This window comes from Streptomyces sp. 1-11 (genome assembly GCF_007176755.1).
Taxonomy (GTDB): domain Bacteria; phylum Actinomycetota; class Actinomycetes; order Streptomycetales; family Streptomycetaceae; genus Streptomyces.
The window spans coordinates 56,146-169,822 of sequence record NZ_BJTV01000009.1; the positions used below are offsets into that span (position 1 = coordinate 56,146).

Here is a 113,677-nt window from a genome sequence, read left to right on the forward strand (position 1 = left end):
CCGCGCGCGGGAGGGCCGCATCGCCCCGGAGCGGGTCCTGGACACCGCCGTCGCCCTGCTCCCCGGCACGGCCGGCGGGCTCCGCCCGGTGATCAACGCGACCGGTGTCCTGCTGCACACCAACCTCGGCCGGGCGCCGCTGTCGCAGGCGGCCCGGCAGGCCGTGGCGGCGGCCGCCGGACCCACGGACGTCGAACTCGACCTGGCGACCGGCGTGCGGGCCCGGCGCGGCCGCTCCGCCCTGGCCGCCCTGGCCGCCCGCGTCCCCGACGCCGGCGGCGTGCACGTCGTCAACAACGGCGCCGCCGCGCTCGCGCTGGCCGCCACCGCCCTCGCGGCCGGCCGGGAGATCGTCGTCAGCCGGGGCGAGATGGTGGAGATCGGCGACGGCTTCCGCCTGCCCGACCTGCTCGTCTCCACCGGCGCCCGGCTCCGCGAGGTCGGCACCACCAACCGCACCACCGCCGCCGACTACGCCGCCGCGACGGGACCGGAGACCGGCTTCATCCTGAAGGTGCACCCCTCCAACTTCCGCGTCACCGGGTTCACCCGCGCCGCGGAGGTAGGCGAACTCGCCGGGCTCGGCGTGCCCGTGGTCGTCGACATCGGCTCCGGACTGCTCGCCCCGCACCCCGCCCTGCCCGAGGAACCGGACGCCGCGACGGCCCTGCGCGCCGGGGCCGCCCTGGTCACCGCGAGCGGCGACAAACTGCTCGGCGGCCCCCAGTGCGGCCTGCTGCTGGGCCGCACGGACCTGGTGGGCGCCCTGGCCCGGCACCCGCTGGCCCGCGCCCTGCGCGTCGACAAACTCACCCTGGCCGCCCTGGAGGCCACGCTCACCGGCCCGCCCACCCCCACCGCCGCCGCCCTCACCGCCGACCCGGACCGGCTCGGGGACCGCGCCGCCCGGCTGGCCGCCGCCCTGGCCGCCGACGGGATCGACGCGCGGGCCGTCGCCGGCACCGCCACGGTCGGCGGGGGAGGGGCGCCCGGAGTCACCCTGCCCAGCGCCGCGCTGTCGCTGCCCGAGCCGTACGCCGTGGCGCTGCGCACCGGCCGGGTGCCGGTGGTCGGCCGGCTGGAGGGCGGCCGCTGCCTGCTCGACCTGCGGGCCGTGCCACCGGAGGACGACGAACCGCTGGCCGGGGCCGTACGGGCGGCCCGCCCGGCCGCCGAGAGGTAGACGGCATGCACGTCCTCGCCACCGCCGGCCACGTCGACCACGGCAAGTCCACCCTGGTGCGGGCGCTCACCGGCATGGAACCCGACCGCTACGCGGAGGAGCGCCGCCGGGGCCTGACCCTCGACCTCGGCTTCGTGTGGACGCGGCTGGAGCCGGCCGGGGAGCACCTCGCCTTCGTCGACGTGCCCGGGCACGAGCGCTTCGTCGCGACCATGCTCGCCGGCGCCGGCCCGGTGCCCGCCGTGCTGTTCGTCGTCGCCGCCGACCAGGGCTGGCAGCCCCAGTCGCAGGAGCACCTGGCGATCCTCGACGCGCTCGGCGTCCGGCACGCCGTCCTCGCGGTGACCCGCGCCGACCTCGCCGACCCCGGACCGGTCCGCGCGGACGCCGTCGAACGGCTCGCCGCCACCTCTCTCGGCAAGGTGCCGTCCGTGGCGGTCAGCGCCGTCACCGGCGCCGGGCTGGACGACCTGCGCGCCGAACTGGCCCGGCTGGCCGCCGCGCTGCCCGTCCCCGACGCCGAGGCCGACGTACGCCTGTGGCTGGACCGGGCGTTCACCGTGCGCGGCCACGGCACCGTGGTCACCGGCACGCTCGGCGCGGGCACCCTGCGCGTCGGCGACCGGCTGGTCACCGGGGACGGGGACGTACTGCGGGTGCGCGGCCTGCAGACCCTGCACGAGGAGCGGACGGAGGCCGGCGCGGTGGCCCGGGTGGCCGTCAACGTGCACGGCCCGGCGGCCGGCCGGCTCGGGCGCGGGCAGGCGCTGCTGACCCCGGACCGCTGGCTCACGACCGGCACGGCGGACGTCCGGGTCGCGGGCGAGCCCGTCGGCGACCTGCCCCGTTCGGTCACCCTGCACATCGGCACGGCCGCCGTCCCGGTGACGGTCCGTCCGCTGGGCGAGGACACCGCCCGGCTCACCCTGCACCGTGAACTGCCCCTGCGCATCGGCGACCGCGCCGTGCTGCGCGAACCCGGCGGCAGCCGCATCCCCTGCGGCGTCACCGTCCTCGACGTGCGCCCGCCCCGGCTGGACCGGCGAGGCGCCGGCCGGGCCCGCGCGGCCGAGCTGGCCGGGATGACCGGACGCCCCGACGGCGCCGCCGAACTGCGCCGCCGGGGGCTCGTCCGGGCCCGCGACCTGCTCGCCATGGGCGCCCCGCTCCCGGCCGGCCCCGTCGCCGGTGACTGGCTCGCCGACGACACGCGCTGGAAGGACCTCGGGGACCGGCTGGCCGCCGAGGTCGCCCGGCACGCCCGCGCGCACCCGCTGGAACCCGGCCTCCCCGCCGAGGCGGCCCGCCGGCTGCTGGGCCTGCCCGACCGCGCCCTGGTGGACGCCCTCGTACGGGCCGCGCCCCGGCTCCGCGACCGCCAGGGGCGGCTGTACGACACCGGGGCCACCGGGCCCGCCCTGCCCCCGGCCGTGCGCGCCGCCGTCGACGCCGTGCGCGGGGACCTGGAGCGAACGCCCTTCCGCGCACCCGAGGCCGACCGGCTGACCCGGCTGGGCCTGACCCGTAAGCCGCTGGCCGCCGCCGTGGCCGCGGGCGCGCTGCTGCGGATCGCGGACGGGATCGTGCTGCTGCCCGGGGCGGACACCGAGGCCGCGGCCGTACTGCGCCGGCTGCCGCAGCCGTTCACGCTGAGCGAGGCCCGGCAGGCCCTGGACACCACACGCAGGGTCGCCGTGCCGCTGCTGGAGTACCTGGACGCCCAGGGGCACACGGAACGCGTCGACGACCAGCGACGCCGCTGCCGGCCCGGGCGGGGGAGCGGAGGCGGACGGGAATCGAACCCGCCTGCCCGAGATCCTCGGACACCTCGGTTTTGAAGACCGGGAGGGCCACCAGGCACCCACACGCCTCCACCGCTCGACCAGGCTAGTGCCCCAGGAGACACGTATGACACCGACCCGCCAAGCCGCCGTACGCCTCACGCAGTTCGCCCACGGCGGCGGTTGCGCCTGCAAGATCCCGCCGGGCGAGCTGGAGGAGGTCGTCAGCGGCCTCGGCGCGCCGCTGTCCGGCGGCGAAAGCCCGCTGCTGGTGGGCCTCGCCACCGGGGACGACGCGGCCGTCGTCACGCTCCCCGGGCAGGACACGGCCATGGTGTGCACCGCCGACTTCTTCACCCCGGTCGTCGACGACCCCTACGACTGGGGGCGCATCGCCGCAGCCAACGCGCTGTCCGACGTCTACGCCATGGGCGGCCGGCCGGTCCTCGCCGTCAACCTGCTGGCCTGGCCCCGCGACCGGCTTCCCTTCGAGCTGGCCCGCGAGGTGCTGCGCGGCGGTCTGGACATCGCCACCGAGGCCGGCTGCCACGTCGGCGGCGGGCACAGCGTGGACGACCCGGAACCCAAGTACGGCATGGCCGTCACCGGGCTCGCCGACCCCGCCCGGCTGCTGCGCAACGACGCCGGCCGCCCCGGCCTGCCGCTGTCGCTGACCAAACCGCTCGGCCTCGGGGTGCTGAACAACCGGCACAAGGCGACCGGGGAGCGGTTCGAGCAGGCGATCGCCACCATGACGGCGCTGAACCGGGACGCCTCCGCCGCCGCCCAGGCCGCCGGGGCCACGTGCGCCACCGACGTCACCGGCTTCGGGCTCCTCGGCCATCTGCACAAGCTCGCCCGGGCCTCCGACGTGACCGCGGTGCTGGACACGGCCGCGGTGCCCTACCTGGACGGCGCCCGGGAGGCCGTGCGGGACGGCTACGTCAGCGGCGGGACCCGGCGCAACCTGGAGTGGGTCGCGCCGCACACCGACTTCGGGGCCACGGACGCGGACACCCGGCTGCTGCTGGCGGACGCCCAGACCTCGGGCGGACTGCTCGTCGCCGGCGAGGTGCCCGGAGCACCGGTGGTGGGAGAGCTGGTGCCCCGCGGCGAGCACTCGATCGTGCTCCGCTGAGCCGCCCGCCGGGGCCCGTGGCGACCCACCCGCCGCGGGCCCCGGGCGGGCCGTCCTACGGCTCGGTGCCGGTGTGCTCGTCGATGCCCGCCCGGGCCCGGTAGGACCGCACCAGCTCCAGCGACGCCGGACCCCGCGGACGGCGCCCCGGCCGGATGTCCACGGCGAACGCCTTCGCCTCCTGGATGTGCGTGTTCGGGTCCAGGGACAGGTGCAGCAGCTCGTTCGCCGCGTCCCCGGTGGTGTAGCCGTTCGGACCCCAGTGGTAGGGCAGGCCCACCTGGTTCAGGGTCCGGCCCTGCACCCGCAGCGGCGCCATCCGGTCGGTCACCAGCACCCGGGCCTCGATCACCCCGCGCGCGCTGACGATCGTCGCCCAGCCGGTGTGCTCCAGGCCCCGCTCGGCGGCCAGCTCCGGCGACACCTCGCAGAAGAACTCCGGCTGCAGCTCGGCGAGATACGGCTGCCAGCGGGACATGCCGCCCGCCGTGTGGTGCTCGGTGAGCCGGTAGGTGGTGGCCACGTAGGGGAACACCTCCGAGCCGGGCTCGGTGCCGCTCGGCTGGTAGCGGTTGTCCGGCAGGGACGGCAGCAACTGCCGCACCGGATTGCGCTGCTGGCCGTAGAGCAGGTTCGGGAACGGGGAGTCCTGGGGCTCGTAGTGCGTGGGCAGCGGGCCGTCGGTGAGCCCGGACGGCACGTACAGCCACGCCTTGCCGTCGGCCTGCATGATGAACGGGTCCCGGCCGGACAGCGCCTCGGGGCCGGTCGCCCCCTCGGGCGGCTCGTGATCGGGCGCCATGTCCTTCTTGAAGTCGGGCACGTCGTGCCCGGCCCACTCGCCCCGCTCACCCTGGTCCGGGTCCCACCACACCAGCGCCTTGCGCTCGCTCCACGGCCTGCCCTCCGGGTCCGCCGAGGCGCGGTTGTACAGGATGCGCCGGTTGGCCGGCCAGGCCCACGCCCACTCGGCCGCCACCCAGTCCTGCTCCTGGCCCGGCTTGCGGCGAGCGGCCTGGTTGACGCCGTCCGCGTACACCCCGCAGTAGATCCAACAGCCGCACGCGGTGGAGCCGTCGTCCTTCAGCTGCTCGTACGAGGAGAGCGGATCGCCCTCGGCGTCGTGGCCGTTGATCTCGGCCAGCACGGCCTCGGCGTCCGGCTCGGCGATCGGGCCCTTCGTCGGGTAGTCCCAGGCCAGGTCGAGCACGGGCCGGTCCATCTCGTCGGTGGAGCCGGCGAGCTTCCGCCGGACGAGCCGCCCCAGGTGGTACGTGAACCACAGGTCGCTGCGCGCCTCGCCGGGCGGCTCCACGGCCAGGTGGTGCCACTGCAGCAGCCGCTGGGTGTTGGTGAAACTGCCGTCCTTCTCGGTGTGCGCGGCGGCCGGCAGGAAGAACACCTCGGTGCCGATGTCCTCGGTGCGCATCTCCCCGGTCTCGATCTCCGGGCCGTCCTTCCACCAGGTCGCCGACTCGATGAGGGAGAAGTCCCGCACCACCAGCCAGTCCAGGTTGGCCATGCCCCTGCGCATCAGCTTGGCGTTGGCGTTGCCGACCGCCGGGTTCTCGCCGACCAGGAAGTAGCCCTTGCACACACCGTCGAGCTGGGCCAGGGCCGTCTCGTAGGCCGAGTGCGAGCCGGTCAGCCGCGGCAGGTAGTCGAAGCAGAAGTCGTTCTCCCGCGTCGCCGCGTCGCCCCAGTAAGCCTTGAGCAGGCTCACCAGGTAGGCCCGCATGTTGCCCCAGTAGCCCTTGTGCGTCGCCTCCGCCTCCGCGAACGCGTCCAGGTCCTGGTTCTGGTGCGCGTGCGGCATCGGGATGTAGCCGGGCAGCAGGTTGAACAGCGTCGGGATGTCCGTGGAGCCCTGGATGGAGGCGTGGCCGCGCAGCGCGAGGATGCCGCCGCCCGGCCGGCCGATGTTGCCGAGCAGCGTCTGCAGCACCGAGGCCGCCCGGATGTACTGCACGCCGACCGTGTGCTGCGTCCAGCCCACCGCGTACGCGAACGCCGTGGTCCGGTCCCGTCCGGAGTTCTCCGCGACCAGCTCGCACACCTGCCGGAACAGCTCCCGCGGCACCCCGCAGACCTCCTCGACCAGCTCGGGCGTGTAGCGGGCGTAGTGCCGCCTGAGCACCTGCAGGACACAGCGCGGGTGGGTGAGCGTCTCGTCCCGCTCGGGCTCGCCCTCGCCGATCACCGCCCCGCCGGAGCCGTGGGCCTCGCCGCGCGCCGCCTCGGTGACCGAGCTGTCGTCGGAGCCCCCACCGCTGGTGCGCTTGTCGTACTCAAGATCGCGTTCGCCGGAGGCCGCCTGCACCTCGACGCCCTCGTACTGCCAGCTCGTGTTGTCGTAGGAGCGGCTGTCGGTGTCCAGGCCGGAGAAGACGCCGTCCAGGTCCTCGGTGTCCCGGAAGTCCTCCCGGAGGATCACCGAGGCGTTGGTGTACGCCAGCACGTAGTCCCGGAAGTACTTCTCCTCCCGCAGGACGTGGTTGACGATCCCGCCGAGGAAGGCGATGTCCGAGCCCGCGCGAAGCGGCACGTGCAGGTCGGCCAGCGCGCTGGTCCGGGTGAACCGCGGGTCCACGTGGACCACCTTCGCGCCGCGCGCCTTCGCCTCCATCACCCACTGGAACCCGACCGGATGGCACTCGGCCATGTTCGAGCCCTGGATGACGATGCAGTCGGAGTTCTGCAGGTCCTGCTGGAAGGTGGTCGCGCCGCCGCGGCCGAACGAGGTTCCCAGACTGGGAACGGTGGAGGAGTGTCAAACACGCGCCTGGTTCTCGATCTGGATCGCTCCCAGCGCGGTGAACAGCTTCTTGATCAGGTAGTTCTCTTCGTTGTCGAGCGTCGCCCCGCCGAGGCTCGCGAAGCCCAGGGTGCGCCGGGTGCGCTTGCCGTCGACCTCCCACTGCCAGCCGGACCGCCGCGCCTCGACGACCCGGTCGGCGATCATGTCCATCGCCGTGTCCAGGTCCAGCCGCTCCCACTCGGTGCCGTGCGGCCGCCGGTACAGCACCTGGTGCTCCCGCGCGCTCCCGGTGGTGAGCTGCAGGCTGGCGGAGCCCTTGGGGCACAGCCGGCCGCGCGAGACGGGGGAGTCCGGGTCGCCCTCGATCTGGGTGACCTTCCCGTCCTGGACGTACACGTTCTGGCCGCAGCCCACCGCGCAGTACGGGCAGACGGACTTCACCACGCGGTCCGCGGAGGCCACCCGGGGCTCCAGCCGTGCGCTGCGCCCGCTCTTGGCGGCGGCCCCCCGGCCCAGCGGGTCCGTACCCGTGAGCTGGCGGTAGACCGGCCAGGAGCCGATCCATGTGCGTACGCCCACGACTCGCCCCTTCCGTCCGCGTTCCTGCATTCTCACGCAACCGCGCGAGCGGGGCATCCCGGCCCCGGAGTGCGACCGGAGTACCCCCGCCCGGTCCGGCCAAACCGCCGTCGCCGCCCCCGGCCGCGTGCGCCCCGGGGCCCCGTTCACCGCCCTTGCGCGGCGAGCCGCTCGCGCTGCGGCACCACCGTGTACTTCGGGTCCTCGGCGGAGGCCACCCCGGCCTGGAACACGCCGAAGCGCAGCGCCGCGGAGCCGGTCAGCAGCGCGGCGCCGGCCACCAGGCCGAGACGCCGGTCGCGCACCCGCCCGGACAGCAGCGCCAGGGCGGCGCCGCCCGCCGTCAGCGCCTCGGCGGCCCGCAGCAGCCGCTGCGGCCGGCCCTGCTCGTAGGGCTCGGCGGCCAGGCCCATCCGCTGCTTCATCAGCCGGAAGGCGCCCAGCTCCAGCGCCGCGCCGAGGGCCGCCATCCGGCGCGCGGGCCCCGCCTGGCCGGCCGGGGCCGCGGCCAGCGCCAGACCGGACGCCGCGGTCGCCGCCGACCCGGCGAAGACGTACGGGAGCTGCCGGTAGCCCTCGTGCCAGGACGGCACCGCCGTGTCCGAGAGCAGCACCGCGGTGTACGTGGCCACCGCCGGGCCGAGGACGGCGGCGCCCGCCGTGGCGGCCGAACCGGCCAGGCGGTAGCGGCCCGCGACGTCGGCCGCCGCCGCGGCCAGCGTCAGCGGCGCGTAGGCCGACAGCACCCAGGAGCCCACACTCATCGGCGAGGTGGGCTTGAACACCCGCAGCATGTTGAGGAAGCGGGCCGGGCGGCCCAGGTCGTGCACCAGCGCGGCCAGCGACAGCGAGATCGCCCCGGCCGCGCCCAGCTTCGCCGGGCGGGCCAGCGCCGGCCGCCCGCCGAGCTGGGCACCGGCGGCCAGCAGCGACGAGGCGCCGGCCAGGCCGCCGAGGTACAGGTACCCGGCGATGTCGAGCGCCTTCCACGTCGGCTTGTTCAGCACCGGTTTGCCGTAGTACGAGGAGAACTCCGCCTCCGGGACCATCGGCTGTTCGCCGCGGCCGCGCCGGCGCCGGCGGCGTCCGGCCCGCGCGCCCGTAAGGGCCTCGCGGCCGGGCCACGCCCTCCGCACGCCGTGCCTGGTGACGTCCGAACCGCTCATCGCGGCCTCCTCGCGAAGCTGGTGACGGCGAGCGCGGCGAGCGAGACGGCGGCCAGCGCGGCGTGCCGCCACATGTCGGGCAGATCCCGGGTGGTGACCACCGGGTCCGGGGGCAGGCCGTACACCTCCGGCTCGTCCAGCAGCAGGAAGAACGCGCCGTCCCCGCCGACCCCGTCGTCCGGGCTCTCGCCGTACAGCCGGGCGTCGGCCACCCCGGCCGCCCGGAGCCGGGCCACCCGGGACGCGGCCCGCTCGCGCAGCTCCTCCAGCGGGCCGAACTGGATGGAGTCGGTCGGGCAGGCCTTGGCGCAGGCCGGCTCCATGCCGACGCCGAGACGGTCGTAGCACAGGGTGCACTTCCACACCCGGCCGTCGTCCTTGCGCTGGTCGATGACGCCGTACGGGCAGGCGGGCACGCAGTAGCCGCAGCCGTTGCAGACGTCCTCCTGGACGACCACCGTGCCGAACTCGGTGCGGAACAGTGCCCCCGTCGGACACACGTCCAGGCAGGCCGCGTGGGTGCAGTGCTTGCACACGTCGGAGGACATAAGCCAGCGCAGCTCGGTGCGGCCGTCGGGGGACACCGGGGAGATCTCACCGGCCGGTGCGCCCGCGGGCGCGGCGCCGGGCGGGGGAGCGGTGGCGCCGGGGCCGGGCGAGTCCGCGCGGGTGCCGAGGCCCGCCGCCGCGGCGAAGACGTCGACGTCGTCGTGGGAGACCCCGGGCTCCTGCCCGCCGAACGGCTTGCGCTGCTCGATGAAGGCGACGTGCCGCCAGGTGTCGGCGCCGAGCCCCTGCGTGTTGTCGTAGGACATGCCGGTCAGTTCGAGCCCGTCCTCGGGGACGGCGTTCCACTCCTTGCAGGCCACCTCGCAGGCCTTGCAGCCGATGCACACCGACGTGTCGGTGAAGAAGCCCATCCGGGGCGGCGCGTCCGGGTAGCCGGCCGCGCCCGCCACGTCCGGCTGGGGGCCGGACAGCAGATGCCCGTGCGACGCTCCGGCGCCCGTGGTGCCGTCGTGGTCCGGGGTCATGGCGCACCCTCCTCGCTCAGCCCTCGCCCCGCCGGCGGCGCAGGCGCGGGAGCCGTCCGGGGGCCGGGTTCCGGTGCCCTGTCTCGAGCGTGGCACGGGTGCCCTCCTTCGGCGCGCCCGAAACGGCCCCGCAGGCGGCCGTGCCGCCTCGCGCGAGCGCCGCCGGCGCGCGCCGGGAAGGGGGGTGCCGAACACGATTGGGTACCCCGGTTCTCCGGCCCTACACCCGGGCGGACGCATCCGTCGGCGAAGTCACGGCGGCCGGCCGCCTGCTTTGTCGGGGGTCGCCGAAGTGGGTTAGCCTTCGGCGTATTTTTCTCATCAGGCAAATCCGTGAACTGCGGAAATGCACACACCAAGGGCCGGGTCAGGCCGCGTGCCCGGCGGTGGTTCCGAGCCCTCTGCCCGAGGGCTCCTGGGGAGCGGAACGAGGGTGAACATGGCCGGCAAGGCGACTGGGGCGATTGACGCGGTCCCGGGCGAACAGGAACTGAGACGTCTCCTGGCGGGACTGACCGCCGTTCGCGACGGCGACTTCGGTACGCGTCTGCCGGACGACTCCAGTGGACTGATGGGCGACATCGCCACCGTCTTCAACGGCATGGTCGACCAGTTGTCCGTGTTCACGTCGGAGGTGACCCGGGTGGCCCGCGAGGTGGGCACCGAGGGCACCCTCGGGGGGCAGGCCGAGGTGCCGGGGGTCTCGGGCACCTGGGCCGACCTCACCGACTCCGTCAACGCGATGGCGGGCAACCTCACCACCCAGGTGCGCGACATCGCCCAGGTCGCCACCGCCGTGGCCAAGGGAGACCTCTCCCAGAAGATCGACGTGCCCGCGCGCGGCGAGATCCTCCAGCTGAAGGAGACCGTCAACACGATGGTCGACCAGCTGTCGGCCTTCGCGGACGAGGTGACCCGGGTGGCCCGCGAGGTGGGCACCGAGGGCCGGCTCGGCGGCCAGGCGCAGGTGCCCGGGGTGGCCGGTGTCTGGCGGGACCTCACGGATTCGGTCAATTTCATGGCCGGGAATCTCACCGCCCAGGTGCGCAACGTCGCCCAGGTGACGACGGCGGTCGCGCAGGGCGACCTGTCGCAGAAGATCACCGTGGACGCCCGGGGCGAGATCCTGGAGCTGAAGAGCACCATCAACACGATGGTCGACCAGCTCTCGGCGTTCGCCGACGAGGTCACGCGGGTGGCCCGCGAGGTCGGCACCGAGGGCCGGCTCGGCGGCCAGGCGGACGTCAAGGGCGTCAAGGGCACCTGGCGCGACCTCACGGACTCGGTCAACTTCATGGCCGGGAACCTCACCGCCCAGGTGCGCAACGTCGCCCAGGTGGCCACCGCGGTCGCGCAGGGCGACCTGTCGCAGAAGATCACCGTGGACGCCCGGGGCGAGATCCTGGAGCTGAAGAACACCATCAACACGATGGTCGACCAGCTCTCCGCGTTCGCCGACGAGGTCACGCGGGTGGCCCGCGAGGTCGGCACCGCCGGCAACCTCGGCGGCCAGGCCACCGTCCGCGGTGTCTCGGGCACCTGGAAGGACCTCACCGACAACGTCAACGTGATGGCGTCCAACCTGACCGGGCAGGTCCGCTCCATCGCCCAGGTCGCCACGGCGGTCGCCAAGGGCGACCTGTCGCAGAAGATCACCGTCGAGGCCAAGGGCGAGGTCGCCGCGCTCGCCGACGTCATCAACACCATGGTCGACACGCTCTCCGCGTTCGCCGACGAGGTCACGCGTGTGGCCCGCGAGGTGGGCACCGAGGGCCGGCTCGGCGGCCAGGCGCACGTGCCCAACGTGGCCGGCACCTGGAAGGACCTCACCGACAACGTCAACTCCATGGCCAACAACCTCACCGGCCAGGTGCGCAACATCGCGCTGGTGACCACCGCCGTGGCCAAGGGCGACCTGTCCAAGAAGATCGACGTCGACGCGCGCGGCGAGATCCTCGAACTGAAGACGACCATCAACACGATGGTCGACCAGCTCTCGGCGTTCGCCGACGAGGTCACGCGGGTGGCCCGCGAGGTGGGCACCGAGGGCCGGCTCGGCGGCCAGGCCGAGGTCGAGGGCGTCTCCGGCACCTGGAAGCGCCTCACCGAGAACGTCAACGAACTCGCCGGCAACCTCACCCGGCAGGTCCGCGCCATCGCCGACGTGGCCAGCGCCGTCGCCGAGGGCGACCTGACCCGGTCGATCACCGTCGACGCCTCCGGCGAGGTCGCCGACCTCAAGGACAACATCAACTCCATGGTGGAGTCGCTGCGCGAGACGACCCTGGCCAACCAGGAACAGGACTGGCTCAAGACCAACCTCGCCCGTATCTCCGCCCTGATGCAGGGCCACCGCGACCTGCCCGTCGTGGCGGAGCTGATCATGGACGAGCTGGTGCCCCAGGTCTCCGCCCAGTACGGCGCCTTCTACCTCGCCGAGGACGGCGAGAGCGGTCCCGAGCTGCGGCTCGTCGGCGCCTACGGCAGGCCCGAGGAGGACGACCGGCCCGCCCGCATCCCGTTCGGCCGGTCCCTGGTCGGCCAGGCCGCGCGCAGCCGCCGCACCATCGCCGTGGACGAGCTGCCGCCCGGCTACGTCACCATCTCCTCCGGACTCGGACAGGTCGAGCCCACCGCGCTGCTGCTGCTGCCCATCGTCTTCGAGGAGCAGGTCCTCGGCGTCATCGAGCTGGCCTCGGTCACCCGGTTCACCCCCGTCCAGCGGGACTTCCTGCAGCAGCTCGTGGACACCATCGGCGTCAACGTGAACACGATCGTCGCCAACGCCCGCACCGACGAGCTGCTGGAGGAGTCCCAGCGCCTCACCAGCGAACTGCGCTCGCGCTCCGCCGAGTTGCAGGCCCGCCAGGAGGAACTGCAGCAGTCCAACGCGGAACTGGAGGACAAGGCCTCCCTGCTGGCCGACCAGAATCGGGACATCGAGGCGAAGAACCTGCAGATCGAGCAGGCGCGGCAGGAACTCGAGGCCCGCGCCCAGCAGTTGTCGCTGGCCTCGCGGTACAAGTCCGAGTTCCTCGCCAACATGAGCCACGAGCTGCGCACCCCGCTCAACAGCCTGCTCATCCTGGCCCAGCTGCTGGCCCAGAACCCCTCCCGCAACCTCACCCCGAAGCAGGTCGAGTACGCGGGCATCATCCACTCCGCGGGTTCCGACCTGCTGCAGCTCATCAACGACATCCTCGACCTGTCCAAGGTCGAGGCCGGGAAGATGGACGTCACCCCGGAGCGGGTCCCGCTGCGGCAGCTCATCGAGTACGTCGAGGCCACCTTCCGCCCGATGACCTCGCAGAAGAGCCTGGACTTCACCGTCACCACCGCGCCGGGCGCCCCCGCCGACCTGATCACCGACGACTCCCGGCTGCGGCAGATCCTGCGCAACCTGCTCTCCAACGCGGTGAAGTTCACCGAGCAGGGCAGCGTGGAGCTGAGCATCGAACCCGCCGCCGACGACGAGGTGCCCGACGGCGTGGTGCGGGGCGGGGCCGTCGTGGCCTTCCGGGTGAAGGACACCGGCATCGGCATCCCCGAGCAGCAGCGGGAGACCATCTTCGGCGCCTTCCAGCAGGCGGACGGCACCACCAGCCGCAAGTACGGCGGCACCGGCCTCGGCCTGTCCATCACCCGGGAGATCGCCCACCTCCTCGGCGGCGCCGTCACCGTGACCAGCACGCCGGGCAAGGGCAGCACCTTCTCCCTCTTCCTGCCCGTCGCCCGGGTCGATTTCGAAACGCTGCTGCGCAGCGCGCCGAAGCCGCCCGAGCTGTCGCCGGCCGGCACGGCGCCCGCGGCCGGGGCCCTGGAGAGCGCCCCCCAGGCCGTCGCCAGGCGGGAGCGCCCGCGCCGGCTGCTGGTGGTGGAGGAGCGGCCGCGCGGCCTGCTCACGCTCGTCGCCGAAAGCGTCGTCGGCGACCTGGCGCACACCCACGCCGAGGGCGCCACCGTCGACATCATCGCCGCGGTCGGCGCGCACGAGGCGGCCGGCGCCCTCGCCGCCGAACCCTGCCACTGCGTCGTCGTCGAACTCGGCGCTCCGGACGGGGAGTCGGCCCGCTTCCTGCGGGCCCTGCGCGGCGACTCCGCCCTGGCGAGCGTCCCGGTCCTGGTGCACAGCTCGCACCGCACCGAGCACCTCGCCGAGGACACCACGGGCGGCTCGCTGGAGTACCTGTACAGCCTGGACGAGCTGCGCGAGCGGATCGCCCTGCACCTGTCGGCCGAGGAGCCCGGCGAGGTGCTCACCCTGGTCCGCGGCGAGGAGCCGCAGGTCGCGGCGGTCCAGCCGGTGGACGAGCGGACCCGCGGCCGCACAGTCCTCGTCGTCGACGACGACGCCCGGAACCTGTTCGCGCTCAGCGGCATCCTCGAACTGCACGGTTTCCGGGTGCTGCACGCGGAGAACGGCCGCAAGGGCATCGACACGCTGGTGAACAACCCGGACGTCGAACTCGTCCTGATGGACGTGATGATGCCCGAGATGGACGGCTACACCGCCACGGCCGAGATCCGCCGGATGCCCCGGTACGCCGACCTGCCGGTCATCGCCGTGACCGCCAAGGCCATGCAGGGCGACCGGGAGAAGAGCCTCGCGTCCGGAGCCAGTGACTACGTCACCAAGCCGGTGGACACCCAGGACCTCATCGCCTGCGTCCGGCGCTGGCTGCCCGCATGAGGAGGCGACGCGTGACCGCGGCCGAGGAGTGTGACCGGTGAACGACTACGAACCGCTGTCCGAGGCGGCCGGCCTGAGCCCGGGCGCCCCCGGCGCCGGCCCGCCCGCCGGTCCCGGCCCGTCCGCGGGCGTGGAACCGGCGGACCCGCCGGGGGCCGTGGAACCGGCGGACCCGTCCGGGGTCGTGGAGCCCTCCGGCCCGGCCTGGGCCGTGGAGCCGTCCGGCCTGACGGGCGTCGCGGAGCCGTCCGCACTGACGGGCGTCGTGGAGCCGTCCGGCCCGACGGGGGCCGGTGAGTTCCCCGGCCCGGCGCAGGAGACGGGGCCCGGCGCGCCGGTCACCACGCCCGTCGGCAGGCTCGCCGCCACCGTCGAGCGGCTGCGCGGGGAGGTACGGGCGGCCCAGGCCGAGGCCGAGGGCCGGGCGCTGCTGGAACTGGCCAAGGGCATCCTGGTCGAGCGCCTGGGCTGCGGCCCGGCGCAGGCCGCCCGCCAGCTCGCCGAGCTGACCGAGCAGGCCCGGATGACCCCGCTGGAGTTCGCGGTCGAGGTCATCAACCAGGCCGCCCGCGACCGGGTCTCGGAGGTCGCCAAGGCCTTCCTGGCCGCCACCGCCGACCCGGTCGCGCCGGAGGAGGACTCCGCCGCCGTACGGCTGCGCGCCGCCGAGAGCGGCGCCCTGGCCGCGGACGACACCCAGGCGGTGGCCGACTCGCTCCTCCAGCACGCCCTGCGGCCGCTCGGCGCGGTCGCCGTCGCCGTCTGGGCCGCCGGCTCCGACGGCTCGCTCACCCTGGCCGGCAGCGCCGGGTTCCCGCAGGCCGAGGCGGACCGCTGGCGCTACGTCCCGCCGGACGTGGCCACCGTGGCCCGGCGCGGCCTGACCGAACCGGGCGGCCAGTGGCTCACCTCGCTCGCCGAGTCCGGGCTGCCCACCATCGGCCGCCGGGACTTCGCGGAGGGCGCCCGGGTCGCCGTGCCGGCGGGCGCGGGCGGCCGTATCCACGGCGTCCTGGAGATCGCCTGGCCCGGCCCCGAGGGTCCGCGGCCGCCTCAGGTGGTCCGCCAGCTCGAGGCACTCGCCGAGCTGTGCGCGCACACCCTGGAGTCCCACCCGCTGCTGCCCGGCCCGCAGGACACCCGGGTGCTGCCGGACGTGGTGGAACTGATGGACCTGGCGGACGGGCTGCACGACCCGGCGCTGGTCCTGGTGCCGCACCTGGACGAGACCGGCCGGCTCGTCGACTTCCGCATCCAGCACGTCAACAGCCGCTTCATGGACCCGGCGGGCCGGCCGCGGGCCGTGGTCGGCGGCGCCCTGCTGCTGGAGGCCTACCCGATGGCCGCCGGGTCCAACGAGCTGTTCCAGCGGGTGGAGCGGGTGTACGCCACCGGAGAGCCCTTCCGGGCCCACCGCATGCGGCTCACCGCCCTGGTCGACCAGGTGCCGCTGTCGGCCTTCGCGGACATCAGTATCAGCCGGCACGGCACCACCGTGCTGCTGATCTGGCGGATCGAGGACGAGACGGCGCGCCTGGCCAGCCTGCTCCAGCACGCCCAGCGGCTCGGCCGCATCGGCGGCTTCGAGGAGAACCTGCTGACCGCCGAGATCACCTGGAACGGTCAGCTGTTCGACCTGTACGGCCGCCCGCCCACCAGCCCTCCGGTCCCGCTGGAGGACCTGGCCGCGCACGCGCACCCCGACGACGCCGTAGGCATCGGCCGGTTCCTGCGCACCCTCGTGCACCACCGGCGCCCGGCCTCCGTCGCCTTCCGGCTGCAGCGGCCGGAGGGGGTCACCCGGCACGTGCGGGTGGTGGCCGAACCGGTCCTGGACACCGACGGCCAGCTGCTCGTGGTGCGCGGCGCCTACCAGGACATCTCGGCCCAGCACTGGACCGAGGTCGCCCTGGCCGCCACCCGCGACCAGCTCGCCCACACCGAGCAGCAGGCCGACGAGCGCAACCGGCTGGCCCTGCAGCTCCAGCACGCCATCATGCCCCCGGCGCACGCCCCCCTGGAGGTGCCGGACCTGCAGGTGGCCGTGCGGTACCGGCCCGCGGAGACGGAGCACCTGGTCGGCGGCGACTGGTACGACGCGGTGGTGCTGCCCTCGGGCCTCGTGCTGCTGTGCGTGGGGGACGTGGCCGGGCACGGCATAGAGGCGGCGACCAGCATGGTGGTGCTCCGCAACGCCCTGCGCGGCCTGGCCGTGACCGGCGCCGGACCGGCGCAGCTGCTGTCCTGGCTGAACATCGTCGCCCACCATCTGACCGGCGCCGTCACCGCCACCGCGGTGTGCGGTCTGTACGACGGTGAGCGGCGGACCCTGCGCTGGGCCCGGGCGGGACATCTGCCGCCGGTTCTGGTGCGGGACGGGGAGGCCAGCGCCATGCCCACGCTGAAGGGGCTGCTGCTGGGCGCCGTGCCGGACGCGGTGTACGAGGAGACGGAGATGCAACTGGCGGCCGGCGACACCCTGCTGATGTACACCGACGGGCTGATCGAGCGACGGGACCGCTCCGTCCAGGAGTCCCTGTCGCATCTGCTGTCCATGGCCCGCTCCGCACCCGGCGGCCTGGACCAGCACCTGGACCGGCTGCTCACGCACAGTAGGTCGGACACGGACGACGACACCTGCATCGTGGGGCTGAGGCTCGCCTGAGCCGGACGCCCGGGCCGGGCCGGAGCCGTGCGGCGTCGTCGCCCCGCGTCACCCGCCCGGTCGGGGGTGCAGGGCGACGGTGGCGGTGACGCGCTTGCCGCGCGGCAGCGGGGCGACCTCCAGGCCGCCGCTGAGCAGGTTCACCAGGAGCAGCCCGTGGCCGCCCACCCGGCCCGGGTCGGGCGGGGGCTGCCGGGGGAGCTCCGGGGACGTGTCGACGACCGTGATGCTCAGCGCGGTGGCGTCGGGCGTCAGCTCCAGCCGGAGCGCGCACGGGCCCGGTGCGTGTTTGACGGCGTTGGTGACGAGCTCGCTGGCGACCAGCTGGGCGTCCTGGAGAGCGCGCCGTCCCGGTGCGGGCCGGGTCCGTTCCAGGAGGGCGCCCACCGCGTCCCTCGCCTCGGCGATGCAGGGCGCGCCGCAGTCCCAGGTGCGGCTGTACCGCAAGGTGGGAGGACGGTCCTGCGTGACCGTGTGAGTCGACAGTTGGATGTCCATACCTCGTTGCCCTCTTCCTCCGGGGGTCGGGGTCCCTTCCTGATCGAGGAGGCGCGTGCCGTCCCTGTGGCGGTTACCCACTGGAGGGTCGGTCAAGTACACGCGAACCGGGGCAGGCCGCGGAGATCCGGTCGAGCGATCCCCGCGGCCTGCCCCGGCGTGCTGCTCCGGTGCAGCGCTCGTCAGTGCTTGAAGGCGTCCTTGCCCTTCTCCTTGGCCTCCCGGGCGTCGCCCCGCGCGCCCTCCATGCGGCCCTCGGCCTCCATGCGCTCGTTGCCGACGGCGCGGCCGACGGTCTCCTTGGCCTTGCCCTTGGCCTGCTCCGCCTTGGCCTTCGCCTTCTGGTTGCCTGCCATGGGGTAGTCACATCCCAACGTCGTTCGGTGTGCGGTCGACATCCGGATTGCCGTTCTGTCCCGGTCCAAACCCCCGGCTCCCGCGGCGTGCCCCTCGGCGGGCCGTGCCCCGCACGGCTCCCACCGGGCACGCGGCCCGTGCCCGGTGGGCCGGCCGGGGAGCGCCGCCCGTGTCGTCACGCCCCGTCCGGCCCGCGTCTGCTTGCCTTTTCCCGGTGACCGGGAACAGGGTGGTGGAAGGAGCCCGCCGGGCGGCGGACGGCGGTCCGCGCGCGGCGGGGAAGGACATGCGCGTGCACACGAACCCACTGGACGGCGCACCGTGACCACGGGCGCCTCGCTGACCGTGCTGCCGGTGGCCGACCGGGCGGTGGTACTGCGGCTGTCCGGCGCCTGGGACCGTCACGGCGCCGGGCCGGCCCTGAGCCGCGAACTGGAACCGAGGCTGGCGAGCGCCGGCCGGCGCGGACTCTGCCTCGTCCTGGACGTCTCCGGGGTCAGCGGAACGAGCACGGAGTTCCGGGACGCCCTGGACGCCCCCACCCGTGATCTCGGGGCCGAGTCGGTCCTGGTCAGCGGCGCTTGCCCCGCGGTGCGCGCGGTCCTCACGGCCGTCGAGCTGCCCGGTGTGCGGCTGTGTCCCACCCTGGAGGAGGCGCTGGCCCTCGTGTGCCGGGCGGCCGCCGCCGGGCCACGGCCCGAAGCGGCGCGGGCGGTGCCGGAGGACGTGCGCAGCGAGGTGTTCGGGCTGCGGGCGAAGGCGCGCACCAGCGGGCTCATCGGGATCGCCCAGGGCATCCTGCTCGCCCGCTACGGCCTGCCGGACCCCGGCGAGGCGTTCGCCCTGCTGCGGGCCGGCTCCCAGCACCACAACGTGCCGCTGCGCGTGTTGGCCGCGGCGGTGGTGAGCGCGCCGGCGCCGCGGGCGCCGCACGAGTGGTTCCCCGGACGCCGTCATGTTCCGCCGCCCGTCCTCGACCTCGCGCCGCCCGGTCCGGTGGACGTGCGCGACCGCCGGCAGGTCCTCAGGGCCGCCGTGTACACGGCTGTGACCGTGACCGACGCGGACGCCGCGGAGATCCACCTGACCGACCACACCCGCGAGGCCCTGGTCCTGGAGGCCCACCACGCGCTGGACGCCGCCTACCGCGACTGCCTGGCCCTGGTCTGCGGTCCGCCCGCGGTGTGCGCCCGGGCCCAGGCGGCCGGCAAGCCGGTGACCGTCGCCGATGTGGCCGCCGATCCCGCCCTGGCCGGGCACCCCGTCGGCCGGGCCACGCTCGCCGCGGGCAGCCGCGCCGTGCACAGCACCCCCATGATGACCACCGAGGGCGAGTGCAAGGGCGTGGTCTCCGTGCACCGGGCGGGCCCGGACGTCTGGCTGGCGCCGGCGCAGGAGACGGCCCTCGGCGAACTGGCCGGCGACCTCGCCGCCTGGCGCTCGTGGTACCGCCGCACCGTCGTGCTCGACGCCCTGGAGTACCTGCACGCCCGCGGCACGGGGTGGGCGGACTGAAGGTACCCGGCCTGGCGGCAGGCCCCGCCCGTACCGGCCGGACGGCGGGGGGCGGGCCCTCGGCCGCCCGGCGCGGGCTCAGGAGCGGCCGACGGGGTCCTGGTCCAGCAGCGCGGCCTCGCCGTCCTCGGCCGGTGACGGGCCGCCGGCGGCCGGTGCCGTGCGGCGGCCGGCGAGGCCGGCCAGCCGGCGGGCGACCGGTTCGGTGTAGCGGGCGGTGAGGGGGCCGAGGACCACCAGGATGAGGACGTACGCCGTGGCCAGCGGGCCGAGGTCGGAGTCGATGCCGGCGGTCACCGCCAGACCGGCGATGACGATGGAGAACTCGCCGCGGGCCACCAGCGTGCCGCCGGCCCGCCACCTGCCCTTCGCCGATATGCCCGCCCGGCGCGCCGCCCAGTAGCCGGTCGCGATCTTGGTGAGCGTGGTGACGACCGCCAGGGCGAGGGCGGGCAGCAGCACCGGCGGGATGCTGGCCGGGTCGGTGTGCAGGCCGAAGAAGACGAAGAACACCGCGGCGAAGAGGTCCCGCAGCGGGGCGAGCAGGTTGTGCGCGCCCTCGGCGACCTCACCGGAGAGCGCGATGCCGACCAGGAACGCGCCCACCGCCGCCGACACCTGCAGCTGCTGGGCCACGCCGGCCACCAGCAGGGTCAGTCCCAGCACGACGAGCAGCAGCTTCTCGGGGTCGTCGCTGGAGACGAAGCGGGAGATGTGCCGCCCGAACCGCACCGCCAGCAGCAGGACGAGACCGGCGACGCCGAGGGCCACGGCCAGCGTCACGCTGCCCGCGGCGAGCCCGGTCCCGGCCAGCAGGGCGGTGACGACGGGCAGGTAGACCGCCATCGACAGGTCCTCCAGCACCAGGATGCTGAGGATCACCGGGGTCTCCCGGTTGCCTATCCGGCCCAGGTCGCCCAGTACCTTGGCGATGACGCCCGAGGAGGAGATCCAGGTGATGCCGGCGAGGACGACGGCGGCGATGGGACCCCAGCCGAGCAGCAGCGCCATCACGGCGCCCGGCAGGGCGTTGAGGGTGGCGTCGACGATTCCGGCCGGGTACTGGGTCCGGAGGTTGGAGACCAGGTCGCTGGCCGTGTACTCCAGGCCCAGCATGAGCAGCAGCAGGACCACGCCGATCTCGGCGCCGATCGCCACGAACTCCTCGCTGGCGCCGAGCGGCAGCAGCCCGCCTTCGCCGAAGGCCAGTCCGGCCAGCAGGTACAGCGGGATGGGGGAGAAGCTCAGGCGCGCGGCGAGCCGGCCGAGCAGCCCGAGGCCGAGGATGATCGCACCGAACTCGATCAGGAAGACCGCGGAGGAGTGCATCCGCATCACTCCCGGCCGAGGATCGCGGCGGCCGCGTCGACGCCCTCGCGGGTGCCGATCACGATGAGCGTGTCCCCGCCGGCCAGCCGGAAGCCGGGCCCGGGGGAGGGGATCGCCTCGGCGCGCCGCAGCACGGCCACGATGGAGACCCCGGTCTCCGTGCGCATCCGGGTGTCGCCGAGCAGCCGGCCGTTCCAGTGCGAGACCCCGGACAGCTCGATCCGTTCGGCCACCAGGCCCAGCTCCGTGGTGGAGAGCAGGGTCGGGCTGTGGTGCGTCGGCTGGAGGGCCTCGGCCAGCGCCTGCGCCTCGCCGCCGGTGAGCCGCGCGGACAGGGCGCAGGCGTCGGGATCGTCACCCTGGTACGCGCTGAGCGTTCTCGCGCCGTCTCGGTGGGCCACCACCGAGAGTCGCTGCCGCTCCCGTGTCGTCAGGTCGTACCGCACACCGATTCCCGGCAACGGCGTGCTGCTGGTGCGCGCTGCGCCCATGACCGCCCCCCTGCTCGATTTGAAGGTTTTTTGGGGAAACCATTACCGAGATCTTAACCCCTTGCATGGCAAGGCCATGCAGTGGTTCCGGTCCGGGCAGGGCGGGGCGGTGCTCAGGGGGCGGAGCCGGGACCGCTCTCGCCGTCGAGCGGGTCGGGCTGGCAGGTCCGGCAGAGCTCGTGCTCGCCGTCGCGGGTGACGACGGTTCCCCAGCCGAGGCAGTGCTCGCAGTCACGGGCCAGGCCGAGGTCGGGGTGGGGCGGCGGGAAGGGGCTGCGGTGTGCTCCGTAGGCCATACGGGGAGCGGCTCCTCGAGTCGCGGTCACGGTCCGGATGGCTTCCATTATGTCTGATTTTTTACTTATGTCCACGCCTGATGTCACTCGGTGCCAGACATCAGCCGAGGGTTCCCTGGCGCGCCTCCCGCCACAGGTCCACGCCGCCGTCGGTGGCGTACTTGTCGATCTCGGCCAGTTCCTCGGCGCTGAACTCGAGGTTCTCCAGCGCGGCGACGTTCTGTTCGAGCTGCTCGGTGCGGGAGGCGCCGATGACCAGCGAGGTGACCCGCTCGTCACGCAGTGCCCAGGCGAGCGCGAGCTGCGCGAGGCTCTGCCCGCGCCGCGCGGCGATGTCGTTCAGGGCGCGCAGCCGGCCGCGCATGTCCTCGGTCAGCCAGGCCGGGTCGAACGACTTGCCCGCCGCGGCCCGCGAGTCCTCCGGTACGCCCTCCAGGTAGCGGCCGGTCAGCAGCCCCTGGGCGAGGGCGGTGAAGCCGATGACCCCGAAGCCCTCCTCCTCGGCCGCGTCCAGCAGGCCGTCGGTCTCGATCCAGCGGTTGAGCATGCTGTACGACGGCTGGTGGATCAGCAGTGGCGTGCCCAGCTCGCGCAGGATCGCGGCGGCCTGCCGGCTGCGCTCGGTGTCGTAGGAGGAGATGCCGACGTACAGGGCCTTGCCCTGGCGGACGGCGGTGTCCAGCGCGCCCATCGTCTCCTCCAGCGGCGTGGTCGCGTCCAGCCGGTGGGAGTAGAAGATGTCCACGTAGTCCACGCCCATGCGCCTGAGCGACTGGTCCAGCGAGGCCAGCACGTACTTGCGGGAGCCGCCGCCCTGCCCGTAGGGGCCCGGCCACATGTCCCAGCCCGCCTTGGTGGAGATCACCAGCTCGTCCCGGTACGGTGCGAGGTCCCGCCGCAGCAGCCGGCCGAAGTTGATCTCCGCGGAGCCGTACGGCGGGCCGTAGTTGTTCGCCAGGTCGTGGTGGGTGATACCGAGGTCGAAGGCGCGCAGCGCGATCTCGCGCTGGGTCTCGAAGGGGCGGTCGTCGCCGAAGTTGTGCCAGTAGCCCAGGGACAGGAGCGGGAGGTCAAGTCCCGAGCGGCCGGTACGCCGGTAGCGCATGGTGCCGTCGTAGCGAGCGGGGTCCGCGACGTGGTTCATCGGGTCGTCTCCGGGTGGTGCCGTAGGGGGTGCCCGTCGTGTGCGAGAGGGCACGTCCACCCTGCGCCTCCATGATTCGTAAGTCCAACCGCCGCCCGTCATGGCATTGAGCGGTCCTGTTTCTGAATCGGCCGCCGCGCGGCGCCCCGGCGCCCGGCGGGACGCGCGGCCGCCTTGCAGTGTGGCGGGTGCGAAGCGGGGCAGACGGATGGGGCACGTGGTGACAAGGGCCCGGGCGCCCGGGGACGGGCCGGCGGGCAGTGGAAGGGAGGCGCCCATGAGCGGGGTCACGCCTGAAGGCGGACACCGGGCCGGCGCAGAGCCGAGGACTCCGCGGGCCGTCGCGGAACTGCCGCGCCAGGTCCGCGAGGAACTCGCCCGCAGGCTCCGCCGCAACCGGCGCGCCTTCCGCAAGGACGACGTCCAGATCGTCGAACCGCCGCTGCTCAGGCGGGCCGTGGGCGCCTCCGCACTGGGCAACTGCATGGAATGGTTCGACTTCGGCGTCTACAGCTACCTCGCGGCCACCATAGGCAAGGTCTTCTTCCCCGGCGCCTCCCCGGCGGCCCAGGTGATCTCGTCCTTCGCGACCTTCGCCGCCGCCTTCGTCGTGCGGCCCCTCGGCGGCCTGGTCTTCGGGCCGCTCGGTGACCGGATCGGCCGCCAGAAGGTGCTCGCCACCACCATGATCATGATGGCGGTGGGAACCTTCGCCATCGGAATCATCCCCGGTTACGCCACCATCGGCATCGCCGCTCCGGTGCTGCTCCTGCTGGCCCGTATGGTGCAGGGCTTCTCCACCGGCGGCGAGTACGGCGGCGCCACCACGTTCGTCGCCGAGTACTCACCGGACCGCAGGCGCGGATTTCTCTCGAGCTGGCTCGACTTCGGCACCTTCGTCGGTTACGCCCTCGGCTCGGCCCTGGTGACCGCGCTGAACCTGATGCTGACCGACGCCCAGATGCTCTCCTGGGGCTGGCGGGTCCCCTTCCTGATCGCCGGGCCGCTGGGCGTGATCGGCCTCTACATGCGGCTCAAGCTGGAGGAGTCCCCGGCCTTCCAGCAGCAACTGGACGAGCACGAGAAGAGCCTGGCGCAGGAGTCTGCGGGCGGCGAGTTCAAGGAGATCGTGAGGAAGCACTGGCCCGCCCTGCTCATCTGCATGGGCCTGGTGCTGCTCTACAACGTCACCAACTACATGGTCACCGGCTACCTGCCGACCTACCAGACCGAGACGCTCCACCGCTCCAGCGGCTCCGCCGACGTCCTGGTGCTCATCGGCATGGTGTGGATCGTCCTGCTGATCACCTTCCTCGGCCGGCTCAGCGACCGCGTCGGACGCCGCCCCCTCTACGGAGTCGCCGCGGCCGCGATGATCGTGCTGGCCGTTCCCGCGTTCCTGCTGATCAAGGCCGCGGGGACCTGGCAGCCGATCCTCGGCGTACTGCTGCTGTCCACCCTGCTGGCCTGCTTCGCCGCCCCCAGCGCGGCCACGCTGCCCGCGCTGTTCCCGACCGCCGTCCGGTACGCGGCCATGGGCATCGGCTTCAACTTCGCCGTCGCGGCGTTCGGCGGCACCACCCCGCTGGTCACCGCCGCGCTGGTCGGCGCCACCGGCGACGACCTGATGCCGGCGTACTACCTGATGCTGGCCGGCGCCATCGGCCTGCTCACGGTGAAGTTCCTGCCGGAGAGCGCCCAGGTGCCGCTCAACGGCTCGCAGCCGATGGTCGGTTCGCAGGAGGAGCAGCGGGAGCTGATCACCACCTCGAAGGAACTCTACGACTTCGCGCGGGAGCGGGCCGGCACGCCGCACGCGTGATCCCCGCGGCGGGCGGGGGCCCGGCGCAGCGCGGCCGCACCCAGGGGTGACGAGAGCCCGGCGCGACAGGCCGGGGGAACGCACTGTTCGATCCTACGAACTTCGCGCGGGACGGGTTACGGGCTGTCGCCGGAAGCGATAGGAAACTTTCCTATCAGTTCGGCACGGAACCAACTCCCAGCCCCCCCACCTCCCCTTGGAGTCCCTGTGGCGTACACAGACCGCCGGCCGGCCGCCCACACCGCCCTCTCCCGCCGTACCGCCGTCGCCCTGCTGGGCGCCGCCGCCACCGGCACCCTGCTCGCCGGGCTCCCGCGCACCGCGCGGGCCGCGGCCGCCGCCCCCGGCCTCGACGACCCGGCGAAGAAGGAGATCGCCATGCGGCTGGTCTCCAGCGCGGAGAACTCCTCGCTCGACTGGAAGGCCCAGTACAAGTACATCGAGGACATCGGCGACGGGCGCGGCTACACCGCCGGCATCATCGGCTTCTGCTCCGGCACCGGCGACATGCTCGACCTCGTCCAGCTCTACACCGACCGCACCCCCGGCAACGTCCTGGCCCGGTACCTGCCCGCCCTGCGCCGGGTCGACGGCACCGACTCGCACGACGGCCTGGACCCCGACTATCCCCGGGACTGGCGCCGGGCCGCCCAGGACCCGGCCTTCCAGCAGGCGCAGAACGACGAACGCGACCGGGTCTACTTCAACCCCGCCGTCGCCCAGGGCAAGGCGGACGGGCTGCGCGCGCTCGGCCAGTTCGCCTACTACGACGCCATCGTCATGCACGGCGACGGCGACGACCCCACCAGCTTCCGCAACATCCGGCGCCGTGCCCTGCGCAGTGCCAAGCCGCCGGCGCAGGGCGGCGGCGAGACGGCGTACCTGAACGCCTTCCTGGACGCGCGGGTGTGGGCCATGAAGCAGGAGGAGGCCCACAGCGACACCAGCAGGGTCGACACCGCGCAGCGGGTCTTCCTGCGCAAGGGCAACCTCGACCTGAACACGCCGCTGGACTGGAAGGTGTACGGCGACAGTTACCACATCGGCTGACGCCCGGGCCCGGGACGCCGGCGCGGACGCGGCGGGCTCGCGGCGCCCGGGACCGGGAGCACCGGACCCGGCGCGCGGCCTGCCGCGCCGTGACCCGTGACCCGCCGGCCCCCGGCGACCCCTGGGGGCCCTGGGGGTGCACCGGCCCACGGCCCCCCCCGGCCCGTCCGGCGCGCCGCTGGCCCCCGGCCGGCACCGGCAGGACGAGGCGTCCGGCCGGGGCCCGCGAGGGCGGGTCCGGAAGCGGACGGTTACCGGCCTGCCGCGGGGGCACACGGGAGCCGGCGACAAGTGATCGCCGGGGAAGCGGATCACCGGGGAGCCCGCGGCCCGCGCGCCCCGACCGGTGCGGGCGCACTCGCACGCCGGGGCCCCGACGGGGAAGGATGACCCCGAGCGATCGATCACACCGATGCGGAGGAGCGGACTCATGCCGCACGAGCGAGCGGGACGGCCGGCCGGTCCCGAGGACCTCATCGACGTGGCCCGGCTGGTCACGGCGTACTACGCGCTGCGCCCCGACCCGGCCGACCCCGGCCAGCGGGTGGCGTTCGGCACGTCGGGGCACCGCGGTTCGTCCCTGGCGGCCGCCTTCAACGACGACCACATCGCGGCCACCAGCCAGGCCATATGCGAGTACCGCGCCGCCCAGGGCACCGACGGGCCGCTGTTCCTCGGCGCCGACACGCACGCCCTGTCCGAGCCCGCCCGGGTCACCGCGCTGGAGGTGTTCGCGGCCAACGACGTGACCGTGCTCATCGACAGCGCCGACGGCTACACCCCGACCCCGGCCGTCTCGCACGCCATCCTCACCCACAACCGGGGCCGCGACACCAAACTCGCCGACGGCGTCGTCGTCACCCCTTCGCACAACCCGCCCGCCGACGGCGGCTTCAAGTACAACCCGCCCAGCGGCGGCCCCGCGGCCTCCGACGCGACGTCCTGGATCCAGGACCGCGCCAACCAGATCATCACGGGCGGCATGAAGGAGGTACGGCGGCTGCCGTACGCCCGCGCGCTCGCCGCCGGGACCACCCAGCGGTACGACTTCCTCGGCGCCTACGTCGGCGACCTGCCGAGCGTCCTCGACCTCGACGCGATCCGCGCGGCCGGGGTGCGCATCGGCGCCGACCCGCTCGGCGGGGCGTCCGTCGCCTACTGGGGCCGGATCGCGGAGCAGCACCGCCTCGACCTCACCGTGGTCAACCCGCACACCGACCCCACCTGGCGGTTCATGACGCTGGACTGGGACGGCAAGATCCGCATGGACTGCTCGTCGCCCTACGCGATGGCCTCGCTGATCGAGCAGAGCGACCGGTTCCGCATCGCCACCGGCAACGACGCCGACGCCGACCGGCACGGGATCGTCACCCCGGACGGGGGCCTGATGAACCCCAACCACTACCTCGCCGTCGCCATCTCCTACCTGTTCCGGCACCGCGAGCGGTGGCCCGCCGGCACCGGCATCGGCAAGACCCTGGTCTCCTCGACGATGATCGACCGCGTCGCCGCCGACCTGGACCGGCGGCTGGTCGAAGTACCGGTCGGCTTCAAGTGGTTCGTGGACGGGCTGGCCGGCGGCACCATCGGCTTCGGCGGCGAGGAGTCGGCCGGGGCGTCGTTCCTGCGCCGGGACGGCTCGGTGTGGACCACCGACAAGGACGGCATCCTGCTGGCGCTCCTCGCCTCCGAGATCACGGCGGTCACCGACCGGACGCCGTCGGAGCACTACGCCGGCCTGACCGCCCGCTTCGGCGCGCCCGCCTACGCCCGCATCGACGCCGCGGCGACCCGCGAGGAGAAGGCCCTGCTCGCCAAGCTGTCCCCGGCCCAGGTCACCGCGGACACCCTGGCGGGCGAGGCGGTCACCGGCGTCCTCACCGAGGCGCCCGGCAACGGCGCCGCCATCGGCGGGATCAAGGTCACCACCGACAACGCCTGGTTCGCGGCCCGCCCTTCGGGCACCGAGGACGTCTACAAGGTCTACGCCGAGTCGTTCCTCGGCCACGAGCACCTCGCGCGGGTGCAGGAGGAGGCCAAGGGCGTGGTCCGGGCCGCGCTCGGCGGCTGACCGGACCGGCCGCACGACGGCTCCGGCGCGCCCGCGCCGGAGCCGCGTTGCGCGCGGTGCTCAGCCGCGCCCGCGCCCGTGCTCCAGCCGGCCGAGCACGGCCCGCGCCATGGCGTCCTCGCCGCGCGCGTTGGGATGCGCGGGGGCCGCGGGCGAGGCCGGCTGCAGCGGCTCGATCCAGCGGTCGGCGGGCGCCCGGCACATGTCGTGGCCCACCGTGGGCCCGTAGGTGTCGACGTACTCGACCCGGTTCCACGCGGCGACCGTGCGCAGCATCAGGTTCAGCCGCTTCTGCGTGTCCCGCAGGTAGGGGAAGTCCTTCGCCGCGAACGGCACCGAGGGGAAGCAGCCCACGCCGTCGTCGGGGAGCAGGTCCGGGTAGCCGACGAGGAGGACCCGCGCGTGCGGTGCGCGCCGGTGCACGGCCCGCAGGACATGGTCGACCTTCGGCGCGGTGCGCAGGACGTTCAGCGCGAGCTGGTCGAACCCGGCGGCCTTGTAGAAGCGTTCGCAGGGGTTGCCGGCCGGCTCCTGGGCGCCCAGGCGGGCGCAGGTGCCGATGATCGAGCCGAAACCGACGTCGTTGCCGCCGATCTGGACCGTCACCAGGTCGGTGTTCCGGTCCAGCGCGTCGAGCTGGGCCGCGTTGCTCCCCTGCGGCTGCCACATCTCGTTCGTCGTCGCACCGGCGCAGCTCACGTCCTTGAACGTGCTCACCCCACGCCACGAGGCCAGCAGCGAGGGGTAGTTCCGGTCGGAACGGGCGCAGGCGGCGTCCACCTGCCGCGGGATGAGCGGACCCGAGGTGTAGGAGTCCCCGAGGGAGACGTAGGTGACGTCGTGGCCGGGACCGGAGGGGTGGGCGGCGGCGGGCACCGTGGCGGCGGCGACGAGGGCACAGCCCCCGAGCGCCGTCCCCAGTACGGCGGTCCGCCGCCGGCCTCTCGCTCCGTCGGCCGCGCGGGTGTCGTTCGCCATGGTTCCTCCCCCAGAGGCAGGGCGCACGGCCCGCCCCGAGCGGCGGTCCGCGTTTCAACTGGCTCTGTATACCGCCCAGTAGGCAGCCCGGGCCAGAAGCGGGGAAGAACATTCGCGGCCGCCGGGGCGGAGGCGGTCACGAACGAGCGCGCCGCCCCCGGAGACGTACCGTCAGACCCCGGACGCCGGCTCCGCGAGGGCGGCGCCGGCGGGCCTGGCGGCCGGGTCGGCGAGGGCGGCCCCTTCCGTCACGGCGGCTGGGGCCGGCAGCGATGCGGGAGCCGACCACCCCGCCCGGGTCCGGCACGCTCCCGCCGGTCCGCGAAGCGCATGGCGCAGAGCGTCACCGACACACCCGACCGGGTGGTGACCCGCGCCTACACCGGCGAGCCGTTCCCGCGCGGTGAACTCACCCCGCGCCCCGCCGACGACGCACACGGCACCCGCCTTCCCGCACCGCACGGGACCACCCTCCACGTCCACCGCGTCCTCGCCCCCGTGCCCGGGAACCCGCCGCTGCCCCGCGCCGGCGCGGCCGGCCACGTCGCCGGCGGCTGGCCGGGACCGGACGGCGTCCGCCTCCACGCCGTCCTCATGACCCTGGACGCCGGCTGAGCACCGCACCCGCTCGGCCCAACGTCCGGCCGGAGTGACGCCGCACGGCGGTATCCGGCGTGCGGCGCGGTCCGACACCGGGTCAGATGGATCACGTGCGAAGCCTCATAACCCTTGACCGACGCCGCTCACGCTGGTCCGTCACCGGCGCTCTGACCGGCCTCCTGCTGTCCCTGACGACACCCGCGGCCGTGCCCTCGCCGGCCGGCGGGTCCACGCCCGAGCGCGGCAGCGCTTACATGGGCATCGGAGTACTCACCCACGACGGCACCGGACCCATGGACGAGTCCACGCCCACGGTGCCCCGGGCGACCCAGACCGAGGGCGTCGACGTCGCCAGCTACCAGGGCAACGTCGCCTGGCCGACTCTGTGGAACAGCGGGGTCCGCTGGGCCTACACGAAGGCCTCGGAGGGCACGTACTACACCAACCCCTACTTCAGCCAGCAGTACACCGGGTCCCGTGACGCCGGCATGATCCGCGGCGCCTACCACTTCGCGACCCCCGACACCACCAACGGCGCCACCCAGGCCGACTACTTCGTCGACCACGGCGGCGGCTGGTCCAAGGACGGCAAGACCCTGCCCGGCGTGCTCGACATCGAGTGGAACCCGTACGGCGACGACTGCTACGGGAAGTCGAAGAGCGGGATGGTCACCTGGATCCGCGACTTCCTCGACCGCTACAAGACCCGCACCGGCCGCCACGCCGTCATCTACACGGCGACGAGCTGGTGGACCCAGTGCACCGGCAACCACGCCGGCTTCGGCGCGACCAACCCGCTCTGGATCGCCCGCTACGCCTCGTCGGCGGGGACGCTGCCCGCGGGCTGGTCGGCGTACAAGATGTGGCAGTACACCTCGACCGGACCGACCGTCGGCGACCACGACCGGTTCGACGGGGCGGTGGACAAGGTCGTCGCGTTCGCGAAAGGCTGACGCGCCGTCGGCGGCGGGCGGCACCCCGTCCGCCGCCGAGGCCGCGTCAGGACGGGACGGCCAGCCGGTCGGCCAGCCGGTGGGCCTGGGTGAGCAGCGCCCCGTAGGTGGCGATGTCGTCGGGATCGTCCGTCGTCGAACGGGCCAGGTCCCGGCGCAGTTCCTCGAGCGTGGCGCGCAGTTCCACCACGGCCTCCCGCAGTCCGTCCTCGCTCGACTGGCCGAACCGGCTGCGGCTGTAGAGCCGCAGGGCATGGGCGGTCTGGTACAGGAACGTCGCGTAGCGGCGGGCGAGTTCCGGATGCGGCCGGGGCGCGGGACGCTCCTGCGCCGCGGCCTCCAGCACCGTGCGGGTCACGCCCGCGGTGTGCACGGCCGCGTAGTCCAGCACCAGCACGGCGTCGTCGTACCCCTTGCCGGGCAGCGCCCCGGCCCCGTTCCGGCGGCGCGGGTTGGCCCGCAGGCTCTCCCGGCCGAGGTCCACCGCGGCATGGGCCTGCTGCACCCGGGAGTGCAGGCGCAGCGCCCGCTCGTGCCGGTCGCCGGCCTCCTCGGCGTCCCAGCGGCCCTCGGCCAGCCCGTCGGCCACGTCGCGCAGGATGTCGTGGGCCTCGTCGGTCGCCTCCCGCAGCACCGTACGGGTGTCGCGCAGGTACAGCGGCGGCCGGATCAGCGCGTTGACGGCGATGCCGACCAGCGCGCCGAAGAGGGCCTCGCCGAGCCGGGCCGCCGAGGTGGCGACCGACACGGATCCGCCGGTCAGGACGAACAGGGCGCCGGTGGCGGCGTAGATGCCCTGGCTGCCCAGGCGCCGCCAGTACCCCAGCAGCATCGCGGCGGGCAGCACGAGCGCCATGGCGGCCATCGTGTCGTCCAGCAGCAGCCCGACCGCGGTGGCGACGACCGTGCCCGCCGCGATCGCCCCGAGCTGCTGCAGCCCGCGCGCGATGGACCGGTACACGGTCGACTCCACCAGGACCACCGCCACCCAGGGCGCGACGAACGCCACCGGAGCCTTCAGCCACCAGCCCGCCACCGCCCAGGCCACCCAGGCGGCCAGGGCGGCCTTCAGCGCCTGCACGACCAGATCCCGCTCCCGGCCGGGGGCCGCGGCGGCCCGGCGCACCGCCGCCACCGCCTCCGACACGTCCCGCCTCACCGCTTGCCACATCACTCGCATTCCACGCACGACGCGTCGAGTGCCACCCGTCGCGGGTGGTCATGCCACGCAGTGCCGGCCCGGTGGTCAGGGCGGATCCGTGCGCAGCGCCCGCAGCACCGCCCAGATCACCGAGACGAACGGGACGGCCACGACCGCTCCGATCACCCCGCCCACGATGCTGCCCGCGATGACGGACACGGCGACGGCCAGCGGATGCAGCTGGACCGCCCAGCTCAACACCAGCGGGTGCAGCACATGCCCCTCGAACTGGCCGATGACGACGATGAGCGCCAGCACGGCCAGGGCGGTCAGCGGCCCCCGCCCGGCCAGGGCCACCACGGTGGCCACCGCGAGCGCCACCGGCGAGCCGACCAGGGGCACGAACGCGGCGAAGAACTCCAGCAGCGCCAGGGGCAGCGCCAGCGGCACCCGCAGCACGAGCAGGGCGATGCCGACGAGCACCGCGTTGGTGGCCGCGACGATGATGATCCCCCGGGTGTACCCGGCGAACGTCCGCCAGGCCGTGCTCCCGGCCTTGTCCCAGGCCCGCCGGGCTCCGCTCGGCACCAGCTGGTCGCGCGCCCAGGCCCACAGGCGCTCCCCGGAGTGGATGAAGAACACCGAGGCGAAGAGCGCGAGCGCGCCGCCCGTGACCAGTTCCACCACCTTGCCGAGCTGCGTCACCGCGCTGCTGAGCAGCCTGGAACGGTGTGAGTCGAGGTAGTTCGTCACCTGGTTCTCCAGCGCGGAGAGCCGCCCCGGGCTGAGGCGGAGCGGCGGGCGCCGCAGCCACAGCTCGATACGGTGCACCCCGCCGCGGAACTCGCCCGCCAGCGTGGCCGACTCGCTGGCCACCGCGTTGCCCACCAGCGCGAACAGCGTCAGCAGCGCCAGCAGGCTGCCGACCAGCGCGGCGGCGACACTCAGCGGCCTGGGCAGGACGCGGCCGAGCAGATCGGCGAGCGGGCGCAGCACGGAGGTGACGACGAGGGCGAGGAACAGGGCCACCGCGATGAGCTGGAACAGGCCGAGCACGGTGAAGACGCCGTACACCACGGCGCCGACCAGGATGAGCCGCCAGGCGTAGGCCGCCGTGATCCGCAGCCACGGCACGATCCGCACGGCCACCGCGGCGTCGGGCCCGGGCCGGGCGCCCGCCGGGAGCCGCCCGGTGTGCGGCGGACGGCTGCCCAGCGCCGTCCGGCGCCGCCGGCCCGCTCGTCGTCCCGGCCCGCCCACCCGGCCTCCCGTGCGCTCTCCGTCTCCATTGTGTGACTTTCGGTCACCGTCGAGAACGTTACGGGCAGGCGGGCGCCGGTGCGGCACAACGCGCCCGTGCCCGGCCGGCGCCGTCCGTGCCACCGGCGCGCCGGGGCGTCACAGGACCTTCACGCTTCTGGGGCGTTGGGGCGGCGAGTACGGGGGGACTCGCCTCCCGTACTCGCAGGGAGGAGCCCCTCCGGTGATCACCGTCGCACTTCTGCTGCTGCCCGCGCTCGGCGTGCTGCTCTTCGGCCTCGACCAGGTCGAGGACCGCTGGGTGACCCGGCCGACCGGCGCGCGGCACGCCCGGCGGCGGCCCTTCTTCCGGCGTCCCCGCCTCCGGGTGTCACACCGGCGGTGACGGACGGCCGGGGCCCGTCACGGTGACGGACGGCCGGGGCTCGTCGTGGAAACGGCCGCCCTTGGTGTGACGAGGCCGCGTGCGCGACGGGTCCTGACCGTCCGCCCGCCTCGCTTTTTTGCCCGCTTCGCCTGCCTCGTTCCTTCACCCGCCTCATTCCTCGTGGTCTCCCGTGGCACGTTCCACGGGCAGCAGTTCCCGGATGTCCGAGGGGAGCACCCCCGCCATCCGCTCGGTGAGCTCCGGGGCGAGCGCCGCGTCGAGCACCTCCAGGACGGCGGCGGCCTCCCTCAGGGCCGTGTCCTCGTCCGTGCCGGCGCGGTCGGCGATCCGTCCGGCGAACACCGCGAGACCGAACCGCTCACCCGCGTGGCCCGAGCCGGCGCCGGCCGCGTCGGCCGCCCGGCGCATGGCGGCCGCCAGGTCCGGCGGGAGCTGGGCGGCCACATGGCGGGCCAGTCCGGACGGCAGCCGCTCCGACAGGGTGCTCACCACCGCCCGCGTCGCCCGCTCCGCCGTGCCGCTGTCCGGCAGCCGGGCCAGCGTCCGCACCTTCCCGATCATCTCGTCGTGACGCATGAGGCCGCTCCCTTCCTCGCGGGCGACGGCGCGGCCGCCCGGCCCGGCGGCCGGCTTCAGCCCTCGGCCGTCCGCTGGGTCCACGTCCACGCGTACTGCAGTCCGTCCGCCACCGTCAGCGCGCCGAAACCCCCGCCGATCAGCCGGGTCAGCCGGGGCGAGGCGGTGTAGGAACACATCAGCGCCGTCGCCACCCAGGCCGAGGTGCAGAACGGGCACGCCAGCAGATCGCCCACCGCCCTGCGCATGCCGGTGCCCCGCGGTTCGTCCATGACCTCGCCGGCCTCGCCCTCGTCGGCGCGGCGGGTGAACGGGGCGCGCAGGAAACTGGTGATCTTGTCCTTGGTCAGCAGCCGGGACACCTTGTAGGTCGCCGTGCCCAGCAGGGCGACGTCCCACGGCGGCAGCTCCGGCGGCAGCGTCACGCCCCGGCGCCGGGCCACCGCCGCGTAGACGCCCAGTCCCACGGCGAACGTGCCGGCGAGAGCGGCGTAACCCGCGAGGGGCACTTCGCCCTGGTCGTCGTACCGTGCGTCGTCCGTCGTCATGCGGGCCTCCCGGTGTGCGCGCCGCCCGGCGGCGGGCCCGCCCCGAGTTCCCTGGGCGTCCGGGGCCACACGCCCGCCATCGCGCCACGACGTGGCCGGAGCCACATATGACGAAGGTCCCAGCCGCCCCACCGGCGCCGGGCCCGCGGCTACCGTGGCGTGGAGCCCCTGTTCCCATACGCATCTCGGACGGCCCGGCAGTGCCCACAGACCTCTCCCACCTCATCGCCGCGACGGCCCGCTGGCTGACCGGCGCCTACCCGGCGTCCGGCGGCGCGCTGGCCACCGCCCGCTGTGAGGCGCAGGCCCGGCAGGCTGTGACCGTCGCCGCGTGGCTGCGGTATCCGACCGAGATCGACGCGGCCCTGGTCACCATGGCCGGGCCCGGCGGCGCGGTGCGCCTGGACTGGGCCACCGGCGCGGACGGGGCCGGGGACCCGGCGGCCGCGGAATGGGCCTGGCGCACCTGGGTCGACGAGGTCGTGGCGAGCTGGGCCGCGGGCCTGCTCGCCGATCCCGCGCTGGCCGGCCGGGCGGTCGGCGCGCTCGCCGGCTCGGAGCACTCCTCCGGCCGGCCGGAGGAGTTCCGGCGGCTCCTCGCCCCCGACGAGGGCGACCGCGGTGCCGCGGCGCTGCTGCGCCACCCCGACCTGCTCGCCCCCGTGACCGCGCTCCACCACGCCGAACTGCTCGACCGCCTCACCACCGGCCCGGCCCTCGCCGCCTGACACCGCCTGCGGCCCGACGGCCCGGCTGCGCTGCGGGGGTCTGATGCCGTCTGCCACCCGACGGCCCGGCTGCTCCCCGGGGGTTGATGCCGTCTGCCCCGCGAGGGTCTGATGCCGTCTGCCACTCGGGGGCGCCGCGTGCCGAGGGCGGTCTGTGATCGCCGAGCGGAGCAGAACGTTCGAAATCTTGCGATGCGAGCCGGTTGGCGCAAGGTATCCGACCGAGCCTGACGAAACGCCGCACCGGTTCTTCACGGCACCCCGGGAAAGGACGAACATGCCGCGTCATGGACATTCTGCTCGTCGCAAGCGCGTTCAACAGCCTCTCCCAACGGGTGTACGCCGAGCTGTCGGACCTGGGCCACCGGGTGGACGTCGTGCTCGCCGCGCACGGCACCGAGCCGGTCCGGGCCGCCGTCCGCGAACTGCGCCCCGACCTGATCCTCGCGCCGATGCTGAAGTCGGCCCTGCCCGAGGACGTCTGGCGGGAGCACACCTGCCTGATCGTGCACCCGGGACCGCCCGGCGACCGCGGCCCGTCCGCACTGGACTGGGCGATCGCCGAACAGGCCCCGCGCTGGGGCGTCACCGTGCTCCAGGCCGAGGCGGCCATGGACGCGGGCGACATCTGGGCGGCGGAACCCTTCCCCGTGCCCCCCGTCGGCAAGAGCGACCTCTACCGCAACGAGGCCTCCGACGCCGCCATGGCCGCCGTGCTGCTCGCCGTGCGCCGTTACGCCGACGCCTCCTACAAGCCCCGCCCGCAGACCGGCGACCCGGACATCGCCCCGCAGATCGTGTGGCGCGACGCCTTCCGGCAGGACCGGCGCCGGATCGACTGGGAGAACGACGGCACCGAGACCGTACTGCGCAAGCTGCGCGGCGCCGACTCCCAGCCCGGCGTCCTGGACGAACTCCTCGGCCGGGAGGTGTTCCTGCACGGCGGGCACCCCGAGGACCTGCTCCGCGGCCGCCCCGGCGAGCTGCTCGCCACCCGCTCGGGCGCCGTCTGCCGCGCCACCCGCGACGGCGCCGTGTGGATCCCGGAACTGCGCCCGCGCAGGAACTCCGGCGACCCCGCGCCCTTCCGGCGCCCGGCCGCCTCCGTGCTCGCCGCCTTCCCGGACGCGCCCTGTCTGCCCGAGGACCCCGTCCCCCTCGAACTGCCCCGGGAGCGGCGCACCTGGCGCGACATCCGCTACCGCAGGCACGGCGACACGGGCTACCTGACCTTCGCCTTCCCCGGCGGCGCGATGAGCACCGAGCAGTGCCGCAGACTGCTCACCGCCTACCGGTACGCGCTGGACCGCGCCACCCCCGTGCTGGTGCTCGGCTCGGACCGGGACTTCTTCTCCAACGGCATCCACCTGAACGTCATCGAGGCGGCCGCCGACCCGGCCGAGGAGTCCTGGACCAACCTCAACGCCATGGACGACCTGGTGGAGGCGGTGCTGCGCACCACCGACCGGCTGGTGGTGGCCGCGCTCCCCGGCAACGCGGCCGCCGGCGGCGCCATGCTCGCCCTCGCCGCCGACGAGGTGTGGTGCCGCACCGGTACCGTCCTCAACCCGCACTACCGGCGCATGGGCCTGTACGGCTCCGAGTTCTGGACCTACAGCCTGCCGCGCCGGGTGGGGGACGGCCTCGCCCACCGGCTGACCACCGAGGCGCTGCCGCTCGGCGCCGCCGCGGCGGGCCGCGTCGGACTGGTGGACCGGCTGGTGCCGGCCACGCCGGGGGAGTTCCGCGGCGTGGTCGAACGGCTGGCCGCGGACCTCGCCGCCGCCCCGGACCTCGCCCGGCGGATCGCCGCCAAGGACGCGGCCCGCCGCCTGGACGAGGCACGGCGGCCGCTCGCGGAGCACCGGCGCGAGGAACTCGCCCGGATGCGCGCGATCTTCTTCGATCCCGAGGCCCCGTACCACGCGCTGCGCTCCGCTTTCGTCCGCAAGAAGCCGGCCGGATCCGTCCGGCCGCTGGCGCCGGTCCCCGGGGACCTCGGGTGAGCGCCCCGGCCGGCCGGCTCCTCGTGGCGGGCGTCGGCAACATCTTCCTCGGCGACGACGCGTTCGGCCCCGAGGTGATCAGCGCCCTCGCCCGGCGCCCGCTGCCGCCCGGGGCGACGGTGCGGGACTTCGGCATCCGCGGCATGGACCTCGCCTACGCGCTGCTCGGCGGGTGCGCCACCGCCGTCCTCGTCGACGCGTCGCCGCGCGGCCACCGGCCCGGCACCCTCACCCTGGTCGAGGCCGAGCCGCCCGACGGGACGGTCGCCCCCGAGGCGCACGGCCTCGACCCGGAGAAGGTGCTCGCCCTCGCCACCCACCTGGGCGAGGAGCCGCTGCCCCGCGTCCTCGTGCTCGCCTGCGAGCCCGCCGTCCTGCCGGCCGGCGACGAGGACATCCTGCCGGGACTCAGCGCCCCGGTGCGGGAGGCGGTCGGCCGGGCCGTCGACGCCCTGCACACGCTCGTCCCCGTCCTGCTGGCCGACCCCGCCGCACCCGCGCCGCCGTTGGGCCGCCCGATGGAATCCGGGCCCCCGCACACGGCTGCGCTGCCCCGCCTCGCGGCCCGGGCGGCCGAAGATCGGTGAGACCCCGGGCCGCGCGGGACGCGGCCCGGGACTCTCCGACCCACGACCGCGAGGAGCTGGGCCCATGTGCCGGTCCGACGTCAAGCAGGCCGTCCTGGCGAAGAACGACGACCTGGCCGCGGGTCTGCGCGAGGACCTGGCCGCGAAGGGCGTGACGGTGGTCAATCTGCTGTCCAGCCCGGGCAGCGGCAAGACGGAACTCCTCGGACAAGTCCTGGCGCGGGCGGTGGAGCGGGGCGTGCCCGTCGCCGCGCTCACCGCTGACCTCGCCACCGAGAACGACGCCGTCCGGCTGGCCCGCTCGGGCGCGCCGGTCCGCCAGCTCCTCACCGACGGACTGTGCCACCTGGAGGCCCGGCAGGTGCGCGGACACCTCGAGGGGTGGCTGCCCGAGGGCACCGCCGTGCTCTTCGTGGAGAACGTCGGCAACCTCGTCTGCCCGGCCTCCTACGACCTCGGCGAGACCCTGCGGATCGTGCTGATGGCGGTCACCGAGGGCGAGGACAAACCGCTGAAGTATCCGACGGCCTTCGGCTCCGCCCATCTGGTCGTCGTCACCAAGACCGACCTGGCGCAGGCGGCCGGCTTCGACGAGGCCGCCTTCCGGGCCAACGTCCAGCGCGTCAACCCGGGCGTGCGGATCGTACGGTCCTGCGCCCGCACCGGCGACGGGTCCGACATCCTCCTGGAACACGCCCTCTTCGCCCGGGACACCCCGCCGCAGCACCGGCCGCCGCTCGCCCCGCACCCGCACGGCCACCACCACGGCGCCGCCACCTCCGTCTCGTGACCGCGCCCGTCACCGGCCGGGTGCGCCGCCGGATCACGGTGTACGGCACCGTGCAGGGCGTCGGCTTCCGGCCGTACGTGCACCGGCTGGCCGCAGAGCTGGGCCTGACCGGGTTCGTCGGCAACACCGCCAGCGGCGTGCTCATCGAGGTCGAGGGCCGGGCGGAGGACGTGGCCCTCTTCCACGACCGGCTGGTGAAGGAGCCGCCGCCGCTGGCCGCCGTGACCGGCGTGCGCCGCGAGGACGTCCCCGCCACCGGAGCCGGCGAGCCCTTCGCCATCCGCCGCACCGGCAAGTCCACGGGCCGCACCCAGCTCCCGCCCGACACCGCGACCTGCCCGGACTGCCTGCGCGAGCTGGCAGACCCGGCCGATCGCAGGCACCGGCACCCGTTCATCACCTGCACCCACTGCGGTCCCCGCTTCACCATCGCCACCGCGATGCCCTACGACCGCGCGGCCACGACCATGGCCGGCTTCCCGCTGTGCCCGCCCTGCGCCCACGAGTACGGCGACCCCGCCGACCGGCGCTTCCACGCCCAGCCCGTCGCCTGCCCCGACTGCGGGCCCCGGCTCACCCTCGTCCCGGCCGCCGGCACCGGCGTCCGCCCGGCCCGGGACGCCGACGCGCTGGCCACGGCACGGGCCCTGCTGGCCGCCGGCCGGATCGTCGCCGTCAAGGGCGTCGGCGGCTACCACCTGGCCTGCGACGCCACCGACGAGCGGGCGGTCGCCACCCTGCGCGAGCGCAAGGAGCGCGGCGGCAAGGCCTTCGCGGTGATGTGCGCCGACCTCACCGCCGCCCAGGAGATCGCGCACCTCAGCACCGCCGAACGCGCCGCCCTCACCAGCGCCCGCCGCCCCATCGTGCTGCTGCGCCCCCGCCCGGCCGGCCCCGGACCCCGGCTCGCCGCCCAGGTCTGCCCGGGCAGCCCGCACGTGGGCGTCATGCTGCCCTACGCCCCGCTGCACACCCTGCTCCTCGGACTGCCCGGCGACCCACCCGGACCCCGCGTCCTGGTCATGACCAGCGGCAACCGCTCCGGCGAACCCATCGTCACCGACGACGGCGAGGCGCTGGAACGCCTCGCCGGCCTCGCCGACGCCTGGCTCGCCCACGACCGGCCCATCGCCTCACCCTGCGACGACTCCCTGCTGCGGGTGCGCCCCGACGGCACCGAACAGGTACTGCGCCGCTCCCGCGGCTACGTCCCCCGTCCGCTGCGCCTGCCGGTCCCGGTCCGCCCCGTGCTCGCCGTCGGCGGCGACCTGAAGAACGCGCTGTGCCTCGGCGACGGCGACCAGGCCTGGTTCGGGCCGCACATCGGCGACATGGGCGACCTCGCCACCCTCGACGCCGCTGCCCGCGCCGAACGCCATGTCGCCGCCCTCACCGGCGTCACCCCCGAACTGCTCGCCGCCGACCGGCACCCCCGCTACCACTCGGCCGGCTGGGCCCGGCGCTTGTCGGGCGAACGCGGCCTGCCGCAGCCCGTGCTGGTCCAGCACCACCACGCCCACATCGCCGCCGCGATGGCCGAACACGGCCTCGACGGCGGCACACCGGTGATCGGCGTCGCCTTCGACGGCACCGGGTACGGCGACGACGGCACCGTGTGGGGCGGCGAGGTGCTGCTCGCCGGCTACTCGGGCTTCCGCCGCTTCGCCCACCTGGCCACAGCCCCGCTGCCCGGCGGGGACGTGGGCGTGGCCAACCCGTGCCGGCTGGCGCTGGCCCGGCTGTGGGCCGCCGGACTGCCCTGGGAGCCGGACCTGCCGAGCCTCCTCGCCTGCACCGAGGGCGAACTCTTCGTGCTGCGCCAGCAGCTGGAACGCGACGTCGCCTGCGTGCCCACCTCCAGCATGGGCCGCCTCTTCGACGCCGTGTCGTCGCTGGCCGGGGTCTGCCACCGCGCGGCGTACGAGGCGCAGGCCGCGCTGGAACTCGAGGCCGCGGCGGCCGTGGCCTGGGAGGCGGACACCGCGGCCTACCCCTTCCGCTTCGGGGCCGGTCACCGGATGGACCCCGCGCCGCTGCTGGAAGCGCTCCTCGCGGACCGGCGGCGCGGCACCCCGGCGCCGGTGCTCGCGGCCCGCTTCCACCGCGGGGTCGCACGGGCCGTCGCGGAGGTCTGCCGACGGGCCCGCCGGTCCGCCCGCCTGAGCACGGTGGCACTCACCGGCGGCGTCTTCGCCAACGGACTGCTGGAGGAGGAGTGCGCCGCCCTGCTGGCCACGGACGGCTTCACCGTCCTGCGCCACCGCGAAGTGCCGCCGAACGACGGCGGGCTGGCGCTCGGCCAGCTCATGGTCGCGGGAACAGCGAACCACCACGAGACGGAGTGACCCATGTGTCTGGCAGTGCCCGGCAAGGTCGTGTCCATCGACCATCACGCCGATCCGCTCACCGGGCTGATCGACTTCGGCGGAGTGCAGAAACAGGCGTGCCTCGAGTACCTGCCCGACGTGCGGGTGGGTGAGTACGTCATCGTCCACGTCGGCTTCGCCCTGCAGCGCCTGGACGAGGAGTCGGCCCGGGCCTCCCTGGAGCTTTTCGAGCAACTGGGGCTGCTCGATGAGGAGTTCGGGGACGCCTGGGAGCAGGCGGCGCGGCAGGAGAGCGGGAGTGAGGTCAGGTGAAGTACATCGACGAGTTCAACGACCCGGCCCTGGCGCGCCGGCTGCTGGACGAGATCCGCGCCACGGCCACCCGCCCCTGGGCGCTGATGGAGGTGTGCGGCGGCCAGACGCACTCCATCATCCGGCACGGCATCGACCAGCTCCTGCCGGAGCAGGTGGAGCTGATCCACGGGCCCGGCTGCCCGGTGTGCGTCACGCCGCTCGACGTCATCGACAAGGCGCTGGCGATCGCCGCCCGCCCCGAGGTCGTCTTCTGCTCCTTCGGCGACATGCTGCGGGTGCCCGGCACCGACCGCGACCTGTTCCGGGTCAAGAGCGAGGGCGGTGACGTACGGGTGGTGTACTCGCCGCTCGACGCCCTGGAACTCGCCCGCAAGAACCCCGGTCGGCAGGTCGTGTTCTTCGCGATCGGCTTCGAGACCACCGCCCCCGCCAACGCCATGGCCGTCCACCAGGCCCGCCGGCTGGGCCTGGACAACTTCAGCCTGCTGGTCTCCCACGTCCGGGTCCCCCCGGCCGTCGAGGCCATCATGACCGCCCCCGAGTGCCGGGTGCAGGGCTTCCTCGCCGCCGGGCACGTGTGCAGCGTCATGGGCACCGCCGAGTATCCGGAACTGGCCGAGAAGCACCGGGTGCCGATCGTCGTCACCGGCTTCGAGCCGCTCGACATCCTCGAGGGCATCCGGCGCGCCGTCCACCAGCTCGAACGCGGCGAGCACAGCGTCGACAACGCCTATGCGCGGGCCGTGCGCGACCAGGGCAACCCGGCGGCCCAGCGGATGATCGAGGAGGTGTTCGAGGTCACCGACCGCAACTGGCGCGGCATCGGCCGCATCCCGGCCAGCGGCTGGCGGCTCGGCGCGGCCTTCCGCGCGTACGACGCCGAACACCGCTTCGACGTCACCGACATCCGCACCGAGGAACCCGCCGTGTGCCGCGCCGGCGAGGTCCTGCAGGGCCTGATCAAGCCGACCGAGTGCGAGGCGTTCGGCAAGGCCTGCACCCCGCGGACCCCGCTCGGCGCCACCATGGTCTCCAGCGAGGGCGCCTGCGCCGCCTACTACCTGTACCGCCGGATGAGCGGCGCCCCGGCGCCCCGCGGGGCCCGCGCTCCGCAGGAGGAGATGAACCCCGTTGGCTGACCTCGCCACCGAAGCGTCCCCCGGCGCCGAAGCGCCCGTGGACCCCGCGAACTGGACCTGCCCCGCCCCGCTGCGCGACCAGCCGGTCGTGGTCATGGGGCACGGCGGGGGCGGCGCGCTCTCCGCCGAGCTGATCGACCAGGTCTTCGCCCCGGCCTACGGCAACCCCACGCTCGCCGCGATGGCCGACTCGGCCGTGTTCGACCTCGGCGGCGCCCGGCTCGCCTTCTCCACCGACTCCTACGTCGTACGGCCGCTGTTCTTCCCCGGCGGCTGCCTCGGCGACCTCGCCGTCAACGGCACCGTCAACGACCTGGCGATGAGCGGCGCCCGGCCGGCGTACCTCTCCACGGCCTTCGTCCTGGAGGAGGGCGTGGAACTGGCCGTCGTCGGGCGGATCGCCCGCGCCATCGGCGCGGCGGCCGAGGCGGCCGCGGTCACCGTCGCCACCGGCGACACCAAAGTGGTGGAGTCCGGACACGGTGACGGCGTCTACGTCACCACCGCCGGTGTCGGCCTGGTCCCCGACGGGGTCGACATCCGCCCGCAGCGCGCCCGGCCCGGCGACGCCGTCATCGTCAGCGGCCCGATCGGACTGCACGGCGTGGCGATCATGAGCGTGCGCGAGGGCCTGGAGTTCGGCGTGGAGATCGCCTCCGACACCGCGCCGCTGGCCGGCCTGGTGGCGGCCATGCTGGCGGTCACCAAGGACATCCACGTCCTGCGCGACCCCACCCGGGGCGGCCTCGGCGCCTCCCTCAACGAGATCGCCCGGGCCTCCGGCACCGGCGTACGGCTGCGCGAGCGCGCCCTGCCCGTCCCCGAGGAGGTCGCGAACGCCTGCGGGTTCCTCGGCCTCGACCCGCTGTACGTCGCGAACGAGGGGCGGCTCGTCGCCTTCGTGCCCCAGGACCGTGCCGAGGCCGTGCTGGCGGCGATGCGGGCCCACCCGCAGGGCGCCGGTGCGGCGGTCGTCGGCAGTTGCGTCGAGGAGCACCCGGGCATGGTCGTCGTCGCCACCGGGCTCGGCGGCACCCGGGTGCTCGACCTGCCGCTGGGGGAGCAGCTCCCGCGCATCTGCTGAGGCGGCCGCCGGGACGGGAGAGGCCCCGCGCTCAGCGCGGGGCCGGCACCGCCTCCACCTCCGTGATCTCCAGCTCCCGTCCGCTGCGCAGCTCCTGCGAGGGCCGGTCGCAGCGCGGGCACCAGAAGAACGGCGGCATGCCCACCGCGAACTCCTCGGCGCACCCGCCGCACCACGCCCGTGCCGTCACCTGCTCGACGACGAGCCGGGCCGCGGCCAGCGGGGTGCCGTCCCGGGCCACCTCGAAGGCGAACCGCAGGGCGTCCGGGACCACACCCGCCAGCTCCCCGACCCGGACGGTCACCGCCGACACGGCGCCGGCGCCGTCCGCCCGGGCGATCTCCTCCGCCTGCTCCACGATCGCGGTCGCGATCGACAGCTCGTGCACGCGGCGGACTCAGGGGTAGCGGCGGTGCGCGCGAAGGCCACCGCTCATCCGGTAGATCCGCAGCTCCCGCAGCAGGCCGGGCAGCTCCTTGAGGAACAGGACCGCCACCACGCCGCCCAGCAGGGCGGCCTGGGCGATCAGCACCTGCCGTCCGGTCGTTGTCACCGACCTCGTCGTCCTCTCGGTTCCACAGCGCTTGGTCACTTTCCGCCCTCTCATCCGGGTGAGATGTTCGGCATGGCGTCGATCAGGGCGTCATGCCGTTTCCAGTGGATCCCGGTGGAGCGGCGGGCGTCGGAGGTGCCGTCCTCGTGGAATCCGGTCTGCCGGTCGCGCGGGCCGATGTTGCCCTGATGCAGACCGGGCACATGGCTGGGTGTGTCGGGCTTCGCCTGGGGGCGGCCCACTCGGATGCTGCCCATCGTTCACTCCTTCCAGGTCCTCAGCGCCGCTCGGTGAGCTCCGCGAAGAACCGTTCCACGGCCGGCCATACCCGGCCGCCACCGGACAGGCCCCGCCACTCGCGGCGGACCAGGGCGACCATCCGGAAGCAGTCGTCGACCGGCACGATCCAGTGTTGCTCGGAACCGCGTGCCGTGTTCACCAGCAGCGCCTCGACGTCGCGGGTCATGCCGGCGAGCGGGGGGCAGGCGGCGGCCAGCCGCTGCCAGGCGGCCGCGTCCACCTCCCAGCGCATGGCCCCGGCCGGGCTCGGTCCCTGCGCGGTGACCGTGCCGTCGGAGCGGGGCACGAAGAACACCAGGCCCACCGGCACGCCCAGCACCGCCGTGTCGACCGGCGGCAGCCGCAGCCTGCGCCGCGGCACCAGCCGGTAGCGTCCCTCGCCCGCCCCGTCCTCGGCGAACAGCACCGAGCAGGGGCGGCACACGCACCGCACGTCCGCGTCCGCGGTGTCGTACAGGTGCGGGTGGGTCTCGGCCACCGGGGCGGCGCACAGCTCGCACGCCTCGGCCTCGGCGGCCGCCGCGCGGGACGGGGCCGAGCGGATGAGGCGGGCCAGCGCTCCCTGTGCGGTCACCGGGCCTCCCGTGCCGTGACCCGGCGTTTGATGGAGCCCAGCGGCACGAACGCGGGCGCGGCCCGCCGCTCCTCGGCGACCGGTTCCACGGCCGTCAGCTCCGGGGCGGCGGCCAGCACCGCCGCCCGGACGACCTCGGTGACGTCGGCGGACCCGCCGCCGCACCCGGAGCCGCACCCGCCGCCGCTGCTCACCCGCACCCGGGCCACCTGACCCTCGACGCCGGCCCACTCCAGGTCACCGCCGCGCTCGCGCACCGCCGGGCGCAGCTTCTCGACCGCGCGCTCGGCCCGGCGCTCGGCCGGCTCGGGGTGCAGCGAGTGCAGCACCAGCAGGTGTCCCAGCAGCTCGTCCGCGGCCAGCCGTTCGCCCAGCCGCTCGTCCGCCAGGTCCACGATCCGGGCCAGCGCCTCCCCGTAGACCTCGCTCAGCAGCAGCACCGGCTCCAGCGCTTCGCGGGCGGCCGGGCCCGGAGCGGACTCCAGCCCGGCCAGCACCTCGTCGAGCCGGGCCAGCCGCGCCTCCACCGCCGGGTCCGGGAGCCGGACGGCGGCGTCAGCCATGACTCGCCCCGTACGTCGGCGAGTGCACGGTGGTCAGGGTCTTGCCCTTGCCCATGTACATGTGGACGCCGCAAGGCAGACAGGGGTCGAAGCTGCGCACGGTGCGCATGATGTCGACGCCCTTGAAGTCGTCCGGCCCGTTCTCCTCGAAGATCGGCTGGCCCTGCACGGCGTCCTCGTACGGCCCGGGGGTGCCGTAGATGTCGCGGGGGCTGGCGTTCCACGGGGTGGGCGGGTACGGGTGGTAGTTGGCGATCTTCTTGTCGCGGATCACCAGATGGTGCGAGAGGACGCCGCGCACCGCCTCGTGGAAGCCGCAGCCGATCGCGTCGTCCGGCACCTCGAAGTTCTCGAAGACCTTGGTGTCGCCGTTGCGCAGCATGCCCATGGCCTCCTCCAGGAACTGCAGGGCCATGGCGGCGGCGTAGGCGACGAAGTACGGCCGGGCGCGGTCCCGTTCGATGGTGTTGCTCCACTTCGGGATGTGCCACTCCAGCGTGGTCTCCGGCAGCGACTCGCCCTTGGGCAGCGAGATCCGCACGCTGCTGCCGGTGGCCTTCACATAGGGCGTGTCGACCAGGCCGCTCAGCGCCGTCGACCACAGCCGCGCCAGCGGGCCGCCGCCGGTGTCCAGGGCGAGGAGCTCGCCGGTGTCCCGGTGGTGCCAGCGCGGGCTCATCACCCAGCTGTAGTTGCCGTCGAAGTCGCGCTTCTGCGGCACGGGGACGGTGGTCTGGTTCCACGGGTGGCGCATGTCGACCGGGTTGCCGAGCGGGTCGTGGGTGACGAACGGCTGCTCGTTGACCCAGTCCTCGTAGAACGAGCTGCCCAGCATGATGCGCAGGCCGAGGTTGATGTCGACCAGGTTGTTGGTGACGAGCCTACCGTCCACGACGATGCCGGGGGTGACGTACATCGCCTTGCCCCAGCGGTCCATGTTCTCGTACCGGTAGTCGACGACGTCCGGGTTCTGCCAGGCGCCCCAGCAGCCCAGCAGGATGCGGCGCCTGCCGACCTCCTCGTAACCGGGCAGCGCCTCGTAGAAGAAGTCGAAGACGTCGTCGTTCATCGCCACCGCCTTCTTCACGAAGTCGATGACGTGCATCAGCCGGCTGAGGTAGTCGGTGAAGGTGTTCGGCTGCGGCATCGTGCCGACGCCGCCCGGGTACAGCGTGGAGGGGTGCACGTGCCGCCCCTCCATCAGGCAGAACATCTCCCGGGTGACCCGGCTGACCTTCAGCGCCTCCTTGTAGACCTCGCCCTCGAAGGGGTTGAAGGCCTTCATGATGTCGGCGATGGTCCGGTAGCCGTGGATGTCCCCGCGCGGAGCGTCGGTCCGCTCGGCGCGGGCCAGCACACCGGGGTTGGTGGCCTTGACCATCGCCTCGCAGAAGTCCACGAACACCAGGTTGTCCTGGAAGATCGTGTGGTCGAACATGTACTCGGCCGCTTCGCCGAGGTTGGTGATGTGCTCGGCCAGCTTCGGCGGCTTGACGCCGTACGCCATCTGCTGGGCGTAGTTGGAGCACGTGGTGTGGTTGTCGCCGCAGATGCCGCAGATGCGCGAGGTGATGAAGCCCGCGTCGCGGGGGTCCTTGCCCTTCATGAACACCGAGTAGCCGCGGAACAGCGACGAGGTGCTGTGGCATTCCACGACTTCCTGGTTCGCGAAGTCGATCTTCGTGTAGATGCCCAGGTTGCCGATGATCCGGGTGATCGGATCCCAGGACATGTCCACGATCTGTGCGGGTTTGCGCTGTTTCGGCCGGGACTCGGTGGTGGTCATCTGCGGTACTGCCCCTCGCTGTTCGGGATCTGCGGTTCGGTCGGGGGATGCGGCGCGGGCGCGGCGGCGGGCGCGGTCACGGGCGGTAGCGCGGGTCGTAGCCGCTGGTCAGCTTGCGCTTGTTGTGGCGCCACCTGGGCTCGTGGTTCACCATGTCGTTGGTCAGGCCGCGCAGCCGGCGGATGACCGCCCCGTAGGGCTTGATGACCATGGACGACAGGGTGCCGCCGGGCGGCTCGTCCATGAACGGCATGAAGGCGTCGGGGAAGCCGGGCATCGTGCACCCGATGCAGATCCCGCCGACGTTGGGGCAGCCCCCGATCCCCGCCATCCAGCCGCGCTTGGGCACGTTGCAGTTGACCACCGGCCCCCAGCAGCCCGTCTTCACCAGGCACTTGGGGGAGTTGTAGTCGAGACCGAAGTCGGCCTGCTCGTAGTACGAGCCCCGGTCGCAGCCCTCGTGCACGGTCTTGCCGAACAGCCACTGCGGACGCAGCATGTGGTCCAGCGGGGGCGGGGGAGCGGAACCGGCCGCGTGCTGGAGGACCCAGATCAGGGTCTCCATGAAGTTCTCCGGCTGGATGGGGCAGCCTGGCACGTTCACCACCGGCAGACCGGCCTGCGACGTGAAGTCCCAGCCCAGGTAGTCCGCGAGGCCCATGCAGCCGGTCGGGTTGCCCGCCATGGCGTGGATGCCGCCGTACGTCGCGCAGGTGCCGGCGGCCACCACCGCCCAGGCCTTCGGCGCCAGTTGGTCGATCCACCAGTTCAGGGTCTGCGGCTCGCCGGTGTCCGGGTCGTTGCCGAACGACGTCCAGTAGCCGTCGCCGTCGATGATGTTCTGGTTGGGGATCGAGCCCTCGATCACCAGGATGAACGGGGCCAGTTCGCCGCGGGCCGCCGCCCGGTAGGGGGCCAGGAAGTCCTCGCCGCCCAAGCTGGGCGAGAGCACCTTGTTGACCAGGTTGACCTTGGGCAGGCCCGGGATGAGGCCGAGGACGACGTCCTCGATCGAGGGCTGGTCGGCGGCCGTCAGGGAGACGGTGTCGCCGTCGCAGCTCATGCCCTCCGAGATCCAGAGAATGTGGATCTCGTCGATGCCCTCACGCGCCCCGGCCCGGCTGGGCTCGCGGCTGACTTCGGTGGTACCGCTCTGGGTGCTCATGTCGTCGGCCTTTGCTGCAGTCGGTCGGGGAGTCGGCCGGCTCCTTGCGCCGGCGTCTCGGAGGCGTCCGTCGCGCCGTCCATCGAGCCGTCCCTCCTCCGGCCTGCCGGCCGGGCGTCGGGGCCGCGGGGGCCGCGGCCGGGTGGGGCGACCGGCTCGTCGGAGGCGAGTGGTTCGACCTCGTCGGGCCGGAAGTAGTGGAAACGGCCGTACCAGCCGTGCAGTTCGGCCGCGGGATCGTCGTCGACGGTCACCGCGAGATGGACGCTGCCGTCCACGTCGTGGAAGACGGCCGCCACCCGCGCGGTCCGGCCGGCCAGGAACATGTCCTGGGCGTCGGCGCCCCGGCCGCGCGGCCGCAGCCGCACCCGGCTGCCGCCGCCGACGTCGGCACCGTCGACCACGACCGTGTCGGTGGCCGGGGACGGTCCGTCGTCGGCGTCCTCCCGCCACCAGGCGGGCCGGGTGGGGGCGCCGGGCGGGCCGGGCCGCGCCGGGGTGAGCGAGCGGATGGCGCCGTGCAGCCGGGCGAAGACCTCCGGGGGCATGTTGTCGACCCGGTCCAGGATGCGTGCGGCGCGCGGGTCGGTGGCCCGGGCCTCGGCCTTCTCCTCGTCGGTCAGCAGCATCGTGCGCAGCGAGAGGATCTCGTCGATCTCCGCCGCGTCGTGCAGGTCGCCGGGACTCTCCGGCGCCACCTGCGGACGGTCGGGCAGGATGATCGGGCAGGACAGCATCACCGGCCCGGTGGACCCCGTGTCCTCGGGCGCGCCGCCCAGGACGGGCCAGGTGAAGGCGTTGACGCAGCCGCGCGCCTGCTCCACAAGACCGGCCGGCGGATCGACGAGCGACACGAACTCCACGCCCTCGCCGCCGATCAGCGTGTGGGCGGCGAGCAGCGCGTGCCGCAGCGCATCGCCGCGCGCGGCCCGCGCGTCCGGCGCCCGCCCGCTGTTCTCGGTGCGCACGCGCAGCCGGTACACGTCCCCGGTGAGCCGCTCGGCCTCCACCGCGGTGCGGGCCAGGATCTCCTCGCGCCGTCGCACCACCCGCCCCGCGCCGCCGGGCAGCGTCTCGGTCTCCTCGGCCGCCGGCGCCCCCGTCGCGGCGCCGCACCCGCCGCGCAGCAGGTCCGCCAGCGGCCAGGCGAGACCGACCTCCTGCGGCACCGCCTCGTCGAACGTGAGATGGTCCCGGCCGTCGTCCGTGCGCAGCGACTCGACCGGGCGGTGCCGGCCGTCCGCGCCGGCCGCCAGCACCTGCTTGTGCTGCATCTGCAGGTACCGCACGCGCACCCGTACCAGCGCGTCGGGGCGCGGCGCGCGCACCAGGCACTCGGTGCGCTGGTACCAGGAGTCGGCCGAGCCCGCGATGCCCGGGACGACCGGGCCGTCCGCCTCCACCCAGTCACGGGGCAGCAGCACACCGAACTGCCACCGGACCCGGTTCTTGGCCGAGGAGCGGCGGTACGGGTAGAGCAGGTAGCCCTCGTACAGGACGGCGTCGGCGACCCCGCTCACCCGTGCGAACGCGTCGCCGGAACCGCCGTCCGGCGCGCCGCCGCCCAGCAGGGCGACACCCGCCTCGCCACACACGCCGCCCGCCTCCGGCATACCGCCTCCTCGTCATGGGTGCACCGGGCCATCCCTTCCACCACGGAAACACCCCTCACCGCACCTCGCCCCTCCGGCGGAGTCACGTTGGGCCGGGCAGGTGACGGGCTGAATCCAGACGCCTTCGAAACTTTCGCAGTGCGGTGACGGAAGATCGATCACACCGTCTTGTGTACGGGTGATTCCGGTAAGCCGGACTCTCGGACATCGCTCATGAACTGCGGCTATGTCACTTGCCTGACGAAGATGCGGGTGCGAATGTTTCGAAACATCTACCGAAACTGTTGACACGGCCTGCGTCCGATTCAACACTCTTCGACGTCGGCGGGAGACCCGAGGAGGCTGCATTGACATGCGCACGTCCTATGTGAAAGGCCGCGGAGGCGATCGCCTCATGCCGCTCGTCCGGAGCGCCTGCGCCCTGGTGCTGGTCGCCATGGCGGCGCTGCTCCTGCCCGGCACGGCGCGCGCGGACACCGTGATCACGTCCAGCCAGACCGGCACCAACAACGGCTACTACTACTCGTTCTGGACCGACGGCGGCGGTTCGGTCTCCATGAACCTGGGCTCGGGCGGGTCCTACGGCACCTCGTGGAGCAACAGCGGCAACTTCGTCGCGGGGAAGGGCTGGAGCACCGGCGCCCGCCGGAACGTGACCTACTCGGGCAGCTTCAACCCGTCGGGCAACGCCTACCTCGCCCTGTACGGCTGGACCACCAACCCGCTGGTGGAGTACTACGTCGTCGACAACTGGGGCACCTACCGGCCCACGGGCACCTACAAGGGCACCGTCACCAGCGACGGCGGCACGTACGACATCTACGAGACCACCCGGGTCAACGCCCCCTCCATCGAGGGCACCAGGACCTTCAACCAGTACTGGAGCGTCCGCCAGTCGAAGCGGACGGGCGGCACCATCACCGCCGGGAACCACTTCGACGCCTGGGCCCGCAACGGCATGAACCTGGGCACCTTCAACTACCAGATCCTCGCCACCGAGGGCTACCAGAGCAGCGGGAACTCCAGCATCACGGTGTCCGACTCCGGCTCCTCCGGCGGCGGAACCGGCGGTGGCGGAACCGGCGGTGGCGGCGGCAGCGGCGGCTGCACGGCGACCCTGTCGGCGGGGCAGCAGTGGAGCGACCGCTACAACCTGAACGTGTCGGTGAGCGGGGCCGCCGACTGGACCGTCACGATGAAGGTCCCGTCCCCGGAGAAGGTCCTCGCCACCTGGAACGTCGGCGCCGCCTATCCGGACGCGCAGACCCTGGTCGCGAAACCCAACGGCAGCGGGAACAACTGGGGCGTGACCCTGCAGACCAACGGCACCTGGACCTGGCCCACGGTGACGTGCAGTGCGAGCTGAAGTGACCGTCGCGACAACGGAGTCGAGAAGGAGCGAACCCCCATGCGAACCAGCACGCGCCTGCCCTTACGGGCCCTCGTCACGACACTCGCCTTGGCTGTGACGGCCGTGGCGGCCAACGTCACCGCGGGCGCCACCGCCTCGCGCGCCGCCGGCTGCGCCGGGTACGTCGGACTCACCTTCGACGACGGCCCGTCCAACGCCCACACCCCGGCCCTGCTGGCCGCCCTGCGGCAGAGCGGGCTCAGGGCCACCATGTTCAACGAGGGCCAGTACGCCGCCGCCTACCCGGCCCAGGTGAGGGCCGAGGCGGACGCCGGCATGTGGATCGGCAACCACAGCTACAGCCACCCGCATCTGACCCAGCTCGGCCAGGCGCAGATGGACTCGGAGGTCGCCCGCACCCAGCAGGCGATCGCCGGCGCGGGCGGCGGCACTCCGCGGCTGTTCCGCCCGCCCTACGGCGAGACCAACGGCACGCTGCAGGCGGTCGAGGCCAAGTACGGCCTGCGGCAGGTCATCTGGGACGTCGACTCGCAGGACTGGAACGGCGCGAGCACCGACGCGATCGTCCAGGCGGTCTCCCGGCTGACCAACGGCCAGATCATCCTGATGCACGAGTGGCCGGCCAACACCCTGGCCGCCGTTCCGCGCATCGCCCAGGTGCTGGCCTCCCGCGGCCTGTGCGCGGGGATGATCTCCCCGCAGACCGGCCGCGCGGTCGCACCCGGCAGCGCCGTCACCGGCGGACGCTGAGCACACCGGCCACGATCGCCGCACTCCGGGACGCGCCTCGCGCCCGGCGGGCGATCGTGGCCCACCCGCGCGGCGGCCGGACCACCGCCGGCGCGCCCGGCGCTCCCCGGCGCGGTCCGGGCTCTCCGGCGCTGTCCGGGCTCCTCACGGTCCGGGCTCCCCAGCACGGGCTGGCCGGCGGGGCTCAGGCGGGGCATCGGCGGGGCACCGGCGGGGCCAGTTGCGGGGGCCCGGCCACGGACGTTCCGCCGCGCTCAGCCGCCTCGTGGACGATCCCCGTCCCGCCGTTCGCGCCGTCTGCGGCGGGCCTCCGCCAGCAGCGGCAGGAGCGAGAGCGCGACGATCACGGCGACCAGCGGCAGCAGGTAGTCGTCGACGTGGGAGACCGACGAGCCGAGGAGGTAACCGGCGAGCACCAGGCTCTGCGACCAGAGCAGCCCGCCCACCGTCTGCCAGAGCGTGAACGCCCGGGCCGGCACCCCCAGCGCGCCGGCCGCCGGATGCAGCACGGTGCGCAGCACCGGGACGAAACGGCCGATCACCAGCGCCTTGCCGTATCCGTAGCGGGACAGAAGCCGCTCCGCCCGTGCCGTGCCCTTCTTCACCCGCCGGCTCGACGAGCGCTCCAGCAGGGGCCGTCCGCCGTGCCGCCCGAGCAGATAGCCCACCTGGCCGCCCAGCACGGAGCCGACGGCCGCGCACAGCATCACCTGCCACAACTGCAGCCGCGGCGCCTGCCCGTCGGCCGCCGCGCAGAGCACACCGGCGGGGAACAGCAGCGTGTCGCCGGGCAGGAAGAACCCGACGACGAGCAGGCCGGACTCCCCGAAGATCACCGCGAGCACGCCCAGCGCCCCGAAGGCGGCGAGCAGTGAGGCGCTGTCCGTCGGGTCGACGGCGATCACCACGCTCACCTCCGCTCGCCGGCCGCTTTCCCCCAGTGTCCCGTGCGCGGCGCTCCACGCCGGTCCGACGGCCCCGCCAGGCACTCGACCGCCCGAATCCGACGTTCTTTGTCCTCTGAGTGGAAAAAGTGCGCGGGAATCCGTGCACAGCTTCTTCCCAGGCTCGGCAGCCGCTGCTACTTTCCTCTCGAAAGCCCGGCACTGGTGGCCGAATACTGGCGGGGAGGGGCACGTGAGACGCATGACGGCACGACCGGCGAACACGCACCAGGCCCGCCTGCTGAAGCTGCTGCGTGACGGCGGCCCCAACTCCCGCGCCCAGCTCGGCGACCAGGTCGACCTGTCCCGGTCCAAGCTGGCCGTGGAGGTGGACCGGCTGATGGAGACCGGCCTGGTGGTGGCCGACGGACTCGCCGCCTCACGCGGCGGCCGCCGCTCCCACAACGTCCGGCTCCACCCGGACCTCAGGTTCCTCGGCGTCGACATCGGCGCGACCTCGGTCGACGTCGCCGTCACCAACGCCGAGCTGGAGATCCTCGGGCACCTCAACCAGCCGATGGACGTCCGTGAGGGCCCCGTCGCCGTCTTCGAGCAAGTCCTGGACATGGCCGGAAAACTGAAGGCCACCGGGCTCGCCGAGGGCTTCGACGGCGCCGGCATCGGCGTACCAGGGCCGGTCCGGTTCCCGGAGGGCGTCCCGGTCGCGCCGCCGATCATGCCCGGCTGGGACGGCTTCCCCGTACGGGAGGCGCTCAGCCAGGAGCTCGGCTGCCCGGTCATGGTCGACAACGACGTGAACCTCATGGCCATGGGCGAGCAGCACGCCGGAGTCGCCCGTACCGTCGCGGACTTCCTCTGCGTCAAGATCGGCACCGGCATCGGCTGCGGCATCGTCGTGGGCGGCAACGTGCACCGGGGGACCACCGGCAGCGCGGGCGACATCGGCCACATCCAGGCCGTGCCCGACGGCCGCCCCTGCGCCTGCGGCAACCGGGGCTGCCTGGAGGCCCACTTCAGCGGCGCCGCGCTGGCCCGGGACGCCGTGCAGGCGGCCGGCCAGGGCCTGTCCGCCGAACTGGCGGCGCGGCTCGCGGCCAACGGCACCCTCTCCGCCGTCGACGTGGCCGCCGCGGCCGCGGCGGGCGACGCCACCGCGCTCGACCTGATCCGCGAGGGCGGCACCCACGTCGGCCAGGTCATCGCGGGCCTCGTCTCCTTCTTCAACCCCGGCCTGGTGGTGATCGGCGGCGGGGTGACCGGCCTCGGCCACACCCTGCTCGCCGCGATCCGCACCCAGGTCTACCGCCAGTCGCTGCCCCTGGCGACCGGCAACCTGCCCATCGTCCTGGGGGAACTGGGACCCACCGCCGGTGTCACCGGCGCGGCCCGGCTGATCAGCGACCACTTGTTCTCACCCGCGTAACGAGCGACCGCCCACCCGTCCCAGCAGCCCTCACCGCCCGCACTGACTCGTGTAGACAGCGCCACCCGCACCCCGTCCGCTCCACCCGAGCACATCCCACCGCGTGACCGCACGGCAGCCGCCGCGGCCGGCCCTGCCCTGATCCCGCCCGCCCCGCCGCCTTCACCCGCACCCGCACCCACAGCGCTCAGCCCTGCCCGAGAACGACGCCTGCCCGGCACCGAGCCCGGCCGCGGGCGCAGCACGCCCTGACACCGGCCCGCACGTCCGCCGAGGGGAATCCGATGGCACCAGAAGCACCACTGCTCAGCATGTCCGGCATCACCAAGTCGTTCCCCGGCGTCCGCGCCCTCGACGGCGTCGACCTCGACGTCCAGGCGGGTGAAGTGCACTGCCTCCTCGGCCAGAACGGCGCAGGGAAGTCCACCCTCATCAAGGTCCTGGCCGGCGCCCACCAGCCGGACGGCGGCACCATCCACTGGCGCGGCGAGGCCGTCACCCTGCGCTCGCCGATCGCCGCCATGCGCCTCGGCATCGCCACCATCTACCAGGAACTCGACCTGGTGGAGCACATGTCGGTGGCCGAGAACGTTCACCTCGGCCACGAGCCCACCTCCGCCGGGTTCGTCGTACGCGGGAAGGCCGCCCGCACTTCCACGGGCGCGCTGCTCAAGCGGCTCGGGCATCCCGAGATCGATCCGGGCCGCCTGGTCGGGGACCTGTCCGCGGCCCAGCAGCAGATCGTCTCCATGGCCCGGGCGCTCTCCCACGACGTGCGTCTCATCGTGATGGACGAGCCGTCCGCCGCGCTCGACCCCGACGAGGTCGACAACCTCTTCCGCATCGTAGGGACCCTCACCGCGGAGGGCGTCGCGGTCGTCTACATCTCGCACCGGCTGGAGGAGATCCGGCGCATCGGCGACCGGGTGACCGTGCTCAAGGACGGCCGTGCCGTCGCCCGCGGACTGCCCGCCAAGAGCACGCCGACCAAGGACGTCGTCGCCCTGATGACGGGACGCGACGTCGCGTACGTGTTCCCCGCCCGCCCCCAGGCGCCGCCCGCGGGCGAGCCCGTGCTGCGGATCCGCCGGCTGGCCCGGGACGGCGAGTTCGCGCCGCTCGACCTCGACGTACGGCCGGGGGAGATCGTCGGCCTGGCCGGGCTCGTGGGGTCCGGGCGCTCCGAGATCCTGGAGACGGTCTACGGGGCGCGCCGGCCCAGCGCCGGCCAGGTCCTGGTCGACGGCAGGCCGCTGCGGCCCGGCAGCGTGCGCGCCGCCGTGCGGGCCGGGATCGGGCTCGCGCCGGAGGAACGCAAGGCGCAGGCCCTGCTGATGCTGGAGTCCGTCACCCGCAACGTGTCCGTCTCCACCCTCTCCCGCTTCTCCCGGGCCGGCTGGGTCGACCGGGGCGCCGAGCGGGGCGCGGCCCGCGCAGCGACCCGCGAGCTGTCACTGCGGCCGGACAACCCGGACGCGCCCGTGCGCACCCTGTCCGGCGGCAACCAGCAGAAGGCCGTCCTCGCCCGCTGGCTGCTGCGCGGCTGCCGGGTGCTGCTGCTGGACGAACCCACCCGAGGCGTCGACGTGGGCGCCCGGGCCGAACTGTACGCGGTGGTCCGCCGCCTGGCCGACGAAGGCCTTGCCGTGCTCCTCGTCTCCAGCGAGGTGCCGGAGGTCCTCGGCCTCGCCGACCGCGTCCTGGTGCTCCGCGAGGGCCGGGTCGTGCACATGGCGCCCGCCCAGGAACTCGACGAACACCGCGTCCTCGACCTCGTCATGGAAGGAAGCCCGGCGTCATGACACAGCCCGTCTCCCCGCCCCGGGACGCCACCGGCGAGCCGCCGACGGCCGGCCGGCTCCCCGCCTGGCGCGGCCTGCCGGCCCGTGCCGACGTCCGCACCCTGTCCCTGCTCGGCGTGCTCGCCGCCCTCGTCGTCATCGGCGGCGTCACCAGACCCGACGAGTTCCTGGACACCCGCAACCTCCAACTCGTCCTCACCCAGGCCTCGGTGATCGGCGTGGTCACCGTCGGCATGACCTTCGTGATCACCGCCGGCGGCATCGACCTCTCCGTCGGCGCGATCGTCGCCCTCGCCTCCGTGTGGGCCACCACCGTCGCCACCCAGGAGTACGGCTTCGCCGGCATCCTGTTCACCGCGATGGTCGTCGGCCTGGGCTGCGGGCTGGTCAACGGACTGCTGGTCGCCTACGGCGGCATGGTCCCGTTCATCGCCACCCTCGCCATGCTGGCCTCGGCGCGCGGCCTCGCCCTGCAGATCACCGACGGCCGCACCCAGGTCGTCACCGTCGACAGCGTCCTGAAGCTCGGCGAGCGCGACTCCTACGTCCTGGGCATCCCGCCGCTCGTGCTGGTCTTCGCGCTGGTCACGGTGGCGGGGTGGCTGCTGCTGAACCGCACCACCTTCGGCCGCCGCACCGTCGCCGTCGGCGGCAACGCCGAGGCCGCCCGGCTCGCCGGCATCGACGTCCGCCGGCAGCGCCTCTACCTGTACCTGCTGTCCGGACTGTGCTGCGGCATCGCCGCCTTCCTGCTGATCGTGCTCTCCGGCTCAGGCCAGAACACCAACGGCAACCTCTACGAACTCGACGCCATCGCCGCCGCGATCATCGGCGGCACCCTGCTCAGCGGCGGCCGCGGCACCATCACCGGCTCCGTGCTCGGCGTCCTGATCTTCACCACGATCACCAACATCTTCGCCCTGAACAACCTGCAGAGCGACGTCCAGCAGATCGCCAAGGGCGCGATCATCGTCGCCGCCGTCCTGGTCCAGCGCCGCACCGCGAGAACGAGCTGAGGAAGGGTCCACCGCCATGCCAGAGCACACCAGCCGCCCCACGAACGGCCTCACCAGCCGCAGAGGCCTCCTCTTCGGAACCGCCGCGGTCTCCGCCGGCACCTTCCTCACGGCCTGCACCAGCAACGACACCAAGGACCAGGGCGCCGCCGCCGACACCCGTCCGGCCGCCGACGACAAGCCCGGAAAGCACGTGACCATCGGCTTCGCCGGCCCCCAGGCCGACCACGGCTGGCTCAACGCCATCAACGACAACGCCAAGAGCCGGGCCAAGAAGTACCCCGACGTCACCCTGGAGATCACCGAGGGCTCCAACGACACCGCCCAGCAGATCGGCCAGATCGAGACCCTCATCAACAAGAAGGTCGACGTCCTGGTCGTGCTGCCCGCCGACGGCAAGGCCCTCACCCAGGTCGGGCTGAAGGCGATGCGCGCCGGCATCCCCGTCGTCAACCTCGACCGCATCTTCAACTCCGCCCAGGCGTACCGCTGCTGGATCGGCGGCGACAACTACGGCATGGGCCTGAGCGCCGGGCGCTACATCGGCGAGAAGCTCAAGGACAAGCCGAACGCCCGGGTGATCGAGCTGGCCGGCCTGGACAACCTGGAGCTGACCAAGCAGCGCACCCAGGGGTTCGACGACGCCCTGAAGAACTACCCCAACATCAAGAAGGTGGCCCGGCAGGCGGCCGACTTCACCGTGGAGTCCGGACAGGCCAAGATGGCCCAGCTGCTCCAGGCCCAGTCCAAGTTCGACGCCCTGTGGAACCACGACGACGACCAGGGCGTGGGCGCGCTGCGCGCCATCGAGCAGGCCGGCCGGGACGACTTCCTGATGGTCGGCGGGGCCGGCGCGCTCTCCGCCTTCCAGGCCATCAAGCAGGACAACGGCGTTCTGAAGGCCACCGTCCTCTACCCGCCCACCATGGCCGCCTCCGCGATCGACCTCGCCCGGGCCCTCGGCCAGGGCAAGGGCGTCGGCGGCCTCGCCGAGTACGAGATCCCCGCGTCGATCACGCTCTACTCGGCCGTCGTGGACAAGGACAACGTCGACCAGTACATGCCCACCGGCTTCCGGTGAGCCTGAGGCCTTCCGTCCGGCCCGGGCCCGGCTCACGGGGCCCGGCCCGGGCCGGACCGGAAGGCACTCGCCCGCACCCCCCACCGCGCCACGACGAAGAGGAGGACGAGCGCATGGAACAGCCGCAGCAGTCGACGGAGCCGGCGGCCCCCGCCGGGAAGCCGCCGGAGGGGAGACCCCCGCTGCGCGTCGGCATGGTGGGCTACGCCTTCATGGGCGCCGCCCACTCCCAGGGCTGGCGCACCGCGGGCCGGGTCTTCGACCTGCCCCTGAGTCCCGTGCAGGCCGTGATCTGCGGCCGTGACGAGACCGCGGCCCGCGCGGCGGCCGGCCGGCACGGCTGGGCGGACGTGGAGACCGACTGGCGTGCGCTCGTCGCCCGGGACGACATCGACCTGATCGACATCTGCACGCCCGGCGACAGCCACGCCGAGATCGCGCTGGCCGCGCTCGCCGCCGGCAAGCACGTGCTGTGCGAGAAGCCCCTCGCCAACACCGTGACGGAGGCCGAGACCATGACGGCCGCGGCCGAGGAGGCCGAGGCCCGCGGCCGGCTGGCGATGGTCGGCTTCAACTACCGCCGCGTACCGGCCACCGCGCTCGCCCGGCGCATGGTCGCGGCCGGCCGGCTCGGCACCCTGCGCCACGTGCGGGTGAACTACCTCCAGGACTGGCTGGTTGACCCCGACTTCCCGCTGACCTGGCGGCTGCGCAGGGAACTGGCCGGCTCCGGCTCGCTCGGCGACCTCGGCGCGCACATCGTGGACCTCGCCCAGTACCTCGCGGGGGAGCGGCTCGCCGGGGTGTCCGCCCTCACCGAGACCTTCGTACGGGAGCGTCCGCTGCCCCGCGGCGCGGGCAGCGGTCTGACGGCGATGCCGGCGGCCGGCACCGGCACGGTCACCGTGGACGACGCCGCCCTGTTCACCGGCCGGTTCACCTCGGGCGCCCTCGCCTCCTTCGAGGCCACCCGCTACGCCACCGGCCGCAAGAACGCCCTGCGCATCGAACTCAACGGCGAGCGCGGCTCGCTCGCCTTCGACCTGGAACGCCTCAACGAGCTGTGGTTCCACGACGCCACCGAACCGGGCCCCGAGGCCGGCTTCCGCCGCATCCTCGTCACCGAACCCGAACACCCGTACCTGGAGGCCTGGTGGCCGCCCGGCCACGGACTCGGCTACGAGCACACCTTCGTCCACCAGGTCCGCGACCTCGTCCACGCCATCGCCGAGGGCCGCCGTCCCGAGCCCTCCTTCGCCGACGGACTCCAGGTGCAGCGCGTACTGGCCGCCGTCGAGGAGAGCGCCGAGAAGAACTCCGTCTACACGCCCGTCGCACTCTGAGGAGGCCCGTCCATGCCGCGCCCGTTCACCCTGTTCACCGGCCAGTGGGCCGACCTGCCCCTGGAGGAGGTCTGCCGGCTCGCCCGCGACTTCGGCTACGACGGCCTCGAACTCGCCTGCTGGGGCGACCACTTCGAGGTGGACAAGGCCCTGTCCGACCCCGCCTATCTCGCCTCCCGCCACCAGCTCCTCGACAAGTACGGCCTGAAGTGCTGGGCCGTGTCCAACCACCTCGTCGGCCAGGCCGTCTGCGACGCCATCATCGACGAGCGCCACCGGGCCATCCTGCCCGCCGCGGTGTGGGGCGACGGCGACCCCGAGGGGGTGCGGCGGCGGGCGGCCGACCGGATGAGGGACACCGCCCGCGCCGCGGCCGCCTTCGGCGTCGACACCGTCATCGGCTTCACCGGCTCCGCCATCTGGCACCTCGTCGCGATGTTCCCGCCCGCCCCCGAGTCGATGATCGAGCGGGGCTACGAGGACTTCGCGACGCGGTGGAACCCCATCCTCGACGTCTTCGACGCCGAGGGCGTGCGGTTCGCCCACGAGGTCCACCCCGGCGAGATCGCCTACGACTACTGGACCACCCACCGCGCCCTCGAAGCGATCGGCCACCGCCGCGCGTTCGGGCTGAACTTCGACCCCTCCCACTTCGTCTGGCAGGACCTCGACCCGGTCGGCTTCCTGTGGGACTTCCGCGACCGCATCTACCACGTGGACTGCAAGGAGGCCCGCAAGCGGCTCGACGGCCGCAACGGCCGGCTCGGCTCCCACCTGCCCTGGGGCGACCCGCGCCGCGGCTGGGACTTCGTGTCCGCCGGGCACGGCGACGTCCCCTGGGAGGACGTCTTCCGCATGCTGCGCTCCATCGACTACCGGGGACCCGTCTCCGTCGAGTGGGAGGACGCCGGCATGGACCGGCTGCAGGGCGCCCCCGAGGCCCTGGCCCGCCTCAGGGCCCACGACTACGAGCCGCCGTCGGCGTCCTTCGACGCGGCCTTCTCCAGCTGACCGTCACAGCGAGGTCAGCTGCCCCCCTCTCCGGGATGACGGCGCATCCCGGCGCTCGCACCCGCCCGTACAACCGGCCCCGTACTGGAGGCATTTCGTGCACGGGAACGATCGCACCAACCGCACCGGAACCCACAGAACACGTCTGCGCAAGGCGGTCGCGCTGCTGAGCGGCGCGCTGCTGGCCGGCGCCGGCCTCACCCTGACCGCCCCCCAGGCCGGCGCAGCCGTCACCGGCCAGGACGCGACCGCCGCGGCGGCCGAGGACTTCCAGCAGGTCACCCTCGCCAAGGGCGAGGCGGAGGTCGGCGAGCCCATGTCGCTCGCCGTCCTCCCGGACCGCTCCGTCCTGCACACCTCCCGCGACGGCGAGCTGCGCCTCACCGACGCGGCCGGCAACACCAGGCTCGCCGGCAAGCTCGACGTCTACTCCCACGACGAGGAGGGCCTCCAAGGCGTCGGCGTCGACCCGGACTTCACCGACAACCGCTTCATCTACCTCTACTACGCGCCGCCGCTCGACACCCCGGCCGGCGACGCCCCCGAGACCGGCACCGCGGCCGACTTCGCGCCCTTCGACGGCGTCAACCGCCTCTCCCGCTTCGTGCTGAAGAGCGACGGCACGCTCGACGCGGCCAGTGAGAAGCAGATCCTCGACGTCAAGACCACCCGTGGTCTGTGCTGCCACGTCGGCGGTGACATCGACTTCGACGCGGCGGGCAACCTGTACCTGTCGACCGGCGACGACTCCAACCCCTTCCAGTCCGACGGCTACAGCCCGCTGGACGAGCGCGCCGACCGCAACCCGGGCTTCGACGCCCAGCGCACCTCGGGCAACACCAACGACCTGCGCGGCAAGATCCTGCGCATCAAGGTCAACGCGGACGGCTCCTACTCGATCCCCGACGGCAACCTGTTCCCGCCCGGCACGGACAAGACGCGGCCCGAGATCTACGCGATGGGCTTCCGCAACCCGTTCCGGTTCAGCGTCGACAAGAAGACCGGCATCCTCTACGTCGGCGACTACGGCCCCGACGCCGGCGCCGCCGACCCCAAGCGCGGCCCGGCCGGCCAGGTCGAGTTCGCCCGTGTGACCAAGCCCGGCAACTTCGGCTGGCCGTACTGCACCGGCGCCAACGACCCGTACGTGGACTACGACTTCGCGACGAAGACCTCCGGCGCCACCTTCGACTGCTCCGCGCCGAAGAACGACTCGCCGCACAACACCGGCCTCACCGACCTGCCCCCGGCCCAGCCGGCCTGGATCCCCTACGACGGCCCGTCCGTACCGGAGTTCGGCACCGGCTCCGAGTCCCCGATGGGCGGCCCCGTCTACCACTACGACGCCACGCTCGACTCGCCCGTGAAGTTCCCCGAGGCCTACGACGGCGACTTCTTCGCCGGTGAGTTCGGCCGCCGCTGGATCAAGCGCATCACCAGCGACGCCGACGGCAAGGTCCAGTCGATCAAGGACGTCCCCTGGAGCGGCACCCAGGTGATGGACATGGCCTTCGGCCCCGACGGCGCCCTCTACGTGCTGGACTACGGCCTCTCCTGGTTCGGCGGCGACGACAACTCGGGCCTCTTCCGCATCGAGAACGCCACCGACGGCCACTCCCCGGTTGCCCAGGCCGCGGCCGACCGCACCTCGGGGCAGGCGCCGCTGAAGGTGGCCTTCTCCTCGGCCGGGTCCAGCGACCAGGACGGTGACGCGCTCACCTACAGCTGGGACTTCGGCGACGGCGCGACCGCGACCGGGGCCGCCCCCACGCACAAGTACAAGAAGAACGGCACCTACACCGCCACGGTGACCGCCAAGGACACCACCGGCCGCACCGGCAGCGCGAGCGTCCAGGTGGTCGTCGGCAACACCGCGCCCAAGGTCACCCTGGAACTCCCGCAGGACGGGCAGCTGTTCAGCTTCGGTGACGCCGTGCCGTTCAAGGTGAAGGTCACCGACCCCGAGGACGGCAAGGCCATCGACTGCTCCAAGGTCACCGTCAACTTCGTCCTCGGCCACGACACCCACGGCCACCCGCTGACCTCCGCGCAGGGCTGCTCCGGCACCATCCAGACCAGCGCCGACGGCGGCCACGACCAGGACGCCAACATCTTCGGCGTCCTCGACGCCCAGTACACCGACGGCGGAGGCGGCGGCCAGGACGCGCTCACCACGCACGCCCGCAGCGTCCTGCAGCCCCGGCACCGCCAGGCCGAGCACTTCAGCACCTCCTCCGGCGTCACGGTGACCTCCCGCAGCGGCGCTCACGGCGCCAAGGCCGTCGGCGACGTCCACGACGGCGACTGGATCGCCTTCACCCCGTACGTCCTGAGCGACGCCACGAAGATCACCGCCCGGGTCGCCTCCGCCGGCGCCGGCGGCACCCTGGAGGTCCGCGCCGGTTCCGCGGCCGGCACCCTGCTGGGCAAGGCCACCGTGCCCGTGACCGGCGGCTGGGACACCTACCAGGACGTCTCGGCGGCGCTGTCCCGCGCACCGCGCGGCACCACCACCCTGTACCTCGTCTTCAAGGGCGGCAGCGGCGCCCTGTTCGACGTGGACGACTTCACCTTCACCACCGGCTGAGAGGAGGACCCACCGTGCGAGCAAAGGGAAGGATCACCACCGCCGCGCTCGGCGCCGCCCTGCTCCTGGGCTGCGTGACCGCACCCGCCGTGTCGGACCCGGCCCACGCCAAGCGTGTCCTGGTCTTCTCCAAGACGGCAGGCTTCCGGCACGACTCGATCCCCGCGGGCATCACGGCCGTCGAGCAGCTCGGCGAGGCGAACGGCTTCACGGTCGACGCCACCGAGGACGCCGGCGCCTTCACCGGCAAGAACCTGCGCCGCTACGACGCCGTGGTGTTCATGTCGACCACCGGTGACGTCCTCGACACCGCACAGCAGGACGCGTTCGAGGGGTACATCCGCGACGGCGGCGGCTACGTCGGCGTCCACGCGGCAGCCGACACCGAGTACGACTGGCCGTTCTACGGCGGTCTCGCGGGCGCCTGGTTCCAGAACCACCCGGCGATCCAGCCCGCCACCGTGAACGTCGAGGACCGCGCCCATCCGGCGACGGCGCACCTCGGGCGGACCTGGGAACGCACCGACGAGTGGTACAACTACCGCTCCAACCCGCGCGAGCGGGCGCACGTCCTCGCCTCGCTCGACGAGACCTCGTACTCCGGCGGCACCATGGCCGGGGACCACCCCATCGCCTGGTGCCAGGAGTACCGGGGCGGCCGCGCCTTCTACACCGGGGGCGGCCACACGAAGGAGTCGTACACCGACCCGGCGTTCCGCGCCCACCTGCTGGGCGGCCTGCGGTACGCCATCGGTGACGTGCGGGCGGATTGCCGTCCGGAGAACGGGTACAGCCGGCTGTACGACGGCACCTCCGCCTCCCTGGACGGCTGGAAACAGGCCGGTCCCGGCTCCTTCACCCGCTCCGCCGACGGCACGCTCACCTCCACCGGCGGGATGGGCCTGCTCTGGTACGCGGACCGCGGCTTCGGCTCGTACTCGCTGAAGCTCGACTGGAAGGTGGCCGGCGACGACAACTCCGGTGTGTTCGTGGGCTTCCCGCCCTCGGACGACCCGTGGTCGGCCGTGGACAACGGTTACGAGATCCAGATCGACGCCACCGACGTGCCGGAGCGGACCACGGGGTCCGTGTACGGCTTCAAGTCCGCCGATCTGAAGAAGCGCGACCGCGCGCTGAACCCGCCGGGGGAGTGGAACACCTACGAGATCCGGGTCCAGGGCGAACGCCTGCGGATCTGGCTCAACGGCGTGAAGATCAACGATTTCACCAACACCGACCCGGCCCGGAGCCTCACCGACGGACACATCGGCCTGCAGAACCACGGGGCCGGCGACCAGGTGTCCTTCCGTGACGTCCGGATCAAGGAACTGCCCGGCAAGGGCCACTGAACGGCGGCGGGCGGGGGACGCCGGACCCCCGCCCGCCGTCACCACCCCCATCCCGTCGGGGAGTCCATGCCCTGGACAAGGAGGCTGCTCATGTCCGCGTCCCTCTCCCGTCCCCCTCGCACCGGCGTCTGGCTCGTCGGGGCCCGTGGCTCGGTCGCCACCACCGTCGTCGCCGGATGCGCCGCCGTGACGGCCGGTCTGCGCCCGCCCACCGGCCTGGTCACCGAGACGCCCGCCTTCGCCGGCAGCGGTCTGCCCGCCCTGCCGTCCCTGGTCTTCGGCGGGCACGACACCACGGCCTGCCCGCTGCCCAAGCGCGCCGAGGAGCTGGCCGCCGGCGGTGTCCTGCCGCCCGGACTGCCCGCCGCCGTGGCGGCCGAACTCGCCGACGCCGAAGGGGAGATCAGGCCCGGCGGCCCGCTGCCCGGCGACACCCGGGAGGCGGACGCGCTGATCGCCGCCTTCGCCGCCGACATCCAGGACTTCGTACGGCGGCGCGGACTGGACCGCGCGGTCGTCGTGAACGTCGCCTCCACCGAACCCGCCCCGGACGGCCCGCACCTGCCGCCCAGCTCCCTGTACGCCGCGGCCGCCCTCCGCGCCGGCTGCCCCTACGTCAACTTCACCCCGTCCACGGGCCTGCACCACCCGGCCCTCGCCCCGCTCGCCGCGTCCAGCGCGGTGCCGTACGCCGGCCGTGACGGCAAGACCGGCCAGACCCTGCTGCGTTCCGTCCTCGGCCCCATGTTCGCCCAGCGGGCCCTGGACGTCCGGGCCTGGTCCGGCGCCAACCTGCTCGGCGGCGGCGACGGCGCCAGTCTGGCCGACCCGGCCGCGGCCGCCGCCAAGAACGCCGGCAAGGAACGCGTGCTCACCGACACCCTGGGCGGCACGCCCGAGGGCGAGGTCCACATCGACGACGTGCCGGCGCTCGGCGACTGGAAGACCGCCTGGGACCACATCGCCTTCGACGGCTTCCTCGGCACCCGCATGATCCTGCAGACGATCTGGCAGGGCTGCGACTCCGCCCTCGCCGCCCCCCTCGTCCTGGACCTGGCCCGCCTCACCGCCCGCGCCCACGAACGCGGTCTGACCGGCCCCCTCACCGAACTGGCCTTCTTCTTCAAGGACCCGGTCGGCGACGTCCCCGCGGCGGCGCTGGCGGAGCAGTACGCGGCCCTGGTGCGGTTCGCGAAGCGGCTGGGGGAGACGGAGTGAGCCGGCTGCGCGCCTGGGCCGAGCTGCTGCGGCTGCCCGCGCTGTTCACCGTCCCCGGGGACGCGCTCGCCGGAGTGGCCGCCGGCGCCGGGCGTCCCGGACCGCGCGCCCTGCTCGCCGTCGGCTGCTCGCTGTGCCTGTACGAGGCGGGCATGGCGCTCAACGACTGGGCGGACCGGGCGGAGGACGCGGTCGAACGCCCGCACCGGCCCATCCCGTCGGGCCGGGTCCGCCCCGCCGCCGCCCTCGCCGCGGCCTGCGCGTTCACGGCCGCCGGTCTCGCGCTGGCCGCCCGCGCGGGACGCCCCGCGCTGGCGGTGGCCGTGCCGCTCGCGGCCGCCGTCTGGTCGTACGACCTCGGCCTGAAGCGCACGCCCGCCGGGCCGGGCGCGATGGCCGCGGCCCGCGGCCTCGACCTGCTGCTCGGCGCCGCGGCCGGCACCGGACGCGTCCGCCCGGCCCTCGTCCCGGCCGCGCTGCTCGGCACCCACACCCTCGCCGTCACCGCCGTCTCCCGCCAGGAGACCCGCACCGGCTCCCCGCTCGCCCCGCTCGCCGCCCTCACCACCACCGCCCTGCTGGCCCGTGCGCTGCCGCCGCGCCCGCCCACGCTGCTCGGTACCGCCCTGGCCGTCGGCTACGCCGGGACCGCCGCCCGTCCCTACCTGCACGCCGCGCTCAACCCGTCACCGCCGCTCACCCAGCGCGCGGTCGGCGCCGGTATCCGCGCCACCATCCCGCTGCAGGCCGCCCTCGCGGCCCGTGCCGGGGCCACCGCGACCGCGCTCGCCACCGTGGCCCTCGGGCCGCCGGCCCGGTGGCTCGCGAGGCGGGTGAGCGTCACATGACGCCCGGGCGGCCGGCGTCCCCACCCCGCACCTCCCAGTGGTCCGGAAGGAAGGTGATCCCCGCATGACCCCTCGGCCATCCGCCCTGCGCTTCGGCTACGGCACCAACGGCCTGACCGACCTACGGCTCGACGACGCGCTCGCCCTGCTCGCCGATCTCGGCTACGACGGCGTCGGGCTGACCCTCGACCACATGCACCTCGACCCGCTCGCCCCCGGCCTCGCCGGCCGCACCCGGCAGGTCGCCCGCCGCCTCGCCGAGCTGGGACTCACGGTCACCGTGGAGACCGGCGCCCGCTACGTCCTCGACCCGCGCCGCAAGCACGGACCCTCGCTGCTCGACGCGGATCCGCGGGACCGCGAACGGCGCGTGGGCCTGCTGCTGCGCGCGGTACGGGTGGCGGCCGACCTCGGCGCGCACGCGGTGCACTGTTTCAGCGGAATCGTTCCGCCAGGCACCGGCCGCGCCACGGCCTGGCCCCGGCTCGCCGCCGCCCTCGCCCCGGTCGTGGAGGCGGCCGGCGCCGCCGGCGTCCCGCTCGCCGTCGAACCCGAACCCGGCCACCTGCTGGCCACCCTCGCCGACTTCCACCACCTGCGCGGCCTGCTCGGCGACCCGCCCGCCCTCGGCCTCACCCTCGACATCGGCCACTGCCAGTGCCTGGAACCCCTGCCGCCCGCGGACTGCGTGCGCGCCGCGGCGCCCTGGCTGCGGCACGTCCAGATCGAGGACATGCGGCGCCCGGTCCACGAACACCTGCCGTTCGGCGAGGGAGAGATCGACTTCCCGCCCGTCCTCGCCGCCCTGGAGACGGCCGGCTACCGCGGGCTGACCTCGGTGGAGCTGCCCCGCCACTCCCACGCCGGACCCCGGTACGCCGAGGAGTCCCTGCCGTTCCTGCGCGCGGCCGCCGCCGGCGCCCGCACCGCGGCCGTGCCAGAAGGGAGCACCGCATGAACACCCCGCCCCTCGCGGACACCGGCCCCGAGGCCCTCCGCGACCACCTGGAGACCCACCTCGGCCCGGAGGCCCGCACCTGGCTCCACCAGGCCCTGCAGGAGGCCGCCGCCCGCCCGGGCGGGCACGGGCCGATCTCCGCGTGGGAGCTGCGGCTCGCCGAGGCCGGCCGCCGCTGCGGCACCCCGTACGCGGACGCCGCCCGCGTGCTGATCCTGCACGCCGCCCGGGCCGACGCGGCCGTGCTCAGCCGCGTCTACCACCAGGGCACCGCCGCCGAACGGCGCGCCGTCCTCCAGGCACTGCCCCACCTCGTCGCCGGCCCCGACGCCCTCGCCCTGGTCGAGGACGCCCTGCGCACCAACGACACCCGGCTGGTCGCGGCCGCCCTCGGCCCCTACGGGGCCCGCCACCTCGAAGACCACGCCTGGCGGCACGCCGTTCTCAAGTGCCTGTTCACCGGAGTCCCCGTCGACGTGGTCACCGGCCTCGCCGAACGGGCCCGCGGTGACGCCGAACTGGCCCGCATGCTCGCCGACTTCGCCGCCGAGCGCACCGCCGCGGGCCGGCCCGTGCCCACCGGCCTCCACCACGTCCTGGCCCTGGCCGCCACGTCCAGCGAGGAGTCCTGATGCGCCTGTTCGACCCCCACATCCACATGACCTCCCGCACCACCGACGACTACGAGGCCATGCGCGCCGCGGGCGTCCGCGCCGTGGTCGAGCCGTCGTTCTGGCTCGGCCAGCCCCGCACCTCGCCCGCCTCCTTCCTGGACTACTTCGACTCGCTGCTCGGCTGGGAGCCGTTCCGCGCCGCCCAGTACGGCATCGCCCACCACTGCACGCTCGCCCTCAACCCCAAGGAGGCGAACGACCCGCGCTGTCTGCCCGTCCTCGACGAACTGCCCCGCTACCTCGTCAAGGACCACGTCGTCGCCGTCGGCGAGATCGGCTACGACTCCATGACCCCCGCCGAGGACAAGGCCCTGGCCGCCCAGCTCCAGCTCGCCGCCGACCACGGTCTGCCCGCACTGGTGCACACCCCGCACCGCGACAAGCTCGCCGGACTGCGCCGCACCCTCGACGTCGTCCGCGAGTCCGCCCTGCCGCTCGACCGGGTGCTGGTCGACCACCTCAACGAGACGACCGTCGCGCAGGCCAGGGAAAGCGGCTGCTGGCTCGGTTTCTCGGTCTACCCGGACACCAAGATGGACGAGCACCGGATGGTGTCGATCCTGCGGGAGTACGGCCCCGAGCGGGTCCTGGTGAACTCCGCGGCCGACTGGGGAAAGAGCGACCCGCTGAAGACCCGCCGGGTCGCCGACCTCATGCTCGCCGAGGGGTTCACCGAGGACGACGTCGACCGGGTGCTGTGGCGCAACCCCGTCGCCTTCTACGGACTCAGCGGCCGCCTCGACCTGGAGACCGGCACGCCGGACGCCACCCACGAGGGCAACTCCCTGCTGCGCGGCGGGGAGTGACCGCGATGCGGCTGCGCCACCCCGACGGCACCACCGTCCACCTCGCCTACTGCACCAACGTCCACCCCGCCGAGACCCTGGACGGCGTCCTCGCCCAGCTCCGCGACCACTGCGAGCCCGTGCGCCGCCGCCTGGGCCGCGACCGCCTCGGCATCGGCCTCTGGCTCGCCCGGGACGCCGCCCGCACCCTGGACGGCGACCCCGCCGCGCTGCGCGGACTCAGCCGCGAACTGCGCCGGCGCGGCCTCGAGGTCGTCACACTCAACGGCTTCCCGTACGAGGGGTTCGGCTCCGCCGAGGTCAAGTACCGCGTCTACCGGCCCGACTGGGCCGACCCCGAGCGCCTCGCGCACACCATGGCCCTGGCCCGGATCCTCGCCGCACTGCTGCCCGACGACGTCACCGAGGGCAGCATCTCCACCCTGCCGCTCGGCTGGCGCACCGCCTGGAGCGCCGACCGGGCCCGCGCGGGGCACCGGGCCCTGCTCACCCTGGCCGAGCGCCTGGACGCCCTGGCCGAGCTGACCGGCCGCTCCATCCGCGTCGGCCTGGAACCCGAGCCCGGCTGCACGGTGGAGACCACCGGCGACGCCCTCGCCCCGCTCACCGCCGTGGGGCACCCGCGCATCGGCGTCTGCGTGGACACCTGCCACCTCGCCACCTCCTTCGAGGAGCCGGGCACGGCACTGGACGCGCTCGCCGCCGCCGGCGTACCCGTCGTCAAGTCCCAGCTGTCCGCCGCCCTGCACGCCGAGCACCCCGGCCGGCCGGAGGTCCGCGAAGCCCTCGCCGCCTTCGCCGAGCCCCGCTTCCTGCACCAGACCCGCACCGTCACCGAGACCGGGCTGCACGGCACCGACGACCTCGGCCAGGCCCTCGGCGGCGGCGCCCTGCCCTCCGGCGCCCCCTGGCGGGCCCACTTCCACGTGCCGCTGCACGCCGCCCCGGAGGCGCCCCTGACCGCCACCCTGCCCGTGCTGCGGGACGCGCTCGCCCGGCTGGTGGGCGGCCCCCGCCCGCTCACCCGGCACCTGGAGGTCGAGACCTACACCTGGCAGGCGCTCCCGCCCGAGCTGCGCCCCCGCACACGCGACCGCCTCACCGACGGCATCGCCGCCGAACTCGCCCTCGCCCGCGACCTGCTGACCGACCTCGGCCTCAAGGAGCTGCCATGACCGCGCCCGGCGGGCCCACCCCGCTGCTCGTCCTCGACGTCGTCGGCCTCACCCCTAAACTACTCCGCCACATGCCGCGCCTGCAGGCGCTCGCCGCGGCCGGCTCCCGGGCCCACCTGGGCACCGTCCTGCCCGCCGTCACCTGCGCCGCCCAGTCCACCTTCCTCACCGGCGCCCCGCCCGCCGAGCACGGCATCGTCGGCAACGGCTGGTACTTCCGCGAACTCGGCGACGTACTGCTGTGGCGCCAGCACAACGGCCTGGTCGCCGGGGACAAGCTGTGGGACGCCGCCCGCCGCGCCCACCCCGGCTACACGGTGGCCAACATCTGCTGGTGGTACGCCATGGGCGCGGACACCGACATCACCGTCACCCCCCGCCCGGTCTACTACGCCGACGGCCGCAAGGAACCCGACTGCTACACCCGGCCGCCCGCGCTCCACGACGAACTCACCGAACTGTTCGGCACGTTCCCGCTCTTCCGCTTCTGGGGACCCGGCGCCGACCTGGCCTCCAGCCGGTGGATCATCGATGCCACCCGGCACGTCCTCCGCACCCGCCGGCCCGACCTGGCGCTGTGCTACCTCCCGCACCTCGACTACGACCTGCAGCGCTTCGGCCCCGACGACCCCCGCGCCCTGCGCGCGGCCGTCGACCTCGACGCGGCCACGGCCCCGCTGCTGGACGACGCCCGGGCGGAGGGGCGCACGGTCGTCGTGCTCTCCGAGTACGGCATCACCCCGGTGAGCCGGCCCGTCGACATCAACCGGGTCCTGCGCCGCGCCGGTCTGCTGGAGGTGCACACCCAGGACGGCATGGAGTACCTCGACCCGATGGCCTCGCGCGCCTTCGCCGTCGCCGACCACCAGATCGCCCACGTCTACGTCCGCCGCCCCGAGGACCTCGCCGCCACCCGGGCCGCGCTCGACGGACTCCCCGGCATCGGCGAACTCCTCGACGACGAGGGCAAGAAGGCCCACCACCTGGACCATCCGAGGGCCGGGGAACTCGTCGCCGTCGCCGAACCGGACTCCTGGTTCACGTACTACTACTGGCTGGACGACGACCGGGCCCCCGACTTCGCACGGCTCGTCGAGATCCACCGCAAACCCGGCTACGACCCGGTCGAGCTGTTCATGGACCCGCTCGACCCCTACGTCAAGCTCAGGGCCGCCACCGCCCTCGCCCGCAAGAAGCTCGGGCTGCGCTACCGCATGGCGGTCGTCCCGCTGGACCCCTCGCCCATCCGCGGCAGCCACGGCCGGCTGCCCGCGAGCGACGACGACGGTCCGCTCCTCCTGTGCTCCACCCCCCGCGCCGTCGGCGACCGCATCGCGGCCACCGACGTGAAGTCACTCCTGCTCGAACTCGCCGGCCTCGGCACCGGCGACCCGTCCTGAGGGAAGGCATCCGTGAACAACACCCACGACACCGCTGACCAGTTGCGCCGCAGCCTCGGCATCGGCCGCCGCGGCTTCCTGAGCACCTGCACGGCCGTCGCGGCGGGCGCGATCGCCGCGCCCGTCCTCGGCGCGGCTCCGGTGCACGCCGCCCCCAAGGCGCAGGCCGCCACCGGTGAAGGCCACACGCTGGTGCCCGCGGACAAGCGCGGCATCATCCTCTACACCGTGCGCGACGCGATCGGCCGCGACCCGCTGGCCAGCACCCTCCCGTCCGGCTTCCGGGCCGTGTTCGAGCAACTGGCGCGCTACGGCTACCGCCAGGTCGAGTTCGCCGGCTACGGCCAGCACGCCAACGCGCCCGGCGGCGCGAACCTGGAGTCCGTCGAGGGCGCCAGGCTGCTGCGTCGCTGGCTGGACGACAACGGCCTGCGCGCCCAGGGCAACCACGGCTTCATCCCCGGTTCCTGGCCGCTGAGCAGCGCCGACCTGGACACCTTCAAGAAGCACCTGGAGATCGCCAACATCCTCGGCATGGCCCACGTGGGCACCGGCGGCGACCCCACCAGCAGCTCCTACAAGGCCGACTGGGACGTGGCCGCCGACAAGTGGCACGCCCTCGGCGCCCTCGCCCGCCGCGAAGGACTCAAGCTCTACACCCACAACCACGACGCGGCCTACGGCTTCCTGCTGGACGGCGGCCCGCTGGACGCGCAGGGCCACCCCACCCGCAGCTCCGGCATCCGCAAGCTGGAGTACTTCCTGTCCATCACCGACCCGAAGCTGGTCTGGCTGGAGATGGACATCTTCTGGGCGCACGTGGCCCAGTACAAGTTCCGTACCTACACCGCCCACGACGGCTCCACGCTGACCGACGTCTTCGACCCGGCCGGCCTGGTCGAACGCAACGACAAGCGCTACCCCCTGTTCCACGCCAAGGACGGCGTCGTCAACAACACCAACGGGATGGGCTACGACATGGTCCCGTTCGGCACCGGCGTCATCGACTACACGACGTTCTTCTCCCGTGTCGGCCACCGCAACTACCACAACCCGATGGTCGAGCAGGACAACGCCCCGAGCGGCACCAACCCGGGCCAGTCCCTGGAGCACGCCGCGATCGGCTACCGCAACATGGCCGCCCTGCGCCGCTAGGAGGCCGGCCCGCCCCGCGCCGCCCGGTGCCGTCAGCGCCGCCGGGCGGCGCGGCGGCGTGCCATCACCGCGCCCGCGCCGAGGACGACGGCCCCGGCCACCGCGCCCGCCGGCGGCAGGGCGAGGCCCGAGCCGGTGCCCGCCGGCTCCGCCGTCCGCGGACCCGGCGCCGGCCCCGGTGACGGCGAGCCGGATGTCCGGCCCGTGACGCACCGGTCCTCCGGAAGCACCGGTCCTCAGGCGCCCACCGCGCGCAGTGGCTGCGCGGAGCTCCCGGCGGTCCCGCGTGCCAGCCACTCCTGGTACGCCGGGGCCTGACGCGCGGCCTCCCAGTAGGCCTCCTCCAGCTCGCGGTAGCCGGTGCGCAGTTCCTCCGCCGTCCGGGCCGCGAGCAGCAGCCGTACCCCTATCGGGTCGCCCTGGAGGGGCCGGATGACCAGGTCGGAGCGGGGCGGCAGCGCGGTGGGCTGGCTGACCGTGACCACCTCGCCGATGGCGGCCAGGAAGTAGGCGGTGAGGTAGTCGCCGTGCAGCAGCTCGGGCTCGATCCCGGCGGCCCGCAGCACCCGGCACACTCCGTCCCACTCGCCGTCGACCGTGGCGTCCACCATCCAGCGGTCGTGGGCCAGGTCCGCCAGCCGCACCTCACGGCGGGCGGCCGCGGGATGGGCTGCGGCCATGGTGACGAACTGCGGCTCGCGCTCCACCAGTACCCGCAGGCACAGCCCGTCCGGCACGCGCAGCGGGCTGCCCTCGACCTCGTGCACGAACGCCAGGTCCAGCCCGCCCTCGGCGACCTGCCGCAGCAGGGAGTTCGCGGACACGTCCATCTGCAGGCCGGGCTCGACCGCGGGCATACGGGTGCGCAGCCGGCTCAGCCAGCCCGGTATCGCCCGGCTGGCCGTGGCGCCGATGCGCAGCCGGGGGCCGCAGGCCGCGCGGGCGGCCGCGGCCCGGGTCTCCGTCACGATCGCGGAGAGTTCGGCGACCAGCGGCCGGGCGCGGCTCACCACGATGTGACCCAGCGGCGTGGGGCGGCTGCCCGTACGGTCGCGGGTGAAGAGCCGGCCGCCCAGCGACTGTTCGATGCGGCGCAGCTGGGTGCTCAACGTGGGCTGGGCCATGCCCAGTTCCCGGGCCGCCTTGTGCAGGCTGCCGGCGTCGGCGATGGCGCACAGCACGCGTAAGTGCCTCACCTCGAGCTCCATGCGCGGAGCGTAAGGGCTGGGTCTGAGGAGGCGCCAGATGTTCAAACGCCAACGGAACAGCACGAGTCGCCCTGATAGCCGTGGGCTATCCCCAGTTGCCATCATCCGCCGGGCCGCCGGGCTGACCCAGACTCTTGGCGACCGATCGTTCACCACCCCACACGAACGAGTAGGAGCCCCCCCACATGACGTCGACCCGTGCGTCCTCCACGTCCGCGAAGACCTCCAGGAGACTGCTGGCGATCGGCCTGGGCGTGACCCTCGCGGCCCTGGGCAGCGCGATCCCGGCGAGCGCCCACACCGCCGACTCCACCGCCACCGTCCGCGCCGGCTACACCGGTTCGGCCAAGGAGGCGGCGAACAACAAGGCGTTCTTCGAGGCCGTGCTCAACTCGGTCGCCAAGAAGCAGGCGGCCAACCCGAGCCTGCAGTCGGTGACCGTCTACTACAACGCCTCCCAGGCGCCGACCTTCCGCTCCCAGATATCGAGCGCCGCCTCGATCTGGAACAGCTCCGTGACCAACGTCAAGCTCGCGTCGACCACGGGCAGCGCCGACTTCTCGTACTACGAGGGCAACGACTCCCGTGGCTCGTACGCCTCCACCAACGGCCACGGCAGCGGCTACATCTTCCTCGACTACGCGCAGAACCGGCAGTACGACTCGATCCGTGTCGCCGCGCACGAGACCGGCCACGTGCTCGGGCTGCCGGACCACTACAGCGGCCCGTGCAGCGAGCTGATGTCGGGCGGCGGCCCCGGCACGTCCTGCACCAACCGCTACCCCAACGCCACCGAGCGGTCCCGGGTCAACCAGCTCTGGGCCAACGGCCTGGCGAAGGCCCTGAACAAGCTGAACAAGGTGCGCTGACGCCCCAGGACGCGCCACCCCCCCGGCTCGAAGCGGGCCGTGCCACCGGCGGCACGGCCCGCTTCGCCGTGCCGGGCCTGCGACCCGTCCGGTCGCCGGTGGGGATGGCGGTGGTGTCCGGCAGGCCACTGAAGGCCTGCCACGAAGACGGCTCGGGCCCCGCTCTGGCGACAAGACCTAGGCGTGCTCACCCGCCCGCCGCGGGCGCGGACGGCTCAGCTCCGCGGTCAGCAGGTGCGCGTCGAGCAGCGCGACGTCCGCGGTGCGGGCGGCCCGCGAGTGGCCCGCGAGCATGCGCTTGGTGAGGGTCACGGCCTCCGCCGAGCGACGCACCAGCGGCCGCACCCAGGCCTGGACGGCCGCGTCCAGTTCCCCGGCGGGCACGACCTTGTGCAGCAGGCCGAGCCGGTGGGCGGTGGCCGCGTCGAAGGTGTCGCAGGTGAGCATGAGTTCACGGATGCGCGCGGCGCCGCCCTCGACGATCAGCCGGCCCATCGCGCCGCCCCAGGCCGGCGGCAGCCCCACGCCGATCTCGGGCATGCGGAAGCTGCAGGTGTCGGCGCCCGCGCGCAGGTCGCAGAACGAGGCGAGCGCGAGGCCCGCGCCGATGACCCTGCCGTGCAGCCGGGCGACGGTGACGGCGTGGGTGTTCTCCAGGGCCTCGCAGACCCGGTGGGCCTTGTCCGCGATCCGGCGCATGACGGCCCCCGTGGGGTCCGCCGCCAGCGCGGCCCGGTACTCCTCGCGGTCGGCCCCGAGGCAGAAGTCGTCGCCCGCTGCCGACAGCACCAGCACCCGGACGTCGGGGCGGTCGTGGAGGCCGTGGAGCAGGTCGGCCAGGCCGTCGAGGGCGGCCACGGTCAGGGTGCTGTCCCGCCCGGAGGGGTTGAGGCGGACCCGCAGGACCGGCCCCTCCTGTTCGGCGGCCAGCGCATCGCCGCGGGGCGCGGCGGCGGGGGAGGAGGTGAGGGTCTCGGTCATGACAGGGCGACGTCCAGGTTCAGCAGGCGCCGGAAGGCCACACGCGGTGCCCATGACGGCCGGCGCACGAGGGTGAGGTGCGGGAAGCGCCGCACGAGCTGGTGGAGCAGGGTCTGGGCCTCCAGGCGGGCCAGCGGCGCGCCGAGGCAGTAGTGGATGCCTCCGCTGAAGGACAGGTGGCCCGGCTTGCGGTGCAGGTTGAACAGCTCCGGGTCCGGGTGCCGGGCCGGGTCGCGGTTGGCCGCGCCCACCATGAGGTGGACCATGTCGTCCGCGCGCACCTCGGTGCCGCCGAGCACGCAGTCCCGGGAGGCGACGCGGCTGATGACGTGCGTGGGCGGGTCGTAGCGCAGCGACTCCTCGACGGCCGCGGGGACGAGGTCGGGGCTGACGGCGAGCCGGTCCCACTGCCTGGGGTGCTCCAGCAGCAGCAGGGCGGTCGTCGACAGCAGCGTGGAGGTGGTCTCCAGCGCCGCGAGCAGCACGAACAGTGCCAGGTAGTAGACCGCTTCGTCCGCCTTGTCGCGGTCGCTCTCCATGGTGTCCCACACCGCGATCCAGCGGGACACGGGGTCGTCACCGGGATGCGCCCGCCGGTCGCGGACCAGCTCGGTGAAGTAGGCGCGCAGCTCGGCCGTGGCCGCGTCGGACAGGGCGAGCTGGCTGGCCGAGGGCAGCAGTTCCTGGGTGAAGACCTGGTCGTGGGTCAGGTCCCGCAGGCGGGGGAAGTCGGCGGCCGGCAGCCCCAGCCAGTGGCCGATGGTGGCCACCGGCAGCTCCTCGCTCACCAGCGCGTTGAAGTCCGCCTCGCCGTCGCGCAGCCGCTCGGCGAGCGTGTCGAGGAGCCCGCCGGTGATCTGCTCGACCGTCCCGCGCAGTTCCTCCAGCGAGCTGCGGTCGAACATGCCGGCCGACCGGCGCACCCAGGTGTGGTCCGGAGGGTTGAGCGCTGGCAGCGTCCTGCTCATCTCCCGTGAGGAGGGCGCCGTCCAGCGTGTTCCGTCTCCCTGCTGCTCCCGCCAGCGTGTGTCGGGTTCCAGCCACTCGCGACCGCGCAGGACCTGGTCGCACAGGTCGAAGCCGGTGACGAGATGGCCTCCCCACGGTGCCGCGACCACTCCGCCCCGCGACCGGAGCTCCGCATAGATCGGGAAGGGGTTGGCCTGTCCTTTCGCCGTCCGCAGGCGGGAGAAGAGCGAGACGGCGAAGCGTCTGTCTGCGGGCGGAGTTGTCGCGATCTCCACGACGGTCCCTTCTTGATCGTCAGCATCGGGCGCGCCATGCATACCCAACCGATGGCTGATACATACAAGATGACTATGCGCGGGGCGAGTTGCCTACGTCACTCTCCTCTGGTCCATGCCAGGAACCGGCTGAACAGACCGGGCCTCCCCTTGGGCGCTGCCGCGGCCGCGGCGTGCGGCGCGGGGTTCGGGACCCGGTGCCCGGCGCCCGCGGCGGGCTGCGGCACGGGCGCCTGCGAGGGCATGACGTTGCGGGGCGTGAACCGCACCGGGAGGGTCACCAGGGACCGGCTCCAGGGCGCGGGAACCCAGTTCAGGTCCTTGAACGGAACCCGGACCTCGACGTCGGGCAGCCGGTTGAGCAGCGACTCGACGGCGGTGACCGCGATCACGAACGCCGGGTCCTTGGCCGGGCAGGCGTGCGGCCCGGCGCCGAACGCCAGGTGCGCCTTGGCGCTGAGCTGTTCGCGGTGCTCGGCCAGCCGGGGGTCGGTGTTGGCCGCGGCGAAGGAGATCAGCACCGGGTCGTTGGCCCGCACGGTCCGCGCGCCCAGCTCCACGTCGTGAGTGGGGTAGTGGGCGGCGTAGTTGGCGATCGGGGCGTAGTTCCACAGCACCTGGGTGACCGCGTCCTCGACCGGCAGTCCGGCCTGCCAGTCCTCCCCGAGGATCAGGGCGCCGGCGCTGCCTATGGTCGCCGACAGGGGAGCCGTGCCACCGGAGAGCAGCGTCACCAGCTGGTGCAGCACCTCCTCGTCGGTGAGCTGCGCGGAGTGCTCCATCAGACGGGTCGTCAGGTCGTCGCCGGGGCGGCGCCGCTTCAGCGCGATCAGCTCGCCGAGCGCCTCGCCCAGCACCTGGTCCGCGCCGGCCGTGCCGTCGAAGATGCCGCTGATGCCGACGATGACGCGGTCACCGATCTCGGGCGGGCACCCGAACAGGTCGCTGAAGACCAGCAGCGGCAGCGGCTGGGCGTACTCGGCCATCAGCTCGGCCTGCCCGAGCCGGTCGGAACTGAACCGGCTGATCAGGTAGTCGGCCGACTGCTGGGTCTGCCGCACGAGCTGCAGCTCGTTGACGCCGGCCAGACTGTCGGTGACCGCCTGCCGCAGCCGGGCGTGCGCCGCCCCGTCGCTGAACAGCGCGTTGGGCCGGTAACCCATCATCGGCAGGGCCGGGCTGTCCGCGGGCACGCGCCCCTCGTTCAGCGCCCGCCAGCGCCGCGAGTCGCGGACGAACGAGGCCGGGTTCTGCAGGATGTACAGGGCGGCGTCGTAGCTGGTGACCAGCTCGACCTCGACTCCCGGCGCGATGTCCACCGGTGCGCTGGGGCCGAGGCGGCGCAGCTGTTCGTAGTGGGCGTCCGGATCGGAGCCGAACTCGGGCCCGTAGAGCGGGACGTTGCCGTGCGCGGGGCAGCCGGGCGGGGGCCCCTGGATGCCGGGAGGCTGCTGCATATGGGGGTGGCTCCTAGTCGAGAAGGGAAAGAAGGTGGTGGACGAGGGTGATCAGAGCCTGTGCCGACGACTGCTGGTCGCGTACGTCGCAGGCGACCACGGGGGTCCGCTCGGACAGGTTGAGCGCCTCGCGGATCTCAGCGAGCGGATAGTCGGTCGTGCCCTCGAAGTGGTTGACGCCGATGGCGTACGTCAGACCGAACCGCTCGACCAGGTCGAGGACCGGGAAGGAGTCCGAAAGCCGCTCGGGGTCGACGAGCACCAGCGCGCCGAGCGCGCCCCGGGACAGCTCCTCCCACATCTCCTTGAAGCGCTCCTGACCGGGCGTGCCGAAGAGGTAGAGCACCACCTCGTCGCTGATGGTCAGGCGGCCGAAGTCCATGGCGACCGTCGTGGTCGTCTTGTCCGGGGTTCCGGACAGGTCGTCGAAGCCCACGCTGGCCTCGGTGATCTCCTCCTCGGTCCGCAAGGGCTCGATCTCGGAGATGCTCCCGATGCACGTGGTCTTCCCGACCCCGAAGTGCCCCACCACGAGGATCTTGACCGCAGTGAGAACACCTGAATCCAGGTACACGAATCACGCTCCGAATCGGGCTTTGAGGCCGTCGAGTACGGCGTTGAGCACTTCCCGGTCGACGCGTTCGGCGGGTGGAACCGGCTTACGCGCGATGATGTGACCGCTCTCCTCCATCTGCGCCAGGAGAATCCGCACGATCCCCAGCGGCAGATGCGTGTGCCCGGCCACTTCGGCCACGGAGAGAAAGCCCTCCTCCACCAGTTCCAGAACCCGGCGCGCCTCCGGGGAAAGCGTGCGCGCCGAGGCTCCGGCACCTTCTTGCGCGGACACCAGCGTGGTGCGCTCGTAGGTATTGTCCGGTGGCAGCGACCGCCCGTTGGTGATCACGAAGAGCGGGACTAATGCCGACGTCAGCTCGAGTTCCGGCTCGTCATTCACGTGCGGCTCGCCTCCCCGCGTGGTGCCACATATCCGTTCAGCCGGGGCACCACCTGGTGCAGGCGGGTGGTGAACAACTCGATATCGGCGTCGTGTTCGGCGGCCGCCGCCAGGAAGGCGCCCTGCCCGGCGGAGATCAGGAAGATCCAGCCGTGCTGGAACTCGATGACCGTCTGCCGCCACTGCGCCGCCGCGTCCGGCCCGGCGAACTGCGAAGTGGCCCTGCTGTAGGCGTGGATGCCGGTCATCGCGGCGGAGATGGTGTCCGCCAGGTCCTGGCTCATGCCGGTGGTGGCGCCGCGCGGCAGGCCGTCGTGGCCCAACAGGACGGCGTGCCGAGCGCCTTGCACCTCGGCCACCGCGGCGTCGAGGTCGGCGATCTGGATACCCGTGCCTCCGACGGGCGTCTGCTGGGCGCCGCCCGACGGGCCGCCGGCGCCGTCGGCGTGCACGCGCGGCGGCGAGGTGAGGTTGTTGCCGAGCCGGGCGACGAGCCGGTGCATGCGGAAGGAGATCTGCTGCATGTCGACGTCGGGAGCCGCGGCGGCGGCCAGGTAGGCGCCCTGGCCGGCGCCGATCAGGAAGATCCAGCCGTGCGAGAACTCGATGATCGTCTGGTTCCACTGCCTGTCCGCCCCGGGACCGGCGAAGTGGGAGGTCGCCCGGCTGAGTGACTGCATGCCCGCCATGGCGGCGGAGATGGTCCGCACGTCCTTCTGGTCCATGCCGTCGGTCGCGCCGCGGGGCAGGCCGTCCGCGGACAGCAGGACGGCGTGACGTGCCTTCGGCACGTTGTGCACGATGTCCTCGAGCATCCACGACAGGTCAGTGGTCATGCGTCATCGGACCCTTCGGACGGCGCCGAGGCGAGATTGCGGCCCGAGAGCGTGCCGCGCTGGAAGGCTCCCAGGCTCCGGCCGACGGCCCGGCTGGCCTCCTCCGAGGCCGCCGCGGGCGAGGTGGCGGCGTCCTGGTCGGGAACGCTGGCGATGGGCACCTGGCGGGCGCCCCGGCGGGGCAGACCGTGCGCGGTGCGGGACACCGGCTCGGGCCGGCCCACGCTGCCGCGGATACCGCTGACCTGGGGCTCCTCGGGCACCGCCGGCTCCTCCTCGGTCCACAGTTCCTCCGGCAGCAGGACGACCGCCCGCACACCGCCGTAGCGGGAGACGCCGGTGACGTCCACCCGGAATCCGTACTGCCGGGCGAGCAGGCCGATGACCGGGAAACCGAACTTCGGCTGGTTGCCGAGGTGCGAGAGCCGGGGGCTGTACTCACCGGAGAGCAGTGCGGAGGCCTTCTGCCGGTCCTCGTCGTTCATGCCGACACCGGCGTCGTCGATGACGATGCACAGATTCTTCTGCACCCGCTGGAAATTGATCTCGATCGGCGAGCCCTGCTGGGAAAAGCTGGCAGCGTTGTCAAGAAGTTCGGCGACCGCGAGGGCGACCGGGGAAACAGCGGACGCCTTGAGCGCGAAACCGGTCTGCTGCATGATTTCGACACGCCGGAAATTACGGATCTGGCCCTGTGCGCTGCGCACCACGTCGTAAACGCTCGCCGGCTTATTGCGACGGCCCAGGGGTGCACCGCACATCACCGCAATGCCCTGTGCCTTGCGCGCCATCTGCGCATTGGCGTGGCTGACCTCCAGGAGATCGCCCAGCACGGAATGGCCGCCGTATTTGCGCTGAATTTCCTCGAGCAGTGCGAGCTGTTCCGCGGCAAGACTCTGCAGAAAGCGCGCCGATCCCTTGAGAACGGCCTTCGTGCTTTCCTCGGCGGCCTCTTCGGCCTCCGCGATGGTCTTGTCGTGCTCAGCTCTGTGCTGCTGCAACTCTGCGCTTAAAGCAGCAAGTTGGCTGTCGGCCACGCTCAGCTGCCGGGTGAGTTCGGCCTCGGCCAGGCGCTTCTTCGCGGCCATGGCCTTGTTGCGACGACTGAGCGCGAGAGCCGCGACGACGGCGATGACCGCCACCGCGACCAGGCACCAAACGAGTGCGTCTCGAAACATGGATACCTTTCCTATGTGTAGCCTGCAGCCACCCATGGACGGATGTCGGGGGAATCCGTCACACAACCGCTCGGAACCACCCGGCCGACTTCCGGTCGAGAAGCCGTTCCGAGTGCAGCGCCCGAGCCGAGTGGACCAAGGTCGCAGACGCGGGGATGCTATCACCGACTTGGTGAAACGTTTGCCACCAGGACTGCCCGTAACAGGCCCTGCGGACATGCGGGTTCCGCCTGTTCCGCGGACGTACCGGCTGTCGCGCGCACCCCGGTGACCACCGGTTGTTCGCCGGGCCGCCCGTTGAATGCGCGGCGGTCGTCATTTTCCCGACACACCGCCGGACTCATTGCCCTTTGTCGGACTTGACGTCCCGTGCTCCCGTATGTGCCGGAACACGTTCGCCTTTTTCACCGTCGCGGGCTCGCGGGACGAGATCATCCCGGCTCCGCGCCGGACCGCGGCGGACGCCGACGGGCGCCGTCAGCCGAACAGCGGGAAGCGGTGCGCCGCCGCGCCCAGCGCGCCGCGATCGGCGTCGGTGAGCGCGGCCCGTCCCGTGCCCACGCGCGCGTAGTGGCTGTCGCTCCACCAGGGCGGCGCGGGCCGGCCGAGCAGGCCGTCGAGGGTGGCGCGGACCGCGGCGAGTCCCTCGGCGGACGGGCCGGGGGCCGGCGGGAGCCGGACGACCATGTCGAGATGGTGGACGGTCGCCTCCACCGCGAGGGTGGTCATCAGATCGCCCGCCGTCAGGACGTGCCCCTGGGTCGCCACCCGCGCGGCGGGGTCGGCGCAGGCCGCCGCGTGCCCGGCCGCGGTCACGGTCTCCGTGTAGAGGTCGCGCAGTTGGCGGAAGTCGAGGAACATGCTCGCGCTCACCCGCGCCCAGCGCCGGCCGTTCGCCGCTCCCGGGGCGTCCGGCCGCCAGTCCGTCCAGTAGGTCACCGCGTCCCGGTCCGCCGGCTCCTCGCACGGGGTGTGCAGGGCGACCAGGCCGCGCCGGGCGTCCTCCAGGCAGTGCAGGACGAGATCGCGGACCGCCCAGCCGGTGCAGCCGGTCGGCAGCCACGACTCCTCGTCGCCCAGTTCCGCCACGACCGCCGACGCGGTCTCGTAGGCCGCGCGCAGCGCCGCCGCCGGGTCTGTGGTGAGACCGCCGGTCATGCGGACCGAGGGGTGCCGCCGGCGGCGCCGGGCTCGCGCCGGTGACCGGCCAGCGCCGACCGCATCCGGCGCAGCCTCCGGTGCTGGAGGTTGCCGTAGGGGATGGACCAGCCGAGGAAGACCACGGTGAGCAGCGCGAGGCCCAGGGTCTGGCGCGGCCCGGCGGTCAGCGCCGTCAGTACCGTCACCGCGCAGAAGAGCAGGACGAGCCCGATCTGGGCCGGGACGCGGTGCCGGGTGCGGTGCAGGCGCTGCTCCACCAGGGCGCGCATCGACTCGCGCTCCGCCGGGTCGGTGGGGGCCTCGCCCCGGCGCAGCCTGCCCTCCAGCGCGACGAGCCGGTCCGTGGAACCCCCGGCCGCACGCCTTTCCCGGCGGCGTGTCGACACCACCACGGCGATGGCCCCCAGCGAGCACAGCACCGTCCGCACCAGGATCGAGACCCACGAACGGGACGGGTACAGACACCAGATCAGGGCGGTGGCGAGCAGGGTGGACACGGTGATCTGCAGCCACAGGTGCCGGCCCATGAGGTCGTTCAGACGCTCCACGGCCCCGCCCGCTCTCAGCGGCGCGGCCGGCGGCGGCCGGCCGCCCGGGCGGTCAGCGCCACGGCGAGCAGGACCCAGGCCACGGCGCTGTACGCCCAGGCCGTCGTCCCGCGCACCGCGCCGGCCACGCTCCACACCGCCCAGAGGGCGAGGACGGCACATCCGGCCGTCCACGCGATGTCGGTGATCCGGGCGCGTAACTGGGCATGTTGCGCGGTGCCCGGTTCGAGGTCACCGAGCCCCCGGTCCTGTGCTGTCCCCTGCGGTGTCACGGCCAGTCTCCTCCCGTGCCGGCGTCCTGGACCGGTCGCGTACCCGGCCGCGGTACGAGCATGTCGCCAAACACCGGGCCCGATACGGAAGTTGGTGATCCGGTTCACGGCGGCGCCGCCGCGTCGCGCCGCCCGTCACACCCGGCTCGACGTGGCCGTGTCAGCGGACAGCCGCTGGGCGGCGTAGATCGGGAGGACCGAGAGCAGGACGAGGACGGCGGCCACGACGTTCACCACGGGCGCCTGCTGCGGGCGGGTCATGTTGCCGAAGATCCAGATGGGCAGGGTCTCGATGCCGGGTCCCGCGGTGAAGGTCGTGACCACGATCTCGTCGAAGGACAGGGCGAAGGCGAGCAGACCGCCGGCCAGCAGCGCCGAGCGCACCAGCGGGAAGGTGACGTCGGCGAAGGCACGGAAGGAACTCGCACCGAGGTCCATCGCCGCCTCCTCGTACGAGGCCGCCGTCCGCCGCAGCCGCGCCACGACGTTGTTGAAGACCACGACGATGCAGAAGGTCGCGTGACCGACGATCACGGTGAACAAACCGAGGCCCACGCCGAGCGGCTTCAGGACGGTGCCGAAAGCCGAGTTCAGGGCGATGCCCGTGACGATGCCGGGCAGGGCGATCGGCAGCACCACCACGAAGGACACCGTGCCGCGGCCGAAGAAGCGGTGCCGGGCCACCGCGAAGGCGATCAGCGTGCCGAGTGCCAGCGCGATGGCCGTGGCCCCCACGCCCGCCTTCACCGACACCCACAGCGCGGCGCGCGCACCGGAGTTGTCCGCGGCCACCGACCACCAGTGCAGGGTGAGTCCGGGCGGCGGCCAGCTCGCGCTGCGGTCGGGGTTCAGGGAGTTGACGAGGACGAGCAGCAGCGGGACGTAGATCACCGCGAAGCCGAGTGCGGCGCCCAGACGCAGGGCGATCCGCGCGGTGCGGCCGAGATGCATGGCGCTCCTCCTCTAGAGGTTGTTCAGGGCGCCCGTGCGGCGGATCGCCAGCAGGTACAGGACGATCACGACGACGGGGACGGTGCCGAGCGCGGCGGCCATGGGCAGGTTGAGTTCGACGTTGGAGTACACGAGGTTGCCGATCAGCTGGGTCTTGCCGCCGACGATCTGCACGGTGATGTAGTCGCCGAGGCTGAGCGAGAAGGTGAAGACCGAGCCGGCGGCGACCGAGGGCAGCACCATGGGCAGGACCACCGAGCGGAACGTGCGGCCGGCCCGCGCGCCGAGGTCGGCGGAGGCGTCGAGCAGGTTGTCCGGCAACTGCTCCAGGGCCGTGTGGACGGGCAGGATCATGTACGGCAGCCACAGATAGGTCAGGGTGAGCACGGTGGCGGGCAGCCCGAAACCCGGACCGCTCAGCCCGAACGGCCGGAGCATCCAGTCGGCCAGACCACCCTCGGCGAGGATGAGCCGCCAGGCGTACACCTTGACGAGGTAGCTCGCCCAGAGCGGCGTCAGGATGGCCACCACGAGCAGCGGACGCCACCGGGGCCGGGCCACCCGCGCGGTGTAGAAGGCGACCGGGAAGGCGATCAGCGCGCACAGCGCGGTCACCGCCAGGGCCACGCCGACGCTGCGCAGCACCACCTGCCGGAACACCGGTGTGGTGAACAGCGCGTGGAAGTTGTCCGTCGACCAGACCTTCACCACCTCGGAGGTGAAGGAGTCCGTCGTCCAGAACGCCGAGACGAACAGGACCGCCAGCGAACCGAGGTAGAGGACGGTGAGCCACAGCAGCGGGGCGGTGAGCAGGAGGGTCAGGCGCAGCCGGGGCCTGCGGTGCAGCGTCCCGGCGAGCCGCCGGACGGTGCCCCGTCCGGCGGCCGTCGTCACATCGGTCGTCACCGCTCAGCCCTTGATCTCGGTCCAGGCCTGGACCCACTTGGCGTACGGCACGCAGCGGACGCCGGTGCGGCCGTCCAGGCACTGCTCGATGGGCGTGTTCCAGAAGGCGATGTTCTTCCAGTAGCCCTCGTCGGAGGCGTGGTAGGTCGTGCAGAAGTTCTTGTCACTGGTCTCGGCGCACGCCTTGGAGTTGGCCGGCGCCTCTCCGAAGTACTCGGCGACCTGGGCGTTGACCTTGGGCGAGACGATCCAGTCGAGCCACTTGTAGGCGCAGTTGGGGTGCTTGGCCTTCGCGGAGACCATCCAGGTGTCGGACCAGCCGGTCGAACCCTCCTTGGGCACGAACGCCTTGACCCTGGCGCCCTCGTCGGCGGCGAGGCTGGCGATGACCTGCCAGGTGGTGCCGATCACGGAGTCCCCGCTCTTGAAGGCGGAGACCTCCTTGAGGTAGTCGCCCCAGTACTCGCCGATGTCGCCGTTCTGCTTCTTCAGCAGCGCCACGGCGGCGTCGAACTGCTTCTGGTCGAGCGCGTAGGGGTCCTTGATCTTCAACTCGGGCCTGGCGACCTTGAGGTAGAGGGCCGCGTCGGCGATGTAGATCGGCGAGTCGTAGGCGGTGACGTGCCCCTTGTACCGGGCGGCGTCGTCGAACACGGCCGACCAGGAGGTGGGCGCCGGGTTCACCTTGGCGGTGTTGTACATCAGCAGGTTGGCGCCCCGGCCGTGCGGGATGCCGTACATCCTGCCCTTCACGGAGTTCCAGGCGCCGTTCTTCAGCCCGCTGAAGATGTCCTTGTAGTTGGGGACCAGCGAGGTGTTGACCGGAGCCGCGTCGCCGGAGGCGATCAGTCGCAGGGAGGCGTCGCCGGAGGCGGAGACCGCGTCGTACTCCCCGGTCTTCATCAGCTTGACCATCTCGTCCGAGCTGGCGGCGACCTTGGAGTGGACCTGACAGCCGGTCTGCTTCTCGAAGCCGCTGACCCAGTCGACCTTGGGGTCGTTGGAGCCGTCCTCGACGTATCCGGCCCAGGCGATCAGATTGACCTGGCCCTCGGTCCGGCCCAGTTTCGTGGGCGCCTTGAGGTCGGGCGGGTTGAGACCGGAGGCGGGGGAGCCGCCCGAGCCGGAGGAGTCGCAGGCGGCGGCCAGCAGAAGTGCGGCTGCGGCGGCCGCGGCCTTGAGAGTACGGGTGAGACGCACGACGTTCTCCAGGGGTGAGGGAGCCTTGCGCGGAGCGGGACGGCGGGAGGGGGAGTGGGGAAGGGGTCCGGGGCGGGGCGGGACGGGCGGGAGGGTCAGGAGGGCAGTGGGACGGCGTGTCCGCGGTGCCAGCGCAGACGGACCCGGGACCCGCGGAACGCGGCGACGTCCTCGGAGGAGGTCTCCAGGTTCTGCTGCAGGGCGGTGAGCCGGCCGCCGCCGTCGAGGTCGACCAGGAAGCGGGTGGCGTCGCCGAGGTAGACGACCTCGGCCACGGTGCCGGTCGCGGTGGCGTGCCCGGGCTCGTCCGCCTCGGCGGACTCCTTCAGCACGCGGATCTTCTCCGGGCGGATGTTGTACGTGCCCGCCGCGCCGACGATCCGCCGGGCCGTCTCGCCGTCCAGCAGGTTGGAGGTGCCGACGAAGGAGGCGACGAACGCGGTGGCGGGCCGCTCGTATATCTCCGCCGGCGTGCCGACCTGGGCGATGCGGCCCTGGTCGAAGACGGCGATGCGGTCGCTCATCGTCAGGGCCTCCTCCTGGTCGTGGGTGACGAACACGAAGGTGATGCCCACCTCCCGTTGCAGCGCCTTGAGTTCGACCTGCATCTGCTCGCGCAGTTTCAGGTCGAGGGCGCCTAGCGGCTCGTCGAGGAGCAGGACGCGCGGGCGGCCGACGAGGGCGCGGGCGAGGGCGACGCGCTGGCGCTGGCCGCCGGACAACTGGGAGGGGCGGCGCCGGCCGTAGCCCTCGAGGCGGACCTCCGCCAGCGCCTTGCGGGCGCGCACCAGGCGTTCGGCCTTCGGCACCTTGCGGATCCGCAGCCCGTAGGCGACGTTCTGCTCGACCGTCATGTGCGGGAACAGGGCGTAGTCCTGGAAGACGGTGTGCACGTCCCGTTCGAAGGGGGCGAGGCCCGTGACGTCCTGCCCGGCGAGTTCGACGCTGCCCCCGGTCGGGGTCTCGAACCCGGCGATGAGCCGGAGGACCGTCGTCTTCCCGGAACCGGACGGGCCGAGCATGGAGAAGAACTCCCCGTCCCGGACGTCCAGGTCGACTCCGGCCACGGCGGTCGTCTCACCGAAGAACTTGCGCAGATCCTGCAGCCGGATCGCAATTCCCTCCATGCGGGAACCTTTCTGGGGCGCTCAACGTTGACCGCAAACATATGAAGTCATAGTTCTGAACTCAAGAGCCCCTTAAGGTAAAGCTTGAGTCAATGCACGAGGTGGTGGACGTGAGGCAGCACGAGAGAGAAGGCGGCGCGCGCATGGCCGTCTTCGCCCCGGTGGACGGCCGGGCGCGCGTGGACGCCGTCGTCCGCCGCATAGGGGACGCCATCGAACTCGGCCTGCTCGCCGACGGCGAGCAACTGCCCGGCGAGAGCGACCTGGCCGGCCGGCTCGGCGTCTCCACCGTGACCCTGCGCGAGGCGCTCATGGCGCTGCGGCAACAGGGCCTGGTCACCACCCGCCGGGGCCGCGGCGGCGGCAGCTTCGTCTCCCTGCCCGAGGTCCCCGCGGCCGGCCGGCTTCAGGCCCGGCTGCGCGGCTGGAGCACCGACGAACTGCGCGACCTGGGCGACCACTGGGCCGCCCTGTCCGGCGCCGCCGCCCGCCTCGCCGCCCGGCGCACCGAGCCCGGCGACCTGGACCCGCTGCGCCGTACCGCCGAGGAACTGGCGCTGGCGCGGGAGGCGTCCGCGCGCAGCCGCCTGTACGGCCGCTTCCACGTCGAACTCGCGGCCGCCGCCCAGTCCGCCCGGCTCACCCGTGAACAGGTGGCCCTGCAGAGCGAGGTGGGGGCGCTGCTGTGCCTGGTCCTCGGCAGCGACGAATATCGTGAAGAAGTGGCGGAGCGTCACCGGTCCGTAATCTCCGCCGTGCAGGATGGGGCCGACCAAACGGCCGGCACGCTGGCCGAGCGGTGCGTCGGGGACGCCACGGAACGGCTCGTCGCCGCACGCCTCACGCTCTGAACGCGCCGCGCCCGGTTCCCGTCCGCTGGAGGACACCATGGGCTGGAGCCCTGGGCGGGCCGTCTCGGCGGCCGCCACGCTGGACACGGACGTCGCCACCTGGGTGGCCTCCCAGGTGGGCGGCGCGCTGGAGTCGGTCTTCGACGCCGTCGCGGCCACCCGCGCCGACACCGCGGACCTGCTCGCCAGGGTGTCGGCACGCGGCCGGCGCCCGGTGAGCGCCGACCTCGCCGCCCTGCGCCCCGGACTGCACCGCCGGCTGACCGGCCAGGAACTGGTCTCCGGGGCGGGCTTCGTGGCGGCCCCCGGCCTGCTGGCCGACGTGCCGGCGTGGCTGGAGTGGTGGCAGCAGGACGGCGACGGAGACCTGCGGCCCCTGCTGCTCGACCTCGACCCCGGTCACTCGGCCTACTCCGACTACACGCACTGGGACTGGTTCACCCTGCCCCGCGACACCGGCCACCGTGCCGTGGCGGGCCCCTACGTCGACTACCTCTGCTCCGACGAGTACAGCCTCACCCTGTCCGCGCCCGTCACGACGGCAGGGCGCTTCGCCGGGGTGGCCGCCGCCGACGTCTACCTGCGGCACTTCGAGGCTGTCGTGCTGCCCCTGCTGCGCCGGCTGCCCCGGCCCGCCCACCTGGTGAACGCCCGCGGCCGGGTCGCCGCCTCGGCGGACCCCGCGCACCTGGCCGGCTCCCTCACCAAGGGCCCCCGCTTCGGGGACCTGCTCACCGGTTCCGCGTCCGCCGATCACCCCGGGCTGCGCCTGGTGCCCTGTCACGGCGTCCCGCTCGTCCTCGTCCTGCGCGAGGACTGAACACGCGGGCGCGTGCGCGGGCGCCGTTCACCCGGACGGGTCATTCCCACGGCGTTCCGGCCGGTCCGGCGCATGGGAGGGCCCCGGCCGGTGAGACATCGGTCATGGAACAACCGACACCGAGCGGCCCGGTTCCGGCTCCGCGCACCCCGGCCGGGTCCGACGTGGTGTTCACGGCGGACTTCGGCTCCGAGCGCCAGTGGGTCGCGGGCCGTTCGTGGGCGTATCCCGACGGCGGCCCGGTCAACCCCGGCGACGACAAACTCGACCACCTGGTGTCCGACGCCGCCTACAGCCGCTCGGGCGTCTTCCGGGCCCGGCGCCGGCCGGACGGCCTGTGGAACACCGGACTGCTGACCACGGAGGGCAGCCGGGAGGCCTTCCTGGTCCGGTCGGGAGACGTCCTCACCGCGCGGGTCAGGCTGCCCCGGGAGACCGGCGCCTGGCCGGCCGTCTGGACCTGGCGGGACGGCGGCCAGGAGATCGACGTCTTCGAGTACCACCCCGACAACCCCGACCTGCTGGAGTTCTCCAACCATGTACGCGGCGGCGGGAGCTACTTCCGCGACGACGCCGTGCGCCCCGGCGCCTGGGTGGACCTGCGGACCGACTTCGGCGCCCGGTCCGTCGTGTGGTGGGTGAACGGCGCCCGGGCCTTCGCGGACCGGCGAGGGGTCGGCTCCGGCTGGCACGCCCACCTCATCGTCAACCTGTCGGTCTGCGCCGGGCGTTACCACCCCGCGCCCGACGGGTCGGCGACCGGCATGTCGTTCGAGGTGCGGGACCTCGTCGTGCGGCGGCCGCGCGGCGCCCCGGCGCGCGAGGGGGAGGAGGCGGTGGCGGACGGCGGCGAGCGGCGGCCCGGCTGACGGGCCGCCCCGGCCCGGGGGTTCAGTCCACCGGCCAGGTGTGGACCGGGGCGTTGAGGTGCATGTAGTCGATGTACAGCTCGGTCATGCGGCGCAGCGCCTCGTGCCGGCCGGCCCGGGTGCCCGCCTCGATCCGGTGGAACATCTCCTTCTGCCACACCGCCCCGTTGCGGGCGGTGACACAGCGCTGCTCGATGACGCCGAGCAGCGGCTCCCGCCAGGCCGAGTCCATGCCGGAGTGCTCCAGACCGCGGTGCGCCAGCGGCAGCAGGCGACGCAGCACCAGTTCGGGCACCGGCACCTCGCCCATCCCCGGCCAGTACAGCAGGGCGTCGATCCCGTGCCGGGCCGCCGTGTGGAGGTTCTCCTCGGCCGCGGCGAAGGACATCCGCGACCACACCGGCCGGTCCTCCTCCACCAGGGCGCGCGTCAGACCGTAGTAGAAGGCGCCGTTGGCGAGAGTGTCGGCGACGGTCGGCCCGGCCGGCAGCACCCGGTTCTCCACCCGGACGTGCGGCTTGTCGTGGGCGATCGCGTAGACCGGCCGGTTCCAGCGGTAGATGGTGCCGTTGTGCAGGGACAGTTCGGACAGGCCGGGGATGTCCCCGCGGTCCAGCGTCTCGCCGGGATCCTGCTCGTCGCACAGCGGCAGCAGGGCCGGGAAGTAGCGCAGGTTCTCCTCGAACAGGTCGAAGACGCTGTTGATCCACCGCTCGCCGAACCACACCCGCGGCCGCACCCCTTGGACCTTGATCTCCTCGGGACGGGTGTCGGTCGCCTGCTCGAACAGCGGCACCCGGGTCTCGTGCCACAGCTCCTTGCCGAACAGGAACGGCGAGTTGGCCGCCAGCGCCACCTGCACCCCGGCGATGGCCTGCGCCGCGTTCCAGTAGTCGGCGAAGTTCTCCGGGGCCACCTGCAGATGGAACTGGGTGCTGGTGCAGGCGGCCTCCGGGGTGATCGTGTCGGCGTACGTCCGCAGCCGGTCGACGCCGTCCACCTCGATCCGCAGGTCCTCGCCGCGCGCCGCGAAGACCTGGTCGTTCAGCAGCCGGTACCGGGGGTTCTCCGAGAGCGTCCCCTCGCCGATGTCCTCCTGCCGCAGCGTGGGCAGGATGCCGATCACCACCAGGCGCGCGCCCACCGACCGGGCCCGCTCGTCCGCGTGGTTCAGGGCGGCGCGGATCTCGGACTCCCAGGCGTCGGGCCCGCCCTCCGTCAGCGCGCGGGGCGGCACGTTGATCTCCAGGTTGAACCGCCCCAGCTCGGTCGACCAGGAGGGGTCCGCGATCGCCTCCAGCACATCGGTGTTGCGCATGACGGGCTCGGCCGCGTCGTCGACCAGGTTCAGCTCGATCTCCAGCCCGACGCTGGGCCGCTCCGCCTCGAAGAGCTGCTCGCGCAGCATCTGCGCGAGGACGTCGAGACACTTCTGCATCTTGATCCGGTACCGGCGCCGGTCCTCACGGGTGAAGACGAGCGCCGGGACGTCGCGTCCCATCGGCCCTCCTGGATCGCCCTCCTCGCCAGACCTCTCGTCCCAGGGTGGCACCACCGGGCGAACCGCACCATGCGGGGCGGGTCTTGCCCGGCACGGCCCGTACGGGCGTCACAGCGCCCGGGCGACGAGCAGCGCCACGTCGTCGTGGTCCTCGGGATTGCGCAGCCCGTACAGCAACTGGTCGCAGGTCTCCTCCAGCGGCCGTCCGGGATCGCCGAGGAAGCCGAGGAGCACCTCCAGGCGGTCGTCGATGGGGTGCTGCCGGGTCTCCACGAGGCCGTCGGTGTACAGCACCAGCAGACCTCCGGGCCCCAGCTCCACCGTGGCCGTCTCGAACTCGACGCCGCCGACGCCGAGCGGCGCCCCGGAGGGCAGGTCGAGCAGCTCCGCCGCCTTGCCGGGCCGGGCCAGAGCGGGCGGCATGTGCCCCGCGTTGGCGATGGTGCACCGCCGGGTGCGGGGGTCGAACACGGCGTACAGGCAGGTGACGATGTAGTGCTCCAGGTCGCAGGTGATCCGGTCCAGGTGCTGGAGCACCGCGTCGGGGGCCAGGTCCAGGTCCGCGTAGGCGCAGGTCGCCGTGCGCAGCCGGCCCATGGTGGCGGCCGCGTCGATGCCGTTGCCCATGACGTCGCCCACCACCAGCGCCGTCTTGTCGTCGGCCAGCGGGATGACGTCGTACCAGTCGCCCCCCACCTCGCTGGTGGCCTGCGCGGGCTGGTAGCGGGAGGCCAGCTCCAGACCGGTGTGGTGCGCGGAGTGGTCGGGCAGCAGGCTGCGCTGGAGGGTGAGCGCGGTGTTGCGCACGCTCTGGAACCAGCGGGCGTTGTCGATGGCGATGGCGGCACGGCCGGCCAGCTCGCCGGCCAGCACGACGTCGTCGTCGTCGAACGGCAGCGGGTTGCGGGTGCGCTTGAGGTCGAGCGCACCGAGCACCTCGCCGTGCGCGACCAGCGGCACGGCGAGGTACGAGTGCACGCCCGCCCGGGCCAGATAGTCGCCCGCCTCCTTGTCGCGCGCGATGCGGGCCAGGTCCCCCCGGCCGACGCGCCGGACCAGCACCGGACGGCCGGTGTGGACGCACAGGGTCACCAGCCGGTCGCCCCCGTAGGAGGCGAGGTCACCGGGCGGGTCGGCGGCCCGCAGCGCCACGGTGGGGTGCGCCGCGCGCAGGGCGAGGGCACGGAACAGTTCCGGGCCGTCCGGGTGGCGTGCACGGCGAAGGGCCAGGGCCGAGTCGAGGACGTCCACGGCGACCACGTCGGCGAGCCCCGGAGTGGCGATGTCCGCCAGCTCGCGGGCGGTCTGCTCGACCTCCAGAGTGGTGCCGACCCGGGTGGAGGCCTCCGCGATGAGCGCCAGCCGGCGCCGGGCCCGGTCCGCCTCGGCGGCGGCGTGGTGCCGCTCGGTGACGTCGACGACCGAGGCGGCCGCGCCCAGGACCCGCCCGCCGGGGTCCTCCAGGCGGTAGAAGGACAGCGACCAGGCGTGCTCGTGCTCCGGGTCGGAGGGCGGCAGGCCCACGTGGTACTGGTCGAGCAGGGGCAGTCCGGTGGCGAGCACCTGACGCAGGCAGGACTCGACGGTGCCCACGTCGAAGAAGGGCAGCATCTCCCGCAGCCGGCGCCCGATGTGCTGCTCGGCGGGGACGCCGTCGATCCGCTCCAGCGCCGGGTTGACCAGCAGGTAGCGCAGGTCCGGGTCCAGCAGGGCCAGACCGATCGGGGACTGGTTGATCAGCCGCTCGCACAGGGCCAGATCGGTCTCCACCCGCTGCAGCAGCGTGTGGTCGGCCGCGATGCCCAGCGCGTACACGTCGCCGACGTCGTCGAGCAGCCGCATGGTGCGGAACTCCGTCAGGCGGCTGCTGCCGTCCTTGTGCCGGATGGGGAAGGCGCCGGCCCACCCCCGGCCGGTCTGCAGGACCTCGGAGAACAGGCTCACCACGGCCTGCAGATGCTCGGGCCGGACCAGCAGCTGCGCCGCGTACCGGCCTAGGACGTCCTCGGCGGTGTATCCGAACAGGTCCTCGGCCTGCGGGGTCCAGAAGACGATGCGGCCGCTGGTGTCCAGGGCGACGGCGGCCACGCTGAGCACGTCCAGCAGGCCGGTCGGGCGGGGCCGCTCGGGGCTCTGGTCGTCGTCGGCGCGGAAGGAGTCCACTGCCATACCGGATCCACCTCCACCGGCCGGTCGTCGGGAGCCTGCGCCGAACGCTGCCGGCCGGTACCTCCATGCTGCCCCCGGCGCCGGGCCCGCCCCAACCGCAGAGCGGTCCGTGCGCTTCGCGCGGACTGGCAGCACCATGGATAGGACGGAGGTCGAACCGATGGAACCTGCCGGACCGGGCCGCGACGCGTCGACGCCCGCGGCGTCGCGCGATCCCCTCGACGCCTCCACCGACGCGGTGGCGGTGCTGTCCGCCGACGGCGTCGTGACCGGCTGGTCCCGCGGCGCCGAAGCGCTGCTCGGTCATCGCGCGGCGGACGTCGTCGGCCGTTCCGCCGCCCGCCTGCTGGCCGGTCCCGGGGACCCGGCCCGGGCGGCCGCCGTCGCGCGGCACTGCCGTGCCGGGATGGGCTGGAACGGCCGGATCCGGCTGCGCCACCGCGACGGCCGCGGCCTCGACCTCGACGTCCGGGTCTCGGCGCCCTTCCGGATCCGCGACGAGGAGTGCTTCCTGGTCTCCGCGCGTGAGGAGCGGACGCGGTGGTCCGTGGGCCAGTCCGTCCTCGACGGGTTCCTGACCCGTTCGCCGGTCGGCATGGGCGTCATGGACCTGGGCCTGCGCTGTGTGTGGCTCAACGACACGCTGGAACGGTTCGGCGGTGTGCCGCGGGAGCAGCGACTGGGGCACCGGCTGAGCGAACTGCTGCCCGGTCTGCAGGCCGAGGTCCTGGAGGGGCGGATGCGCAAGGTGCTGGCGACGGGGGAGCCGGTGACCGACTACGAGTACGTGGGCTGGAGCTGGGCCGATCCCAACCGGCAGCACGCCTACTCGACGTCCTTCTTCCCGCTGGTCGACGCCGAGGGCGCCCGTAACGGCGTCTGCTACATGGTCCAGGACGTCACCGAGCGGTGGAACGCCCGCCGGCTGCTGTCCCTGGTGAGCGAGGCCGGCACCAGTATCGGCAGGACCCTGGACGTGCCGGCCACCGCGCAGGAACTGGCCGACTTCGCGGTCCCGCGGTTCGCGGACCTCGTCGTCGTCGACCTCCTGGAGCCCGTGCTCGGCGCCGAGGGCCGCGGCGCCCGGGAGGCGGGCGCCGGCCGGGCGGGCGGGCCGCCGGCGATGCGCCGCGCGGGCCTGCGGTCGGTGCGCGAGGGCTGCCCCGAGGCGGTGGCCGGGGCCGAGGAGGAGGTGTGCTTCCTGCCGCCGCCCGGCGACGGGAACCTGCTGATCAGCGGTGAGCCGGTGCTGGTCCCGGTCATCGACCCGGCGGACCCCGCCTGGCGTGCCGGGGCGCCGGTCCGGGCGGACCGGCTGCGCCGGTTCGGCCTGCACAGCCTCATCTCCGTGCCGATGCGGGCCCGCGACACCGTCCTCGGCCTCGCCAGCTTCTTCCGCTCGGTCAACCCGGTGCCGTTCGGCCCCGACGACGTACTGGTGGCCCGGGAACTGGTGGAGCGGGCGGCGCTCTGCGTGGACAACGCACGCCGGTACACCCGGGAGCACACCGCATCGGTCACCCTGCAGCGCAGCCTGCTGCCGGACGTGGTCAGCGGCGGCACGGCGGTCGACGTCGCCTCCTGCTACCGGCCGGCGGACGCGTCGGGCGGGGCCGGCGGCGACTGGTTCGACGTGATCCCGCTGTCCGGGGCCCGGGTGGGGCTCGTCGTCGGCGACGTGGTGGGGCACGGCATCTCCGCGGCGGCGAGCATGGGCCGGCTGCGCACGGCCGTCCAGACCCTCGCCGCGATGGAGATGCCCCCCGACGAACTGCTGGCCCATCTCGACGACCTGGTGCTGCGGCTGAGCGAGGAGGAGTCCGGACGCGACCAGGACAGCCGCAGCACGGTCACCTTCATCGGCGCGACCTGCCTCTACGCCGTCTACGACCCGGTCGGCGGCCGGTGCACGATGGCCCGGGCCGGGCATCCGCCGCCCGTCGTCGTCCCGCCGGACGGGCCCGCCCGTTTCCCGGACGTCGCGGCCGGACCGCCCCTGGGACTGGGCGACATGGCCTTCGAGTCCGCCGAGTTCGTCCTCCCCGAGAACAGCCTCCTCGGCCTCTACACCAACGGCCTCATCGAGGGCGCCGACCACGACATGGAGGCCGGCATGGGCCGGCTCGCCCAGGTGCTCGCCAGGTCCGGGGCCGGCCTCGACACCCTGTGCGCGTCCGCCGTGCGGCGGCTGGTGCCCACGCCCCAGCCGGACGACGTCGCCCTGCTGCTGGCGCGCACCCATGCCCTGGGCGCGGACCGGGTCGCCTCGTGGGACGTGCCCGCCGAACCGGCCGCCGTGGGGCGTGCCCGCGCCGAGGCGACCCGCCGGATGACGGACTGGGGCCTGGGCGAGCTGGCCATGACGACCGAACTCATCGTCAGCGAACTGGTCACCAACGCGATCCGCTACGCCCGCTCTCCCATCCGGCTACGGCTGGTCCGCGGCACCCGGCTGACCTGCGAGGTCAGCGACGCCAGCAACACCGCCCCCCGGCTGCGGCACGCCCGCAGCACGGACGAGGGCGGACGCGGGCTGTTCCTGGTGGCCCGGCTCGCCCACCAGTGGGGGGCCCGTCACGAGGCCGACGGAAAGGTCATCTGGGCCGAGCAGGAGATCCCGTGACAGCGGCCGGCCGTGGCCGTCGTCGGAGTGGTCGGTGCAGTGGTCGGCGAGCGAGGCGGGGCCCGGGCCGGCCATCGGGATGGCGTCCAGGTACTCCCGGGGCAGGTCGAACGCCTCGACCAGGTCGCTCATGCGCGGCGCCAGGTCGCGCAGGAGGTCGTCGAGGAGCTGGGGGAGGGCGCGGACCTGGTCGCCGGAGAGGTGGCCGTCGGCCAGCAGGTCGCCGGTGAACTCGCCTATCTGCGCCAGCAGGAACAACCGGCACAGCCGCTCCAGCAGTTCGCCCGCCCCGGGGCGGCGCGCCCGGGCCACCGCGGCCAGGAAGGCGTCGGCCGCCTGCAGCCGGGCGTGCACCGAGACCATCTCGAGGGCGGCCGAGGAGGCGCCGTTCCACCGCTCCACCGGGTCGCCCGAGGGTCCCCGGCGCAGTGCGGCCCTGGCCCGGTCCTGCCAGACGGCCTCGGCCCGGGCCAGCAGCCCGCGCAGGTGCCGGAGGTCCGCCAGCCGCTCGACGCCGCCGGGGGGTTCGGGCTCCTGGCGGGGCGGCTGGTGCTCGAAGAGCATCTCGGCGGCCGCCTTCACCCAGATCACCAGGTTGTCGCCCTCGGCGGTGATGGTGCCCTCGATGTACTGCGGGAACTCCGACAGGCCGTTGGCGGCGAACAGGCCCTGCGCGCCGCAGCGTTCCCGGCACTCGACCGTGATGTCCCGGGCCTGCCAGGTGATCCAGCCCTTGGCCACGGCCACCAGCCGCTCGGCCGCCGCCCGCTCCCCGGCGTCACCGGCGGTGCGCCCGAAGGCCCAGCGGGCGAGCGCCGCCCGGTGCAGGAAGGTCATGGCGTAGGCCGTGGCGATGCCCTTCAGCAGCCGCCCGTGGTGCGAGCGGTGGGCGTTGACCGGGACGCGCTCGCCCGCCCGCGGCCCGCTGACCAGCCGGTTTTCGCCGTGGCGCACGGCTATCGCGAGCGCCGCCCGGGTAGCGCCGACGGCGGCGCCGCTCATGCACAGCTTGCCCATGGTGACCCTGCCGATCGAATGCAGGAACCGCTTGCGCCGGTTGCCGAGAGAGCTGTGCAGCCGGCCCTCGGCGTCCAGCCGGCCGTGCTCGGACTCCAGCAGGGCCTCGCGCGGCAGCGCCACCCGGTCGAACGCGGTCAGGCAGTGGTCCACCGGGGCCCCGGTGCGCATCGGCAGCCGGCGGACCCGGACGCCCGGCAGCAGCCCCCGCTCGTCGCTCAGCGGGGTGAGGAACAGGAAGACGCCCTCGTCCCGGCCCTCGACCAGGAGGCGGGCGGCGACCACGGCGCTCTTCGGACCGCCCGTCATGCTGGTGTTGGGCATGAACTTCTGCGCGCCGGCGTGCGGGGTGCTGAGCACGAACCCGCCGGTCGCCGGGTCCAGTTCGGCGGTGGTCTCCAGCGCCGAGGCGTCGTTGCCGTGGTCCAGCTCGGTGCACAGAAACGTTCCGGTGCGCCGCAGCGCGGTGAAGTCGGACAGGTCCCGGCGCCCGGCGCCCCCGTGGTCGAGCAGGCTGCCGAGGAAGAGGTTGTAGTGGATGCTCGCCACCGTGCACAGGCCCCCGCCGCCGTCCACGATCGCCGCCCACTCGTGCAGCGCCGCCAGCGACTCGGGGTCGTCCGCGAGCCGTTCGGCGCCTCCGGCCGTGTCGTTCACCAGCCGCAGCCACTCGTAGGAGAGTGCGGCGCGCTCGGCGGCGCCGAGTCCGGGGCGGTGCCGGAAGGTGTCCTTGGCGATGAGGTCGCGCCACATCCCGTGGGCGCGCTCGCGGTCGTCGCCGAAGAGGAGCCGGGTCAACTCGCCGCGCTCCCCGAGCTCCGGCGGAGAGGGGACATGTACCTGGGACGTCAAAAGGGTCATGACCCTCTCCCGTGGTCGCAGATCCGGCAGGGTGGGTTGCGCAGGGTCAGAAGATACGGACCTCCCGGTTTGCTTATCAAGCCAAGTTTCTGCCAACGCTGGCCGAACGGGGGTGCTTTGTAAACCTCCCGGAGCGCCACCTCGGGGGGGACGCCCGTCACTCCCGCGGGCGGCCGGCTTCCCCCGGGGCGGCCGGCTTCCCCGTGCGGGCCGGGCCGGGCGGGGCATTGAGATACCGGGCGACAGGTTTTATCGTGGCGTCGGCGACGGCCCGGGGAGCCCCGCGCACCCGGTGAGGGGGAGGCATCCATATGGTTGAAAGGCCATCTTCCGGGGTGGCACGATACGTACCTGTCGGTTTCTTTTCGTGGCCGACCGGTCCGTGAAGCCAGTGCGGAGGATAGGCCGTGGCCCTGCAGGAACGAGCGATCAGGACGAGACGCAACATCCTGGTGGCGGCCGCCGAGGTGTTCGCCGACGTCGGCTACGAGGCCGCGACCATCTCGGAGATCCTCCAGCGGGCGAACGTCACCAAGGGCGCCCTCTACTTCCACTTCGCCTCGAAGGAGCAGCTCGCCCAGGCGGTGCTGACCGACCAGCTCAAGTCGGTGCCGGAATCGCCGCCGCGGCAAGTGGTGCTCCAGGAAGGGCTGGACGCGGGCTTCCTCCTCGCCCACCTGCTGGGCTCGGGGGATCCCCTGGTGCGCGGCAGCATCCGCCTCACCGTGGACCAGGGCTCACCGCACGACGGCCTGGACCGGAGGGTGCCGATGGCCTCCTGGGTCGACTACAACGCGACGCTGCTGGAACGGGCGAAGGCGAACGGGGAGCTGCTGCCCCAGGTCGACGTCCAGTCCGCGGCGAAGGCGTTCGTGGCCGCGTTCACCGGGGCGCAGGTGCTCTCCAAGATCATGAACGACCACGCCGACCTGATGGAGCGGGTGGTCGACCTCTACCGGCACCTGATGACCAGCATCGCGGTCCCCGCGGTCCTGGTGCGCCTGGACATGTCGCTCGACCGGGGCCGACGCGTCCACGAAGAGGCCATGGAACTGCGCGGGGAACCGGTGAAGGCCCCGGCCGCCGGCTGAACGGAGGGCTTCCGCCGGGCACGGCCGCCGGCCCCCTCCCGGACACCGGGGGGTGCGGGCGCCCTCCGGCGCGCGGAAGCGGACATCGCTTCCATGGGCACGTCGCCACGCAACAACGTGATGCAGGACCGACCCAGGGAGCACACCGATGGAACAGACCGCCTGCCCTTACGCCTTGGACCTGTTGGGCGGGGACCACATGGGCGAGGCCGCGACGCTGCGCGCCCAGGGCCCCGCGGTACAGGTCGAGTTGCCCGGCGGGGTCCTCGCCTGGGCCGTCGTGCGGCAGACGTACGTGGAGCGGCTGCTGACCGACCCGCGCGTCTCGCGCAGCGCGCGCCTGCACTGGCCGCCGTTCGTCGCGGGCGAGATCACCGAGGAGTGGCCGCTCTACCCGTGGGTGGCGAACGAGAACATGCTGTTCGCCTACGGGGAGCACCACACCAGGCTGCGCCGGCTGATGGCCGGCGCCTTCACCGCGCGGCGCTCCGAGGCGCTGCGGCCCCGCGTGCGGGAACTGTCGGCCGAACTGCTCGGCGAACTGGCCGCGCTGCCGCCCGGCGCCCCGGTCGACCTGCGCACCGCCTACGCCGAGGTGCTGCCGCTGCGGGTCATCTGCGAGCTGTTCGGCGTGCCGCGCGGCGCGGAGACGGACGCCCTGTCCGCAGCGCTGAGCACCGTGTTCAGCTCCACCGTGCCCGCCGCCGAGATGGAGGCCGCCCGGCTGGAGGCCTTCGGGCGGCTCGCCGCACTGGTCGAGGCCAAGCGGGAACGGCCGGGCGACGACCTCACCAGTTCGCTGATCGCGGCCCGGGACCAGGGTGACCGGCTCACCGAGGACGAACTGCTCGGCTCCCTCTTCATGTTCATCGCCGCCGGCCAGGACACCACCGCCACCCTCATCACCAACGCGGCCGGCGCCCTGCTCACCCACCCCGCACAACTGGCGCACGTGCGCGCGGGCCGCGCCGGCTGGCCGGACGTGGTCGCCGAGACCATGCGCGTGCACACGCCCGGCGCCTACGCCCCGATGCGCTTCGCCGTGGAGGACATCGACCTGGACGGGGTGCGGATCCGCAAGGGCGACTGCATCCTCGTCAACTTCGCGGCGGGCGGCCACGAGACCGAGCGGCACGGGCCGGACGCGGACCGCTTCGACCTGCTGCGCGAGCGCGACCGGGACATCCTCGGCTTCGGCCACGGACCGCACCGCTGCCTGGGTGCGCCGCTCGGGGAGATCGAGGCGGCCTCCGCGCTCTCCCGGCTCTTCGAGATGTTCCCGGACGTGCGACTCGCCTGTCCGCCCGAGGAGTTGGCGCCGCTGCCGACGTTCATGCTGAACGGCTACCGGTCGCTGCCCGTCCTGCTGCGCCCGCAGGCCTCCTGAACACGCGCCGGCGCCCGCCGGACGTCCGCCGCCCGCCCCGGGCGGCGGACACCTCCCGCCGCCGCGGCCGGCCGCACACGCGGTTCAGCCCGTCACCGGCCCGGCGAACTCGTCGGCGCGGCGCAGCCGTTGGCGAGTCCGCACCGGGTTTTCGTCCCGGCCCCACGCCGGGCCTTGCCGTGCCCGTCCCCCGTAAACATACTGAACGTGCGGTTTACGGGGCTCGGGAGAGGCCTGCCTCCGCGCCGGCCCAGGAGGAGGGCGTCATGGTCCAGCAGGCACGGGCGGCACGCACCCGGCAGGCCCTGATCCGCGCGGCGGCGGAGGCCTTCGCCCACGACGGCTACGCCCGCGCCTCCCTGCCCGCGATCAGCGGACGGGCCGGGGTCAGCGCCGGCGCGCTGCACTTCCACTTCCCCAGCAAGGACGCCCTCGCCCGCGAGATCGAGGGCGCCGCCGCCTGCTCGGTGCGGGAGTTGGCCGAGTGCGCACGGTCCGCGGAGTCCGGGGCGGCGGGGACGCTGGTCGCCGCGATCCGCCGGCTGGTGACGGCCCTGGCCGCCGACCCGGTGGTGCGCGCCGGATTCGTGCTGAGCGCCGACCCCGCGCGGGGCGACGGGACGGCGGTGCTGGACACCTGGCACGACTGGGTGCGCGACACCGCCCGGCAGGCCCATGAGGCGGGGGAACTGCGCGCCGGCGTCTCACCCGAGGGCGTGGCCACGGTCGTGGTCGCGGCGACGGTGGGCTTCGAGCGGCTCGGGGGGCCGGGGCGCGACCCGGAGTCGGAGGAGCGCATGCTGGAGTTCTGGACCTGCCTGCTGCCCCGGCTGACCGCCGCCGCGCCCGCCCGGATGCCGGCCGGCGAGCCGGTCGCCGTCCGGGGCGCCGGAAACAGCATGGCTGGTCTGTAGCCGGCCGTTCCCCGTCGTCGCGCGTCCTCGCGCGTCGTCGCTCATCGTTCCGCGCCGGACGCACCACGAGCGCCCCGCGGCGCGCGCCGAGCCGGCATTGGCCTACCCCGCCGCACGGGCCGCCTGACGGCGAACCGTCCGTGCCCCCCGCCCCCGAGCTGCGTAACCACGCCCTGCGGGGTACCCGGTGCCCATGGCAAAACTGCATCTTCCAGGGCACGGGGACCACCACGACGACGAGGCGCGGGAGCCCGAGCCGCCCTCGCCGCAGGAGGCCGGGCCCGGCCCGGAGGTCCAGCGGCGCGAACCGGAAGCGCCGACCAAGCTGCCGAAGGCGGCCTGGGGCCGGGTCCTCAAGGGCTCGCTGCGCGAGTTCAAGGACGACGAGCTGACCGACCGGGCCGCGGCGCTGACCTACTACAGCGTGCTGTCCCTCTTCCCCGCCCTGCTGGTGCTGGTCTCCCTACTGGGCATCACGGGCAAGTCGGCCACGGACAAGGTGCTCACCAACCTCAAGCACCTCGCCCCCGGCCCGGCCCGCGACATCCTCACACGCGCGGTGGAGCAGCTGCAGGGCAGCGCGGGCACCGGATCCGTCCTGGCGATCGTCGGCGTGGTGCTGGCCGTCTGGTCGGCCTCTGGCTACGTCGCCGCCTTCATCCGCACGGCCAACGCCGTCTACGACGTCCCCGAGGGCCGGCCGATATGGAAGATCCTCCCGGTCCGCCTCGGGGTGACGGTCGTGCTGATGGTGCTCGCCGTGGTCAGCGCCCTCATCGTGGTGTTCACCGGCGGCATCGCCCGGCGCGCCGGTGAGGCCCTCGGCATGGGCGACGCGGCGCTGACGGCCTGGGCGATCGCCAAGTGGCCGGTCCTCGTCGTCCTGGTCACCGTGATGATCGCGATCCTGTTCTGGGCGACCCCGAACGCCAAGGTGAAGGGGTTCCGCTGGATCACCCCCGGCAGCTTCCTGGCCCTGCTCCTGTGGATGATCGCTTCGGCCGGGTTCGCGCTGTACGTCGCCGGGTTCGCCTCGTACAACAAGACCTACGGGGCGATGGCCGGCGTCATCGTCTTCCTCGTCTGGCTGTGGATCAGCAACCTGGCGATCCTGCTGGGCCTGGAGTTCGACGCGGAGACCGCACGGCAGCGGGCGATCGCCGGCGGCAACCCGCCGGACAAGGAGCCGTACGTCGAGCCGCGCGACACGCGCGCGTGGGACGAGCGGGACGTACGCCGGCTGGACGACGCGTGAGCGAGCGGGGCCGCGATCCGGTAGGGCGGCCCGCGCGCGGGGAACCCCTCGTCGCATGCACATCGATCTGACAGGACGCACCGCCCTGGTCACCGGCTCGACCCAGGGCATCGGCGCCGCCATCGCCGCCGGTCTCGCCCGCGCCGGCGCCCGGGTGGCGGTGAACGGACGCAGCGAGGAGAGCGTGTCGGCGGCGGTCGCCGCGCTGGGCCGGGAGGTCCCCGGCGCCGAACTGGTGCCGGTGGCCGCCGACGTGGCGAGCGAGGAGGGAGCCGAACGGGTGACCCGGGCGCTGCCGCGGGTGGACGTCCTCGTGAACAACCTCGGCATCTTCGGATCCGCCGACCCGCTGGAGATCACCGATGCCGAATGGCGGCGGTACTTCGAGGTCAACGTCCTGGCCGCGGTGCGGCTGACCCGGGCGTACCTGCCCGGCATGACCGAGCGCGGCTGGGGGCGTGTCCAGTACGTCGCCAGCGACTCGGCCGTCGTCATCCCGGCCGAGATGATCCACTACGGGATGTCCAAGACGGCGCTGCTCGCGGTCAGCCGCGGCTTCGCCAAGAAGGCGGCGGGCACCGGCGTGACGGTGAACTCCGTCATCGCCGGGCCCACCCACACCGGCGGCGTCGAGGACTTCGTGTACGAACTCGTCGACCGCTCCCTGCCCTGGGACGAGGCCCAGCGGGCCTTCATGCGCGAGCACCGCCCGCAGTCCCTGCTGCAACGCCTGATCGAGCCGGAGGAGATCGCCAGCATGGTCGTCTACCTCAGCTCCGAGCAGGCCTCGGCCACCACCGGGGGAGCGCTGCGCGTCGACGGCGGGTACGTCGACGCGATCCTGCCCTGACCCTTCGCGCGCTACCAGGTCACCGGCAGGATCCGCGGCCCGCGGATCAGTCCATCGCGCTGGAACTCCACGTCCTCGGCCGCCACGGCGAGCCGCAGCCGCGGGAAGCGGCCGAGCACGGCCCGGATCATGACCTCGGCCTCCATCCGGGCCATCAGGGCCGCCAGGCAGAAGTGCGGGCCGTGCCCGAAGGCGAGGTGCCCGGCGCCGTCCCGGGTGAAGTCGAGGACGTCCGGGTCGGGGAAGACCGACGGGTCGCGGTTGGCGGCGACGTACGCGTTGTAGACGACGTCGCCCGCCCGGATGAGCCGCCCGCCGACCTCCACGTCCTCGGTGGCGATCCGGGGGATCCCCACGCCGTTGCGGTGGGGCACGAACCGGTACAGCTCCTCCACCGCCTTCGGCACCAGCGCCGGATCCCGCCGCAGCCGGTCGAGGTGGCCCGGATGGGTCAGCAGCGCGTACATCATGGAGCCGCTGTTGTTGCGGACCGCGTGACCGCCGCTGACGTAGACGGCCATGGCGAGCGAGACCGCCTCGTCGTCGCTGATCTCGCCCGCCGCGGCGGCCCCGGCCAGCACACTGGCCAGGTCCTCCCGGGGATCCTCGCGGCGGCGCGCGAGCAGGCCGACGACCCGGGCGCGGGTCGCCTCCCGCGCCGCCCGGTTGCGGTCACCGCCGTCCGGGTCCTTGGACAGCAGCGCCTCGGAGTTTCCGGTCCAGTCGCGCCAGTCGTCCTCGTCCGCGCCGAGGAAGAAGCACACCACGGCGATCGGGAAGGGCGTGTGCAGGTGCTCCATGAGGTCGGCGGGCGGCCCGGCCTGCTCCATGCCGTCGAGCATCCGGTGCGCCGTGCGCTCCGCCGGCGGGCGCAGCCGGTCCATGCCCCGGGCGGTGAACGCCCGGGCCACGACCCGGCGCAACCGGGTGTGCCGCGGCGGGTCGGTGTACTGCAGCCCCGCCGACTGCGACGCCACGGCCACGGGCGCCATGCTGGTCACCGCCCGCCCGACGATCCCCGCCCTGGAGAAGCGCGGGTCGGAGGTGACGAAGCGGACGTCCTCGTAGCGGGTGACCAGCCAGGCGTCCCCGGAGCCGTACGGCAGCGTGATCCGGGCGACCGGCTCGTCGCGGAGCACCTCGTCCAGGAACGGGTCGGGCTCCAGGGCGGGCAGGTCGTCGACGGGCCAGTGCCGTACCCGCGCGGCAGGCGCCGCGGGTTCGGTGTCGAAGCTCATGTCGCATCACTCCTGACTGTCCCGGTTACCGAAGTGCCGGCCCGCCGGCGGACGGTACGGCAGTCAGCAGGTCCCGTGCTCCACGCCGGAGTACCCGGGGGAGGGACCGTGGCGGGGCGGACGCGGCCGCCGGACGACCGCCCGGACCGGCCGCGGCGCGCCGCGCTCTCCGCCCGGCCGCGGGCCAGGCCCGGGCGCCCGTCCGGCACCGTCCGCGCCGCCTCGCCCGGACGGCCGGGGCGGTCCGCCACCGTCGGCCACGCTCGGTCCCTTCGACGCACCTGTGTGTAGCGTGCCGCAGCCGCCGACGGCCCGCACGCCGGGGCGGTCCGGGCGCTCACGCCGACCGGACGCGCCGTGCCTCGCCACCCCGGGGCGCCCCCATGTGCGTGCCTACCACCGGTGACGCTCGCGATGTGTGGCTGCCGACCATGTTCCGGCAGGCGTGGGAGGCCAACCATGTGCACGGCACGCTCCAGCACCTCCGTACCCGCACCACCGGACCCGGAAGGCCGCACCATGCACCCCAGCCGTCGAACCACCCTGCTGTCCGCCGCCCTGCTCGCGGCGGCGACCGTCACCCCCGCGGCCTCGGCCCGGGCCGCCGACGGCTCGCCCGGCCGGCGCCCCGGGCGGGGCCGGGTCACGGTCCCGGGTGCCGAACTGCAGCAGATCTCCCGGCACGACGACCTGACGACCAGCGCCCTCGCCGGCACGCCGTACACCGACACCGCCGACTGGGCCGGGCTCGCCGCCAAGGGCACCGTCAACCCCACCGGCGTGCCCGGCCTGCAGATCGACGGCTACTTCCCGGGCCCCTCGCGGCTGAACACGCTGCACGGCTGGAACCACGACGCCCAGTTCGTGATCCGGCTGCCCGACGACTGGAACGGCAAGCTGGTCGTCACCGGCGCACCGGGCGTGCGCAAGCAGTACGCGATGGACACCCTCGTCTCCGACTGGGTGCTGGGCCAGGGGTACGCCTTCGCCGCGACCGACAAGGGCAACAACGGGCCCGACTTCTACACCGACGGCAGGCGGCCCGGTGACGCCGTCGTCGAGTGGAACCGGCGCACCACCGAGCTGACCCGCGCCGCCAAGGCGGTCGTCGCCCAGCACTACGGGCACGCCCCGCGCCGCACCTACATGACCGGGATCTCCAACAGCGGCTACCTCACCCGGTGGCAGCTGGAGAACCACCCCGAGCTCTACGACGGCGGGGTGGACTGGGAGGGACCGCTGTGGCGCGCGGAGGGCCCGAACCTCTTCACGTTCCTGCCCACCGCCGTCGCCCGCCAGCTCGGCCGGGCCGGCGACGAGGACATGTACGCGGCCGGGTTCGCCCGCGGCTCGGAGTTCCTGTGGCCGTACCACGAGAAGGCCTACTGGGGACTGACCCAGAAGACCTACCGCGCAGAGTTCGACCCCGGCTACGACCCCGACTGCCCCGGCGCCTCGGCCGGTTCGACGGTCGAGGAGATCTTCGCCCCCTGCCCCTCCGACGCCGGCTACGACTACGCGTCCCGGCCCCGCGCCGTCCACGACGCGGTCGCCCGGGTCGCGCTCACCGGCCGCATCGGCAAGCCCATGATCACCGTGCACGGCACCCTGGACGCGCTGATCCCCATCCGGGTCCAGTCCGACCTGTACGCCCGGATGATCGCCGAGCAGGGCCGCTCCAGGCTGCACCGCTACTACCGGATCGAGGGCGGCACCCACGTGGACAGCCTCTACGACACCTACCCGGACCGGCTGCGCCCGATCCTGCCCTGCTACCGCGCCGCCTTCACCGCCCTGACGGCCTGGGTGGAACGCCACGAGGAGCCCCCGGCGAGCGGCACGGTGCCCCGGCCGGCCTCCGGCGACCTGGTGAACACGGGCTCGCTGACGTGACCCCGTAGCCCCCGCTGCGGCGGCCCCTCGTCGCCGACGTGACCGCGCGGCGGCTGTCCCGGAGTGGCTGTCGCCGGGCGGCACCGCGTCCCGGGACCGGGCCGGCCGGGGCCGGCCCCGGCCTCAGCGGTGTGCGGCGGTCGCGCGCTCCAGGGCGTCGTGGGCGGTGGCGAGGGCCTCGGCGCGGTCCTCGGGGACCAGGCCGATGCGGGTGCGGCGGTCCAGCAGGTCGGCCGCGTCCAGGGCGCCCTCGTGCAGCGCGGCCCAGACGAGTTCGGCCCGGGTGACCGGGTGGCCCGGCAGCACGGGTTCCGCCAGCGCGGGATCGCGTTCGGCCAGGGCCCGGACGGCCGGCGCCTCGGTGCCGTGCCGGCGGACCAGGCGGCGCGGCACGGGCAGGGACCGCAGCAGCCCGGGCGCGGCGGCGCCGACCAGCGGCAGCTCCGCGGTGGGGGAGGGGCGGGCGGTCAGGCCGCGGGCCGCCAGGGCGGCGTCCACCGCGTCCTGCGCCATCCGCCGGTAGGTGGTGAGCTTGCCGCCGACGACGGTGGTCACCCCGTCCGGCGAGGTCAGGACCGCGTGCCGGCGGGAGATGTCGGAGGTGCGGGCCGGGGCGTCACCCGCGCTCGCGGACCCGCCCGCGTCCAGCAGCGGGCGCAGCCCGGCGAAGGCCCCGACGACCTCGTCCCGGTGGACCGGGACGTCGAGGACGGATCCGAGCACGTCCAGCAGGAAGCCGATGTCGGTCTCGGGCACCTCCGGCACGTCCGGCAGGGGGCCGTCGACCGGTTCGTCGGTGAGGCCGACGTAGACCCGGCCGTCGCCCTGCGGCAGGACCAGCACGAAGCGGTTGGTCTCGCCGGGGATCGGGATGTGCAGCCCGGCCGGCAGCGTCCCGAGCCGCTCCGAGCGCAGGACCAGGTGGGTGCCGCGGGAGGGGCGGATCCGGATGCCGCCGGCCAGCTCGCCGGCCCACACCCCGGTGGCGTTGATCACCAGGCGGGCGCGGATCCCGCCCTCCTCGCCGGTCAGTTCGTCCCGGACGCGGGCGCCGGTCCCGGTCAGTTCCAGCGCCCGCACCCGGGTCAGCACCCGGGCGCCGTGCGCGGCGGCGGTGCGGGCCAGGGCGGTCACCAGCCGGGCGTCGTCCGTGACCCGGCCGTCCCAGGACAGCAGCCCGCCGCGCAGCCCGTCGGCGCGCACCGCCGGCGCCAGGTGCCGGGCCTCCGTGGCCGACAGCCGGCGCGGCGCGGGCAGCACCTGGCGCGGCGTCCGCGCGGCCAGCCGCAGCATGTCCCCGGCCCGGAAGCCGGCCCAGGCCAGCGAGGCCTGGGCGCGTGACACCAGCGGGGTCAGCGGCAGCACGAACGGCTGGGCGGCCACGAGGTGCGGGGCGGTCCGGGTCATCAGCACCCCGCGCTCCACGGCGCTCTCGTGGGCGACGTCGAACTGGGCGGAGGCCAGATAGCGCAGCCCGCCGTGGATCAGCTTCGAGCTCCAGCGCGAGGTGCCGAACGCCAGGTCGTGGGCGTCGACCGCGACGACGTCAAGACCGCGGGCGGCCGCGTCCAGGGCCGCTCCGGCGCCGGTGGCGCCGAGCCCGACGACCAGGACGTCGCAGACCCGGCCGTCCGCGGCCTCGGCGAGCTCGCGGGTGCGCCGGGCCGCGCTGAGGGACGAGCCGGGTACGGCCTCGGGACGGCTCATGGCGTCAGGGTCCTCTCCAGAAGGGTGCGCAGCTCGCCGAGCAGGGCGGCGGAGTCGAGGGCGGGGTCGTCCTCGTCGGTCATCGTGCGCAGGGACAGGGCGAAGGACTGCACCACCAGCAGCAGGGCGCGGGCCTGCCGCTCGGTGTGGGCCGTGCGCACCGAACCGTCCGCGTGGCCCTCGCGCAGCGCGTCGGCCAGCAGCGCCAGCAGCGCCTCCTGGCTGGTGCCGCGCCGGTCCAGGACGTAGGGGAGCAGCAGTTCGGGGTCGACGTCGACGATCTTCCGGAAGAGGGGGTGTGCGCGGAACGCCTCCACCCCCGCCACCAGCCCGTCCACGATCCGGGCCCGGGTGGGCGTGTCCGGCGCGGGCTCCGGTATCGCCCGGGTGGCCACGCCGATCCACTCACGGGTCATCAGATCGCCCACCAGGGTGCGCAGGTCGGGCCAGCGCCGGTACAGCGTCATCCGTGAGACACCGGCGCGGCGGGCCACGTCGGCCAGGGTCGTGCGGCGCACCCCGACGGCCAGCACGCAGTCGCGCACCGCGTCGAGCACGGGATCGCTGTCCGAACCGTTGTGACGAATAGGCGTCATGTGTCACAGTGTAACGCCCCGGGAGCCGGGCGGAGCCGCCGCCGCGCGAACCGAGCACACCGACCTGTGAGGACGACCCTTCGATGGACATGCTGTGGAACGGCTGGGGCGACCCGGCGAAGGCCGCACCGCTGCCCGCCGCGGTGACCGGACTGCTGCGCGACCTGCTCGGCGTCACCCCGCGCACCGCGCCGGCGCTCGCGCTGGAGGACATCCGGCCGCCCGCGCCCACGGCCGGCCCGGCCGCGCTCGAGGCGCTGGCCGAGGCCGTGGGCGGCGACCGGCACGTGCGCACCGACGCCGAGAGCCGCATCCGGCACACCCGCGGCAAGTCCACCCCCGACCTGCTGCGGCTGCGCGCCGGCGACGTCTCCGACGTCCCGCAGGCCGTGGTCCTGCCCGGCTCCCACGACGACGTCCTCGCCGTGCTGCGCGCCTGCGCCGCGCACGGCCTGGCCGCCGTCCCGTTCGGCGGCGGCACCTCGGTGGTGGGCGGACTCGCCCCCGAACACCGCGCCTTCGTCGCCCTGGACCTGCGCCGCATGAACGGACTGCTCGACCTCGACCCGGTCTCCCGCACCGCCGTCCTCCAGCCCGGTCTGCGCGCCCCCGAGGCCGAGGCGCTCCTCGCCGAACAGGGCTTCACCCTCGGCCACTTCCCGCAGTCCTACGAGTGGGCCACCATCGGCGGTTTCGCCGCCGCCCGCTCCAGCGGGCAGGCCTCGGCCGGCTACGGCCGCTTCGACGACATGGTGCTCGGACTGACCCTCGCCACCCCCGAGGGCACCATCGACACCGGCCGCGCCCCCCGCTCCGCCGCGGGACCCGACCTGCGCCAGCTCGTCCTCGGCTCGGAGGGCGCCTTCGGCGTCATCACCTCCGTCCTGGTACGGATCCGCCCGCTGCCCCAGGTGCGCCGGTACGAGGGCTGGCGGTTCGCGTCCTTCGAGGAGGGCGCCGCGGCCCTGCGCCGGCTCGCCCAGGACGGCCCGCGGCCCACCGTGCTGCGCCTGTCCGACGAGACCGAGACGCTCGTCGGCCTCGCCCAGCCGGACGCCATCGGCACCGGGCTCGCGCAGGGCGACGCCGGCTGCACGGCGATCACCGGCTACGAGGGCACCGCCGAGGACACCGCCCGGCGCCGCGAGCGGGCGGCGGCCGTGCTGCGGGACTGCGGCGGCACCCCGATCGGCGCCGAACCCGGCGAACGCTGGGCGCACGGCCGCTACTCGGCGCCCTACCTGCGCGACGCCCTGCTCGACGCGGGCGCCTTCGCCGAGACCCTGGAGACCGCCGCGTTCTGGTCCCGCGTTCCCGAGCTCTACACCGGGGTGCGCACGGCCCTCACCGACACCCTCACCCGGGCCGGCACCCCGCCGCTGGTCATGTGCCACATCTCGCACGTGTACGAGAACGGGGCCTCCCTCTACTTCACCGTCGTCAGCGCCCAGGGCGAGGACCCGGTCGCGCACTGGGCGCCCGCCAAGCACGCCGCCAACGACGCCGTGCTCGCCGCCGGCGGCACCATCAGCCACCACCACGGCGTGGGCACCGACCACCGCGACTGGTACCTCCGGGAGGCGGGCGACCTCGGCGTGGCCGCGCTGCGCGCCGTCAAGCACCGCCTCGACCCGCGAGGGTTCCTCAACCCCGGCGTCCTGCTGCCCACCGACTGACCCACCCGGCCCCTGTTCCGCTCCCACCGTCACCGCCCGGAGGCACACCGATGCGACAGTTCACCGCCGTCGTCAACCCGACCGCGGGTGACTCGACCGGGGCGGCGTCACTGCTCCAGGTGGCCCGCCTGCTCCGGGAGGCCGGGGCCGGGCTGGAGACGGAGTACAGCCACAGCCTCGCCCACGCCCAGGACATCGCCCGGCAGGCCGGAGCACGCGGCCGGGTGGTCCTGGCGGTCGGCGGCGACGGCATGGCCGGCGGCGTCGGCGGCGCGCTCAGCGGCACCGGCACCGTCCTCGGTCTCGTGCCCGCCGGGCGGGGCAACGACTTCGCCCGCGCCCTCGGCCTGCCCCGCGACCCCGCCGCACTCGCCGGGATCCTGCTGCACGCGGAACCGGCACCGGTCGACACCATCGAGGTCGAGTCGGCCGTCCACCCGCGCACCGTCGTCCTGGGCAGCGTCTACGCCGGGGTCGACGCGCTCGCCAACCGGCACGCGAACACCACCCGGCTGCTGCGCGGCGCCGCCTCGTACTACGCGGGCGGCCTGCGGGCCGTCACCACCTGGCGGCCGGCCGACTACCGCGTCACCGTCGACGGCGAGGTGCACCGGCACCGCGGCTACACCGTCGTCGCCGCCAACTCCCCCTACTACGGCTTCGGCCGCCTCATCGCCCCCGGCGCGCGGGTCGACGACGGACTGCTCGACGTCGTGCTGATCCGCGAGGCGCCGCGCCTGCTCTTCTTCACGCTGATGAACGAACTGAAGACCGGAGTCCATGTGCGGCGCCCGGAGGTACGGGTGCTGCGCGGACGCGAACTGCGCATCGAGGCGTCGCGGCCCGTCCCCTACGGCGCCGACGGCGAGGTGGAGGCCACCCTGCCGGTGACCCTGCGGGTACGCCCCGGCGACCTGCCCGTGCTGTACCGGCCGGACACCGCCGGCGACTGACGGGCCCTCCCCGGCCGGCGGCGGGGAGCGTGAGTCAGCCGGTGTGGTGAGTCAGCCGGTGCGGGGCGGCCGGAAACAGGCGTGCACGATCTTCCCGTCCGGACAGGGGCGGGTTTGCCAGGTGTCGGCCAGCGCGTCGACCAGCAGCATGCCGCGACCGCCCGGACGCTCGGTGTCCGCCGGGCGCGGCACCGGCAGCCGCCGGGAACGGTCGTGCACGGTCACGTGCAGACAGGAGCTGTCCCAGGTCAGCACCAGGTCGGCAGCGCTGTTCGCGTGCACGTGGGCGTTGGTGACCAGCTCCGAGATGGTCAGCAGCACGTCGTCCACGGTCTCCGGCGCCGACTCGGCCCAGCCCAGTGACGTGAGATGTTCGCGCGCCCAGTCGCGCGCGGTCTTGACGCTCGAGTTCAGCGGCAGCGAGCGCGCCCAGCCCACCGCCCGCAGTGATGATTCGCTCAAGGGATGCCTCCAGCTGTGGCCGTGCCGACGCGGATACCCGCTCGCAGCGGCCGTACCCCACCGGACGCACCGGAACCGGGCAGAACGCGCCGAGGCCCCCCGGAGGTCCCGCGGTCCCACGCGCTCAGGTCCGGGTCTCGGCCTCCCACCGGTCCGGGCCCATGCCGCGCCAGTCGATCAGCGGCGAGTCCGCCACTTCCTCCGGCTCGATCTCCAGGCCCGCCCGGCGCAGGAACTCGACCAGATCGCGCACGCTGTGCGCGAGGCCGAGGATCTCGCCGTCGACCCGCACCCGGCGTCCGCCGGTCGGGGACGGCAGCTGCACGATCACTGGACGCTTCCCGGGCATGGCTCCAGCATCGGCCGAACCTGCCGCCCCCGCACCCGGGACGCCGGGCCACGTGTCGGGCGGGGCCGGTCAGGGCACTCGGCGATAACAGGCAAACGGACATATGCACCAGGAGGCGCACGTGGCGGTTCGGCATCGTCTGATCAAGACCAGTCCGGACAGGGTCTGGGAGGTGCTCGCCGACGGCAGCAGGTACGCGCAGTGGGTGGTGGGAACCGCCGCGTCCCAGCCGAAGGACGGTGAGTGGCCGCAGGAGTCGGCGTCGATCGGGTACCAGATCCGGCTGGGCCCCTTCGAGGTCGGCAACGAGACGGTCGTACGGCGCTGCGTGGAGGGATCCGTCCTGGAGCTCGAAGCCAAGGCGGGCCCGCTCGGCACCGCCCGCATCTGCATCGAGCTGCGCAAATGGGGTGAGAACTGCCTGGTCATCGTCGACGAGCACCCGCTCCAGGGCGCGGGCGGGGCCCTGCACAACATGGGCTTCGAGATGCTGATCCAGCTACGCCACCGGGCCATGCTCGCCCGCCTGGCGAAGACCTGCGAGGACGGTGACGCCTCCGAGGAGCGGGAGGGACGGTCGCGGCCGCTCGGGCGGTACGCCACGGGCGGGAACGGGGCCGGTCATGCCTGACGCGGTGGTGATCGGGGCCGGACCCAACGGGCTGGTGGCCGCCAACCTGCTGCTGGACGCGGGATGGAGCGTCAGCGTGCTGGAGGAGCAGCCGGAGCCGGGTGGCGCCGTCCGGCACGACCGGGGCGTGGACCCGGACTTCGTCAGTGACATGTTCAGCTCGTTCTACCCCCTGGCGGCCGCGTCCCCCGTGCTCTCCGCGCTCCACCTGGAGGAGCACGGACTGCGCTGGACCCACGCGCCGAGTGTGCTGGCCCACCCCCTGTCCGACGGCAGATGCGCCGTGCTGCACCGGCGGACCGAGGAGACGGCGCAGTCCCTGGAGGCCTTCGCGCAGGGCGACGGAGCCGCCTGGCACCGCCTGTTCGGGCTGTGGCAGAAGCTGCGGCCCGATGTGCTGGGCGCCCTGTTCACCCCCTTCCCGCCGGTGAAGGCCATGGCCCGGCTGGCCCTCGCCGTGCGCGCCTCGGGCGGCCTGCGCGTGGCGCGGTCCCTGGTGCTGCCGGTGCGCCGCATGGGCGAGGAGGAGTTCCGCGGCGAGGGCGGCCGGCTGCTGCTGGCCGGCAACGCGCTGCACGCCGACCTCGCGCCCGAGTCCGCGGGCAGCGGCGGCTTCGGATGGCTGATGTCCATGCTGGGACAGACCTACGGCTTCCC

Annotated in this window: 96 protein-coding genes, 1 tRNA gene and 3 pseudogenes (2 of these 100 running past the window's edge); 53 read left to right on the forward strand and 47 right to left on the reverse strand. The window is 73.7% G+C overall.

Features of this window, described 5'->3' with window-relative positions; translation table 11 throughout:
* Together selA and TNCT1_RS20305 are read left to right on the forward strand one after the other, a co-directional pair.
* On the forward strand, positions 1 to 1,183 hold the 3' portion of the coding sequence (gene selA, locus TNCT1_RS20300) for an L-seryl-tRNA(Sec) selenium transferase (protein WP_143634151.1). The gene continues 257 nt to the left of window position 1, outside the view; only the last 1,183 of its 1,440 coding nucleotides appear in the window; its start codon lies beyond the left edge, outside the window; its stop codon occupies positions 1,181 to 1,183.
* A 5-nt stretch (positions 1,184 to 1,188) separates the two neighbouring features.
* A pseudogene (locus tag TNCT1_RS20305) lies at positions 1,189 to 2,928 on the forward strand (SelB C-terminal domain-containing protein); the annotation flags it as partial.
* 35 nt (positions 2,929 to 2,963) lie between these two features.
* Here TNCT1_RS20305 and TNCT1_RS35590 read toward each other — a convergent pair.
* Positions 2,964 to 3,056, reverse strand: a tRNA-Sec gene (locus TNCT1_RS35590).
* A 35-nt stretch (positions 3,057 to 3,091) separates the two neighbouring features.
* On the opposite strand from TNCT1_RS35590, the gene selD reads away from it, so the two are divergent.
* A complete protein-coding gene (gene selD, locus TNCT1_RS20310) occupies positions 3,092 to 4,102 on the forward strand; it encodes a selenide, water dikinase SelD (protein WP_143634155.1) in 1,011 nt (336 codons plus the stop codon).
* 55 nt (positions 4,103 to 4,157) lie between these two features.
* On the opposite strand, the gene fdh is transcribed toward selD, so the two are convergent.
* The 3 genes from fdh to TNCT1_RS20325 all read right to left on the reverse strand — a co-directional run bounded on the left by fdh (position 4,158) and on the right by TNCT1_RS20325 (position 9,639).
* Positions 4,158 to 7,469, reverse strand: coding sequence for a formate dehydrogenase (gene fdh / locus TNCT1_RS20315; RefSeq protein WP_373920490.1), 3,312 nt, complete (start codon positions 7,467 to 7,469; stop codon positions 4,158 to 4,160).
* A gap of 116 nt (positions 7,470 to 7,585) precedes the next feature.
* A complete protein-coding gene (gene nrfD / locus TNCT1_RS20320; protein ID WP_174266369.1) occupies positions 7,586 to 8,605 on the reverse strand; it encodes an NrfD/PsrC family molybdoenzyme membrane anchor subunit in 1,020 nt (339 codons plus the stop codon).
* Entirely contained in the window at positions 8,602 to 9,639 is a 1,038-nt protein-coding gene (locus TNCT1_RS20325) for a 4Fe-4S dicluster domain-containing protein (RefSeq protein ID WP_143634159.1), read from the reverse strand. Before TNCT1_RS20325 ends, nrfD begins: the two co-directional genes overlap by 4 nt.
* Positions 9,640 to 10,078: 439 nt before the next feature.
* Here TNCT1_RS20325 and TNCT1_RS20330 point away from each other — a divergent pair, with 439 nt between their 5' ends.
* Positions 10,079 to 14,329, forward strand: coding sequence for a HAMP domain-containing protein (locus tag TNCT1_RS20330; RefSeq protein WP_174266370.1), 4,251 nt, complete (start codon positions 10,079 to 10,081; stop codon positions 14,327 to 14,329).
* Positions 14,330 to 14,594: 265 nt separating this feature from the next.
* Positions 14,595 to 16,994 carry a SpoIIE family protein phosphatase gene (locus TNCT1_RS20335; RefSeq protein WP_143634592.1) on the forward strand — a complete coding sequence of 800 codons (2,400 nt, stop codon included), beginning with the start codon at positions 14,595 to 14,597 and terminating at the stop codon, positions 16,992 to 16,994.
* A 48-nt stretch (positions 16,995 to 17,042) separates the two neighbouring features.
* On the opposite strand, the gene TNCT1_RS20340 is transcribed toward TNCT1_RS20335, so the two are convergent.
* Positions 17,043 to 17,492, reverse strand: coding sequence for an ATP-binding protein (locus TNCT1_RS20340; RefSeq protein ID WP_143634164.1), 450 nt, complete (start codon positions 17,490 to 17,492; stop codon positions 17,043 to 17,045).
* 182 nt (positions 17,493 to 17,674) lie between these two features.
* Positions 17,675 to 17,848 carry a CsbD family protein gene (locus TNCT1_RS20345; RefSeq protein WP_143634166.1) on the reverse strand — a complete coding sequence of 58 codons (174 nt, stop codon included), beginning with the start codon at positions 17,846 to 17,848 and terminating at the stop codon, positions 17,675 to 17,677.
* Positions 17,849 to 18,170: 322 nt separating this feature from the next.
* On the opposite strand from TNCT1_RS20345, the gene TNCT1_RS20350 reads away from it, so the two are divergent.
* Positions 18,171 to 19,364: an ANTAR domain-containing protein gene (locus TNCT1_RS20350; RefSeq protein ID WP_143634168.1), complete on the forward strand. Its 1,194-nt coding sequence runs from the start codon at positions 18,171 to 18,173 to the stop codon at positions 19,362 to 19,364.
* Positions 19,365 to 19,442: 78 nt separating this feature from the next.
* Here TNCT1_RS20350 and TNCT1_RS20355 read toward each other — a convergent pair whose 3' ends face one another.
* From TNCT1_RS20355 to mgrA, 4 genes are all read right to left on the reverse strand, one after another.
* The gene (locus tag TNCT1_RS20355) at positions 19,443 to 20,693 is read right to left on the reverse strand and encodes a cation:proton antiporter (protein ID WP_235902762.1); all 1,251 of its coding nucleotides are present in this window, start codon (positions 20,691 to 20,693) and stop codon (positions 19,443 to 19,445) included.
* 5 nt (positions 20,694 to 20,698) lie between these two features.
* Complete coding sequence (locus TNCT1_RS20360; protein WP_143634170.1) at positions 20,699 to 21,184, reverse strand: cation:proton antiporter regulatory subunit; 486 nt, start codon at positions 21,182 to 21,184, stop codon at positions 20,699 to 20,701.
* A gap of 113 nt (positions 21,185 to 21,297) precedes the next feature.
* Positions 21,298 to 21,480 carry a hypothetical protein gene (locus TNCT1_RS20365; protein WP_143634172.1) on the reverse strand — a complete coding sequence of 61 codons (183 nt, stop codon included), beginning with the start codon at positions 21,478 to 21,480 and terminating at the stop codon, positions 21,298 to 21,300.
* A 100-nt stretch (positions 21,481 to 21,580) separates the two neighbouring features.
* Positions 21,581 to 22,624, reverse strand: coding sequence for an L-glyceraldehyde 3-phosphate reductase (mgrA, locus tag TNCT1_RS20370; protein ID WP_143634174.1), 1,044 nt, complete (start codon positions 22,622 to 22,624; stop codon positions 21,581 to 21,583).
* Positions 22,625 to 22,901: 277 nt separating this feature from the next.
* On the opposite strand from mgrA, the gene TNCT1_RS20375 reads away from it, so the two are divergent.
* The 3 genes from TNCT1_RS20375 to pgm all read left to right on the forward strand — a co-directional run bounded on the left by TNCT1_RS20375 (position 22,902) and on the right by pgm (position 27,567).
* Positions 22,902 to 24,446, forward strand: a complete 1,545-nt coding sequence (locus TNCT1_RS20375) for an MFS transporter (protein ID WP_235902764.1) — start codon at positions 22,902 to 22,904, stop codon at positions 24,444 to 24,446.
* Between the two features lie 207 nt (positions 24,447 to 24,653).
* Positions 24,654 to 25,496: a chitosanase gene (locus TNCT1_RS20380; protein ID WP_143634176.1), complete on the forward strand. Its 843-nt coding sequence runs from the start codon at positions 24,654 to 24,656 to the stop codon at positions 25,494 to 25,496.
* Between the two features lie 430 nt (positions 25,497 to 25,926).
* Positions 25,927 to 27,567: a phosphoglucomutase (alpha-D-glucose-1,6-bisphosphate-dependent) gene (pgm, locus tag TNCT1_RS20385; RefSeq protein WP_143634178.1), complete on the forward strand. Its 1,641-nt coding sequence runs from the start codon at positions 25,927 to 25,929 to the stop codon at positions 27,565 to 27,567.
* Between the two features lie 60 nt (positions 27,568 to 27,627).
* Here the strand turns inward: pgm and TNCT1_RS20390 are convergent, their stop codons facing one another.
* Positions 27,628 to 28,545, reverse strand: coding sequence for an SGNH/GDSL hydrolase family protein (locus tag TNCT1_RS20390; RefSeq protein WP_143634180.1), 918 nt, complete (start codon positions 28,543 to 28,545; stop codon positions 27,628 to 27,630).
* A 330-nt stretch (positions 28,546 to 28,875) separates the two neighbouring features.
* Between TNCT1_RS20390 and TNCT1_RS20395 the strand changes: the two genes are divergently transcribed.
* A complete protein-coding gene (locus TNCT1_RS20395; RefSeq protein ID WP_143634182.1) occupies positions 28,876 to 29,160 on the forward strand; it encodes a hypothetical protein in 285 nt (94 codons plus the stop codon).
* Between the two features lie 86 nt (positions 29,161 to 29,246).
* The gene (locus TNCT1_RS20400) at positions 29,247 to 30,098 is read left to right on the forward strand and encodes a lysozyme (protein WP_143634184.1); all 852 of its coding nucleotides are present in this window, start codon (positions 29,247 to 29,249) and stop codon (positions 30,096 to 30,098) included.
* Between the two features lie 46 nt (positions 30,099 to 30,144).
* Here TNCT1_RS20400 and TNCT1_RS20405 read toward each other — a convergent pair whose 3' ends face one another.
* Positions 30,145 to 31,269, reverse strand: coding sequence for an aromatic acid exporter family protein (locus TNCT1_RS20405; protein WP_174266371.1), 1,125 nt, complete (start codon positions 31,267 to 31,269; stop codon positions 30,145 to 30,147).
* A 75-nt stretch (positions 31,270 to 31,344) separates the two neighbouring features.
* On the reverse strand, positions 31,345 to 32,499 hold the full coding sequence (locus tag TNCT1_RS20410) for an AI-2E family transporter (RefSeq protein ID WP_174266372.1): 1,155 nt from the start codon (positions 32,497 to 32,499) through the stop codon (positions 31,345 to 31,347).
* 223 nt (positions 32,500 to 32,722) lie between these two features.
* On the opposite strand from TNCT1_RS20410, the gene TNCT1_RS35595 reads away from it, so the two are divergent.
* Positions 32,723 to 32,884, forward strand: a complete 162-nt coding sequence (locus tag TNCT1_RS35595) for a hypothetical protein (protein WP_160160416.1) — start codon at positions 32,723 to 32,725, stop codon at positions 32,882 to 32,884.
* A gap of 153 nt (positions 32,885 to 33,037) precedes the next feature.
* Here the strand turns inward: TNCT1_RS35595 and TNCT1_RS20415 are convergent, their stop codons facing one another.
* Positions 33,038 to 33,463, reverse strand: a complete 426-nt coding sequence (locus TNCT1_RS20415) for a DUF2267 domain-containing protein (protein ID WP_143634192.1) — start codon at positions 33,461 to 33,463, stop codon at positions 33,038 to 33,040.
* 56 nt (positions 33,464 to 33,519) lie between these two features.
* Complete coding sequence (locus tag TNCT1_RS20420; protein WP_143634195.1) at positions 33,520 to 34,011, reverse strand: DUF1360 domain-containing protein; 492 nt, start codon at positions 34,009 to 34,011, stop codon at positions 33,520 to 33,522.
* Between the two features lie 200 nt (positions 34,012 to 34,211).
* On the opposite strand from TNCT1_RS20420, the gene TNCT1_RS20425 reads away from it, so the two are divergent.
* The 8 genes from TNCT1_RS20425 to hypE all read left to right on the forward strand — a co-directional run bounded on the left by TNCT1_RS20425 (position 34,212) and on the right by hypE (position 42,987).
* Positions 34,212 to 34,739 (forward strand): hypothetical protein, encoded by a 528-nt coding sequence (locus TNCT1_RS20425; RefSeq protein ID WP_143634197.1) that lies wholly within the window; start codon positions 34,212 to 34,214, stop codon positions 34,737 to 34,739.
* Between the two features lie 287 nt (positions 34,740 to 35,026).
* Positions 35,027 to 36,745 (forward strand): enoyl-CoA hydratase-related protein, encoded by a 1,719-nt coding sequence (locus tag TNCT1_RS20430; protein ID WP_143634199.1) that lies wholly within the window; start codon positions 35,027 to 35,029, stop codon positions 36,743 to 36,745.
* Entirely contained in the window at positions 36,742 to 37,332 is a 591-nt protein-coding gene (locus tag TNCT1_RS20435; protein WP_143634202.1) for a hydrogenase maturation protease, read from the forward strand. Before TNCT1_RS20430 ends, TNCT1_RS20435 begins: the two co-directional genes overlap by 4 nt.
* 64 nt (positions 37,333 to 37,396) lie before the next feature.
* Entirely contained in the window at positions 37,397 to 38,122 is a 726-nt protein-coding gene (gene hypB / locus TNCT1_RS20440; RefSeq protein WP_143634205.1) for a hydrogenase nickel incorporation protein HypB, read from the forward strand.
* A complete protein-coding gene (gene hypF, locus TNCT1_RS20445; protein WP_143634207.1) occupies positions 38,119 to 40,467 on the forward strand; it encodes a carbamoyltransferase HypF in 2,349 nt (782 codons plus the stop codon). Before hypB ends, hypF begins: the two co-directional genes overlap by 4 nt.
* Positions 40,468 to 40,470: 3 nt before the next feature.
* Complete coding sequence (locus TNCT1_RS20450; protein WP_143634211.1) at positions 40,471 to 40,761, forward strand: HypC/HybG/HupF family hydrogenase formation chaperone; 291 nt, start codon at positions 40,471 to 40,473, stop codon at positions 40,759 to 40,761.
* Positions 40,758 to 41,903 (forward strand): hydrogenase formation protein HypD, encoded by a 1,146-nt coding sequence (gene hypD / locus TNCT1_RS20455; RefSeq protein ID WP_143634213.1) that lies wholly within the window; start codon positions 40,758 to 40,760, stop codon positions 41,901 to 41,903. Before TNCT1_RS20450 ends, hypD begins: the two co-directional genes overlap by 4 nt.
* Positions 41,896 to 42,987, forward strand: a complete 1,092-nt coding sequence (hypE, locus tag TNCT1_RS20460; protein ID WP_143634215.1) for a hydrogenase expression/formation protein HypE — start codon at positions 41,896 to 41,898, stop codon at positions 42,985 to 42,987. The genes hypD and hypE overlap by 8 nt, the downstream gene beginning before the upstream one ends.
* A gap of 31 nt (positions 42,988 to 43,018) precedes the next feature.
* On the opposite strand, the gene hypA is transcribed toward hypE, so the two are convergent.
* The 8 genes from hypA to TNCT1_RS20495 form a co-directional block, all read right to left on the reverse strand.
* The gene (gene hypA, locus TNCT1_RS20465; RefSeq protein ID WP_143634217.1) at positions 43,019 to 43,375 is read right to left on the reverse strand and encodes a hydrogenase maturation nickel metallochaperone HypA; all 357 of its coding nucleotides are present in this window, start codon (positions 43,373 to 43,375) and stop codon (positions 43,019 to 43,021) included.
* Positions 43,376 to 43,384: 9 nt separating this feature from the next.
* On the reverse strand, positions 43,385 to 43,540 hold the full coding sequence (locus tag TNCT1_RS35875) for a hypothetical protein (protein ID WP_174266373.1): 156 nt from the start codon (positions 43,538 to 43,540) through the stop codon (positions 43,385 to 43,387).
* A gap of 50 nt (positions 43,541 to 43,590) precedes the next feature.
* Entirely contained in the window at positions 43,591 to 43,797 is a 207-nt protein-coding gene (locus TNCT1_RS20470; RefSeq protein ID WP_143634219.1) for a hypothetical protein, read from the reverse strand.
* Positions 43,798 to 43,817: 20 nt separating this feature from the next.
* Entirely contained in the window at positions 43,818 to 44,414 is a 597-nt protein-coding gene (locus TNCT1_RS20475) for a DUF5947 family protein (protein WP_143634221.1), read from the reverse strand.
* On the reverse strand, positions 44,411 to 44,977 hold the full coding sequence (locus TNCT1_RS20480; protein WP_143634223.1) for a NifU family protein: 567 nt from the start codon (positions 44,975 to 44,977) through the stop codon (positions 44,411 to 44,413). The genes TNCT1_RS20475 and TNCT1_RS20480 overlap by 4 nt, the downstream gene beginning before the upstream one ends.
* Positions 44,970 to 46,763: a nickel-dependent hydrogenase large subunit gene (locus TNCT1_RS20485; protein ID WP_143634225.1), complete on the reverse strand. Its 1,794-nt coding sequence runs from the start codon at positions 46,761 to 46,763 to the stop codon at positions 44,970 to 44,972. The genes TNCT1_RS20480 and TNCT1_RS20485 overlap by 8 nt, the downstream gene beginning before the upstream one ends.
* Positions 46,764 to 46,839: 76 nt before the next feature.
* Positions 46,840 to 47,928 carry a hydrogenase expression protein HypE gene (locus TNCT1_RS20490; RefSeq protein ID WP_143634227.1) on the reverse strand — a complete coding sequence of 363 codons (1,089 nt, stop codon included), beginning with the start codon at positions 47,926 to 47,928 and terminating at the stop codon, positions 46,840 to 46,842.
* Positions 47,925 to 49,541, reverse strand: coding sequence for a hypothetical protein (locus TNCT1_RS20495; RefSeq protein WP_143634229.1), 1,617 nt, complete (start codon positions 49,539 to 49,541; stop codon positions 47,925 to 47,927). The genes TNCT1_RS20490 and TNCT1_RS20495 overlap by 4 nt, the downstream gene beginning before the upstream one ends.
* Before the next feature lie 394 nt (positions 49,542 to 49,935).
* Between TNCT1_RS20495 and TNCT1_RS20500 the strand changes: the two genes are divergently transcribed.
* Complete coding sequence (locus TNCT1_RS20500; RefSeq protein ID WP_216856667.1) at positions 49,936 to 50,907, forward strand: glycoside hydrolase family 11 protein; 972 nt, start codon at positions 49,936 to 49,938, stop codon at positions 50,905 to 50,907.
* A 42-nt stretch (positions 50,908 to 50,949) separates the two neighbouring features.
* A pseudogene (locus TNCT1_RS20505) lies at positions 50,950 to 51,657 on the forward strand (polysaccharide deacetylase family protein); the annotation flags it as partial.
* A 260-nt stretch (positions 51,658 to 51,917) separates the two neighbouring features.
* Here TNCT1_RS20505 and TNCT1_RS20510 read toward each other — a convergent pair.
* A complete protein-coding gene (locus tag TNCT1_RS20510; protein WP_143634599.1) occupies positions 51,918 to 52,568 on the reverse strand; it encodes a DedA family protein in 651 nt (216 codons plus the stop codon).
* Positions 52,569 to 52,809: 241 nt separating this feature from the next.
* On the opposite strand from TNCT1_RS20510, the gene TNCT1_RS20515 reads away from it, so the two are divergent.
* The 16 genes from TNCT1_RS20515 to TNCT1_RS20590 all read left to right on the forward strand — a co-directional run bounded on the left by TNCT1_RS20515 (position 52,810) and on the right by TNCT1_RS20590 (position 72,414).
* Positions 52,810 to 53,991 carry an ROK family transcriptional regulator gene (locus TNCT1_RS20515; protein WP_143634235.1) on the forward strand — a complete coding sequence of 394 codons (1,182 nt, stop codon included), beginning with the start codon at positions 52,810 to 52,812 and terminating at the stop codon, positions 53,989 to 53,991.
* Positions 53,992 to 54,275: 284 nt separating this feature from the next.
* The gene (locus tag TNCT1_RS20520) at positions 54,276 to 55,793 is read left to right on the forward strand and encodes a sugar ABC transporter ATP-binding protein (RefSeq protein ID WP_143634237.1); all 1,518 of its coding nucleotides are present in this window, start codon (positions 54,276 to 54,278) and stop codon (positions 55,791 to 55,793) included.
* Positions 55,790 to 56,809, forward strand: a complete 1,020-nt coding sequence (locus TNCT1_RS20525) for an ABC transporter permease (protein ID WP_143634239.1) — start codon at positions 55,790 to 55,792, stop codon at positions 56,807 to 56,809. The genes TNCT1_RS20520 and TNCT1_RS20525 overlap by 4 nt, the downstream gene beginning before the upstream one ends.
* Before the next feature lie 16 nt (positions 56,810 to 56,825).
* Positions 56,826 to 57,890 carry a substrate-binding domain-containing protein gene (locus TNCT1_RS20530; protein ID WP_143634241.1) on the forward strand — a complete coding sequence of 355 codons (1,065 nt, stop codon included), beginning with the start codon at positions 56,826 to 56,828 and terminating at the stop codon, positions 57,888 to 57,890.
* Between the two features lie 113 nt (positions 57,891 to 58,003).
* The gene (locus TNCT1_RS20535; protein WP_143634243.1) at positions 58,004 to 59,233 is read left to right on the forward strand and encodes a Gfo/Idh/MocA family protein; all 1,230 of its coding nucleotides are present in this window, start codon (positions 58,004 to 58,006) and stop codon (positions 59,231 to 59,233) included.
* 12 nt (positions 59,234 to 59,245) lie between these two features.
* Entirely contained in the window at positions 59,246 to 60,244 is a 999-nt protein-coding gene (locus tag TNCT1_RS20540; RefSeq protein ID WP_143634245.1) for a sugar phosphate isomerase/epimerase, read from the forward strand.
* A 97-nt stretch (positions 60,245 to 60,341) separates the two neighbouring features.
* Positions 60,342 to 62,831: a PQQ-dependent sugar dehydrogenase gene (locus TNCT1_RS20545; RefSeq protein ID WP_143634247.1), complete on the forward strand. Its 2,490-nt coding sequence runs from the start codon at positions 60,342 to 60,344 to the stop codon at positions 62,829 to 62,831.
* A gap of 14 nt (positions 62,832 to 62,845) precedes the next feature.
* Positions 62,846 to 64,180, forward strand: a complete 1,335-nt coding sequence (locus TNCT1_RS20550) for a ThuA domain-containing protein (RefSeq protein ID WP_143634249.1) — start codon at positions 62,846 to 62,848, stop codon at positions 64,178 to 64,180.
* 90 nt (positions 64,181 to 64,270) lie between these two features.
* Positions 64,271 to 65,398, forward strand: a complete 1,128-nt coding sequence (locus tag TNCT1_RS20555) for an inositol-3-phosphate synthase (protein ID WP_143634251.1) — start codon at positions 64,271 to 64,273, stop codon at positions 65,396 to 65,398.
* Positions 65,395 to 66,246, forward strand: a complete 852-nt coding sequence (locus tag TNCT1_RS20560; protein ID WP_143634253.1) for an SCO3242 family prenyltransferase — start codon at positions 65,395 to 65,397, stop codon at positions 66,244 to 66,246. Before TNCT1_RS20555 ends, TNCT1_RS20560 begins: the two co-directional genes overlap by 4 nt.
* 64 nt (positions 66,247 to 66,310) lie before the next feature.
* The gene (locus TNCT1_RS20565) at positions 66,311 to 67,204 is read left to right on the forward strand and encodes a sugar phosphate isomerase/epimerase (protein ID WP_143634255.1); all 894 of its coding nucleotides are present in this window, start codon (positions 66,311 to 66,313) and stop codon (positions 67,202 to 67,204) included.
* Positions 67,201 to 67,836, forward strand: coding sequence for an EboA domain-containing protein (locus tag TNCT1_RS20570; protein ID WP_143634257.1), 636 nt, complete (start codon positions 67,201 to 67,203; stop codon positions 67,834 to 67,836). The genes TNCT1_RS20565 and TNCT1_RS20570 overlap by 4 nt, the downstream gene beginning before the upstream one ends.
* The gene (locus TNCT1_RS20575) at positions 67,836 to 68,684 is read left to right on the forward strand and encodes a TatD family hydrolase (protein ID WP_143634259.1); all 849 of its coding nucleotides are present in this window, start codon (positions 67,836 to 67,838) and stop codon (positions 68,682 to 68,684) included. The genes TNCT1_RS20570 and TNCT1_RS20575 overlap by 1 nt, the downstream gene beginning before the upstream one ends.
* A gap of 5 nt (positions 68,685 to 68,689) precedes the next feature.
* Positions 68,690 to 69,859 carry a metabolite traffic protein EboE gene (gene eboE, locus TNCT1_RS20580; protein ID WP_143634261.1) on the forward strand — a complete coding sequence of 390 codons (1,170 nt, stop codon included), beginning with the start codon at positions 68,690 to 68,692 and terminating at the stop codon, positions 69,857 to 69,859.
* Positions 69,856 to 71,259, forward strand: coding sequence for a nucleotide pyrophosphatase/phosphodiesterase family protein (locus TNCT1_RS20585; protein ID WP_143634263.1), 1,404 nt, complete (start codon positions 69,856 to 69,858; stop codon positions 71,257 to 71,259). The genes eboE and TNCT1_RS20585 overlap by 4 nt, the downstream gene beginning before the upstream one ends.
* A 12-nt stretch (positions 71,260 to 71,271) precedes the next feature.
* A complete protein-coding gene (locus tag TNCT1_RS20590; protein WP_143634265.1) occupies positions 71,272 to 72,414 on the forward strand; it encodes a sugar phosphate isomerase/epimerase in 1,143 nt (380 codons plus the stop codon).
* A 236-nt stretch (positions 72,415 to 72,650) separates the two neighbouring features.
* Here TNCT1_RS20590 and TNCT1_RS20595 read toward each other — a convergent pair whose 3' ends face one another.
* Positions 72,651 to 73,622, reverse strand: coding sequence for a LysR family transcriptional regulator (locus TNCT1_RS20595; protein ID WP_143634267.1), 972 nt, complete (start codon positions 73,620 to 73,622; stop codon positions 72,651 to 72,653).
* A gap of 185 nt (positions 73,623 to 73,807) precedes the next feature.
* Between TNCT1_RS20595 and snpA the strand changes: the two genes are divergently transcribed.
* Entirely contained in the window at positions 73,808 to 74,491 is a 684-nt protein-coding gene (gene snpA, locus TNCT1_RS20600; RefSeq protein WP_143634270.1) for a snapalysin, read from the forward strand.
* A gap of 177 nt (positions 74,492 to 74,668) precedes the next feature.
* On the opposite strand, the gene TNCT1_RS20605 is transcribed toward snpA, so the two are convergent.
* The 14 genes from TNCT1_RS20605 to TNCT1_RS20670 form a co-directional block, all read right to left on the reverse strand.
* The gene (locus tag TNCT1_RS20605) at positions 74,669 to 75,472 is read right to left on the reverse strand and encodes an enoyl-CoA hydratase/isomerase family protein (RefSeq protein ID WP_143634272.1); all 804 of its coding nucleotides are present in this window, start codon (positions 75,470 to 75,472) and stop codon (positions 74,669 to 74,671) included.
* Positions 75,469 to 76,758 (reverse strand): cytochrome P450, encoded by a 1,290-nt coding sequence (locus TNCT1_RS20610; RefSeq protein ID WP_143634274.1) that lies wholly within the window; start codon positions 76,756 to 76,758, stop codon positions 75,469 to 75,471. The genes TNCT1_RS20605 and TNCT1_RS20610 overlap by 4 nt, the downstream gene beginning before the upstream one ends.
* A gap of 56 nt (positions 76,759 to 76,814) precedes the next feature.
* A complete protein-coding gene (locus tag TNCT1_RS20615; protein ID WP_143634276.1) occupies positions 76,815 to 78,173 on the reverse strand; it encodes a cytochrome P450 in 1,359 nt (452 codons plus the stop codon).
* Positions 78,174 to 78,186: 13 nt separating this feature from the next.
* Complete coding sequence (locus TNCT1_RS20620; RefSeq protein WP_143634278.1) at positions 78,187 to 78,747, reverse strand: ATP/GTP-binding protein; 561 nt, start codon at positions 78,745 to 78,747, stop codon at positions 78,187 to 78,189.
* A gap of 3 nt (positions 78,748 to 78,750) precedes the next feature.
* On the reverse strand, positions 78,751 to 79,128 hold the full coding sequence (locus TNCT1_RS20625) for a DUF742 domain-containing protein (protein ID WP_143634280.1): 378 nt from the start codon (positions 79,126 to 79,128) through the stop codon (positions 78,751 to 78,753).
* The gene (locus tag TNCT1_RS20630; RefSeq protein ID WP_235902768.1) at positions 79,125 to 79,964 is read right to left on the reverse strand and encodes a roadblock/LC7 domain-containing protein; all 840 of its coding nucleotides are present in this window, start codon (positions 79,962 to 79,964) and stop codon (positions 79,125 to 79,127) included. The genes TNCT1_RS20625 and TNCT1_RS20630 overlap by 4 nt, the downstream gene beginning before the upstream one ends.
* On the reverse strand, positions 79,961 to 81,142 hold the full coding sequence (locus tag TNCT1_RS20635; RefSeq protein ID WP_143634282.1) for an ATP-binding protein: 1,182 nt from the start codon (positions 81,140 to 81,142) through the stop codon (positions 79,961 to 79,963). The genes TNCT1_RS20630 and TNCT1_RS20635 overlap by 4 nt, the downstream gene beginning before the upstream one ends.
* 477 nt (positions 81,143 to 81,619) lie before the next feature.
* Positions 81,620 to 82,300: a maleylpyruvate isomerase N-terminal domain-containing protein gene (locus TNCT1_RS20640; protein WP_143634284.1), complete on the reverse strand. Its 681-nt coding sequence runs from the start codon at positions 82,298 to 82,300 to the stop codon at positions 81,620 to 81,622.
* Positions 82,297 to 82,851, reverse strand: a complete 555-nt coding sequence (locus TNCT1_RS20645) for a hypothetical protein (protein WP_143634285.1) — start codon at positions 82,849 to 82,851, stop codon at positions 82,297 to 82,299. Before TNCT1_RS20645 ends, TNCT1_RS20640 begins: the two co-directional genes overlap by 4 nt.
* 14 nt (positions 82,852 to 82,865) lie before the next feature.
* Positions 82,866 to 83,123: a hypothetical protein gene (locus TNCT1_RS20650; protein ID WP_143634289.1), complete on the reverse strand. Its 258-nt coding sequence runs from the start codon at positions 83,121 to 83,123 to the stop codon at positions 82,866 to 82,868.
* 135 nt (positions 83,124 to 83,258) lie between these two features.
* Entirely contained in the window at positions 83,259 to 84,074 is an 816-nt protein-coding gene (locus TNCT1_RS20655; protein WP_143634292.1) for an ABC transporter permease, read from the reverse strand.
* A 12-nt stretch (positions 84,075 to 84,086) separates the two neighbouring features.
* Entirely contained in the window at positions 84,087 to 84,980 is an 894-nt protein-coding gene (locus tag TNCT1_RS20660; protein WP_143634295.1) for an ABC transporter permease, read from the reverse strand.
* 3 nt (positions 84,981 to 84,983) lie between these two features.
* The gene (locus tag TNCT1_RS20665; protein WP_143634299.1) at positions 84,984 to 86,180 is read right to left on the reverse strand and encodes an ABC transporter substrate-binding protein; all 1,197 of its coding nucleotides are present in this window, start codon (positions 86,178 to 86,180) and stop codon (positions 84,984 to 84,986) included.
* A 95-nt stretch (positions 86,181 to 86,275) separates the two neighbouring features.
* Positions 86,276 to 87,307, reverse strand: a complete 1,032-nt coding sequence (locus TNCT1_RS20670; protein WP_143634302.1) for an ABC transporter ATP-binding protein — start codon at positions 87,305 to 87,307, stop codon at positions 86,276 to 86,278.
* 92 nt (positions 87,308 to 87,399) lie between these two features.
* On the opposite strand from TNCT1_RS20670, the gene TNCT1_RS20675 reads away from it, so the two are divergent.
* The 3 genes from TNCT1_RS20675 to TNCT1_RS20685 all read left to right on the forward strand — a co-directional run bounded on the left by TNCT1_RS20675 (position 87,400) and on the right by TNCT1_RS20685 (position 89,847).
* Positions 87,400 to 88,158: a FadR/GntR family transcriptional regulator gene (locus tag TNCT1_RS20675; RefSeq protein ID WP_174266374.1), complete on the forward strand. Its 759-nt coding sequence runs from the start codon at positions 87,400 to 87,402 to the stop codon at positions 88,156 to 88,158.
* Positions 88,159 to 88,195: 37 nt separating this feature from the next.
* Positions 88,196 to 88,978 (forward strand): cache domain-containing protein, encoded by a 783-nt coding sequence (locus TNCT1_RS20680; RefSeq protein ID WP_143634309.1) that lies wholly within the window; start codon positions 88,196 to 88,198, stop codon positions 88,976 to 88,978.
* A 104-nt stretch (positions 88,979 to 89,082) separates the two neighbouring features.
* Positions 89,083 to 89,847, forward strand: a complete 765-nt coding sequence (locus tag TNCT1_RS20685; protein WP_143634311.1) for a family 16 glycosylhydrolase — start codon at positions 89,083 to 89,085, stop codon at positions 89,845 to 89,847.
* Between the two features lie 22 nt (positions 89,848 to 89,869).
* Here the strand turns inward: TNCT1_RS20685 and TNCT1_RS20690 are convergent, their stop codons facing one another.
* A complete protein-coding gene (locus TNCT1_RS20690; protein ID WP_143634314.1) occupies positions 89,870 to 91,348 on the reverse strand; it encodes a glutamate-cysteine ligase family protein in 1,479 nt (492 codons plus the stop codon).
* A gap of 108 nt (positions 91,349 to 91,456) precedes the next feature.
* On the reverse strand, positions 91,457 to 93,517 hold the full coding sequence (locus TNCT1_RS20695; RefSeq protein WP_143634316.1) for a SpoIIE family protein phosphatase: 2,061 nt from the start codon (positions 93,515 to 93,517) through the stop codon (positions 91,457 to 91,459).
* Positions 93,518 to 93,677: 160 nt separating this feature from the next.
* Between TNCT1_RS20695 and TNCT1_RS20700 the strand changes: the two genes are divergently transcribed.
* Positions 93,678 to 96,140 carry a SpoIIE family protein phosphatase gene (locus TNCT1_RS20700; protein WP_143634318.1) on the forward strand — a complete coding sequence of 821 codons (2,463 nt, stop codon included), beginning with the start codon at positions 93,678 to 93,680 and terminating at the stop codon, positions 96,138 to 96,140.
* Positions 96,141 to 96,179: 39 nt separating this feature from the next.
* On the opposite strand, the pseudogene TNCT1_RS36830 reads toward TNCT1_RS20700, so the two are convergent.
* Positions 96,180 to 98,018, reverse strand: a pseudogene (locus tag TNCT1_RS36830) (acyl-CoA dehydrogenase); the annotation flags it as partial.
* A gap of 407 nt (positions 98,019 to 98,425) precedes the next feature.
* On the opposite strand from TNCT1_RS36830, the gene TNCT1_RS20710 reads away from it, so the two are divergent.
* The 5 genes from TNCT1_RS20710 (at position 98,426) to TNCT1_RS20730 (ending at position 103,515) form a co-directional block, all read left to right on the forward strand.
* The gene (locus tag TNCT1_RS20710) at positions 98,426 to 99,109 is read left to right on the forward strand and encodes a ScbR family autoregulator-binding transcription factor (protein ID WP_143634320.1); all 684 of its coding nucleotides are present in this window, start codon (positions 98,426 to 98,428) and stop codon (positions 99,107 to 99,109) included.
* A gap of 148 nt (positions 99,110 to 99,257) precedes the next feature.
* The gene (locus TNCT1_RS20715; RefSeq protein WP_143634322.1) at positions 99,258 to 100,496 is read left to right on the forward strand and encodes a cytochrome P450; all 1,239 of its coding nucleotides are present in this window, start codon (positions 99,258 to 99,260) and stop codon (positions 100,494 to 100,496) included.
* Positions 100,497 to 100,762: 266 nt separating this feature from the next.
* Positions 100,763 to 101,410, forward strand: coding sequence for a ScbR family autoregulator-binding transcription factor (locus TNCT1_RS20720; protein ID WP_143634324.1), 648 nt, complete (start codon positions 100,763 to 100,765; stop codon positions 101,408 to 101,410).
* 193 nt (positions 101,411 to 101,603) lie between these two features.
* The gene (locus TNCT1_RS20725; RefSeq protein WP_143634326.1) at positions 101,604 to 102,665 is read left to right on the forward strand and encodes a YihY/virulence factor BrkB family protein; all 1,062 of its coding nucleotides are present in this window, start codon (positions 101,604 to 101,606) and stop codon (positions 102,663 to 102,665) included.
* 55 nt (positions 102,666 to 102,720) lie between these two features.
* Positions 102,721 to 103,515, forward strand: a complete 795-nt coding sequence (locus TNCT1_RS20730; protein WP_143634328.1) for an SDR family NAD(P)-dependent oxidoreductase — start codon at positions 102,721 to 102,723, stop codon at positions 103,513 to 103,515.
* An 11-nt stretch (positions 103,516 to 103,526) separates the two neighbouring features.
* Here the strand turns inward: TNCT1_RS20730 and TNCT1_RS20735 are convergent, their stop codons facing one another.
* Entirely contained in the window at positions 103,527 to 104,753 is a 1,227-nt protein-coding gene (locus tag TNCT1_RS20735; protein ID WP_143634330.1) for a cytochrome P450, read from the reverse strand.
* Between the two features lie 519 nt (positions 104,754 to 105,272).
* Between TNCT1_RS20735 and TNCT1_RS20745 the strand changes: the two genes are divergently transcribed.
* The gene (locus tag TNCT1_RS20745; RefSeq protein ID WP_143634602.1) at positions 105,273 to 106,646 is read left to right on the forward strand and encodes a tannase/feruloyl esterase family alpha/beta hydrolase; all 1,374 of its coding nucleotides are present in this window, start codon (positions 105,273 to 105,275) and stop codon (positions 106,644 to 106,646) included.
* Between the two features lie 123 nt (positions 106,647 to 106,769).
* Here the strand turns inward: TNCT1_RS20745 and TNCT1_RS20750 are convergent, their stop codons facing one another.
* A complete protein-coding gene (locus tag TNCT1_RS20750; RefSeq protein WP_143634334.1) occupies positions 106,770 to 108,353 on the reverse strand; it encodes a glycerol-3-phosphate dehydrogenase/oxidase in 1,584 nt (527 codons plus the stop codon).
* A complete protein-coding gene (locus TNCT1_RS20755) occupies positions 108,350 to 108,949 on the reverse strand; it encodes a TetR/AcrR family transcriptional regulator (RefSeq protein ID WP_143634337.1) in 600 nt (199 codons plus the stop codon). Before TNCT1_RS20755 ends, TNCT1_RS20750 begins: the two co-directional genes overlap by 4 nt.
* A gap of 83 nt (positions 108,950 to 109,032) precedes the next feature.
* On the opposite strand from TNCT1_RS20755, the gene TNCT1_RS20760 reads away from it, so the two are divergent.
* Positions 109,033 to 110,625, forward strand: a complete 1,593-nt coding sequence (locus TNCT1_RS20760) for an FAD-binding oxidoreductase (protein ID WP_143634339.1) — start codon at positions 109,033 to 109,035, stop codon at positions 110,623 to 110,625.
* Positions 110,626 to 110,675: 50 nt separating this feature from the next.
* Positions 110,676 to 111,578 (forward strand): YegS/Rv2252/BmrU family lipid kinase, encoded by a 903-nt coding sequence (locus TNCT1_RS20765; protein WP_143634342.1) that lies wholly within the window; start codon positions 110,676 to 110,678, stop codon positions 111,576 to 111,578.
* 51 nt (positions 111,579 to 111,629) lie between these two features.
* Here the strand turns inward: TNCT1_RS20765 and TNCT1_RS20770 are convergent, their stop codons facing one another.
* Positions 111,630 to 112,040, reverse strand: coding sequence for an ATP-binding protein (locus tag TNCT1_RS20770; RefSeq protein WP_143634344.1), 411 nt, complete (start codon positions 112,038 to 112,040; stop codon positions 111,630 to 111,632).
* A 124-nt stretch (positions 112,041 to 112,164) separates the two neighbouring features.
* The gene (locus TNCT1_RS20775) at positions 112,165 to 112,389 is read right to left on the reverse strand and encodes a hypothetical protein (RefSeq protein ID WP_174266375.1); all 225 of its coding nucleotides are present in this window, start codon (positions 112,387 to 112,389) and stop codon (positions 112,165 to 112,167) included.
* Between the two features lie 121 nt (positions 112,390 to 112,510).
* Here TNCT1_RS20775 and TNCT1_RS20780 point away from each other — a divergent pair, with 121 nt between their 5' ends.
* Together TNCT1_RS20780 and TNCT1_RS20785 are read left to right on the forward strand one after the other, a co-directional pair.
* Positions 112,511 to 113,020 carry an SRPBCC family protein gene (locus tag TNCT1_RS20780; RefSeq protein ID WP_143634346.1) on the forward strand — a complete coding sequence of 170 codons (510 nt, stop codon included), beginning with the start codon at positions 112,511 to 112,513 and terminating at the stop codon, positions 113,018 to 113,020.
* Positions 113,013 to 113,677 carry the beginning of an NAD(P)/FAD-dependent oxidoreductase gene (locus TNCT1_RS20785; RefSeq protein WP_143634348.1) on the forward strand. 955 nt of this gene lie beyond the right edge of the window, so the window shows 665 of its 1,620 coding nt (coding positions 1-665); its start codon is at positions 113,013 to 113,015; the stop codon falls past the right edge of the window. The genes TNCT1_RS20780 and TNCT1_RS20785 overlap by 8 nt, the downstream gene beginning before the upstream one ends.

What these genes read in the sequence shown, in the direction of transcription:
- TNCT1_RS20635 (WP_143634282.1), bottom strand. Translation starts at nt 81,142, where the DNA reads ATGTTTCGAGACGCACTCGTTTGGTGCCTGGTCGCGGTGGCGGTCATC.
- TNCT1_RS20365 (WP_143634172.1), bottom strand. Translation starts at nt 21,480, where the DNA reads ATGGCCTACGGAGCACACCGCAGCCCCTTCCCGCCGCCCCACCCCGAC.
- TNCT1_RS20330 (WP_174266370.1), top strand. Translation starts at nt 10,079, where the DNA reads ATGGCCGGCAAGGCGACTGGGGCGATTGACGCGGTCCCGGGCGAACAG.
- TNCT1_RS20555 (WP_143634251.1), top strand. Translation starts at nt 64,271, where the DNA reads ATGTCCGCGTCCCTCTCCCGTCCCCCTCGCACCGGCGTCTGGCTCGTC.
- TNCT1_RS20390 (WP_143634180.1), bottom strand. Translation starts at nt 28,545, where the DNA reads ATGGCGAACGACACCCGCGCGGCCGACGGAGCGAGAGGCCGGCGGCGG.
- TNCT1_RS20450 (WP_143634211.1), top strand. Translation starts at nt 40,471, where the DNA reads ATGTGTCTGGCAGTGCCCGGCAAGGTCGTGTCCATCGACCATCACGCC.
- TNCT1_RS20400 (WP_143634184.1), top strand. Translation starts at nt 29,247, where the DNA reads ATGGATCACGTGCGAAGCCTCATAACCCTTGACCGACGCCGCTCACGC.
- TNCT1_RS20750 (WP_143634334.1), bottom strand. Translation starts at nt 108,353, where the DNA reads ATGAGCCGTCCCGAGGCCGTACCCGGCTCGTCCCTCAGCGCGGCCCGG.
- pgm (WP_143634178.1), top strand. Translation starts at nt 25,927, where the DNA reads ATGCCGCACGAGCGAGCGGGACGGCCGGCCGGTCCCGAGGACCTCATC.
- TNCT1_RS20630 (WP_235902768.1), bottom strand. Translation starts at nt 79,964, where the DNA reads ATGACCACTGACCTGTCGTGGATGCTCGAGGACATCGTGCACAACGTG.
- TNCT1_RS20690 (WP_143634314.1), bottom strand. Translation starts at nt 91,348, where the DNA reads ATGGGACGCGACGTCCCGGCGCTCGTCTTCACCCGTGAGGACCGGCGC.
- TNCT1_RS20515 (WP_143634235.1), top strand. Translation starts at nt 52,810, where the DNA reads ATGACGGCACGACCGGCGAACACGCACCAGGCCCGCCTGCTGAAGCTG.
- TNCT1_RS20415 (WP_143634192.1), bottom strand. Translation starts at nt 33,463, where the DNA reads ATGCGTCACGACGAGATGATCGGGAAGGTGCGGACGCTGGCCCGGCTG.
- TNCT1_RS20585 (WP_143634263.1), top strand. Translation starts at nt 69,856, where the DNA reads ATGACCGCGCCCGGCGGGCCCACCCCGCTGCTCGTCCTCGACGTCGTC.
- TNCT1_RS20575 (WP_143634259.1), top strand. Translation starts at nt 67,836, where the DNA reads ATGCGCCTGTTCGACCCCCACATCCACATGACCTCCCGCACCACCGAC.
- TNCT1_RS20720 (WP_143634324.1), top strand. Translation starts at nt 100,763, where the DNA reads ATGGTCCAGCAGGCACGGGCGGCACGCACCCGGCAGGCCCTGATCCGC.
- TNCT1_RS20360 (WP_143634170.1), bottom strand. Translation starts at nt 21,184, where the DNA reads ATGGGCGCAGCGCGCACCAGCAGCACGCCGTTGCCGGGAATCGGTGTG.
- TNCT1_RS20725 (WP_143634326.1), top strand. Translation starts at nt 101,604, where the DNA reads ATGGCAAAACTGCATCTTCCAGGGCACGGGGACCACCACGACGACGAG.
- mgrA (WP_143634174.1), bottom strand. Translation starts at nt 22,624, where the DNA reads ATGAACCACGTCGCGGACCCCGCTCGCTACGACGGCACCATGCGCTAC.
- TNCT1_RS20595 (WP_143634267.1), bottom strand. Translation starts at nt 73,622, where the DNA reads ATGGAGCTCGAGGTGAGGCACTTACGCGTGCTGTGCGCCATCGCCGAC.
- TNCT1_RS20745 (WP_143634602.1), top strand. Translation starts at nt 105,273, where the DNA reads ATGCACCCCAGCCGTCGAACCACCCTGCTGTCCGCCGCCCTGCTCGCG.
- TNCT1_RS20755 (WP_143634337.1), bottom strand. Translation starts at nt 108,949, where the DNA reads ATGACGCCTATTCGTCACAACGGTTCGGACAGCGATCCCGTGCTCGAC.
- eboE (WP_143634261.1), top strand. Translation starts at nt 68,690, where the DNA reads ATGCGGCTGCGCCACCCCGACGGCACCACCGTCCACCTCGCCTACTGC.
- TNCT1_RS20610 (WP_143634274.1), bottom strand. Translation starts at nt 76,758, where the DNA reads ATGCATGGCGCGCCCGATGCTGACGATCAAGAAGGGACCGTCGTGGAG.
- TNCT1_RS20375 (WP_235902764.1), top strand. Translation starts at nt 22,902, where the DNA reads ATGAGCGGGGTCACGCCTGAAGGCGGACACCGGGCCGGCGCAGAGCCG.
- TNCT1_RS20395 (WP_143634182.1), top strand. Translation starts at nt 28,876, where the DNA reads ATGGCGCAGAGCGTCACCGACACACCCGACCGGGTGGTGACCCGCGCC.
- TNCT1_RS20760 (WP_143634339.1), top strand. Translation starts at nt 109,033, where the DNA reads ATGGACATGCTGTGGAACGGCTGGGGCGACCCGGCGAAGGCCGCACCG.
- TNCT1_RS20680 (WP_143634309.1), top strand. Translation starts at nt 88,196, where the DNA reads ATGGGCTGGAGCCCTGGGCGGGCCGTCTCGGCGGCCGCCACGCTGGAC.
- TNCT1_RS20470 (WP_143634219.1), bottom strand. Translation starts at nt 43,797, where the DNA reads ATGGGCAGCATCCGAGTGGGCCGCCCCCAGGCGAAGCCCGACACACCC.
- TNCT1_RS20675 (WP_174266374.1), top strand. Translation starts at nt 87,400, where the DNA reads ATGCACGAGGTGGTGGACGTGAGGCAGCACGAGAGAGAAGGCGGCGCG.
- TNCT1_RS20485 (WP_143634225.1), bottom strand. Translation starts at nt 46,763, where the DNA reads ATGACCACCACCGAGTCCCGGCCGAAACAGCGCAAACCCGCACAGATC.
- TNCT1_RS20520 (WP_143634237.1), top strand. Translation starts at nt 54,276, where the DNA reads ATGGCACCAGAAGCACCACTGCTCAGCATGTCCGGCATCACCAAGTCG.
- TNCT1_RS20605 (WP_143634272.1), bottom strand. Translation starts at nt 75,472, where the DNA reads ATGACCGAGACCCTCACCTCCTCCCCCGCCGCCGCGCCCCGCGGCGAT.
- TNCT1_RS20355 (WP_235902762.1), bottom strand. Translation starts at nt 20,693, where the DNA reads ATGCACTCCTCCGCGGTCTTCCTGATCGAGTTCGGTGCGATCATCCTC.
- TNCT1_RS20490 (WP_143634227.1), bottom strand. Translation starts at nt 47,928, where the DNA reads ATGAGCACCCAGAGCGGTACCACCGAAGTCAGCCGCGAGCCCAGCCGG.
- TNCT1_RS20530 (WP_143634241.1), top strand. Translation starts at nt 56,826, where the DNA reads ATGCCAGAGCACACCAGCCGCCCCACGAACGGCCTCACCAGCCGCAGA.
- selD (WP_143634155.1), top strand. Translation starts at nt 3,092, where the DNA reads ATGACACCGACCCGCCAAGCCGCCGTACGCCTCACGCAGTTCGCCCAC.
- TNCT1_RS20495 (WP_143634229.1), bottom strand. Translation starts at nt 49,541, where the DNA reads ATGCCGGAGGCGGGCGGCGTGTGTGGCGAGGCGGGTGTCGCCCTGCTG.
- TNCT1_RS20735 (WP_143634330.1), bottom strand. Translation starts at nt 104,753, where the DNA reads ATGAGCTTCGACACCGAACCCGCGGCGCCTGCCGCGCGGGTACGGCAC.
- TNCT1_RS20570 (WP_143634257.1), top strand. Translation starts at nt 67,201, where the DNA reads ATGAACACCCCGCCCCTCGCGGACACCGGCCCCGAGGCCCTCCGCGAC.
- TNCT1_RS20655 (WP_143634292.1), bottom strand. Translation starts at nt 84,074, where the DNA reads ATGCATCTCGGCCGCACCGCGCGGATCGCCCTGCGTCTGGGCGCCGCA.
- TNCT1_RS20535 (WP_143634243.1), top strand. Translation starts at nt 58,004, where the DNA reads ATGGAACAGCCGCAGCAGTCGACGGAGCCGGCGGCCCCCGCCGGGAAG.
- snpA (WP_143634270.1), top strand. Translation starts at nt 73,808, where the DNA reads ATGACGTCGACCCGTGCGTCCTCCACGTCCGCGAAGACCTCCAGGAGA.
- TNCT1_RS20695 (WP_143634316.1), bottom strand. Translation starts at nt 93,517, where the DNA reads ATGGCAGTGGACTCCTTCCGCGCCGACGACGACCAGAGCCCCGAGCGG.
- TNCT1_RS20715 (WP_143634322.1), top strand. Translation starts at nt 99,258, where the DNA reads ATGGAACAGACCGCCTGCCCTTACGCCTTGGACCTGTTGGGCGGGGAC.
- TNCT1_RS20615 (WP_143634276.1), bottom strand. Translation starts at nt 78,173, where the DNA reads ATGCAGCAGCCTCCCGGCATCCAGGGGCCCCCGCCCGGCTGCCCCGCG.
- TNCT1_RS20640 (WP_143634284.1), bottom strand. Translation starts at nt 82,300, where the DNA reads ATGACCGGCGGTCTCACCACAGACCCGGCGGCGGCGCTGCGCGCGGCC.
- TNCT1_RS20340 (WP_143634164.1), bottom strand. Translation starts at nt 17,492, where the DNA reads ATGGACATCCAACTGTCGACTCACACGGTCACGCAGGACCGTCCTCCC.
- TNCT1_RS20405 (WP_174266371.1), bottom strand. Translation starts at nt 31,269, where the DNA reads ATGTGGCAAGCGGTGAGGCGGGACGTGTCGGAGGCGGTGGCGGCGGTG.
- TNCT1_RS20325 (WP_143634159.1), bottom strand. Translation starts at nt 9,639, where the DNA reads ATGACCCCGGACCACGACGGCACCACGGGCGCCGGAGCGTCGCACGGG.
- TNCT1_RS20525 (WP_143634239.1), top strand. Translation starts at nt 55,790, where the DNA reads ATGACACAGCCCGTCTCCCCGCCCCGGGACGCCACCGGCGAGCCGCCG.
- TNCT1_RS20775 (WP_174266375.1), bottom strand. Translation starts at nt 112,389, where the DNA reads ATGCCCGGGAAGCGTCCAGTGATCGTGCAGCTGCCGTCCCCGACCGGC.
- TNCT1_RS20670 (WP_143634302.1), bottom strand. Translation starts at nt 87,307, where the DNA reads ATGGAGGGAATTGCGATCCGGCTGCAGGATCTGCGCAAGTTCTTCGGT.
- TNCT1_RS20700 (WP_143634318.1), top strand. Translation starts at nt 93,678, where the DNA reads ATGGAACCTGCCGGACCGGGCCGCGACGCGTCGACGCCCGCGGCGTCG.
- TNCT1_RS20765 (WP_143634342.1), top strand. Translation starts at nt 110,676, where the DNA reads ATGCGACAGTTCACCGCCGTCGTCAACCCGACCGCGGGTGACTCGACC.
- TNCT1_RS20730 (WP_143634328.1), top strand. Translation starts at nt 102,721, where the DNA reads ATGCACATCGATCTGACAGGACGCACCGCCCTGGTCACCGGCTCGACC.
- TNCT1_RS20500 (WP_216856667.1), top strand. Translation starts at nt 49,936, where the DNA reads ATGCCGCTCGTCCGGAGCGCCTGCGCCCTGGTGCTGGTCGCCATGGCG.
- TNCT1_RS20540 (WP_143634245.1), top strand. Translation starts at nt 59,246, where the DNA reads ATGCCGCGCCCGTTCACCCTGTTCACCGGCCAGTGGGCCGACCTGCCC.
- TNCT1_RS20430 (WP_143634199.1), top strand. Translation starts at nt 35,027, where the DNA reads ATGGACATTCTGCTCGTCGCAAGCGCGTTCAACAGCCTCTCCCAACGG.
- TNCT1_RS20480 (WP_143634223.1), bottom strand. Translation starts at nt 44,977, where the DNA reads ATGGCTGACGCCGCCGTCCGGCTCCCGGACCCGGCGGTGGAGGCGCGG.
- hypB (WP_143634205.1), top strand. Translation starts at nt 37,397, where the DNA reads ATGTGCCGGTCCGACGTCAAGCAGGCCGTCCTGGCGAAGAACGACGAC.
- TNCT1_RS20565 (WP_143634255.1), top strand. Translation starts at nt 66,311, where the DNA reads ATGACCCCTCGGCCATCCGCCCTGCGCTTCGGCTACGGCACCAACGGC.
- nrfD (WP_174266369.1), bottom strand. Translation starts at nt 8,605, where the DNA reads ATGAGCGGTTCGGACGTCACCAGGCACGGCGTGCGGAGGGCGTGGCCC.
- TNCT1_RS20345 (WP_143634166.1), bottom strand. Translation starts at nt 17,848, where the DNA reads ATGGCAGGCAACCAGAAGGCGAAGGCCAAGGCGGAGCAGGCCAAGGGC.
- TNCT1_RS20685 (WP_143634311.1), top strand. Translation starts at nt 89,083, where the DNA reads ATGGAACAACCGACACCGAGCGGCCCGGTTCCGGCTCCGCGCACCCCG.
- TNCT1_RS20420 (WP_143634195.1), bottom strand. Translation starts at nt 34,011, where the DNA reads ATGACGACGGACGACGCACGGTACGACGACCAGGGCGAAGTGCCCCTC.